Origin of the sequence: Rhodobacter capsulatus (assembly GCF_005144475.1) — a bacterium.
GTDB lineage: Bacteria > Pseudomonadota > Alphaproteobacteria > Rhodobacterales > Rhodobacteraceae > Rhodobacter > Rhodobacter capsulatus_C.
The window spans coordinates 1-112654 of record NZ_SWJZ01000017.1; the positions used below are offsets into that span (position 1 = coordinate 1).

At 66.7% G+C, this 112654-nt stretch carries 101 protein-coding genes; 26 read left to right on the forward strand and 75 right to left on the reverse strand.

What is annotated here, in order from left to right; translation table 11 throughout:
- Positions 1 to 28: 28 nt before the first annotated feature.
- The 5 genes from lpdA to FBT96_RS05640 form a co-directional block, all read right to left on the reverse strand.
- Positions 29 to 1423, reverse strand: a complete 1395-nt coding sequence (gene lpdA / locus FBT96_RS05620; protein WP_136905352.1) for a dihydrolipoyl dehydrogenase — start codon at positions 1421 to 1423, stop codon at positions 29 to 31.
- A gap of 120 nt (positions 1424 to 1543) precedes the next feature.
- A complete protein-coding gene (locus FBT96_RS05625) occupies positions 1544 to 2107 on the reverse strand; it encodes a DUF924 family protein (protein WP_136905353.1) in 564 nt (187 codons plus the stop codon).
- Between the two features lie 136 nt (positions 2108 to 2243).
- Positions 2244 to 3494: an MFS transporter gene (locus FBT96_RS05630; protein ID WP_136905354.1), complete on the reverse strand. Its 1251-nt coding sequence runs from the start codon at positions 3492 to 3494 to the stop codon at positions 2244 to 2246.
- 24 nt (positions 3495 to 3518) lie between these two features.
- A complete protein-coding gene (queA, locus tag FBT96_RS05635) occupies positions 3519 to 4571 on the reverse strand; it encodes a tRNA preQ1(34) S-adenosylmethionine ribosyltransferase-isomerase QueA (RefSeq protein ID WP_136905355.1) in 1053 nt (350 codons plus the stop codon).
- Positions 4568 to 7897, reverse strand: a complete 3330-nt coding sequence (locus FBT96_RS05640) for an AsmA-like C-terminal region-containing protein (RefSeq protein WP_136905356.1) — start codon at positions 7895 to 7897, stop codon at positions 4568 to 4570. The genes queA and FBT96_RS05640 overlap by 4 nt, the downstream gene beginning before the upstream one ends.
- Positions 7898 to 7997: 100 nt before the next feature.
- On the opposite strand from FBT96_RS05640, the gene FBT96_RS05645 reads away from it, so the two are divergent.
- From FBT96_RS05645 to FBT96_RS05655, 3 genes are all read left to right on the forward strand, one after another.
- The gene (locus tag FBT96_RS05645; RefSeq protein ID WP_136905357.1) at positions 7998 to 8474 is read left to right on the forward strand and encodes a peroxiredoxin; all 477 of its coding nucleotides are present in this window, start codon (positions 7998 to 8000) and stop codon (positions 8472 to 8474) included.
- 215 nt (positions 8475 to 8689) lie between these two features.
- Positions 8690 to 10000: a M23 family metallopeptidase gene (locus FBT96_RS05650; RefSeq protein ID WP_136905358.1), complete on the forward strand. Its 1311-nt coding sequence runs from the start codon at positions 8690 to 8692 to the stop codon at positions 9998 to 10000.
- Positions 9990 to 10496: a bactofilin family protein gene (locus tag FBT96_RS05655; RefSeq protein ID WP_136905359.1), complete on the forward strand. Its 507-nt coding sequence runs from the start codon at positions 9990 to 9992 to the stop codon at positions 10494 to 10496. Before FBT96_RS05650 ends, FBT96_RS05655 begins: the two co-directional genes overlap by 11 nt.
- A gap of 256 nt (positions 10497 to 10752) precedes the next feature.
- On the opposite strand, the gene FBT96_RS05660 is transcribed toward FBT96_RS05655, so the two are convergent.
- The 5 genes from FBT96_RS05660 to FBT96_RS05680 all read right to left on the reverse strand — a co-directional run bounded on the left by FBT96_RS05660 (position 10753) and on the right by FBT96_RS05680 (position 17007).
- The gene (locus FBT96_RS05660) at positions 10753 to 11307 is read right to left on the reverse strand and encodes an AAA family ATPase (RefSeq protein WP_136905360.1); all 555 of its coding nucleotides are present in this window, start codon (positions 11305 to 11307) and stop codon (positions 10753 to 10755) included.
- A 4-nt stretch (positions 11308 to 11311) separates the two neighbouring features.
- Entirely contained in the window at positions 11312 to 12439 is a 1128-nt protein-coding gene (gene prfB / locus FBT96_RS05665) for a peptide chain release factor 2 (RefSeq protein WP_136905361.1), read from the reverse strand.
- A 90-nt stretch (positions 12440 to 12529) separates the two neighbouring features.
- Positions 12530 to 14173, reverse strand: a complete 1644-nt coding sequence (locus FBT96_RS05670; RefSeq protein WP_136905362.1) for a long-chain fatty acid--CoA ligase — start codon at positions 14171 to 14173, stop codon at positions 12530 to 12532.
- 432 nt (positions 14174 to 14605) lie between these two features.
- Complete coding sequence (locus FBT96_RS05675) at positions 14606 to 16432, reverse strand: TRAP transporter large permease (protein ID WP_136905442.1); 1827 nt, start codon at positions 16430 to 16432, stop codon at positions 14606 to 14608.
- 2 nt (positions 16433 to 16434) lie between these two features.
- Positions 16435 to 17007: a TRAP transporter small permease subunit gene (locus FBT96_RS05680; protein WP_136905363.1), complete on the reverse strand. Its 573-nt coding sequence runs from the start codon at positions 17005 to 17007 to the stop codon at positions 16435 to 16437.
- A 610-nt stretch (positions 17008 to 17617) separates the two neighbouring features.
- Between FBT96_RS05680 and FBT96_RS05685 the strand changes: the two genes are divergently transcribed.
- Together FBT96_RS05685 and ilvN are read left to right on the forward strand one after the other, a co-directional pair.
- Positions 17618 to 19363 (forward strand): acetolactate synthase 3 large subunit, encoded by a 1746-nt coding sequence (locus FBT96_RS05685; protein WP_136905364.1) that lies wholly within the window; start codon positions 17618 to 17620, stop codon positions 19361 to 19363.
- A 75-nt stretch (positions 19364 to 19438) separates the two neighbouring features.
- Entirely contained in the window at positions 19439 to 19999 is a 561-nt protein-coding gene (gene ilvN, locus FBT96_RS05690; protein ID WP_013067266.1) for an acetolactate synthase small subunit, read from the forward strand.
- Positions 20000 to 20044: 45 nt separating this feature from the next.
- Here the strand turns inward: ilvN and FBT96_RS05695 are convergent, their stop codons facing one another.
- The 31 genes from FBT96_RS05695 to FBT96_RS05845 all read right to left on the reverse strand — a co-directional run bounded on the left by FBT96_RS05695 (position 20045) and on the right by FBT96_RS05845 (position 50559).
- A complete protein-coding gene (locus FBT96_RS05695; protein WP_136905365.1) occupies positions 20045 to 21331 on the reverse strand; it encodes a DUF3422 family protein in 1287 nt (428 codons plus the stop codon).
- Between the two features lie 196 nt (positions 21332 to 21527).
- Positions 21528 to 23153, reverse strand: coding sequence for a ribonuclease J (locus tag FBT96_RS05700; protein WP_169583249.1), 1626 nt, complete (start codon positions 23151 to 23153; stop codon positions 21528 to 21530).
- Positions 23154 to 23200: 47 nt separating this feature from the next.
- On the reverse strand, positions 23201 to 23977 hold the full coding sequence (locus FBT96_RS05705; RefSeq protein ID WP_136905367.1) for a type III pantothenate kinase: 777 nt from the start codon (positions 23975 to 23977) through the stop codon (positions 23201 to 23203).
- A gap of 8 nt (positions 23978 to 23985) precedes the next feature.
- The gene (locus tag FBT96_RS05710) at positions 23986 to 24714 is read right to left on the reverse strand and encodes a biotin--[acetyl-CoA-carboxylase] ligase (protein ID WP_136905368.1); all 729 of its coding nucleotides are present in this window, start codon (positions 24712 to 24714) and stop codon (positions 23986 to 23988) included.
- A 31-nt stretch (positions 24715 to 24745) separates the two neighbouring features.
- Positions 24746 to 26182: an NADH-quinone oxidoreductase subunit NuoN gene (gene nuoN, locus FBT96_RS05715; RefSeq protein WP_136905369.1), complete on the reverse strand. Its 1437-nt coding sequence runs from the start codon at positions 26180 to 26182 to the stop codon at positions 24746 to 24748.
- Between the two features lie 12 nt (positions 26183 to 26194).
- Positions 26195 to 27733: an NADH-quinone oxidoreductase subunit M gene (locus FBT96_RS05720; RefSeq protein ID WP_136905370.1), complete on the reverse strand. Its 1539-nt coding sequence runs from the start codon at positions 27731 to 27733 to the stop codon at positions 26195 to 26197.
- Positions 27733 to 29886 (reverse strand): NADH-quinone oxidoreductase subunit L, encoded by a 2154-nt coding sequence (gene nuoL, locus FBT96_RS05725; protein WP_136905371.1) that lies wholly within the window; start codon positions 29884 to 29886, stop codon positions 27733 to 27735. The genes FBT96_RS05720 and nuoL overlap by 1 nt, the downstream gene beginning before the upstream one ends.
- 4 nt (positions 29887 to 29890) lie before the next feature.
- Entirely contained in the window at positions 29891 to 30199 is a 309-nt protein-coding gene (nuoK, locus tag FBT96_RS05730; RefSeq protein WP_136905372.1) for an NADH-quinone oxidoreductase subunit NuoK, read from the reverse strand.
- A gap of 43 nt (positions 30200 to 30242) precedes the next feature.
- Complete coding sequence (locus tag FBT96_RS05735) at positions 30243 to 30851, reverse strand: NADH-quinone oxidoreductase subunit J (protein WP_136905373.1); 609 nt, start codon at positions 30849 to 30851, stop codon at positions 30243 to 30245.
- Positions 30848 to 31258, reverse strand: a complete 411-nt coding sequence (locus FBT96_RS05740; RefSeq protein WP_055208802.1) for a carboxymuconolactone decarboxylase family protein — start codon at positions 31256 to 31258, stop codon at positions 30848 to 30850. Before FBT96_RS05740 ends, FBT96_RS05735 begins: the two co-directional genes overlap by 4 nt.
- Positions 31255 to 31746, reverse strand: coding sequence for an NADH-quinone oxidoreductase subunit NuoI (nuoI, locus tag FBT96_RS05745; protein ID WP_023916454.1), 492 nt, complete (start codon positions 31744 to 31746; stop codon positions 31255 to 31257). The genes FBT96_RS05740 and nuoI overlap by 4 nt, the downstream gene beginning before the upstream one ends.
- The gene (locus FBT96_RS05750; protein WP_136905374.1) at positions 31746 to 32033 is read right to left on the reverse strand and encodes a hypothetical protein; all 288 of its coding nucleotides are present in this window, start codon (positions 32031 to 32033) and stop codon (positions 31746 to 31748) included. The genes nuoI and FBT96_RS05750 overlap by 1 nt, the downstream gene beginning before the upstream one ends.
- Positions 32030 to 33067, reverse strand: a complete 1038-nt coding sequence (gene nuoH, locus FBT96_RS05755; RefSeq protein WP_136905375.1) for an NADH-quinone oxidoreductase subunit NuoH — start codon at positions 33065 to 33067, stop codon at positions 32030 to 32032. Before nuoH ends, FBT96_RS05750 begins: the two co-directional genes overlap by 4 nt.
- Positions 33068 to 33100: 33 nt before the next feature.
- Positions 33101 to 33508 (reverse strand): hypothetical protein, encoded by a 408-nt coding sequence (locus FBT96_RS05760; protein ID WP_074554002.1) that lies wholly within the window; start codon positions 33506 to 33508, stop codon positions 33101 to 33103.
- A gap of 4 nt (positions 33509 to 33512) precedes the next feature.
- Positions 33513 to 35510, reverse strand: a complete 1998-nt coding sequence (gene nuoG / locus FBT96_RS05765) for an NADH-quinone oxidoreductase subunit NuoG (protein WP_136905376.1) — start codon at positions 35508 to 35510, stop codon at positions 33513 to 33515.
- A 64-nt stretch (positions 35511 to 35574) separates the two neighbouring features.
- On the reverse strand, positions 35575 to 36405 hold the full coding sequence (locus FBT96_RS05770; protein WP_136905377.1) for a class I SAM-dependent methyltransferase: 831 nt from the start codon (positions 36403 to 36405) through the stop codon (positions 35575 to 35577).
- A complete protein-coding gene (locus tag FBT96_RS05775; RefSeq protein ID WP_136905378.1) occupies positions 36402 to 36686 on the reverse strand; it encodes a hypothetical protein in 285 nt (94 codons plus the stop codon). The genes FBT96_RS05770 and FBT96_RS05775 overlap by 4 nt, the downstream gene beginning before the upstream one ends.
- Entirely contained in the window at positions 36686 to 37162 is a 477-nt protein-coding gene (locus FBT96_RS05780) for a hypothetical protein (protein WP_136905379.1), read from the reverse strand. Before FBT96_RS05780 ends, FBT96_RS05775 begins: the two co-directional genes overlap by 1 nt.
- Before the next feature lie 6 nt (positions 37163 to 37168).
- On the reverse strand, positions 37169 to 38464 hold the full coding sequence (nuoF, locus tag FBT96_RS05785; RefSeq protein ID WP_136905380.1) for an NADH-quinone oxidoreductase subunit NuoF: 1296 nt from the start codon (positions 38462 to 38464) through the stop codon (positions 37169 to 37171).
- 195 nt (positions 38465 to 38659) lie between these two features.
- Positions 38660 to 39112, reverse strand: coding sequence for a hypothetical protein (locus tag FBT96_RS05790; RefSeq protein WP_136905381.1), 453 nt, complete (start codon positions 39110 to 39112; stop codon positions 38660 to 38662).
- A gap of 99 nt (positions 39113 to 39211) precedes the next feature.
- Positions 39212 to 40381: an NADH-quinone oxidoreductase subunit E gene (locus FBT96_RS05795; protein ID WP_136905382.1), complete on the reverse strand. Its 1170-nt coding sequence runs from the start codon at positions 40379 to 40381 to the stop codon at positions 39212 to 39214.
- A complete protein-coding gene (locus FBT96_RS05800) occupies positions 40381 to 41622 on the reverse strand; it encodes an NADH-quinone oxidoreductase subunit D (protein WP_136905383.1) in 1242 nt (413 codons plus the stop codon). The genes FBT96_RS05795 and FBT96_RS05800 overlap by 1 nt, the downstream gene beginning before the upstream one ends.
- A 45-nt stretch (positions 41623 to 41667) precedes the next feature.
- Entirely contained in the window at positions 41668 to 42267 is a 600-nt protein-coding gene (locus tag FBT96_RS05805) for an NADH-quinone oxidoreductase subunit C (protein ID WP_136905384.1), read from the reverse strand.
- 11 nt (positions 42268 to 42278) lie between these two features.
- Positions 42279 to 42812 carry a NuoB/complex I 20 kDa subunit family protein gene (locus FBT96_RS05810; RefSeq protein ID WP_110803837.1) on the reverse strand — a complete coding sequence of 178 codons (534 nt, stop codon included), beginning with the start codon at positions 42810 to 42812 and terminating at the stop codon, positions 42279 to 42281.
- Positions 42803 to 43159 carry an NADH-quinone oxidoreductase subunit A gene (locus FBT96_RS05815; protein ID WP_136905443.1) on the reverse strand — a complete coding sequence of 119 codons (357 nt, stop codon included), beginning with the start codon at positions 43157 to 43159 and terminating at the stop codon, positions 42803 to 42805. Before FBT96_RS05815 ends, FBT96_RS05810 begins: the two co-directional genes overlap by 10 nt.
- Before the next feature lie 287 nt (positions 43160 to 43446).
- A complete protein-coding gene (locus FBT96_RS05820; RefSeq protein WP_136905385.1) occupies positions 43447 to 44232 on the reverse strand; it encodes a crotonase/enoyl-CoA hydratase family protein in 786 nt (261 codons plus the stop codon).
- Positions 44225 to 45088, reverse strand: a complete 864-nt coding sequence (locus FBT96_RS05825; protein ID WP_136905386.1) for a hydroxymethylglutaryl-CoA lyase — start codon at positions 45086 to 45088, stop codon at positions 44225 to 44227. Before FBT96_RS05825 ends, FBT96_RS05820 begins: the two co-directional genes overlap by 8 nt.
- A complete protein-coding gene (locus tag FBT96_RS05830) occupies positions 45081 to 45728 on the reverse strand; it encodes a glutathione S-transferase family protein (protein WP_136905387.1) in 648 nt (215 codons plus the stop codon). The genes FBT96_RS05825 and FBT96_RS05830 overlap by 8 nt, the downstream gene beginning before the upstream one ends.
- A complete protein-coding gene (locus FBT96_RS05835) occupies positions 45725 to 47647 on the reverse strand; it encodes an ATP-binding protein (protein ID WP_136905388.1) in 1923 nt (640 codons plus the stop codon). Before FBT96_RS05835 ends, FBT96_RS05830 begins: the two co-directional genes overlap by 4 nt.
- Positions 47648 to 47797: 150 nt before the next feature.
- Positions 47798 to 49402 carry a carboxyl transferase domain-containing protein gene (locus tag FBT96_RS05840; protein ID WP_136905389.1) on the reverse strand — a complete coding sequence of 535 codons (1605 nt, stop codon included), beginning with the start codon at positions 49400 to 49402 and terminating at the stop codon, positions 47798 to 47800.
- Positions 49399 to 50559 carry an acyl-CoA dehydrogenase family protein gene (locus FBT96_RS05845; RefSeq protein WP_136905390.1) on the reverse strand — a complete coding sequence of 387 codons (1161 nt, stop codon included), beginning with the start codon at positions 50557 to 50559 and terminating at the stop codon, positions 49399 to 49401. Before FBT96_RS05845 ends, FBT96_RS05840 begins: the two co-directional genes overlap by 4 nt.
- Before the next feature lie 211 nt (positions 50560 to 50770).
- On the opposite strand from FBT96_RS05845, the gene FBT96_RS05850 reads away from it, so the two are divergent.
- The gene (locus tag FBT96_RS05850) at positions 50771 to 51019 is read left to right on the forward strand and encodes a hypothetical protein (protein WP_136905391.1); all 249 of its coding nucleotides are present in this window, start codon (positions 50771 to 50773) and stop codon (positions 51017 to 51019) included.
- A 121-nt stretch (positions 51020 to 51140) separates the two neighbouring features.
- On the opposite strand, the gene FBT96_RS05855 is transcribed toward FBT96_RS05850, so the two are convergent.
- A complete protein-coding gene (locus tag FBT96_RS05855) occupies positions 51141 to 51761 on the reverse strand; it encodes a response regulator transcription factor (protein WP_136905392.1) in 621 nt (206 codons plus the stop codon).
- 242 nt (positions 51762 to 52003) lie between these two features.
- Here FBT96_RS05855 and FBT96_RS05860 point away from each other — a divergent pair, with 242 nt between their 5' ends.
- The 3 genes from FBT96_RS05860 (at position 52004) to FBT96_RS05870 (ending at position 56134) form a co-directional block, all read left to right on the forward strand.
- On the forward strand, positions 52004 to 52570 hold the full coding sequence (locus FBT96_RS05860; protein ID WP_136905393.1) for an oxidoreductase: 567 nt from the start codon (positions 52004 to 52006) through the stop codon (positions 52568 to 52570).
- 33 nt (positions 52571 to 52603) lie between these two features.
- The gene (locus FBT96_RS05865; protein ID WP_136905394.1) at positions 52604 to 55270 is read left to right on the forward strand and encodes a hybrid sensor histidine kinase/response regulator; all 2667 of its coding nucleotides are present in this window, start codon (positions 52604 to 52606) and stop codon (positions 55268 to 55270) included.
- Positions 55271 to 55384: 114 nt separating this feature from the next.
- Positions 55385 to 56134: a hypothetical protein gene (locus FBT96_RS05870; RefSeq protein ID WP_136905395.1), complete on the forward strand. Its 750-nt coding sequence runs from the start codon at positions 55385 to 55387 to the stop codon at positions 56132 to 56134.
- Here the strand turns inward: FBT96_RS05870 and FBT96_RS05875 are convergent.
- From FBT96_RS05875 to FBT96_RS05885, 3 genes are read right to left on the reverse strand one after another with little or no spacing between them, the layout of a single operon-like run.
- A complete protein-coding gene (locus tag FBT96_RS05875) occupies positions 56125 to 57321 on the reverse strand; it encodes a DegT/DnrJ/EryC1/StrS family aminotransferase (protein WP_136905396.1) in 1197 nt (398 codons plus the stop codon). The genes FBT96_RS05870 and FBT96_RS05875 overlap by 10 nt on opposite strands.
- A complete protein-coding gene (locus FBT96_RS05880; RefSeq protein WP_136905397.1) occupies positions 57318 to 58529 on the reverse strand; it encodes an MFS transporter in 1212 nt (403 codons plus the stop codon). The genes FBT96_RS05875 and FBT96_RS05880 overlap by 4 nt, the downstream gene beginning before the upstream one ends.
- A complete protein-coding gene (locus tag FBT96_RS05885) occupies positions 58522 to 59196 on the reverse strand; it encodes an HAD-IA family hydrolase (protein ID WP_136905398.1) in 675 nt (224 codons plus the stop codon). The genes FBT96_RS05880 and FBT96_RS05885 overlap by 8 nt, the downstream gene beginning before the upstream one ends.
- 114 nt (positions 59197 to 59310) lie before the next feature.
- Here FBT96_RS05885 and glmU point away from each other — a divergent pair, with 114 nt between their 5' ends.
- From glmU to FBT96_RS05900, 3 genes are read left to right on the forward strand one after another with little or no spacing between them, the layout of a single operon-like run.
- Entirely contained in the window at positions 59311 to 60657 is a 1347-nt protein-coding gene (glmU, locus tag FBT96_RS05890) for a bifunctional UDP-N-acetylglucosamine diphosphorylase/glucosamine-1-phosphate N-acetyltransferase GlmU (protein ID WP_136905399.1), read from the forward strand.
- The gene (glmS, locus tag FBT96_RS05895) at positions 60658 to 62472 is read left to right on the forward strand and encodes a glutamine--fructose-6-phosphate transaminase (isomerizing) (RefSeq protein ID WP_136905400.1); all 1815 of its coding nucleotides are present in this window, start codon (positions 60658 to 60660) and stop codon (positions 62470 to 62472) included.
- Positions 62469 to 63308 (forward strand): DNA alkylation repair protein, encoded by an 840-nt coding sequence (locus tag FBT96_RS05900; RefSeq protein WP_136905401.1) that lies wholly within the window; start codon positions 62469 to 62471, stop codon positions 63306 to 63308. The genes glmS and FBT96_RS05900 overlap by 4 nt, the downstream gene beginning before the upstream one ends.
- A gap of 42 nt (positions 63309 to 63350) precedes the next feature.
- On the opposite strand, the gene FBT96_RS05905 is transcribed toward FBT96_RS05900, so the two are convergent.
- Both FBT96_RS05905 and FBT96_RS05910 read right to left on the reverse strand, forming a co-directional pair.
- Complete coding sequence (locus tag FBT96_RS05905) at positions 63351 to 64118, reverse strand: gamma-glutamyl-gamma-aminobutyrate hydrolase family protein (protein ID WP_136905402.1); 768 nt, start codon at positions 64116 to 64118, stop codon at positions 63351 to 63353.
- A 94-nt stretch (positions 64119 to 64212) separates the two neighbouring features.
- Entirely contained in the window at positions 64213 to 64641 is a 429-nt protein-coding gene (locus FBT96_RS05910; protein WP_136905403.1) for a SufE family protein, read from the reverse strand.
- Positions 64642 to 64798: 157 nt separating this feature from the next.
- Between FBT96_RS05910 and FBT96_RS05915 the strand changes: the two genes are divergently transcribed.
- Positions 64799 to 65293 carry a hypothetical protein gene (locus FBT96_RS05915; protein ID WP_136905404.1) on the forward strand — a complete coding sequence of 165 codons (495 nt, stop codon included), beginning with the start codon at positions 64799 to 64801 and terminating at the stop codon, positions 65291 to 65293.
- 92 nt (positions 65294 to 65385) lie between these two features.
- Here the strand turns inward: FBT96_RS05915 and FBT96_RS05920 are convergent, their stop codons facing one another.
- Complete coding sequence (locus FBT96_RS05920; RefSeq protein WP_136905405.1) at positions 65386 to 67266, reverse strand: elongation factor G; 1881 nt, start codon at positions 67264 to 67266, stop codon at positions 65386 to 65388.
- 140 nt (positions 67267 to 67406) lie between these two features.
- Here FBT96_RS05920 and metZ point away from each other — a divergent pair, with 140 nt between their 5' ends.
- The 3 genes from metZ to FBT96_RS05935 all read left to right on the forward strand — a co-directional run bounded on the left by metZ (position 67407) and on the right by FBT96_RS05935 (position 72438).
- A complete protein-coding gene (metZ, locus tag FBT96_RS05925; RefSeq protein ID WP_136905406.1) occupies positions 67407 to 68606 on the forward strand; it encodes an O-succinylhomoserine sulfhydrylase in 1200 nt (399 codons plus the stop codon).
- A gap of 208 nt (positions 68607 to 68814) precedes the next feature.
- Positions 68815 to 69921, forward strand: coding sequence for a GTP cyclohydrolase FolE2 (gene folE2, locus FBT96_RS05930; RefSeq protein ID WP_136905407.1), 1107 nt, complete (start codon positions 68815 to 68817; stop codon positions 69919 to 69921).
- Positions 69922 to 70086: 165 nt separating this feature from the next.
- Entirely contained in the window at positions 70087 to 72438 is a 2352-nt protein-coding gene (locus FBT96_RS05935) for an ATP-dependent helicase (RefSeq protein WP_136905408.1), read from the forward strand.
- A gap of 239 nt (positions 72439 to 72677) precedes the next feature.
- Here FBT96_RS05935 and rnd read toward each other — a convergent pair whose 3' ends face one another.
- The 17 genes from rnd to FBT96_RS06020 form a co-directional block, all read right to left on the reverse strand.
- The gene (gene rnd / locus FBT96_RS05940) at positions 72678 to 73832 is read right to left on the reverse strand and encodes a ribonuclease D (RefSeq protein WP_136905409.1); all 1155 of its coding nucleotides are present in this window, start codon (positions 73830 to 73832) and stop codon (positions 72678 to 72680) included.
- A 358-nt stretch (positions 73833 to 74190) separates the two neighbouring features.
- Positions 74191 to 74781: a phosphoribosylglycinamide formyltransferase gene (gene purN, locus FBT96_RS05945; protein WP_136905410.1), complete on the reverse strand. Its 591-nt coding sequence runs from the start codon at positions 74779 to 74781 to the stop codon at positions 74191 to 74193.
- Positions 74778 to 75824: a phosphoribosylformylglycinamidine cyclo-ligase gene (purM, locus tag FBT96_RS05950; RefSeq protein WP_136905411.1), complete on the reverse strand. Its 1047-nt coding sequence runs from the start codon at positions 75822 to 75824 to the stop codon at positions 74778 to 74780. Before purM ends, purN begins: the two co-directional genes overlap by 4 nt.
- A gap of 78 nt (positions 75825 to 75902) precedes the next feature.
- Positions 75903 to 76376, reverse strand: a complete 474-nt coding sequence (locus tag FBT96_RS05955; RefSeq protein ID WP_136905412.1) for a GFA family protein — start codon at positions 76374 to 76376, stop codon at positions 75903 to 75905.
- A 10-nt stretch (positions 76377 to 76386) separates the two neighbouring features.
- Positions 76387 to 76965, reverse strand: coding sequence for a gamma-glutamyl kinase (locus FBT96_RS05960; protein WP_136905413.1), 579 nt, complete (start codon positions 76963 to 76965; stop codon positions 76387 to 76389).
- Positions 76966 to 77037: 72 nt separating this feature from the next.
- Positions 77038 to 78438: a UDP-N-acetylmuramoyl-L-alanine--D-glutamate ligase gene (gene murD / locus FBT96_RS05965; RefSeq protein WP_136905414.1), complete on the reverse strand. Its 1401-nt coding sequence runs from the start codon at positions 78436 to 78438 to the stop codon at positions 77038 to 77040.
- Positions 78439 to 78879: 441 nt separating this feature from the next.
- The gene (locus FBT96_RS05970) at positions 78880 to 79233 is read right to left on the reverse strand and encodes a hypothetical protein (RefSeq protein ID WP_136905415.1); all 354 of its coding nucleotides are present in this window, start codon (positions 79231 to 79233) and stop codon (positions 78880 to 78882) included.
- A gap of 25 nt (positions 79234 to 79258) precedes the next feature.
- A complete protein-coding gene (mraY, locus tag FBT96_RS05975; protein WP_055208889.1) occupies positions 79259 to 80341 on the reverse strand; it encodes a phospho-N-acetylmuramoyl-pentapeptide-transferase in 1083 nt (360 codons plus the stop codon).
- A complete protein-coding gene (locus FBT96_RS05980) occupies positions 80341 to 81792 on the reverse strand; it encodes a UDP-N-acetylmuramoyl-tripeptide--D-alanyl-D-alanine ligase (protein WP_136905416.1) in 1452 nt (483 codons plus the stop codon). The genes mraY and FBT96_RS05980 overlap by 1 nt, the downstream gene beginning before the upstream one ends.
- 1 nt (position 81793) lies before the next feature.
- The gene (locus FBT96_RS05985) at positions 81794 to 83278 is read right to left on the reverse strand and encodes a UDP-N-acetylmuramoyl-L-alanyl-D-glutamate--2,6-diaminopimelate ligase (protein ID WP_136905417.1); all 1485 of its coding nucleotides are present in this window, start codon (positions 83276 to 83278) and stop codon (positions 81794 to 81796) included.
- 115 nt (positions 83279 to 83393) lie between these two features.
- On the reverse strand, positions 83394 to 83825 hold the full coding sequence (locus FBT96_RS05990; protein ID WP_136905444.1) for a PACE efflux transporter: 432 nt from the start codon (positions 83823 to 83825) through the stop codon (positions 83394 to 83396).
- Positions 83826 to 83969: 144 nt separating this feature from the next.
- Positions 83970 to 84794 carry a hypothetical protein gene (locus FBT96_RS05995; RefSeq protein ID WP_136905418.1) on the reverse strand — a complete coding sequence of 275 codons (825 nt, stop codon included), beginning with the start codon at positions 84792 to 84794 and terminating at the stop codon, positions 83970 to 83972.
- 177 nt (positions 84795 to 84971) lie between these two features.
- Entirely contained in the window at positions 84972 to 85529 is a 558-nt protein-coding gene (locus FBT96_RS06000) for a CIA30 family protein (RefSeq protein ID WP_136905419.1), read from the reverse strand.
- Between the two features lie 81 nt (positions 85530 to 85610).
- On the reverse strand, positions 85611 to 86903 hold the full coding sequence (locus FBT96_RS06005) for an NAD(P)/FAD-dependent oxidoreductase (RefSeq protein WP_136905420.1): 1293 nt from the start codon (positions 86901 to 86903) through the stop codon (positions 85611 to 85613).
- 3 nt (positions 86904 to 86906) lie between these two features.
- A complete protein-coding gene (locus FBT96_RS06010; RefSeq protein WP_136905421.1) occupies positions 86907 to 87326 on the reverse strand; it encodes a Rid family hydrolase in 420 nt (139 codons plus the stop codon).
- A 43-nt stretch (positions 87327 to 87369) separates the two neighbouring features.
- On the reverse strand, positions 87370 to 88509 hold the full coding sequence (locus FBT96_RS06015) for a tyramine oxidase subunit B (RefSeq protein ID WP_136905422.1): 1140 nt from the start codon (positions 88507 to 88509) through the stop codon (positions 87370 to 87372).
- A 55-nt stretch (positions 88510 to 88564) separates the two neighbouring features.
- The gene (locus FBT96_RS06020; RefSeq protein WP_136905423.1) at positions 88565 to 89995 is read right to left on the reverse strand and encodes an APC family permease; all 1431 of its coding nucleotides are present in this window, start codon (positions 89993 to 89995) and stop codon (positions 88565 to 88567) included.
- 130 nt (positions 89996 to 90125) lie between these two features.
- Between FBT96_RS06020 and FBT96_RS06025 the strand changes: the two genes are divergently transcribed.
- Both FBT96_RS06025 and aroQ read left to right on the forward strand, forming a co-directional pair.
- Positions 90126 to 91151 carry an AraC family transcriptional regulator gene (locus FBT96_RS06025; protein WP_136905424.1) on the forward strand — a complete coding sequence of 342 codons (1026 nt, stop codon included), beginning with the start codon at positions 90126 to 90128 and terminating at the stop codon, positions 91149 to 91151.
- Between the two features lie 71 nt (positions 91152 to 91222).
- Positions 91223 to 91666 carry a type II 3-dehydroquinate dehydratase gene (aroQ, locus tag FBT96_RS06030; protein ID WP_136905425.1) on the forward strand — a complete coding sequence of 148 codons (444 nt, stop codon included), beginning with the start codon at positions 91223 to 91225 and terminating at the stop codon, positions 91664 to 91666.
- Here aroQ and FBT96_RS06035 read toward each other — a convergent pair.
- From FBT96_RS06035 to FBT96_RS06050, 4 genes are read right to left on the reverse strand one after another with little or no spacing between them, the layout of a single operon-like run.
- A complete protein-coding gene (locus FBT96_RS06035) occupies positions 91663 to 92895 on the reverse strand; it encodes a pyridoxal phosphate-dependent aminotransferase (RefSeq protein ID WP_136905426.1) in 1233 nt (410 codons plus the stop codon). The two genes, aroQ and FBT96_RS06035, sit on opposite strands and share 4 nt — an antisense overlap.
- Before the next feature lie 7 nt (positions 92896 to 92902).
- On the reverse strand, positions 92903 to 94414 hold the full coding sequence (gene amaB / locus FBT96_RS06040; protein ID WP_136905427.1) for an L-piperidine-6-carboxylate dehydrogenase: 1512 nt from the start codon (positions 94412 to 94414) through the stop codon (positions 92903 to 92905).
- 17 nt (positions 94415 to 94431) lie between these two features.
- Positions 94432 to 95868, reverse strand: coding sequence for a hypothetical protein (locus FBT96_RS06045; RefSeq protein ID WP_169583247.1), 1437 nt, complete (start codon positions 95866 to 95868; stop codon positions 94432 to 94434).
- A gap of 3 nt (positions 95869 to 95871) precedes the next feature.
- Entirely contained in the window at positions 95872 to 97155 is a 1284-nt protein-coding gene (locus tag FBT96_RS06050; RefSeq protein ID WP_136905429.1) for an NAD(P)/FAD-dependent oxidoreductase, read from the reverse strand.
- A 178-nt stretch (positions 97156 to 97333) separates the two neighbouring features.
- Between FBT96_RS06050 and FBT96_RS06055 the strand changes: the two genes are divergently transcribed.
- The 5 genes from FBT96_RS06055 to FBT96_RS06075 all read left to right on the forward strand — a co-directional run bounded on the left by FBT96_RS06055 (position 97334) and on the right by FBT96_RS06075 (position 103278).
- Entirely contained in the window at positions 97334 to 98281 is a 948-nt protein-coding gene (locus FBT96_RS06055; RefSeq protein ID WP_136905430.1) for a LysR family transcriptional regulator, read from the forward strand.
- A 32-nt stretch (positions 98282 to 98313) separates the two neighbouring features.
- Positions 98314 to 98697: a hypothetical protein gene (locus FBT96_RS06060; protein WP_136905431.1), complete on the forward strand. Its 384-nt coding sequence runs from the start codon at positions 98314 to 98316 to the stop codon at positions 98695 to 98697.
- Between the two features lie 29 nt (positions 98698 to 98726).
- Positions 98727 to 100145, forward strand: a complete 1419-nt coding sequence (locus FBT96_RS06065) for a PepSY-associated TM helix domain-containing protein (protein ID WP_136905432.1) — start codon at positions 98727 to 98729, stop codon at positions 100143 to 100145.
- Between the two features lie 117 nt (positions 100146 to 100262).
- On the forward strand, positions 100263 to 101909 hold the full coding sequence (locus FBT96_RS06070) for an FMN-binding glutamate synthase family protein (RefSeq protein WP_136905433.1): 1647 nt from the start codon (positions 100263 to 100265) through the stop codon (positions 101907 to 101909).
- Positions 101910 to 102183: 274 nt separating this feature from the next.
- Complete coding sequence (locus tag FBT96_RS06075; protein ID WP_136905434.1) at positions 102184 to 103278, forward strand: polysaccharide pyruvyl transferase family protein; 1095 nt, start codon at positions 102184 to 102186, stop codon at positions 103276 to 103278.
- 167 nt (positions 103279 to 103445) lie between these two features.
- Here the strand turns inward: FBT96_RS06075 and FBT96_RS06080 are convergent, their stop codons facing one another.
- The 6 genes from FBT96_RS06080 to tatA all read right to left on the reverse strand — a co-directional run bounded on the left by FBT96_RS06080 (position 103446) and on the right by tatA (position 110628).
- Positions 103446 to 103691 (reverse strand): hypothetical protein, encoded by a 246-nt coding sequence (locus FBT96_RS06080; protein ID WP_013067188.1) that lies wholly within the window; start codon positions 103689 to 103691, stop codon positions 103446 to 103448.
- Positions 103692 to 103765: 74 nt separating this feature from the next.
- Positions 103766 to 107476, reverse strand: coding sequence for a vitamin B12-dependent ribonucleotide reductase (locus FBT96_RS06085; RefSeq protein WP_136905435.1), 3711 nt, complete (start codon positions 107474 to 107476; stop codon positions 103766 to 103768).
- Between the two features lie 775 nt (positions 107477 to 108251).
- On the reverse strand, positions 108252 to 109091 hold the full coding sequence (locus FBT96_RS06090) for an ATP-binding protein (protein ID WP_136905436.1): 840 nt from the start codon (positions 109089 to 109091) through the stop codon (positions 108252 to 108254).
- The gene (gene tatC, locus FBT96_RS06095; protein ID WP_136905437.1) at positions 109088 to 109933 is read right to left on the reverse strand and encodes a twin-arginine translocase subunit TatC; all 846 of its coding nucleotides are present in this window, start codon (positions 109931 to 109933) and stop codon (positions 109088 to 109090) included. The genes FBT96_RS06090 and tatC overlap by 4 nt, the downstream gene beginning before the upstream one ends.
- Positions 109930 to 110397 carry a Sec-independent protein translocase protein TatB gene (gene tatB / locus FBT96_RS06100; RefSeq protein WP_023922212.1) on the reverse strand — a complete coding sequence of 156 codons (468 nt, stop codon included), beginning with the start codon at positions 110395 to 110397 and terminating at the stop codon, positions 109930 to 109932. Before tatB ends, tatC begins: the two co-directional genes overlap by 4 nt.
- 24 nt (positions 110398 to 110421) lie before the next feature.
- Positions 110422 to 110628 (reverse strand): twin-arginine translocase TatA/TatE family subunit, encoded by a 207-nt coding sequence (tatA, locus tag FBT96_RS06105; RefSeq protein ID WP_136905438.1) that lies wholly within the window; start codon positions 110626 to 110628, stop codon positions 110422 to 110424.
- A 179-nt stretch (positions 110629 to 110807) separates the two neighbouring features.
- Here tatA and FBT96_RS06110 point away from each other — a divergent pair, with 179 nt between their 5' ends.
- From FBT96_RS06110 to FBT96_RS06120, 3 genes are read left to right on the forward strand one after another with little or no spacing between them, the layout of a single operon-like run.
- Positions 110808 to 111167 (forward strand): helix-turn-helix transcriptional regulator, encoded by a 360-nt coding sequence (locus tag FBT96_RS06110; RefSeq protein ID WP_136905439.1) that lies wholly within the window; start codon positions 110808 to 110810, stop codon positions 111165 to 111167.
- Positions 111168 to 111226: 59 nt separating this feature from the next.
- Complete coding sequence (locus tag FBT96_RS06115; RefSeq protein ID WP_136905440.1) at positions 111227 to 111874, forward strand: MarC family protein; 648 nt, start codon at positions 111227 to 111229, stop codon at positions 111872 to 111874.
- Positions 111875 to 111929: 55 nt separating this feature from the next.
- Positions 111930 to 112505 (forward strand): retropepsin-like aspartic protease family protein, encoded by a 576-nt coding sequence (locus FBT96_RS06120; RefSeq protein ID WP_136905441.1) that lies wholly within the window; start codon positions 111930 to 111932, stop codon positions 112503 to 112505.
- Positions 112506 to 112654 lie beyond the last annotated feature (149 nt).

Sequence of the window (112654 nt, forward strand, 5' to 3'; positions counted from 1 at the left end):
GTGCGGGGGGCAGAGCCCCCCGCCGCCATCACATGTGCAAAGCGCGCCCATAGGCGTCGAGCACGGATTCATGCATCATCTCGCTCAGCGTCGGATGCGGGAAGACGGTGTGCATCAGGTCTTCCTCGGTGGTTTCCAGCGTGCGGCCGATCACATAGCCCTGGATCATCTCGGTCACCTCGGCGCCGACCATATGCGCGCCCAAAAGCTCGCCGGTCTTGGCGTCGAAGACGGTCTTCACCATGCCCTCGGGCTCGCCAAGCGCAATCGCCTTGCCGTTGCCGATGAAGGGGAAGCGGCCGACCTTGACCGTGTAGCCCGCGGCTTTCGCCTTTTCCTCGGTCAGCCCGACCGAGGCGACCTGCGGCGTGCAATAGGTGCAGCCGGCGATGGTGCCCGGCTTGATCGGATGGGCGTGCTTGCCCGCGATCAGCTCGGCCACCATCACGCCCTCGTGGCTCGCCTTGTGCGCCAGCCACGGCGCCCCGGCGATGTCGCCGATGGCGTAAAGCCCCGGCACGCCGGTGCGGCAGAACTCATCCACCACCACATGCGTCCGGTCGATCTTCACGCCCAAAGCTTCCAGCCCCAGCCCCTCCACATTGCCGACGATCCCCACCGCCGAAATCACCGTGTCGAAGTCCGCGGTGGTGGTGCCCTTGGCGTCCTGCAGATGCGCCACGACCTTGCCCGGGCTGCGGTCAAGCTGCGTCACCGTCGTCTTTTCCAGGATCTTCATCCCCTGCTTGACGAATTGCTTCTTCGCAAAGGCCGAGATCTCGGCGTCTTCGACGGGCAGCACCCGGTCCATCACCTCGACCACCGTCGTCTCGGCGCCCAAGGTGTTGAAGAAGGACGCAAATTCGATCCCGATCGCGCCCGAGCCGATGACCAGAAGCTTCTTCGGCATCCGTTTCGGCACCAGCGCATGCTTGTAGGTCCAGACCAGATCGCCATCGGCCTCGAGCCCCGGCAGGGTCCGCGCCCGTGCGCCGGTGGCCAGAACGATCGCCTTTCCGCTGATCTCCTCGACGCCCGCGCCGGTTTTCACCGCCACCACACCCGGGCGCGGCAGGCTCGCCTCGCCCATCAGCACGGTGACCTTGTTCTTCTTCAAAAGATGCCCGATGCCGCCCGACAGCTGTTTCGCCACCGCGCGGCTTCGCGCCACCACCGCGTCGAGATCATAGCCCAGCCCCTCGGCCTTCAGACCGAATTCCTTGGCGCGGTGCAGCAGGTGAAACACCTCGGCCGAGCGCAAAAGCGCTTTCGTCGGAATGCAGCCCCAGTTCAGACAGATGCCGCCCAGATGCTCGCGTTCGACCACGGCCACCGACAGCCCCAGCTGCGCGCCGCGGATCGCCGCGACATAGCCCCCCGGTCCCGCACCGATCACGATCATGTCGAAGCTCTTGGCGGCCATCCGTCCCTCCATCTCAAGATGGTTTGGCATTAAACTATTTTTGCGCCCGCTTCAAGAAGCCGCACCCCGAAATGGAAAACGCGCCCCGAAAAGGGCGCGTTCCGGGATCTGTCGGCACGATCAGCGGGCGACGTGGGCCAGCATGCGTTCATAGCCGCCCTGCCACAGGAAGACCGCCTCCTCGTCCGAGGAATAGCGGCCAACAAGTTCGTTGCGCCACGGGAAGCGGCCGAACCGCGCGATCACCGCGCGATGGGCTTTCGCATGCAGCAGATGTTCGTCCGGCATCCGTTCCGCCGCCAGACGCACGCCGCGTTCCTGATCGGCAAGGCTTTCGGAATGCATGAACGGCACGTAAAAGAACTGCCGCAGCGGATCGACGATTTCCAGATCGAAGCCGCGCTCGATCGCGGCATCGGCGACCTTGCGGGCCTGGGCATCGGTGGCAAAGGCCAGTTTCTCGCCGCGGAACATGTTGCGCGGCATCTGATCGAAAAGAATGCACAGCGCCAGCGCGCCCACGGCCGATTGCGCCCAGTCGTCACAGGTGCCCGCGCGGGCGCGGTCCCACAGCCCCTGATAGCGGGCGCGGATCTCCGCATCGAGCTCGGGCGTTGCATTGTACCAGCGATCCGGACCGACCTCGTCGTGCCAGAAAGCGATCACTTCGGTGATCTCGTCCATGTGTCCCCCTTGGGTTAGGAGCAGCCCTGTTAGCGTGCCAACTGGCGCGCAAATTGCAAGCGCTACCCGCCCCGGCCCGGGATTGGTCCACAACTCTGCCCCATTTTGCCCAAAGGACAGGCCCCTTGCCCAAGCTTCAGGCAGATCGCGAAGCCTTGCCCGCCTCGCCCGAGTCGAGCACGGCCTCGACCGCCAGCGCCGTCGCCGAGGGCGAGACGACGGCGAAAGAGGCGGGGAAAGCCCCTGCCCGTCCGGGTGCGCGCAGGATGCGCCAGCCCGCATAAAGCGCGATCAGGGTCATCAAGATCGCGACATAAAGAAAGAAGCCCGCCGAGCCCGTGCGCTCCATCAGCCAGCCGGTGACCGGCGGGCCGGTGATCGCGCCGACGCCGTTGACGAACAACAGCCCGCCCGAGGCCCCGGCCATGTCGGTCGTGTCGAGATAGTCGTTCGTATAGGCGATGAGCAGGCCATAAAGCGGGTTCGCCACGCCACCGATCACCGCGCCAAGCCCGACCAGCGTCCAGAAGCCGGGCGCGAGCAGCGCCGCCGCGAACATCGCGCCCGCGCCGATCACCGCGACCTGCAAGATCAGCTTGCGCCGATCCATCCGGTCCGAGATCCAGCCGATCGGATATTGCGCCACCAGCCCGCCAAGATAAATCGCCCCGACGAAGATCGAGATCTGCCGCACCGAAAGCCCGGCCTGCGTGCCCCAGACCGAGACCATCCCGAAGAGCGCCGAAAACACCCCGCCCATCAGGAACATGGCGACGACGCCGAGCGGCGAGACGGCGAAGAGCTTGCGGAAATCCAGCCGCCGCACCTCGGCGAATTCGGGGGCGGGGGCGACCGACAGCAGGATCGGCGTGAAGGCCAGCGACACCAGAACCGAGGGGATGACGAAAAGCAGATAGCCCCCCGGATCGCCGACGTTCATCAGCGCCTGCCCCGAGATGATGCCGATCATCTGCACGATCATGTAGGCCGAGAGCGCCTGCCCGCGCATCCGGTTGCCGACCGAGGCATTCAGCCAGCTTTCCGCGGTGATATAGACGCCCGAAAAGGAAAAGCCGATCACCACCCGCATCGCCGACCAGGCGATCCAGTCGGGCACGGCGGGATAAAGGATCAGCACCGCGGAAATCATCGAGCCGAGCGCCGCGAAGACCCGGACATGGCCCACCCGCGCGATCATCTGCGGAGTGAAATGCGAGCCCAGCAGAAAGCCGCCGAAATAGGCCGACATCACCACCGACATCTTGTAGGTGCCGATGCCCTCCAAGGCGCCGCGGATGCCCAGCAACGTGCCCTGCATGCCGTTGCCGACCATGAGCAGCATCACGCCCAGAAGCAAAGGCCAGGTGGTGCGCAGGACGGACAGCATCGCAATACTCGCAGTTGGGGATCTTCACCCGGGTAGCAGAAGCGAGGCGTCACCATAAGAGAAGAAGCGATAATTCTTCGTGAGCGCGTGATCGTAGATCGCCCGGATCCGGTCCTGCCCCATCAAGGCCGAGACCAGCATCAGCAGCGTCGATTTCGGCAGGTGGAAATTCGTCATCAGCGCGTCGGCGATGCGGAAACGGTAGCCCGGATAGATGAAGATGTCGGTGGTGGCCGCAAAGGGCGCGATCACCCCCGGCCCGGTGGCGGCAGATTCGATCAGCCGCAGCGCCGTCGTGCCGACCGGGATCACCCGCCCGCCCGCGGCTTTCGTCGCGTTGATCTCGGCGGCGGCCTGCGGCGTCACCTCGCCCCATTCGGCATGCATCCTGTGCGTCGTCACATCCTCGACCTTGACGGGCAGGAAGGTTCCGGCGCCGACATGCAGCGTGACCTCGGTGAAGAGAACGCCCTTTTCGCGCAGCTTTTCAAGCAGGTCCGGGGTGAAATGCAGGCTGGCCGTGGGCGCCGCGACCGCCCCCGGCTTTTGCGCGAAGACGGTCTGGTAATCGGTCTTGTCCTGTTCGTCGGGCGCGCGCAGCGCCGCGATATAGGGCGGCAGCGGCATTGCCCCGGCGCTCGCCAAAGCCGCGTCGAAATCCGGGCCGGTCAGGTTGAAGCGCAGCCGCAGCTGCGCCTCGGCGATCGCCTCGACGCGGGCGGAAAGCGCGTCGGAAAAGACGATCTCCTCGCCCTCCTTCAGCTTGCGCAGGGGTTTCGCCAAGGCCATCCAGTCGCCGCCGGGCGCGGGCTCCAAAAGCGTCACCTCGACCCGGGCCACCACCTCGCCTTGCGCGCTTTGGCGGGCGCGCGTGCCCGAGAGCCGCGCCGGAATGACCTTGGTCGTGTTCAGCACCAGCCGGTCGCCCGGGCCCAGCAGATCGGGCAGATCGGCCACGGTCAGATCGCGGATCGTGTCGGGCGTGGCCACCAGCAGCTTCGCCGCCGTGCGCGGGCGGGCGGGCCGGGTGGCGATCAGCCCCTCGGGCAACTCGAAGTCGAAATCGGAAAGGTTCATTCTGTGACCAGTTTCGGCGGCGCGCGGCGGAAGATCTCGCGGAACATGCCGGGGGTGAAGATGGAAAGCGGGTTGATGGTGATGCGCGGCGCATCCGAGGTGCCGCGCATCCGGTAGTTGAACCCGAACAGCCCCTCGCCCTTGCGCGCAAAGATCTGCCCGATCGCATTGACCAGATAGAACGGCGTCACCACGCCCTGCATGTCGATGGCCTTGGTGTCGGGGTAGTAGTTGCCCGACATCGTCACCCCCATCGAGGCGCCGACCGCCTGCCCCGAGGTGACGGAAACCCCCTGCGGCGACAGATGGAACCGCCCGGCGACATCGGTGAACAGGAGCCCGTCGCCATTGAGCTGCTCGAGCAGCCCGATCACCGAAGCGGCCGACAGCATCGAGGCCAGCACCGGCGCATCCTTCACCCGCAGGTTCGAAATCGCCAGCCGCCCGTCATAGCTTTTCGTCTCGACCGGCATCAGCGTCAGATCGAGCGTGCCGCCGCGGGCCTTGGAAAACACCCCCGCCGCCGCCAGCGCCGCGCCCGCATCGGGCCCGGTGATCCGCACCGCCGCGCGCCCGTTTTGCGCGGGCAGGACCGCGCCCGTCACCTCGGGGCCGCCATTGATCTTGCCACGGAAATCGCCCGAAAAGCCGCCCCGCGTGGTGAACTGCCCGGACATCGGCGCCAGCGCGATCCCGCCCGAGACGATCAGCCGGTCCAACCGCGCGTCGATCCGGTTGCCGCCGCCCGTGGCCGCCCCGCCACTGCCCGCCCCGCCGCTGCCCGCCCCTGACGCGCCGCCAAACCGCGCCGTGCGCAGGTCAAGCCGACCGGAATGCACCACCACATCGGGCACCCGCCCCCTGCCGCGGCCCACAAGATCGACGGCGCCGTCAAACCAGCTGCCGATCGCCAGCCGCTTGAAGATCGCCTTTTCGAACCCCTTGTCCGAAAGCTGCAACCGCCCCTCGGCGTTCAGCCCCGGGGCGCTTGCCTTCAGGCTGTCGACGGTGGCCACCGGCCCCAGATGGCCCGCCAGCTCGATCCGGCCCGCGGCCGCCGCGCCCTTCGACCAGCCCAGCTCGGGCACCGACAGCACCAGCCCCTTGAGGTCGGAGGCGAAGCGATAGGCGGGCGGCTGCCCCTTGTGCAGATCGATCACCAGAGAGCCCCAGCCCTCGCCCCGCACGGCCCCTTTCGGCAGGGCGATCTTCAGATGGTCCAGCCCCGCCGGCGTCACCTCGACAAAGCCATCGACGCGCGAGATGCCGCGCGCCTCCGGCCCGAAGCGCTGCGCCCAGCGGCCCTGAAACGGCACGATGTCGAACAGCCCCGCCCCCGAAATCACCATGCCCGCCCGGTCGGCGGTCAGCGTCAGCCGCGGCGCGGTGATGCGGTGTCCGGGCACGATCTTGTCCGAGACGACATCGGTCAGCCGCGCCGCCACTTCGAAATCGACATCCTCGGTCAGGATGCGCTTCTTCATCTGAAAGCGCAGCCGGGTCCGCGCCTCGGCCCAGCCGGTCGCAATGTCGGTGCCCTGCCCGGCCTTCGACATGAAGTGGAAGGGGTCTTCGTCGAGCAGCGCCAGCGCTGCCGGGATCGGCGCGCGGGTGACCAGCTTCACCTCGGCGCGGGCGGGTTTTTCGCGGATGTCGGGCACGGTCATCACCGAATCCGCCACCTCGATCTGCCCGCCCGAGGGCGCCTGAAGCGTGCCCTCCTCGACCATCAGCGTGTGCTTGTTCTCGGTGATGCCGGCAAAGCCGCGCCCCTCGCGCACGGGGGGCAGCGTGCGCAGCACCTTGACCTCGGCGCCGCGGAATTCATAGCCCAGCTCCAGCCGCGGCGGCGTCGCAGGAACGATCCGCAAGGCCGTGCGAACATTGCGCAATTCGCCCGTGGCCACGTTCTCGGCCAGCCATTCGCGGGTCGGCGGCACCAGCGCCTTCGGCCAAAGCGCCAGAAGATCGGCGCTGGAAATCGACCCCACCGCCGCATCCAGCGCCACCCGCCAGCCCGCCGGACCGGCCGAAACCTGCCCCGACGCGGAAATCCGCCGCTTGCCCTCGACCAGCTGCAGCTGCCCCAGATCGACGCGGAACGGATCCAGCCGCAGCCGCAGATCCAGCCCGCCTTGCGAAAACCGCGCCGGTTTTTCGAACAGCCCCTCGGGGTCCGAGGCGATGTCCGAAAGCTGCACCTGCGCCAGGGCCTCGCGCGGCAGGCCCTTTTCGAAATCGCGCAGCCGCACCTGTCCGGTGGCCGCCAGCCGCAGCGCGCGGCTTTGCAGATCCAGCCGGGTGATCTCGACCTCGCCGCTGTGCGGCCGATAGGCCAGCTTCAGATCGGCGGCGTCAAAGGCGACGGGCTTCACCGCCTCGGAGGGGCGCAGCGCCCCCGGCCCGATATGCAGGCTGGCATCCAGACGCCGCAGCGCCCCCGCCTCGGTGATGCCCGAGCGCAGCGTGCCCGAAATCGGCGCGTCCAGCGTGCGCAACACCGCCAGCGCGGGCGATTGCACCGCCAGATCGGCGGCGGGCATGCCGGTGACGGCGGCGCCGAATTCGGCCGCCGGGCTGCGTTTCGAGGTCGAGGCGGTCAGCGCCACCTGCGCGGGCAGCGCGTCCTGCTGGCCGACGTCGAAGCCCAGCGTCAGCGCGATCGCCTCGGCGTTCTGGCTCAGGCGGAACCGGCCCTCGGAAACGTCCCAGATCCGCTCCAGCCGTTCATCGACGATGCGGATATGCAGATCCTCGGCCGACACCTCGGTCACGCCGCGCAGGGCGGGCGTGGCGAACAGCGCCTCGACACTGTCGCTCACCTTCAGCGGATCGGTCAGATCGAGCTTGATCGCCCCCGCCCCGGCATCGCCCAGATCCAGATCGATCCGCCCGTCGGCGGCCCGGTAAAGCGCCACCGAGGCGCCGCCGATCTGCAGCCTTTGCGGCAAGAGCCGCCCCTGCAGCAGCGCCTCGGGGCGCAGCCGGGTCCGCACCTCGGGGAAGACCGCCAGCGGCAGGCCCGACGGCTGCGCGATCTGCACCATCGCCAGCCGCACCTCGGGGGCGAAGCCCTCCTCGATCACCAGCGCGGCCGAGCCCAGATGCACCCGCATCCGCCCGGCCAGCGCCGCATTCGCCCGCGCCTCGATCCGGTTCAGCAGCGCCTGCGGCACCGGCACCGGCAGATGCGTCAGCGCCAGCCCCGCCACCCCCAGCGTCAGGGAGCACACCGCCAGCCCGAGGATCAGCCAGATCCCCAGCCTGCGGCGCGTCCGCTCCGCCTGCCGCTTGCGCGGTTCCTGGTTTTCCCCCGGCTCGGTCATCCTGCCCTTGCTCTGCCTCGGCCCTGCCCCGCGTCCGGCCCTTTGACCGCGCGAGTTTCTGCCCTACTTCTAATGTCGCATCCGACAAGGAGGAACGCAAATGATCGCTATCGGCGAAAAGGCGCCCGATTTCACCCTGCCCGTCACCCGTGCGGGCGCCGAACCGGAGGAGCTGACCCTCTCCGCCCTCGCCCCGCGCAAGGTGGTGCTTTATTTCTACCCCAAGGACGACACCCCCGGCTGCACCACCGAGGCGCTGGATTTCACCCGGCTCGGCGCCGATTTCGATGCCGCGGGGGCGATTGTCCTCGGCATTTCCAAGGACAGCGCCGCATCGCATGCGAAATTCTGCGCCAAACATGCGCTGGGCGTCGCGCTGGTTTCGGACAGCGCGGGCACGGTCTGCGACGCCTATGGCACCTGGGTCGAGAAGAACATGTATGGCCGCACCTCGATGGGGATCCAGCGCGCCACCTTCCTGATCGACGCGACGGGCACGGTGGCGCAGGTCTGGCCCAAGGTCTCGGTCAAGGGCCATGCCGAGGCGGTTCTGGCCGCGGTGCAGGCGCTCGGCTGACCTGCCGCAACTGACCCGCCGAACTGACCCGCCGAACCGACCCAATGGGCGAGTTTCGGCAGATTTTCGCCCAAAACCGCCCCCCGGCGCCGGGCCATGGCCCGCCGGGGGGGAAAGCGGTTGCGCCGCGGGCAGGACGCTTGCTAAGTCCGGCATGGACCCGGCCCCCCCGGGGCGTAAAGACCGGGCCCTGCCCGCAAGACAGGAAAACCGCTTTGCCCAGACGGATACTCGACCGCACCAATGCGGTGCTCGACCGATGGCTGCCGGAACAACGGCTGTTCCTGAAATCCGAAGACGCCACCCGGTTCGTGCGGATGCGCCCGCTGACCCAGGCGATGACGCTGGTGGCGGTCTCGGTGCTGTTCCTGTGGTCGGTCATCGCCACCTCGCTTCTGTTCATCGACCAGATTTCCTCGGGCGGCGCGCGCGAGCAATCGGCGATCGCGCGGGCGCAGTTCGAGGCGCGTCTCGACAGTCTCTCGCAGGAACGCGATGCCCGCGCCGCCGAGGCGCTTGCGGCGCAAAAACGCTTTCAGCTGGCGCTGGATCAGGTGTCGCGGATGCAGTCGCAGCTGCTTTTGTCCGAGGAACGCCGCCGCGAGCTGGAAACCGGGATCAACGTGATTCAGGCGACGCTGAAGCGCACGATGACCGAACGCGACAGCGCGCGGGCGGAGCTGGACAAGAGCCGCGGCAGCGGCTCGGCGGCGGCGCTGCGCCAGCGCGTCGGCGAGATGGACGGCACCGTCGATCTGCTCGCCTCGGCGCTGGATCAGACAGCGCATCAACGCGACCGCGCCGCGCGCGAGGCCGAAAATGCCCGTGCCGAGGCCGATCAGGCGCTGCAGGAACGCCGCCTGATCGAGGAACGCAACGCCGAGATCTTCGACACGCTGGAAGGCGCGGTGACGATCTCGATGGAGCCGCTGGACCGGATGTTCCGCAAGTCGGGCATGGACCCCGACGCGATCCTGCGCGAGATCCGGCGCGGCTATTCCGGCACCGGCGGGCCGCTTCTGTCGGCGGCGATCTCGACCAAGGGGATCGTCGACGACAGCGCCGATCTTGGCCGCGCCAAGGGGATCCTGAAACAGCTCGACGAGATGAACATGTATCGCATCGCCGTCGATCAGCTGCCCTTCGCGATCCCGATCAAGGGCGGCTACCGCTTCACCTCGCCCTTCGGCTGGCGCTGGGGGCGGCTGCATGCGGGCATCGACCTTGCCGGGCCGGTGGGGATGGATGTGCATGCCCCCGCCGATGGCGTCGTGACCGATGCGGGCTGGGAAAACGGCTATGGCCAGGTGATCAAGCTGCGGCACAAATTCGGCGTCTCGACGGTCTATGGCCATCTGTCCAAAATCCGCGTGAAGGTCGGGCAAAAGGTGTCGCGCGGGGAGATAATTGGTGATACAGGCAATACCGGACGGTCCACGGGACCGCATCTGCACTATGAAATCCGGGTCGGTGGCGCCCCCATCAACCCGATGACCTTCATCAAGGCGGCTCAGGATGTTTTCTAAAAGCAAGATCCACGAACCCGGCCCGAAAACGGCCTCCGAACCCGAGAAGAAACCCGAGACGAGCGCGGTGCCGCCGCGGTCCCTGGGCGAATTCGTCCCCGCCACGACGCGGCCCAAGGCGGCGGCTTCGGTGCTGTCGGCGGATCTGACGGTGACGGGCAACATCAAGACCACGGGCGACGTTCAGGTCGAAGGGATCGTCGAGGGCGACATCCGCGCGCATCTGCTGACGGTGGGCGAAAGCGCCACGATCAAGGGCGAGATCGTCGCCGATGATGTCGTCGTGCATGGCCGCGTCGTCGGCCGCGTGCGCGGGCTGAAGGTGCGCCTGACCTCGACCGCGCGGGTCGAAGGCGACATCATCCACAAGACGATCGCGATTGAATCGGGCGCGCATTTCGAGGGCTCGGTGCAGCGGCAAGACGATCCGCTGCAGGGCGCGAATGCACCGAAGCTGATGGCGCCGACGCCGGAAACGCCGCATACCGGCAAGTAAGCGGACGGACAGGATGCGACGGGGCGGCTTTCGGGCCGCCCTTTTGCTTTGGCGTTTGGGGGGACCGGGCAAGGCCGGGGCTCCGCCCGCAGGGCTGCCACGGGCAGCCCGTTCGACGGGAAAGCCTTCCACTGGAAGGCTTTTCGATCCCGTCTCACCCCGGGATATTTATGCCAAGGTGAAAGGGCATGATCGGGCTTGCCCTGCGGCGGGGATTTTCGATCCCGTCCTCATCCCGGGACATTCAAGGACGCGATCAGAGCGCCTCGAGACGCTCCAGTACCTTGCCCAGCAAATCCGCCAGCGGCATCGAGCCGGAAAGCTCCAGCACCGGCTCGGGGCGGCCCGAGAGCCAGTTGCGGTGCCGCGTCAGCGAGCGGCCCGAGAAATACGGATCGTCATAGCTGGCCGCCCATTTCAGGAATTGCGCATGGGCATGGTCCATGTCGCCGCCCGGCCGGATGCGGTCGCCGAATTTCTCGCTCTCGCGGCGGCGGATGCGCGCCAGACGCACCGGGGTCGGCGCAGTCAGAAAGACGATCAGCCCGGCCCCGGCAATCGCCGTGTCGCCCCAGCCGTCGCAAGAGCCCGCCAACACCCAGCCGCCCTCACGCCCCTGCCCCAGCTGCGCCGCCGAGATCAGCGCCAGCCGCTCGGCCACCGGGCGTTTTTGCGTGAAGGGCTGCGCCGTCGGCGCCCAGTAGAAATCGTCGGTGTCCAGAAAGGGCAGCGCCAGTTCGGCCGCCAGGGCGCGGCCAAGGGTAGAGGTGCCAGACCCGGCGGCGCCGGTGATATAGACCCGCGCCGCCACCGGCTCAATCGTCCGAATTCGCGTCGGCGCGCGACTTGCCCGCCACATCCATCGCCAGCGTCGCCGCCATGAAGGCATCCAGATCGCCGTCAAGCACCCCCTGCGTGTCCGAGGTTTCATGCCCGGTGCGCAGATCCTTGACCATCTGGTAGGGCTGCAGCACGTAGGAGCGGATCTGGTTGCCCCAGCCCGCCTCGCCCTTGGCCTCGTGCTGGGCGTTGATCGCGGCGTTGCGCTTGTCGAGTTCGAGCTGGTAAAGCCGCGCCCGCAGCGCGTTCATCGCGGCTTCGCGGTTCTGGTGCTGCGATTTCATCGAGCTGGTCACCACGATATTCGTCGGCAAGTGGGTGATCCGCACCGCCGAGTCGGTGGTGTTGACGTGCTGCCCGCCCGCGCCCGAGGAGCGATAGGTGTCGATGCGGATATCACTGGCCGGAATGTCGATCTCGATATTGTCGTCCACGACCGGATAGACCCAGACCGAGCTGAACGAGGTATGCCGCCGCGCCGCAGAGTCATAGGGCGAGATCCGCACCAGCCGGTGCACGCCCGATTCCGACTTCAGCCAGCCATAGGCGTTCTGCCCGGAAATCTTGTAGGCGACCGAGCGGATCCCTGCCTCGTCGCCCGCGGTTTCCGATTGCAGCTCGACCGTGTAGCCCTTTTTCTCGGCCCAGCGGGTATACATCCGCGCCAGCATCGAGGCCCAGTCGCAGCTTTCCGTGCCCCCCGCCCCGGCGTTGATCTCAAGGAAAGTGTCGTTGCCGTCGGCCTCGCCATCCAGAAGCGCTTCCAGCTCCTTCGCCGCGGCGAGTTCCTTCAGCGCGCGCAGGGATTTTTCCGCCTCTTCGACGATTTCCGGGTCTTCCTCCATCTCGCCGAGTTCGATCAGCTCGATGTTGTCGGTCAGATCGCGGTCGATGCGACGATAGGTTTCCAGCTTGTCCATCAGCATCTGCCGCTCGCGCATCAGCTTTTGCGCGCGGGCCGGATCGGACCACAGATCGCCATGCTCGATCATGGCGTTGAATTCTTCCAGCCGGTGCGGCGCGGTCTCAAGGTCCATGCGCTGCGCAAGCAGCTTGAGCGTCTTGCGGACGGCTTCCACGATGTTGAGCATTTCGGCGCGCATGGCACTGTCCTTTCGCGGGGTTGGCCGGGTCATACAATCCCCGCGCGTCCCGGGCAAGGGGGGCGGGTGCGCAGACCCGCCCGCCCGCGCTCAGGCCGGTTCGGCTTCCGCCAGCTCGGGCATCAGCACCTCGCCGTAAAGCTCGCGCAGCCGCGCCTTGACCACCTTGCCGGTGGCGCCCAGGGGCAGGTTGTCGATGAACAGCACCCGGTCCGGGATCTGCCAGTTCGGCACCTTGCCCTTGTAGCAGGCCAGGATCTCCTCCTCCGTCACCTCCATGCGCAGATGGCGCTGCACGATCACCACCGGGCGTTCGTCCCATTTCGGATGCCGCGCGGCGATGGCGGCGGCATTGGCCACCGCGGGATGGGCAATCGCGATGTTTTCCAGCTCGACCGTGGAAATCCATTCGCCGCCCGACTTGATGATGTCCTTGGACCGATCCCGGATCACCATGTAGCCATCCGGGTCGATCGTGGCGATATCGCCGGTGTCGAACCAGCCGTCAAAGGTCAGCGCCGAGCGGTCCTTGTTGTAATAGGTATCGACGATCCAGTGGCCGCGGATCTGCAACTCGCCCTGCGTCACCCCGTCATGCGGCAGCACATGGCCCGCGCTGTCCACCAGCCGCAGCTGCACGCCATAGGGCGGGCGCCCCTGCGACAGACGGCGCTCGGCCTGGTCCTCGGGCGGCAGGGCGAGGTGTTTTTGCAACAGCTGGTTCACCGTGCCCAAGGGGCTCGTTTCCGTCATCCCCCACAGATGCACCAGATCAACGCCGTACCGGTCGCGGAATTCCGCGATCATCGAGGGCGGCAGCGCAGTGCCCCCCACCATCGCGCGTTTCAGGCAGGACACATCCGCCCCGGTGGCTTCAAGCCCCTGCAGCAAGCCCAGCCAGACCGTCGGCACGCCAAGCGCAAGGCTCACCCGCTCGGCCGCGATCAGCCGCGCCAGGCTTTCGCCGTCAAGCTTCGGGCCGGGCAGCACCAGCTTCGCCCCCACCGCCGCGGCGATATAGGGCACGCCCCAGGCGTTGACATGGAACATCGGTACCGCGGGCATCACCGTGTCGCGCGCCGACAGCGCCAGCCCGTCGGGCGAATTGCCCGCCAGCGTGTGCAGAAGCGTCGAGCGATGGGTGTAAAGCACGCCCTTCGGATGCCCCGTCGTCCCCGAAGTGTAGCACAGCGACGAGGGCTCGGTTTCCGCGATCTGCGGCCATTGGAAGGCGGTATCGCCCTGCGCGATCAGCTCGTCGTAAAACAGCATGCCATCGAGCTGCGCGGCCAGCGCCTCGTCGCGCGCGCCCATCATCACCACCATCTTCACGGTGGGCATCTGCCCGATCAGCCCGGCGATGGTCGGCACGAAACCGCGGTCGATGAACAGCACCCGGTCGCGGGCGTCGTTGACGATATAGACCAGCTGCTCGGCCGCAAGGCGCGGGTTCAGCGTGTGGCAGACCATGCCGCCGCCCGAGACGCCGAAATAGATCTCCAGATGGCGGCGCGTGTTCCAGGCGATGGTGCCGCAGCGGTCGCCCGGCATGACGCCATGCATCTCCAGCGCCGAGGCCAGACGCCGGGCATTGCCGATCACCGCGCCCCAGCTGGTGTGGGTCACCTCGCCCGTGGTCTCGACCGAGACCACCTCGGTCGCGGTGTGAAACCGCTCGACATGATCGGCCAGCGAGCCGATCACCAGCGGCAGGTGCATCATCGAATTCTGCATCGGTTCCTCCCTCGATACGGACCCTGCGGCGGTCTCCCTCCGGGCTGCGCGCGGGTCTTTCACTCCTCGCGTGCATTCCGACGGCGGAAGACGGTCGTGTCAAGCGGTCGCACGGGCGAAAGGCCGCAGCGCAGAATTGACGTTACGGCATTTGCTGCAATGCGGCAGGTTCGGGCGGAAAAGGAAACGCATCGCGTTTCCCTGCCCGCAAGTGCACAGGGTCTGGCCCGGACCGTTTCCCCAAGCGTAACAGAGGCCAGCGCCCGTCCCGGCGGGCGAGAAGCGCCCGCCGAGGGCGAGGCGGGCGCTGGCCGAGGGCCTTTGGGCCCCCGGCCGTCACGGGGCCGATGTCGCACAGGGCCTCGGCGATGGCCTCGGCCAAATGAAAACGGCGGCCCCGGGGGACCGCCGTGTTTTTTCTTTCCAACCGGCTCAGTTGCCGGTGATCGGCGCCCCGCCCAGACCCAGCGGCGCCGGGATGCCAAGGCTTGCGCCCCCGGCAGGCGGCGTGACCGGCTGACCCGCGGGCGCGCCAAGACCCGGCGGCAGACCGCCCAGACCGCTCGGCGCGGGAACCGCCCCCGGCTGCGCCCCGATCGGCGGCAGGCCCAGACCACCGCCCAAGCCACCGCCCAGACCGCCACCGATGCCGCCCGGCACGGTGACCGTCACATGCGAGACATCGACCGGCTTGCCCTTGTAGTGCATCACCAGCTGCGGGAAGGCGATCACCACCCCGATCATCACGATCTGGATGCAGACAAACGGCACCGCCCCCCAATAGATCTGCGAGGTCTTCACCGGCTCGGTCAGCTTGCCCGTCACCTTGTCGAGGAACGGCACCTTCGGCGCCACCGAGCGCAGGAAGAACAGCGCAAAGCCGAAGGGCGGGTGCATGAACGAGGTCTGCATGTTCACCCCCAGGATCACCCCGAACCAGATCAGATCGATGCCAAGCGCCTCGGCGGGCGCCACCAGAAGCGGCACGATGATGAAGGCCAGCTCGAAGAAATCGAGGAAGAAGGCGAGGAAGAACACCAGCATCGAGACGAAGATCAGGAACCCGGTCTCGCCGCCCGGCAACGACACCAGAAGATGCTCGACCCAGATATGCCCGTTCACGCCGTAGAAGGTGAGCGAGAACACCCGCGCGCCCAAAAGGATGAACATCACGAAGGCCGAAAGCCGCGTCGTGGCGGCCAGCGCCTCGCGCACGACCTCCAGCGAAAGCCGCTTCTTCACCGCCGAGAGGATCAGCGCGCCGACCGCGCCCATCGCGCCGCCCTCGGTGGGCGTGGCGATGCCAAGGAAGATCGTGCCCAGCACCAGGAAGATCAGCGCCAAGGGCGGGATCAGCACGATGATCACCTGTTGCGTCAGGTGGCTCATCCGGTTCAGCCCGGTGGCCTTGTCGATCAGCGCCATCAGATAGACGAAGATCACCGCGATCGAGGCCGCAAGGATCCCCGCATTCTTCGCCGCGCCCGTGCCCGCCAGCCAGTGCTGCGCCGCCACGAAAACGGCGATGCCAAGGCCCATGGCGACAAAGAACGACATCACGCCAGAGCCCAGCGTGCGCGCCTCTTTCGGCAGCGCGGGCATGGAATTCGGCCGCAGGATCGACATCACCAGCACATAGACCATGTAAAGCCCGGTCAGCACCAGACCCGGGATCATCGCGCCCTTGTACATGTCGCCCACCGACCGGCCGAGCTGGTCGGCCAGAACGATCAGCACGAGGGACGGCGGAATGATCTGCGCCAAGGTGCCCGAAGCCGCGATGACGCCCGAGGCGATGCGCCGGTCATAGCCGTAGCGCAGCATGATCGGCAGCGAGATCAGCCCCATCGCGATCACCGAGGCCGCGACGACGCCGGTCGTCGCCGCCAAAAGCGCGCCGACCAGGATCACCGCATAGGCCAGCCCGCCGCGGATCGGCCCGAAGAGCTGGCCGATCGTGTCGAGCAGATCCTCGGCCATGCCGGATTTTTCCAGCAAGATCCCCATGAAGGTGAAGAAGGGAATGGCGAGCAATGTCTCGTTCGACAAGACCCCCCAGAACCTTTCGGGCATCGCATTCAGCAGCGGCCAGTCCAGGTTGATCGAGCCGCCCGAAAGCGGCGCCAGCTCGACCCCGATGATGAAGAAGACAAGCCCGTTCGCCGCCAGCGAAAACGCCACCGGATAGCCCAGCAGCAGAAAGACGATCAGCGAAACGAACATGATCGGCGCCATGTTCTGCGCGATGAGTTCCATCAGCATCAGATGCCGTCCTCTTCAACAAAGGCCTCGGCCGCGCCATGGTGGCCGGTGAAGGTATGCGGATCCGGGATCAGCCCCATCATCACGCCGATCTTCTTGATGATCTCGGACAAGCCCTGCGCGAAGAGCAGCGCAAAGCCGATCATCAAAAGCGATTTCGCCGGCCAGATGATCAGCCCGCCCGAGTTCGTCGACACCTCGCCCGAGCGGATCGACATCGACAGCCAAGGGAACATCAGCCAGATCATCAGCACGATGAAGGGCATCAGGAAGAAGACATGGCCGAACAGGTCGATCCAGTGCTGCACCCGGCGCGAGAAGGCGCCATAGACGATGTCGATGCGGATATGTTCGTTCTGTTTCAGCGTATAAGCCGCGGCCAGCAGGAAGGCGGCGCCGAACAGATACCATTGCGCTTCCAGCCAGGCGTTCGACGAGATGTCGAAGATCTTGCGGATGGCCGCATTGGTGGCCGAGACCAGCACCGCCACCAGAATGAGCCAGGACACCGATTTGCCGATGAATTCGTTGATACGGTCTATGACCCGTGCGAGGGCAAGCAAAGCGCCCATCGTCTCCTCCCCTTCCCTTATTTCCCTTGGCCCCCGAAGGGGCTGCGGCCTTCCTTGCCGGGTTGCGGGGCGAAAATCAAGAAAAACGGCCCCTTCCGGTCCGATTATCTTACCAATCCCGCGGAAGTTCGGCGAGGCGACGGTCCGAATGGGCGCAAGGATAGAGATTTGACCAAATGAAGAAAAGCGAAAAGGCGCCGCCCGCGGCCTTTGCAACCGGCACGTGAAACCGCGCCGGAACCGACTCGGCACGGGGTTTCTTCTTGGTCCAAATACGCCCTTGCGCCGCCCGAACCGGGCCCGAACCGCAGGCAATTTTCCGGAAATGTCGCCCGACTTGCCGGTTTGCGCAACTTTCGGAACGCTTTTTGGCCAGACCGCGACATTATATTCACGGATTTGCCGTTGACGCTGTTCCGATCGCCCCCTAATGTCCGCCCCGAGTATTGGGAAAGGATCAGCGATGCTCTCGCTTCTTGTCGTAGGGAAGGATGGACGCATGGGCCGGTGACGGTCGACCATGATGGTTCCCATGCGCCCTCGCCAGACCAGCGGGGGCTTTTTGTTGAGAAACGGGCGGGGTGGGATGCCCCCGGAAAGGACGGAAAAGATGTCGCGGCAGATGACCGGCGCGGAGATGGTGGTGCAGGCGCTGAAGGATCAGGGGGTCGATACGATCTTCGGATACCCGGGCGGCGCCGTCCTTCCGATCTATGACGCGATCTTTCAGCAAAACGACATCCGCCACATCCTGGTGCGGCATGAACAGGCCGCGGTGCACATGGCCGAGGGCTATGCCCGCTCGACCGGCAAGCCGGGCGTGGTGCTGGTGACCTCGGGCCCGGGCGCGACGAATGCGGTGACCGGGCTGACCGACGCGCTGATGGACAGCATTCCGCTTGTCGTCTTCTCGGGTCAGGTGCCCACCTTCATGATCGGCACCGACGGCTTTCAGGAGGCCGACACGATCGGCATCACCCGCCCCTGCACCAAGCACAACTGGCTGGTGAAGGACCCCGCGAAGCTGAGCGAAACCATCCATCAGGCCTTCCATGTCGCCACCTCGGGGCGGCCCGGCCCGGTCCTGATCGACCTGCCGAAAGACGTGCAATTCGCCACCGGCCAGTATACCGGACCGAAGCTCGCCCGCGTCGATCACTATCAGCCCAAGGTGAAGGGCGACATCGAGGCGATCACCAGGCTGGTCGAGCTGATCGAAAAGGCGGAACGGCCGATCTTTTACACCGGCGGCGGGGTGATCAACTCGGGCCCCGGGGCGTCGCAGCTCTTGCGCGAGCTGGTCGATGCGACGGGCTTTCCGATCACCTCGACGCTGATGGGGCTGGGCGCCTATCCGGCCTCGGGCAAGGGCTGGCTCGGCATGCTCGGCATGCACGGGCTTTACGAGGCCAATCTGGCGATGCACGGCTGCGATCTGATGATCAACCTCGGGGCTCGGTTCGATGACCGCATCACCGGGCGCGTCGCCGATTTCTCGCCGCATTCGACCAAGGCGCATGTCGATATCGACGCGTCGTCGATCAACAAGATCGTCAGCGTCGATCTGCCGATCGTCGGCGATATCGGCCATGTGCTCGAAGACCTGCTCAAGGTCTGGAAGGCGCGCGGGCGCAAGGTCAACAAGGAAGGCCTGGCGAAATGGTGGGGCAAGATCGACGACTGGAAGAAGGTGCGCTGCCTGAACTACACCAATTCCGACGCGATCATCAAACCGCAGCATGCGCTGGAGCGGCTGGAAGCCCTGACCAGGGGGCGCAACCGCTACATCACCACGGAAGTCGGCCAGCATCAGATGTGGGCGGCGCAATATCTGGGCTTCGAGGCGCCGAACCGCTGGATGACCTCGGGCGGTTTGGGGACGATGGGCTATGGTTTCCCGGCCTCGATCGGGGTGCAGATCGCGCATCCGGATGCGCTTGTCATCAACATCGCCGGTGAGGCCAGTTGGTTGATGAACATGCAGGAAATGGGCACGGCGACGCAGTTCCGCACGCCGGTCAAGCAGTTCATCCTGAACAACGAGCGACTGGGGATGGTGCGGCAATGGCAGGATCTGCTGCATGGCGGGCGCTATTCGCAAAGCTGGTCGGAAAGCCTGCCCGATTTCGTGAAACTGGCCGAGAGCTTCGGCTGGAAGGGCATCCTGTGCCGCGATCCGAAGGAGCTGGACGATGCGATCATGGAAATGATCGAGCATGACGGCCCGGTGCTGTTCGATTGCCTGGTCGAGAAGCACGAGAACTGCTTCCCGATGATCCCCTCGGGCAAGCCGCACAACGAGATGTTGCTGTCGGCCGATGCCGAGGCCTTCCGCGGCGGCGCCGCGCTGGTGTGAGAGCACCGGGGGCTCTGCCCCCGGACCCCCGGGATATTTCCGGCAAGATGAAAGATATTCGGAAGGGAGAGGGCAATGGCCGCTCTGAACATCAAGAAAGGCTCGTCGAGCCACTCCGCCTATGACCTGCGCGACTTTCATTCGGATGTCGAACGCAGCCACACCTTGGCCGTCATCGTCGAGAACGAACCGGGGGTTCTAGCCCGCGTGATCGGGCTGTTTTCCGGGCGCGGCTACAACATCGACAGCCTCACCGTGGCGGAAATCGACCACAAGGGGCACCGGAGCCGCATCACCATCGTCACCCGCGGCACCGAAGCGGTGATCGAGCAGATCCGCGCCCAGCTGGGCCGGATCGTGCCGGTGCACGAGGTTCACGACCTGACCACCGAGGCAAAGGCGGTGGAGCGGGAACTGGCGCTGTTCAAGGTCACGGCGACCGGCGAAAAGCGGGTGGAATCTTTGCGTCTGGCCGATATCTTCCGCGCCTCGGTGGTCGATAGCACGCTCGAAAGCTTCATCTTCGAGATCACCGGCACCTCGGAAAAGATCGACGCCTTTGCCGAGCTGATGCGGCCGCTCGGTCTGGTCGATGTGGCGCGCACGGGCGTCGCCGCGTTGGCGCGGGGCGTCTGAACAAGCGATCCGGAACAGGATCAGGGGGCCTTGCGGGCCCCCTTTTCAATGCCCGACGCCGTTCCTGATCCGGCGCAGCGCCAGCCAGACCACCGCGACGACCAGGGGCGTCAGCCCGGCCACCGCCATTTCCTTGCTGATGCCGATTTCCTTGGCGATCGGATAGACCGCATAGGCCGCCAGGCTGACGGCATAATAGCTGATCGCCACCACCGAGAGCCCCTCGACCGTGCGTTGCAGCCGCAGCTGCAGATCCGAGCGCCGGTCCATGCTTTCCAGAAGCTTCTGGTTCTGCGCCTGCCGCGCCACATCGACCCGGGTGCGCAACAGCTCGCCCGCCCGCGCCGCACGTTCGACCATCGCATTCAGCCGCACCTCGGCCGATTTCACCGTCCGCATCGCCGGATCATAGCGGCGGTTCATGAATTCCGAAAACTTCTGCCGCCCGTGAAACCGGCTTTCGCGCAGCACCTCGACCCGCTCGTTCACGATCGCCTCGTAAGCCGCGGTGGCCGAAAACCGGAACGTGTTCGTCACCGCCAGGCTTTCCAGCTCGGTCGAGACCTCGAGCAGACGGTGCAGCGTGTCCTCGGCCGGATGGGCGTCGTCGTTCATCAGCGCGACCAGATTGGTCAGCTCGGGATCCAGCGCGTTCAGCGTCTGCGTCAGCGCCCGCGCCCGGCCAAGGCCCAGCATCGACATCGCGCGATAAGTCTCCATCTCGCAGATCCGCTGCACGATCCGGCCCACGCGCCCCTGCCCCGTGCCGGGCTTGGCAAAAACCGCAAAGCGCATCTGCCCGGCCGAGTCGATGCGGAAATCGGTGGCGATCACCGCGGTTTCCTCCAGCACCCAGGTGCAGACAAGGCTTTCGGGCACGAACCAGCTGTCGATCAGCGGCAGGATCGCTTCGGTATCCTCGGGCAGATCCTCGATCCGGATCGACACCGCCGCCAGCCGCCGCCCCGGCGCCGACTGTATCCAGTCGGAGGGAAAGACTTCGGCCTCGGCCGGATCGAAGGGCCGCGTCGAAACCCCGGGCGCATAGGCCAGAAAGGTGGTGAATTCGGTGTGGCTGTCCCATTTCAGCGTGTGCCGGCCGATCTCGCCCGAATAATGCGTGACATCCTCGGGCGGGATCGCGGCGCCGTAGCGGGTCAGAAGATCGCACAGATGCGTGTGATCCTTGGCGCGATCACGGTTGGCGGCGTCGAAGGGTTCCTTGATCGCAAGATAGACGACATGGGCTGGCGCGCAGACCGAGGGAAAGGGACGGGCGTGCAGCTCGTTCACCAGCGCATAGCGCAGCGGATGGTCGTCGATGGGCGTCATGGCAAAGCCTTTGGCTGATGTCTTGTTCTTTGGCGTCGAGATAAGTCTGCACGGGGACGGCGCAAGAACGGAAGAGGCGGAATTCACGAAGCTTTGCGGCATACCGGCGCATACGGGCATTGCTGCAACAGCGAAGGCGACAGATGCAAAGGCCCCGGCAAAGCCGAGGCCCGCGTGCATCCGAGGCAGGAAAGCCTCAGTCGGCCATCAACCGCGAGACGACGACCGTCACCTCGGGCTTCTTGCCGATCTCTTCCATGGCGACCTGCCGGGCGATCCGGCGCAGCGCCTCGTCCAGCTTGTCATCATCGCGCACGACCTTGTCCGGGGCGGATTCAAGGAAGGCCGACAGCTCGTCCTCGATGATCTTCATCATGTCGCCGCCCGACTTGCCGCGCTCGGGCAGGCCCATCAGTTCGACCCAGGCATCACCCAGCGGCACGTCGTCCTCGTCGATGATCACGGTGATCAGCACATGGCCGTTCAGCGCCATGCGGATGCGTTCGCGCACCACCCCGTCAAGCGCCCCGATCAGCACCGTGCCATCCAGATAAAGCCGCCCGGTCTCGATATATTCGACGACTTTCGGCGCCGGGCCGGTCAGATCCAGCATCGTGCCGTTCGTCGCGACCTCGGTGGCGATGCCCTTCGACTGCGCGATCTTCGCATGTTCGCGCAGGTGGCGGTGCTCGCCATGCATCGGAATGAGGATCTGCGGCCGCAAAAGGTCATGCACCGCATCCAGATCGGGGCGGTTGGCATGCCCCGAGACGTGGTAAAGCCCGCCCCGGTCATCGACCACATCGACGCCCATTTCGGAAAAGGCGTTGATGATCTTGAACACGCCGCGTTCATTGCCCGGGATGATCTTCGAGGAAAACAGGAACGTATCCCCCTCTTTCATCGAGAGGCCCAGATATTTGCCGCGGCTCAGCTGCGCCGTCGCCGCGCGGCGTTCGCCTTGCGAGCCGGTGACGATCAGCATCAGGTTCTGGCGCGGCACATCGACCGCTTCCTCGGGCTGGATCGTGCCGGGGAAACCCTTGAGAACATTCGCATCTTCGGCAACCTGCACCATCTTGCGCATGGCCCGGCCCAGAAGACAGACAGACCGCCCCGCGGCCCGACCGGCTTCGGCCAGCGTCTTCAGCCGCGCCACGTTCGAGGCGAAGGTGGTCGTGACCACCATCCCCTTTTGCGCCGCGATGAAGTCGCGCAGCGGCGCCACCAGCGTCGATTCCGAGCGCCCCGGATTATGCGTGAAGACGTTCGTCGAATCGCAGCACAGAACCTTGATGCCCGCGCCCTCGTTGGCGATCTCGTGCCATTCGAGCGGGTCGAAGGGCTCGCCCACCACCGGATTGCCGTCGAGCTTGAAATCGCCCGTATGCACGACGCGGCCCGCGGGCGTGTCGATGATGAGCGCCGAGCTTTCCGGGATCGAATGGCTCACGGGGACGAATTGCACCCGGAACGGGCCGATATCGACCGCCTTCGGGCGCGGCTCGACGACGCGGATCATGTCCGAGGCGAGGCCCGCCTCCTCCATCTTCATCGCGACCAGCGCGGCGGTGAAGCGGCGGGCAAAGACCGGCGCGCGCAGCTTCGGCCACAGATGCGGCATGGCGCCGATGTGATCTTCATGGCCGTGGGTCAGGAAGATCGCGTCGATGCGGTTGACGTTGGCCTCGAGCCAGGCCGTGTCGGCCATGATCAGATCGACCCCGGGCGAGCCGTCCATGTCGGGAAAGGTCACGCCCAGATCGACGACGATCAGCCGCTCCTTGCCCTCGGGTCCGTAGCCATAGACATAGGCATTCATCCCGACTTCGCCGGCACCGCCCAAAGGAAGGTAGATCAGTCGCTCGCTCACGCCCCAAGTCCCTTGTTGTAATCGAAGATCAGACGCAGACCATGCATGGTCAGGTCATCCTCGACCTTGTCGAACAGATCGAAGCCCAGATCGAAGAGCGAGGCAAGACCCCCGGTGGCAATCACCTTCATCGGACGGTCGCGTTCCATCCGGATCTGCCGCACGATGCCTTCGACAAGGCCGATATAGCCCCAATACACCCCGGATTGGATGCAGGCCACCGTATTCGTGCCGATCACGCCTTGCGGTTTCGTGACATCGACATGCGGCAGGGCCGCTGCCGCCATATGCAGCGCCTCGAGGCTGAGGTTCACCCCGGGCGCGATCACCCCGCCGATATAGGCGCCATCGGGGGCCACGACGTCAAAGGTGGTGGCGGTGCCGAAATCGACGACGATCAGATCGCCGCCATGGCGGTCATAGCCCGCCACCGTGTTCACCAGCCGGTCCGGCCCGACCGTGGTGCCCAGATCGACCCGCGGCGCGACCGGCAGCTCGCAGCCCGGCTTGCCGACGACCAGCGGGCGGCAGTCGAAATAGCGGTTGCACAGAACGCGCAGGTTGAACACCACCCGCGGCGCGGTCGAGGAGATGATCGCCGCGGAAATCCTGCCCTGCAGGCCCTTGAGCTGCATCAGCGTGTTCAGCCAGACGAAATATTCGTCGGCGGTGCGGCGGTGGTCGGTGGCGATGCGCCAGGTGGCGGCGAAATCCGCCCCGTCCCAGACCGAAAACACGGTGTTGGTGTTACCGCAGTCGATGCACAAAAGCATGGGCGCCCCTAAAAGAAGATATCCGCCGCCGAGATCGCCCGCCGTTCCGGGCCGGTCACAAGGATCAGCGCGCCGGTGTCGTCGATCGTCTCGAAGGTGCCCGTCAAGGTTTCCGTGCCGGTGCGGGCGGTGATCCTTTGCCCGATCCTGGCGGCGCGGGCAAGCCATGCCGCGCGAATGGGGGCGAAACCGTAGCGCTCGAAGGTTGCGGCATAATGCGCGAAGCCGCGCGCCAGCGGCGGCAGGAAGTCGAGCGGGTCGATTTTCAGCCCGGTCTCTCCCACCAGCGACACCGGGGCGACAGCGCCCGGTTCCAGCGCCGCGGCGGGCGGGGCGGCGGCCAGATTGACGCCGATGCCCACCGCAAGATGGCTGATCTGCCCGCCGGTGCCGACGCTTTCCAGCAAGATCCCGGCGATCTTGCCGCCGTTCAGCAGCACGTCATTGGGCCATTTGATCGCGGTGACGGGTCCGGGGCCCATGACCTCGGTCAGCGCGGCCTCGAGCGCGAGCGCCGCGACAAAGGAATAAAGCGCCGCGGTGGCGGGGGTGACGGCGGGGCGAAAGACCAGCGTGGCGGCGAAATTGCCCGAGGGCATCAGCCAGTCGCGGCCGCGCCTGCCCCGGCCCGCGGTTTGCCGATGCGCGAAAACCCAAGCAGGCCCCGCAAGATGCGGGGCCAGCCGGGCCGCTTCGGCCATCGTCGTGTCGGTCTGCGCAAGGACGTGGCGGGCCACGCCCTCCGGCCAGTCTCCCGGCCAGTCGGGATCAGTTGACAAGGGAGGCTGCCGCGGCCTGCGCCGCGCCCTCGACGCCCGCCATGTTGATCGCACCGCCCAGCATCGCCCCCGCCGCCAGCACCAGGAAGGCGAATTGCAAGACCGGCATCCGGCCATCCAACGGCGCGGATTTTTCGCCGAAATACATGAAATAGACGATGCGTAGGTAGTAGAAGGCGCCGATCACCGAGGCCACGACCGCCGCCACCGGCACCCAGACGAACCCCGCCCCGATCGCCGCCTTGATCACCGCGAATTTGGCGAAGAAGCCCAGCATCGGCGGCACGCCCGCCAGCGAGAAGAGCAGCACCAAGAGCGCGAAGGCCTTCACCGGATCGGTTTTCGACAGCATGTTCAGCGCGGCGATTTCGGTGACGGGTTTGCCGTCACGCTCCATCGACAGGATGAAGGCGAAGGTGCCGACGTTCATCACGGTGTAGATCGTCATGTAGATCAGCATCGATTCCACGCCCGCCGCGGTGCCCGCCGCCAGCCCCAGCAGGCCAAAGCCCATGTGCGAGATCGAGGAATAGGCCATCAGCCGCTTGATGTCGCGCTGCCCGATCCCGGCGATGGCGCCCAGATACATCGAGGCCAGCGCCAGCGCGGCCAGGATCTGCCCCCATTCGCCCGGCACCTGCCCGAAGGCGTCATGCACGACCCGCGCGATCAGCGCCATCGCGGCCAGTTTCGGCGCAGTGGCAAAGAAGGCGGTGACCGGCGTCGGCGAGCCTTGATAGACGTCGGGCGTCCACATGTGGAAGGGCACGGCCGAGACCTTGAAGGCAAGGCCCGCGAGCAGGAACACCAGACCGAACAGCAGACCGATCGGCAGGTGGCCTTGCTCGACCACGGTGATGATGCCCGAGAACGTGGTGGTGCCCGCGAAGCCGTACACCAGCGAGGCGCCGTAGAGCAGCAGACCGGACGACAGCGACCCCAGCACGAAGTATTTCAGACCGGCTTCCGACGACACCGCCGAGTCCCGGCGCAGCGCCGCGACGACGTAAAGCGCCAGCGACTGCAGTTCGAGCCCGATGTAAAGCGACATCAGATCGCCCGCCGAAACCATCATCATCATGCCGACGACGGCGAGCACGATCAGGATCGGATATTCGAACCGCAGCAATCCGCGACGGCCCATGTAATCCGCACTCATCGCCAGCACGGCCGCGGCCGAGACCAGGATCACCACTTTCGCGAAGCGCGCGAAATCATCGGCGATGAAGAGCCCGCCAAAGGCCGTTTGCGTGCCCGAGCCCATCCCGATGATCAGAGCCAGCGCCAGCATGGTGACGGCCGAGGCCCAGAGGATGGGTTTCGCCACCCTGTCCTTGCCGGTCCAGACGCCGAAGAGCAGCACCCCCATCGCATAAAGGGCCAGCAACACCTCGGGCAGGACGAGAGAGAATTCCGCTTTTGTCATGGGTCTTTCTCCTCAGTTGCCCGCGGTCGCATGCGCGACGGTGCCGAGGTCGGCGTGGTAATTCTGGACAAGATGGGCCACCGAAGGCCCGATCAGATCGGTCACAAGGCTGGGGTAGACGCCCAGGATCAGCGTCATCGCGACAAGCGGCGCGAAGATCGCCTTTTCGCGGGTCGTCATGTCGGAAATCGTCTTCAGGCTTTCCTTGACCAGCTCGCCAAAGACCACGCGGCGGTAAAGCCACAGCGCATAGGCCGCCGACAGGATCACCCCCGAGGTCGCAAAGAGCGCCACCCAGGTGTTGACCTGGAAGATGCCGAGCAGCGTCAGGAATTCGCCGACGAATCCGCTGGTGCCCGGCAGCCCGACGTTCGCCATGGTGAAGAACATGAAGATCAGCGCGTAAGCGGGCATCCGGTTCACCAGACCGCCATAGGCGGCGATTTCCCTTGTGTGCATGCGGTCATAGATCACGCCGACGCACAGGAACAAGGCCCCCGAGATGAAGCCGTGGCTGAGCATCTGGAAGATCGCGCCATCGACGCCCTGCTGGTTCGCCGCGAAAATCCCCATCGTCACATAGCCCATGTGGGCGACCGACGAATAGGCGATCAGCTTCTTCATGTCTTCCTGGGCCAGCGCCACCAGCGAGGTGTAGACGATGGCCACGGCCGAGAGGATGAAGACGAAGGTGGTCATCGTCTCTGCCCCCACCGGGAACATCGGCAGCGAGAAGCGCAGGAAGCCGTAGCCGCCCATCTTCAGCAGAACCGCGGCCAGCACGACCGAGCCCGCAGTGGGCGCCTGCACGTGGGCATCGGGCAACCAGGTGTGCACCGGCCACATCGGCATCTTCACCGCAAACGAGGCGAAGAACGCCAGGAAGAGCAGCGTCTGCACCCCGCCCGTCAGGCTCCACCACCCCAGGAACGGCAGATCCGCATGCGGGAAGTCGAAGGTCATCAGCGTCACGATGTCGGTGGTGCCCGCCATCATATACATCGCCACCATCGCGACCAGCATCAGCACCGAGCCGAGGAAGGTATACAGGAAGAACTTGAAGGCCGCGTAGATGCGCTCCTTGCCGCCCCAGATCCCGATGATCAGGAACATCGGAATGAGCCCCGCCTCGAAGAAGAGGTAGAACAGCACCAGATCCAGCGCCACGAAGACGCCGATCATCAGCGCTTCCAGGACGAGGAAGGCGATCATGTATTCCTTGACGCGCGTTTCCACATGCCAGGCGCTGGCGATGGTGAGCGGCATCAGGAAGGTGGTCAGCATCACGAACAGGATCGAGATGCCGTCCACGCCCAGCTTGTAATGCAGGCCCATGATCCAGGCCCGGTCCTCGACGAACTGCATGCCCGGGTTTTGCGGATCGAAGCCCGCCAGCAGCAAAAGCGAGACAAGGAAGGTCACCACGGTCGCGCTCAGCGCCACCCATTTCGCATTGCGGTCGGCCGCCGGACCTGAGCCGCGGCTGACCACGGCAAGCACCGCCGCCGCGGCCAGCGGCAGGAAGGTGATGATGGAGAGGAGGTTTTGCATCAGTTCATTCCCCCGGTCCGCACGACCCAGAACATCAGTGCAACGATGCCCAGCACCATCGCAAACGCATAGTGGAAGAGATAACCCGACTGGATCCGCCCCGCGACGCGGGTGAAGAACGGGATCCAGCCAAGCGCGAGCCCGTTGATCGCCCCGTCGATGACGGCGCCATCGCCGCCCTTCCACAGTTTGCGACCAAGCGATTTGGCCGGGTTCACGAAGAGCAGATCGAACAGCTCGTCGAAATACCACTTGTTGAGCAGGAAGCGGTAAAGCCCCGGCAGCGCCCGTGCCGTCCGGCCCGGCAGCGGCTTGTCGCCGATGTAGTAGAGCCAGGCGAAGAAGAAGCCGGTGACCATCGCGCCGAAGGGCGAAAGCTTCACCCAGTCGGGCACGGCATGGGCATCGTGGATCACATGGTTCGTCTCGGCCATGAAGATCGCGCCCTGCGGGGCTTTCGCCACCGCATGCTCCGCCGCGGGTTCCGCCATCGCCATCGTGCCCGCCATCGCGGCTTCATGCGCCGCCTCGGCCGTCATCGCGGCTTCGGAGCCATGGCCCTCGGTCGCGTGCCCTTCGGTCGCGTGTTCGGTGCCATGTTCCGCCCCGTGCGCCGCGGCAGGCAGGTTGAAGAAGCTGGCCACCTTGTCGCCGAAGAAGCTGTGATACCAGACCATCCCGGCCAGCACCGAGCCCACCGCCAGCACCGCCAGCGGCGCCAGCATCACCGTCGGGCTTTCATGGGCATGGTCATGCTTGTGATGATCGCCCCGCGCCTCGCCGTAGAAGGTGAGGAAGATCAGCCGCCAGGAATAGAACGAGGTCATCCCCGCCGCCGCGACCAGCACGTAGAAGGCGAAACCGTTGCCCGAGGCAAAGGCGCTTTCGATGATCGCGTCTTTCGACAGATAGCCCGCAAAGCCCACCGGCACGCCGCCGATCGAGAGGAACGGGATGCCGACGCCGGTGATGGCGAGGGTGCCGATCATCATGATCGCGAAGGTGAAGGGGATCTTTTTGCGCAGGCCGCCGTAATTGCGCATGTCCTGTTCGTGGTGCATCGCATGGATGACAGACCCGGCGCCCAGGAACAGCATCGCCTTGAAGAAGGCATGCGTCAGCAGGTGGAACATCGCGACCGAATAGACGCCCGAGCCGGCAGCCACGAACATGTAGCCCAGCTGCGAACAGGTCGAATAGGCGATCACGCGCTTGATGTCGTTTTGCACAAGGCCGACGGTCGCGGCAAAGAACGCGGTGACGGCGCCGACATAGACGACCATCATCTTGGCTTCCGGCGCATATTCAAAGAGCGGCGACATCCGGCACACCAGGAACACCCCGGCGGTCACCATCGTCGCGGCGTGGATCAGCGCCGACACCGGGGTCGGGCCTTCCATCGCATCCGGAAGCCAGGTGTGCAGGAACAGCTGCGCCGATTTCCCCATCGCGCCGATGAACAGAAGCACGGCGATCAGGTTGGCGGCGTTGAACTCCCACGACAGGAAGTGCAGTTGCGTCTTGGCCAGCTCGGGGGCCGAAGCAAAGATCACGTCCATGTCGATGCTGTCGGTCAGGAAAAACAGCCCCATGATCCCCAGCGCAAAGCCGAAATCGCCGACGCGGTTGACGACAAAGGCCTTGATCGCCGCGGCATTGGCCGAGGGTTTCTTGTAGTAAAAACCGATCAGCAGATAGGAGGCGACCCCCACCCCTTCCCAGCCGAAGAACATCTGCACCAGGTTGTCGGAGGTCACCAGCATCAGCATGGCGAAGGTGAAGAACGACAGATAGGCGAAGAACCGCGCCTTGTAGCTCTCGTGATGGGTCCAGTTCTCGTCATGGGCCATGTAGCCCCAGGAATAGAGGTGCACGAGCGCCGAGACCGTGGTGACGACGATCAGCATGATCGCGGTCAGCCGGTCGAGCCGGATCCCCCAGGCGGTATCGAGCGTGCCCGAGCGGATCCAGTCGAGCAGATGCACATGCTGCGTCTCGGCCGGAAGCGTCAGAAAGACGTACCAGCTCAGCGCGCAGGACAGGAACAAAAGGCCGGTGGTGACGACAAGCGCCCCCTTTTCCGTGATCAGCCGCCAGCCGAAGCCGCCGATCAGGGCGCCAAGGAGTGGCGCAAGCAGGATGATCGTGGCCATGGCCTTACCCCTTCATCACGTTGACGTCTTCGACGGCGATGGTGCCGCGGTTGCGGAAGAAGACCACCAGGATCGCCAGACCGATCGCGGCCTCGGCGGCGGCGACGGTCAGCACGAACATGGTGAAGACCTGTCCGACAAGGTCGCCAAGATGCGTCGAGAAGGCGACGAAGTTGATATTCACGGCCAGAAGCATCAGTTCGATCGACATCAGAATGACGATGACGTTCTTGCGGTTGACGAAGATGCCGAAAATGCCGGTGACGAACAGGATCGCCGCCACTGCAAGATAATGTTCCAATCCGATCGTCATCGCTTCCCCTCCGGGCCCGACCCCGTTGTCTTGTTCTTTCTCATCACAGCCCCTGCCCCGGTTTCACGTCGACCATCTCCAGCGCCTTGGCCGGGTCGCGGTGCATCTGCGCGATCACGTTTTGCCGCTTGATGTCGGTGCGGTGGCGCAGCGTCAGCAGGATCGCCCCGATCATCGCGACCAGCAGCACCAGACCCGCGCCCTGGAAGAGGTAGAGGTATTTGTCATAAAGGATCATGCCGAGGGCGGCGGTGTTTTCGACCCCCTCGGGCGCGGGCGCGGCGCGCAGGCCATTGGCCGCATCCGCCGTGTTCCAGACCATCAGCCCGGTCGCCAGCTGCGCCAGCATGACCAGCGCGATCAGCCCGCCCACCGGCGCATAGCGCACCAGCTGCCCGCGCAGCGCCGCAAAGTCGATGTCAAGCATCATCACGACAAACAGGAACAGCACCGCCACCGCGCCGACATAGACGATGATCAGCAGCATGGCGACGAATTCCGCCCCCATCAGCACGAAAAGCCCCGCCGCCGACAGGAAGGTCAGGATCAGCCACAAAACCGCATGCACCGGGTTCTTGGAAAGCACCACCATGAGGCCCGCAACCACCGCCACGACGGCGAAAAGGTAAAAGGCGAATACGAACACCGTCATGTGTTTTCCCCCGATTTCTCGTCGAAGACCTCGCGCGCCAGTTCCAGCGCCTTGGTCATGGCGGGCACGCCGCCGAACATGCTCATCTGAAAGATCACCTCGGCGATCTCCCGCTCGGTTGCCCCCGCCTCAAGCGCATGGCGGATGGTCAGCCGGACCGGCGCCTCGGCCTGCGCGCCCAGCGTCACCTGCCCCGCCAGCGTCACTAGAAGCCGGGTGCGCGCATCCAGCCCGTCGCGGTTGAAGGTCTTGCCGAACCACATTTCCAGCATGTCGGCCGGCATGGTCGGAAACATCTTCTCGAAGGCCTTGGGGTTGAAGCTCTCCAGAGCCGGGTTGAACATCCGGGCCATTTCCGTGCCCTGCTCCATCATCGCCATGAAAAGCTTCTGAAAATCCGCGTTCATCTGTAGGGTGCATCCATCTCGATGTTGCGGGCGATTTCGGCCTCCCAACGAGCGCCGTTCTCCAGCAGTTTTTCCTTGGTGTAGAACAGTTCCTCGCGCGTCTCGGTGGCGTATTCGAAATTCGGCCCCTCGACGATGGCATCGACCGGGCAGGCCTCCTGGCAATAGCCGCAGTAGATGCACTTGGTCATGTCGATGTCGTAACGCGTGGTCCGGCGCGAGCCGTCCTCGCGCGGTTCGGCGTCGATGGTGATCGCCTGCGCCGGGCAGATCGCCTCGCACAGCTTGCAGGCGATGCAGCGTTCCTCGCCCGAGGGATAGCGGCGCAGCGCATGTTCGCCGCGGAAGCGCGGCGACAGCGGCCCCTTTTCATGCGGGTAGTTCAGCGTCGGCTTCGGCGCGACGAAGTATTTCATCCCCAGCGCGAAGCCTTTGATGAAGTCCCACAGGACGAAGTATTTCGCTGCGCGAACATAATCGAAAGCCATCAGTCGTTCTCCGCCGGATCGGTCTTGCCAGTGCCTTGCTTGGCCGGGCCGGAAACGGTCCATTTCCGGCTGTCGGAGGCGACCTCGAGGTCGCCCACGCCAAAATCTCCGCGCCCTTCCAGCGCCCCCACCGCCCGCATGATCGGCGGCGTCTTCGACAGGAACGAGGTCACGTTCCTGCCATCCACTTCCAGCCGGTAGCCCTCGACGATGACCGGCACCAGCTTCACCACGCGCCCGTCAAGGGTCAGGGTCAGCGTCTCGCGGTTCGGATCCTTCACGTTCATGCTCCCATGCTCCAACGGGCCCAGAAGCCGCCCAGAACTTCGAATTTCGCCAGGAAAGCCACGACCACGACCCAGGCCAGCGACAGCGGCAGGAAGACTTTCCAGCCGATCCGCATCAGCTGGTCGTAGCGGTAGCGCGGCACGATGGCCTTCACCATGGCGAAGACGAAGAACACCGCCGCCATCTTCGCCACCATCCAGAGCACGCCATCGGGCACGCCGGGAATGGGCGAGAGCCAGCCGCCGAAGAACAGGACCGAGGTCAGCGCGCACATCAGCCAGACGGCGATATATTCGCCCGCCATGAACAGCAGATAGGGCGTCGAGGAATATTCGACCATGAAGCCCGCGACGAGTTCGGATTCCGCTTCCGGCAGGTCGAAGGGCGGGCGGTTGGTTTCGGCGAGCGCCGAGATGAAGAACAGCGCCACCATCGGCAGATGCGGCAGCCAGTACCAGTTCAGCAGGCCGAAATCCCCGCGCTGCGCCTCGACGATCGCCGAGAGGTTCATCGAGCCGGTCGAGATGATCACGCCGACGATGATCAGACCCATCGACACTTCATAGGAAATCATCTGCGCCGCCGAGCGCAGCGAGCCGAGGAAGGGATATTTCGAGTTCGAGGCCCAGCCGCCCATGATCACGCCGTAAACCTCCAGCGAGGAGGCCGCGAAGACGAAGAGGACGGCGACGTTGATGTCGGCCATCACCCAGCCTTCGTTGAACGGCACGACGACCCAGGCCAGAAGCGCCAGAACAAGGCTGAGCATCGGCGCAAGGAAATAGACCGGCTTGTCGACGCCCGCGGGCACGACGATTTCCTTGAAGACATATTTCGCCGCATCCGCCACCGATTGCAAAAGGCCGAAGGCGCCCACCACGTTCGGACCCCGGCGCATCTGCACCGCCGCCCAGATCTTGCGGTCGCCCCAGACCAGCAGCAAAAGGCCGATCATCACGAAAGCGATGATGCCCAGACCCTGCGCAAGCAGGATGAGGGTCTGTCCAAGTGATGTTGCCCAGAAGTCAGCCATGTTGTCCCTCGGATCCGTCCTGCATCATTCGTTTCAAACCGTCGGAATGCCGCGCTCGTGGCAATCGGCGACGGTCACTTCCGCATCGATCGTGCGCAAGCCCCGCGGCAGCGCCGGCGAGATGAGGTAAACCGCATCCGCCTGCAGGCTGCCGCCCGAGCGTGTCACGTTGGTACGCACATGCCGGGCAAAGCCGAAGCCGCGGATCTGCGCATATTGTGCCGCGGCGCAGGCGGCATAAGCCGTCACCGCCGCCTTGCTGGTGGTGCCCGACAGCGCCACCTGAAATCCCACCAGATCGTCATCGAGCAGATGCGTCTCGACCCCCTCATAGGTGATCGTCGCGCCCGAGACCGCCCCGCCCCCGGCTTCGGCGCAGCCGCTCAGCCCGGCCGCAAGGCCGGTCAGAAGCGCCACGGGAAGGATCGGCGACAGGGTCATGGGGTCACTCCGCCGCCACGGCCGGGGATTTGCGCCCCTTGGCCTGCGCCGAACACTCCGCCATCACCACCGAAGCCCGGGCGATCGGGTTGGTGAAGTAATAATCGGCAAGCGCCAGCCGGAAGCTCGCCTTGCCCATGTCGCGCCGCTCGGGCACGGTCCAGCCGTTGTCGGCCAGATCGTCGATGTCGCCCAGATGCGGGTGTTTCGCCAGCATCGACTGGCGCAGCCCGCCAAGGCTGTCCCAGGGCAGCGTGGCCCCCAGTTCCGCCGACAGCGCGCGCAGGATCGCCCAGTTTTCCTTGGCTTCGCCCGGCGCGAAGGTGGCGCGGAAAGCCAGCTGCGGACGCCCCTCGGTGTTGACGAACAGCCCGTGTTCTTCGGTATAGGCCGCGCCCGGCAGGATGATGTCGGCGCGCGAAGCCCCGCGATCGCCGTGCGAGCCCTGATAGATGACAAACGGCCCGCCTTCGGAGGCCGGGGTGATTTCCACCTCGTCGGCGCCCATGTTGTAGATCACCTGCACGCCCTCGAGCGCGACGAGCAGACCGCCATTGGTGACCGCCCCCACATCCATCGCACCGACGCGGGCGGCCGCGGTGTGCAGCATCAGCATCCGCCCCGACAGCGCCATCGCATTCGCGATCACCGCATCGCCATCGGCCTCGGAAATCGCGCCCTGCCCCAGGATCACGATGGCCTCTTTCGACGCTTTCAACCCGGCCAAGGCCGCGCGGTCGGTGCCGACATGGTCATAATCATAGGTCAGATCGACCGCCGGGCCGATCAGCTTGACCACCGCGCCCCTGGCCCAGGCCTTGCGGATACGGGCGTTCAGCACCGGCGCCTCGGTCCGCGGATCGGTGCCGATCAGGATGATTTCCTTGGCCTGGTCAATGTCCGCAATCGCGACATTGCCGACATAGGCAGACCGGTTGCCGATCGGCAGACGCGCGCCATCGGTGCGGCATTCGACCGAGCCTCCCTGCGCTTCGATCAGGTGCTTCAGGCTGTAGGCGGCCTCGGTCGAGCAAAGATCGCCGACCAGACCCAGAACCTTCTTGCCCGTCATCGCCGCGGCGGCGGCAGAGAGCGCCTCGGGCCAGCTGGCCTTGCGCAGCTTGCCGTTTTCGCGAATGTAAGGCGTATCAAGGCGTTGGCGGCGCAGCCCGTCCCAGATGAAACGGCCCTTGTCGCTCAGCCATTCCTCGTTCACGCCGTCATGGTTGCGCGGCACGATGCGTTTGACCTCGCGGCCCTTGGCGTCGATGCGGATGTTCGAGCCAAGCGCGTCCATCACGTCGATGCTTTCGGTCTTCACCAGTTCCCACGGACGCGCAGTGAAGGCATAGGGCTTGGAGGTCAGCGCGCCGACCGGGCACAGGTCGATGATGTTGCCCTGCAGGTTGCTGTCGAGCGTCATGTCCAGATAGCTGGTGATCTCGCTGTCGCAGCCGCGCCCGGTCTGGCCCATCTGGGTGATGCCCGCAACCTCGGTGGTGAAGCGCACGCAGCGGGTGCAGGAAATGCAGCGCGTCATCTCGGTCTTGACCAGCGGGCCAAGGTTGAGGTTGTCCGAGGTGCGCTTGACCTCGCGGAAGCGCGAGACCGAGCCGCCATAGGCCATCGCCTGATCCTGCAGATCGCATTCGCCGCCCTGATCGCAGATCGGGCAATCCAGCGGGTGGTTGATCAGCAGGAATTCCATCACGCCTTCGCGCGCCTTCCGCACCATCGGCGAATTCGTCCTGATCACCGAGGGCTCGCCATTCGGGCCGGGGCGCAAGTCCTTGATCTGCATGGCACAGCTGGCGGTGGGCTTGGGCGGACCGCCGACCACTTCGACCAGACACATCCGGCAGTTGCCCGCGATCGACAGCCGTTCATGATAGCAGAACCGCGGCACTTCGATGCCCGCCTGTTCGCAGGCCTGGATCAGGGTCAGGCTGGGATCGACCTCGACCTCGATGCCGTCGATGATGATCTTGCGCAGGGTGCTCACGCTTCTTCTCCACTTGCAGTCGGTGGCGGGGCAGATGCCCCCGGTCGTTGGTAGGTTCGGACGCTCAGCTTTCGGCGTCGTCCGTCTTGGCGGGGGTCTCGGCGGCACGTCCGCCTCGGATCGAATTGACCGGCGGATGCACCGGGTCTTTCTCCAGCACGATGATCGCGTCATGCACATGGATGCCCGAGACCAGATGCCCGAACGGCCCGACCTTCTGCTTGCCGCCATGATACCAGCGGTGCATGTCGTCGGTCAGTTTGCGCAGGAAATTGAAGATGTTGTCGGGCGTATCAAGACCGCCGCCAAAGTTCTTCCAATAGGCGCATTGCATGTCTTCGATCATGTAGAGGCCGCCCTCGGACAGAAGCGGGAAGAGCGTGCGCAGGCTGGCGCGGACGTGTTTCATCATATGGCTGCCGTCATCCAGAATGATGTCGACACCGCCCATTTCCGCGATGACCTCGGCCAGAAACTTCGGGTCGGCCTGCGAGCCGATCCGCACCTGCCCCGCCTCGCCGTTGTATTGGGCGCAGTCGGGGTTGATGTCGATGCCGAAGATCACCGCTTCGGGGCCGAAATAGCGCCGCCAGAGCCCGAGCGAGCCGCCGCGCCAAGTGCCGATTTCCAGCATCCGCACCGGCTTGCCGCGGAACTTCTCGAAATAGCGCTCATAGATCGGCAGATAATGGTGCCACTTGTGCACCTCCCGCCCCTCGGTCGTGGCGTAAAGATCGACCAGATCGCCGCCCGTCTTGTATTTCTCGCGAATGTCCGCAGCGACATCGGTGCCCTGAAACCGGAAATTCGGCTTGGCCTTTTTCGCCGGGGTCGCGCCCGCGTCGGAGGCCGCCGTCGCCTCGACCGCCGTCGTGCCGTTGTCGGTCTTGCTCATGCACAGCCCCCCGGAAAGATCCACGCGCCTTCGCTGAAATTGTCCCTGTCGCCCGAGGCGACCTTGCCACCGCAGAGCGCATTGGCGGCGCGTTTCGCCTCGGCGCCCTCGTCATAGCCGAAGCGGGCGGCCTTGCGCGTCACCGCCAGTTCGCCCGAGGACAGGAAGGCCCCCTGATAGCCCGCAACCTCGGCCAGGCGCGGCGCATGGGCGCCGCCATCGGGCATCGGCGCCGCGGCGGCGCAGCCCGCGATCGCAAGGGGAAGCAGCAGCGCCCGCATCAGTAGCCCTTCCTCTCGTTGACCCGCGGACAGGCCAGATCCAGCCGATAGACGCCCGCCGCCAGCCGCCGCACCTCGGCGGGATCGCGCGAGATCGCCCGCGACGAGGGGCAGACGATATCGACCACCAGCAGCACGCCCTTTTTCAGCGCGCGCTCGTCGGTTTCCGTGACGCCCTCGTATTCGACCTCGAAGGCCGAGGCGAAGCCGTCCCAGGAAAGGCACTCCTCCAGCCCCTGCGCGTTTCTTTCGCACTGCTGGCCGCCGGTCATCACCTGACCGTAATAGTCCACCTGCGCGCCGCGCACGCCCTCGGACAGGCGCAGATGCCGCGACAGATCGGGGATGTAGCCCGAAGCGCGCAGGCTGTACGCCGGGGGCTCGGCCAGCGCAGGCAGACAGGCGCAGGCCAGCACCGCAACCGTCGCCGTTCCCCCCGTCGTGATCCTGTGAAAGCTGCCCGACCCGGTGGCCATCTCAGATCACTCCGCCGCCATCGCGCCCATGCGGCCGGTCTTGCGCGCCTTGATCCGGTCCTCGATCTCCTCGCGGTAATGCCGGATCAGCCCCTGGATCGGCCAGGCGGCGGCATCGCCAAGGGCGCAGATCGTGTGGCCCTCGACCTGTTTCGTCACCGAAAACAGCATGTCGATTTCTTCGATCTCGGCCTCGCCCGTCACCAGACGGTCCATCACCCGCCACATCCACGAGGTCCCCTCGCGGCAGGGGGTGCACTGGCCGCAGCTCTCGTGCTTGAAGAATTTCGACAGCCGGGCGATCGCCTTGATGATGTCGGTCTGCTGATCCATCACGATCAGGCAGGCGGTGCCGAAGGACGACTGCTTTTCGCGCATGCCGTCGTAATCCATGATCGCGTCTTCGCACAGATGCGCCGGAATGACCGGGCACGAAGCCCCGCCCGGGATCACCGCTTTCAGGTTTTTCCAGCCGCCGCGCACGCCGCCGCCGTGTTTCTCGATCAGCTCCTTCATGCTGATCGACATCGATTCCTCGACGACGCAGGGGGTGTTCACATGGCCCGACATCGCGAACAGCTTGACGCCGGTGTTGTTCGGCCGCCCGATGCCCGCGAACCAGGCGCCACCGCGGCGCAGGATCGTCGGCACGACGGCGATGGATTCGACGTTGTTCACCGTGGTCGGGCAGCCATACAGCCCCGAGCCCGCCGGGAACGGCGGTTTCATCCGCGGCATCCCCTTCTTGCCCTCAAGGCTTTCCAGAAGCGCGGTTTCCTCGCCGCAGATATAGGCGCCCGCGCCGTGGTGCAGATAGACGTCGAAGTCGTAGTCCGAGCGGCAGGCGTTCTTGCCGATCAGCCCGGCTTCGTAGCATTCGTCGATGGCGGCCTGCAGGGCCTCCTTTTCGCGGACATATTCGCCGCGGATGTAGATATAGGCCGCCCGCGCGCCCATGGCGAAACCGGCGATCAGCGCGCCTTCGATCAGCGTATGCGGATCGTGGCGCATGATTTCGCGGTCCTTGCAGGTCCCGGGCTCGGATTCATCGGCGTTGATCACCAGAAACGAGGGCCGCCCGTCGGATTGCTTCGGCATGAACGACCATTTGAGCCCGGTCGGAAAGCCCGCGCCGCCGCGTCCGCGCAGCCCCGAGGTCTTGACCTGCTCGATGATCCAGTCCCGGCCGTTGCCCAGGATCGCCGCCGTGCCATCCCAGTGACCACGCGCCATCGCGCCCTTCAGCGAGCGGTCGTGCATCCCGTAGATGTTGGTGAAGATGCGATCGTGATCGTTGAGCATGTCCATTCCCTCGGTTTCGGCGGGGGCCGGTCCCCGGCCCGCGCGGCATCGGCCTGCGATGCACACGGTCTCCCTCGTCCGGGCCGCAACCCGGCGCTTCCGGACCTCGGTCCGGGAAATCCCGAGCCCCGCAGGGCTCGGGATCGTGTCTTGCCGCGCCAGCGCCTCTCCCCAGGCGCCGGGCGGGGTCTTTCCTCAGCCCCGACGGGGCTTTTGCTTGCCTTTCTGCGCGGGCGCCGGTTTGGCAGCCGGTTTCGGCGCCGCAGCAGTCGGTGCGACGACCGGCGCGGGCGCCGGTTCGGCGGCCTTGACCGGAGCCACAGCGGGCGCGGCGACCGGCGCGGCTTTCACCGGTTCGGGCGCTTTCGGCACTTCGGCGGTCTTCACCGCCGCCGCAGGCGCCGCGGCCGGAACCGCCCGGCGCAGCGCGGCGCCCTCTTCGGCCGTCATCGGCGCTTTCGGTTCAGGCAGACCGCAGGTCGCCCAGCAGATCAGCCGCGCAAGGATCAGCGCAGAGATCACCCCGGCGATCGCCGCCATCCAGATCCCCACCGAACCCAGAAGCCAAAGTGCAAAGAAAATCGCGGCACCGAGCCAACCACCCAGCTTGCGGGCTTTCGTCTGGCAGTCTGTGTCGTTCGTCGACATTTTGCCTTTCCTTTCCCTCTTTCCGTGCCGGGTGGCGGACGTCACGCCGTCCCGGCCTCTGTAGGTTGTCGTTCAAGTCTTCAGATCAGTCGTCCGTCTTCAGTAACTGTTTGTCTTCGCCCGTTCGAGGAAACGGTCAAGCCCTTCCTCGACGATGATCTGCGCCTGAACCACCCAGCGGTCGCCACTGGCGCGCCCCGGAAAGCCCTTCAGATTGCCGTCCATCCAGGCAATTTCGGCCACGCCCCAAGCGGCGATCTGGTCGAAATGGAAGATGCCCAGATCGTGCAGAAGCGCCTCGATCGCCGGTCCGATGCTCTCGATCTTCTGCAGGTCGTCCGCCTTGCCGTCGCGTGCCGCGGCCAACGCAAGCGGTTTCTGCGCAGCGGTTTCAGCCGTTTGTGCGGCTTTCGCCGCCGCCCCGGCCGCCGGTGCCACCGGGGTTGACGTCCCCCCGGCCAGATCCGCCGTCGCCGCCGCTTTCGCCGCCTCGGCCGCCGCCTGCTGCTGCACCGCCGAGCGCGGCCGCGCGCTCATCAGACCGATCGCGCCCATCTGCCCCGAGACCTGCCATGGGGCGGAAAGCCGCACCTCGGTCCCGTCGATCCGGCGGGTGCCATCGCCCACCGCCACCGCCCGCGCGACCGAGCCGTTCTGCGCCTCGCGCCCCCCCGGGGTCGCCGTGCAGCTGGTCAGGCCGGTCGCGGGTTCCGCCCCGAACCGCCCGATCTGAGAGCCCGGCACCAGCGTCTTGCCCGCGGCCAGATCGTCGATCAGCCGCTCCAGCCCCGCCTCGGTCAGGTCCTCGTAGTAATCCTTGCCGATCTGCGCCATCGGCGCATTCGCGCAGGCGCCCAGACATTCGACCTCTTCCCAGCTGAACTTGCCATCGGCCGACAGCGCATGCGGCTGCGCCGAGATCTTGCGCTTGCAGACCGACATCAGGTTTTCCGAGCCCATGATCATGCAGCTTGTGGTGCCGCAGACCTGGATATGCGCGACCGAACCCGTCGGCTGCAGCTGGAACATGAAGTAGAAGGACGCCACTTCGAGCACGCGGATATAGGGCATGTCGAGCAGGTCGGCGACATGTTCGATCGCGGGCTTCGAGAGCCAGCCTTCCTGTTCCTGCGCGCGGAAAAGCAGCGGGATCACCGCCGAGGCCTGACGGCCCGCGGGGTATTTGGTGATCTGCGCTTCCGCCCAGGCGCGGTTCGCGGGCGTGAAGGCGAAGCTGTCGGGTTGGGTGGCGTGCAAACGGCGCAGCATCAGCGGTCAATCTCCCCGAACACGACATCCATCGTGCCGATGATGGCCGACACATCGGCCAGTTGGTGTCCCTTGGCGACGGCATCGATCGATTGCAGATGCGCGTAGCCCGGCGCGCGGATCTTGGCGCGATAGGGTTTGTTGGTGCCATCGGCGACCAGATAGACGCCGAATTCGCCCTTCGGCGCCTCGACCGCGGCATAGACCTCGCCCGCGGGAACCTTGAAGCCCTCGGTGTAAAGCTTGAAATGGTGGATGAGCGCCTCCATCGAGGTCTTCATCTCGGCCCGTTTCGGCGGCGTCAGCTTGCCGCGCGAAAGGATGTCGCCCTGCCCGTCCGGCGCGCGCAGTTTCGCGCAGGCCTGCAGGATGATGCTGGTCGACTCGCGCATCTCGGCCATGCGGACCAGGTAGCGGTCATAGCAGTCGCCATTCTTGCCGATGGCCACTTTGAAGTCGAATTCGTCATAGCATTCATAGGGTTGCGCGCGGCGCAAATCCCAGGCGAAGCCGGAACCGCGGACCATCACGCCGGAATAGCCCCAGCGGGAAATCTCTTCCTCGGTGATGATGCAGATATCGGCGTTGCGCTGCTTGAAGATCCGGTTTTCGGTCAGCAGCCCCTCGATGTCATCAAGCACCTGCGGGAAAGCCTTGGCCCAGATCTCGATATCGTCGATCAGATCGGGCGGCAGATCCTGATGCACCCCGCCCGGGCGGAAGTAGTTCGCGTGCAGACGCGCGCCACAGGCCCGTTCGTAGAAGATCATGAGCTTTTCGCGTTCCTCGAAGCCCCAGAGCGGCGGCGTCAGCGCGCCGACGTCCATCGCCTGCGTGGTGACGTTCAGAAGATGGTTCAGGATCCGGCCGATTTCCGAAAACAGCACCCGGATCAGCGAGGCGCGGCGCGGCACGGCAGTCCCGGTCAGCTTCTCGATCGCCAGGCACCAGGCATGTTCCTGGTTCATCGGCGCCACATAGTCGAGCCGGTCGAAATAGGGCGTGTTCTGCAGATAGGTCCGGCTTTCCATCAGCTTTTCGGTGCCGCGGTGCAAAAGCCCGATATGCGGGTCGGCACGTTCGACGATTTCCCCGTCGAGTTCCAGCACCATCCGCAAAACCCCGTGCGCCGCAGGGTGTTGCGGGCCGAAGTTGATGTTGAAGTTGCGGATGCTCTGCTCGCCGGTCAGCACGTCTTCCGAGCCGTCGTCGTAGCTGTTGTGCCGGATGTCGCCGTCCATGCCTCTTCCCCTTGTGCTGCTTGCCTCAGCCGTTCCGTTGCCGGATCAGCTGCGCTTCTCGTCGCCCGGAAGCACGCTCTGCGCGCCTTCCCACGGGCTGAGGAAATCGAATTGCCGGTATTCCTGCGCCAGCTTCACCGGTTCGTAGACGACGCGCTTTTGCACCTCGTCGTAACGCAGCTCGATGTAGCCGGTGGTCGGGAAATCCTTGCGCAGCGGGTGGCCGCGGAAGCCGTAATCGGTCAGCAGCCGGCGCAGGTCCGGATGGCCCGAGAACAGGATGCCGAACATGTCGAAGACTTCGCGCTCGTACCAGTTCGCCGCCGGATAGACGTCGGTGATCGAGGGGCACATCACGTCTTCGGTCAGGGCCGCCTTGACGCGGATGCGCTGGTTCTTCCACATCGACAGGAAATGCCAGACCATCTCGAACCGCGCCGGGCGTTCGGGCCAGTCGACGGCGGTCAGATCGACCAGCGTGGTGAAGCGGCAGTCCACGTCATCGCGCAGGAACTGCACGAAGCCGACAATGCCCTCGGGCCTGACGGTCACCGTCAGCTCGCCGCCGATCACCTCGGCCGAGATCACCTCCCCGGCACGTTTCCGCGCGACATGCGCCGCGAGGTCTTGCAGCTTTTCGCTCATGCTCATCCTCCTCAGCGCACCAGCGTGCCGGTGCGGCGGATCTTGCGCTGCAGCTGCAAGATACCATACATCAGCGCCTCTGCCGAGGGCGGACAGCCGGGCACATAGATATCGACCGGCACGATGCGGTCGCAGCCGCGCACGACGGAATAGCTGTAGTGATAATAACCGCCGCCATTGGCGCAGCTGCCCATCGAGATCACATAGCGCGGCTCGGGCATCTGGTCGTAGACCTTGCGCAGCGCAGGCGCCATCTTGTTGGTCAGCGTGCCCGCGACGATCATCACGTCGGATTGCCGCGGCGAGGCGCGCGGCGCGAAGCCGTAGCGTTCGACGTCATAGCGCGGCATCGCGGTGTGCATCATCTCGACCGCGCAGCAGGCCAGACCGAAGGTCATCCAGTGCAGCGAGCCGTTGCGCGCCCAGTTGATGATGTCCTCGGCGGTGGTGAGCAGGAAGCCCTTGTCCTGCAGGTCGCGGTTGAGCGCGGCCGCGGCAACGTCCATGTCGACGGCGGCGGTGTTGGCCCCGGTCATCACGCCCATTCCAGCGCCCCCTTCTTCCATTCATAGGCAAAGCCCACGGTCAGCACGGACAGGAACACCATCATCGACCAGAAGGCGGTCATCGACATGTCGCCAAAGGCCACCGCCCAGGGGAACAGGAACGCCACTTCAAGATCGAAGATGATGAACAGGATCGACACCAGATAGAAGCGCACGTCGAACTTCATCCGCGCGTCGTCAAAGGCGTTGAAGCCGCATTCGTAGGCCGAGACTTTTTCCGGGTCGGGATTGCGATGGGCGATGATCGCGGCCGCGGCAATCAGGATCAGTCCAAGCCCGATCGCCATGGCCAGAAGGACGAGTATGGGAAGATATTCCCGCAACATTCCATGCGTGAGCGCGTCTTGCATCTTTTGACCCCTTTTGCCCCCGGTTGCACCTTCCCGTGCGCGGGGGCGGCAAGGGGAGGAATAGCCCTCTCCCCCCCTCCGGTCAACATCGCGAGGCCCGGATTCTGGGTTTGAGACGCATTTTGTATACCGATGCACACCGGATTTGAGACGTTTCGCCGCTGCGACAAGGAGTTGCCGCAATGCGGCAACATGTCTCGCCCCAGGACCGGGGCAAGAACCGGGCCGAATCGGCCAATGCGCGAAATAATATTGCGAATCTGTCAGTTCACAAGCCAGTGAGGCGCCCGCCGGTCAAAGAAAGCCGCCAGACCCTCCTGCGCTTCGGCGCTTTCCCAACGCGCCACCAAAGCGGCAATCGTGCGCTCCTGCGCCTCCGAGTCGAGCCCCGGCGTCAAGGCGCGCACCAGCGCCTTCGCCTCGGCCACGGCGCCGGGCGCGCAGGCGAGATAGGGGGTGACTTCGGCCTCGATCGCGGCGTCCAGATCGGCGGCCGGAACGGTGCGCGCGAGCAGGTTCAGCCCCACCGCCTCGGCGGCCGAAAACAGCCGCGAGGACATGAAGACCGCCCGCGCCTTCGCCGGGCTCATCCGGGCGATGACATAGGGCGAAATCGTCGCCGGGGTCAGGCCAAGTTTCGTTTCGGTCAGGCCGAACCGCGCGCCCTCGGCGGCGATGGCGACATCGCAGACCGAGATCATGCCGATGCCGCCGCCAAAGGCATTGCCCTGCACCCGGCCGATGACCGGCTTCGGGCAGTCGTTCAGCGCCGCCAGCATCGCGGCCAGGCTGCGGGCACTGGCCGCGCGCGCCGCGGGCGTGGCGGTGATATTGGCCTGCATCCAGCGCAGATCCCCCCCGGCGCAGAAACTCGCCCCCTCGGCCGCCAGAACGACAACCCGCACCGCGGGATCGGCGCCCAGCTGCCCGATGGCGCGGGTCAGCTCCCCGATCATCTGCGCGTCGAGCGCATTGTGCTTGGCCGCACGCGACAGCCAAAGCCACGCCACGCCGCGGGCATCGGTCTCGATCCGGATCGTCTCAAACATCCTGTCCCCCCTTCAGCTTGCGCGCGAGCGCCGCCGCCCGCGCCAGCGCCACCGGGTCAAGCCCGGTGTCATAGCCCAGCGCCCAAAGCCGCGCCGCCACCTTTTCCGTCGCCACATTGCCGGCCGCGCCCGGCGCATAGGGACAGCCGCCCAGCCCCCCCGCCGCGGCGTCAAAGACCCGCAGACCCAGCGCCAGGCTCGCCTCGATGTTTTCCAGCGCCCGCCCCGCGGTGTCGTGGAAATGCCCGGCCAGCCGCGCGGGCGGCATCTCGTTCAAGACCGCGCGCAACATCGCCGTGACGGTCTCGGGCCGCCCCTGCCCGATCGTGTCGCCCAAACTGACCTCGTAACAGCCCAGATCGCGCAGCGCGGCCACCACCTGCGCCACCTTTTCGGGCGCGATCGCGCCCTCGAACGGGCAGTCGGTGACCATCGAGACATAGCCCCGCACCGGCAAAAGCGCCGCCTGCGCCGCCTGCAGCACCGGCGCGAAGCGGGCCAGGCTTTCGGCGATGGTGCAATTCAGATTGGCGCGCGAAAACCCCTCGGAGGCCGAGGCGAAGATCGCCACCTCGTCGACCCCGGCCGCGAAGGCCGCCTGAAAGCCCTGCAGATTGGGCGTCAGCGCCGCATAGCGCGTGCCCGGACGCCGTGCGATCCCCGCCAGCACCGCGCCGCCATCGGCCATCTGCGGCACCCATTTCGGGCTGACAAAGGACGCCACCTCGATCCGGCTGAAGCCCGCGTCCGAGAGCGCATCGACCAGCGCGATCTTGTCGGCGGTGGCGATGAAGCGGGCCTCGTTCTGCAACCCGTCGCGGGGCGCCATTTCGACGATGTCGACGCGCTCAGCCATCGGGCAGCTCGTAGAAGTCGCGGGCATAGATCGTCGCCCCGCCGCGCTCGACGGCGCGCAGATGCGCGGGCCGCGCCTGCGCCCGGGCGATCCAGCCGGCGATGGCGGGGAATTTTTCGCGCGGAACGAAGCGGAACATCGCATCCATGTTGAAGCCGAACATGCAATCCGCGGCCGAGAACTGCCCCAAGATCCAGTCCCGCCCGCTCAGCCGCGCCTCGAGCGCATGCAGGGTGATTTCGAGCCGCTTCGTGTCGAGCCGCATCAAAGGCACCGACCGGGCGCTCTCGGGGCGCAGGAAGATGTGATGAATGTTGAGCGCTTGCAGGATGTTGCCCTGGGTTTCGGCGAAATGCATCCATTCAAGGAAGGCGCCGCGGTCGGGGTCGCCAAGGCGCGGCGCCAGGCGCCCGCGGGTCTCGGTCAGATATTGCGTGATGGCGCCGGATTCGAAGATCACCCGGCCGTCGATCTCCAGCGCCGGGATGCGCCCGGCCGGGGACAGCGCGCGGAATTCGGGGCTGCGCAGGCTGCCATCGGTCAGCGACCAGACCCGGATATCGGCCTCTTCGCCCAGCTCCTCCAGAAGCCACAGCACCCGATGCGAGCGCGAGCCCGGGATGTGATGCAGGATCGTCATGCCACCTCCTCCTCGGCCAGACGGATCAGCGCCGCCCCGGCCTCCACCTGATCGCCCGCGCCCGCCAGAACCTCGGCCACAAGGCCCGCCCGCGCGGCGCACAGCGTATGTTCCATTTTCATCGCTTCCAGAACGGCCAGCCGGTCGCCCGCCGCCACCTGCGCACCGGGCGCGACGAAGACAGCTTTCACCAGACCGGGCATCGGCGCAAGCGTGAGGCCGGAGGCAACGGCGCCACTTTCGCGGGCCAGCGGATCGGGGCGGGCGAAGCGATGCGCGCCCTGCAGGAAGACGGTGATCTCGTCTTCCGCGACATGGATCTGCGCCCCGGTCTTGGCGCCATCGACCCACCAGCCATCGGGGTGCAGGGTGCAGTCATGCCCCTGCCCGCCGATCTCGACGCGGATCCGGTTCGGGCCGGTGACCTGCAGATGCGCGGGCTCCTCGAAGGGCACCGGGCGGCGCAGCGGCGCCCAAAGGGCGAAGCCGGTGCCGGGGGCCTGATGCAGCCCCGCCGCGGCGATCACGGCCAGCGCCCGGGCGGCGGGCGGGGTGGTTGGCGGGGTGGTGAGCGCCTGCAGATCGCGGGCGATCAGCCCGGTGTCGACATCGCCCGCGCCAAAGCCCGGATGCCGGGCAAGCCGGGCGAGGAAGCCGAGGTTCGTCACCGTGCCCGCGACCTGCGTCGCCTCCAGCGCCCGCGCCAGCGCATTCAGGGCGGCGGCACGGGTCGGGCCGTGGGTGATCACCTTGGCGATCATCGGATCATACCAGGGGCTGATCGTATCGCCCGGCCGGACCCCGGTTTCCACCCGCACGCCGGGGGGGAAGTGCAGGTGTTTCAAGGTGCCGGTCGCGGGCAGGAAGCCTGCGGGCACATCCTCGGCGTAAAGGCGGGCCTCAAACGCATGGCCCCGGAGGATCAGGTCTTCCTGCCGCGCGGGCAAGGCCTCTCCGGCGGCGACGCGCAGCTGCCATTCGACCAGATCGACGCCGGTGATGGCTTCGGTGACCGGATGTTCGACCTGCAGCCGGGTGTTCATCTCCATGAACCAGAACCGGTCGGGGCGCAGCCCGTCCGAGGCATCGGTGATGAATTCGACCGTGCCCGCGCCCGCGTAGCCGATCGCCTCGGCGGCGCGGACGGCGGCCTGGCCCATCGCGGCGCGCATCTCGGCGGTCATGCCCGGCGCCGGGGCTTCCTCGATCACCTTCTGATGGCGGCGTTGCAGCGAGCAATCGCGTTCATAAAGATGCACGGCGCGGCGGCCGTCGCCAAAGACCTGCACCTCGATATGGCGGGGCTTTTCGACATATTTCTCGATCAGCACGGCGGAGTTGCCAAAGGCCGTCTGCGCCTCGCCCTGCGCCGAGGCCAGGGCTGCGGCGAAATCCGCGGCGCGGTCCACCCGGCGCATGCCCTTGCCGCCGCCGCCCGCCACCGCCTTGATCAGCACCGGAAAGCCCAAGGCCTCGGCCGCGCCCGCCAGATGCTCGGGGTCCTGATTGTCGCCGTGATAGCCCGGCACGACGGGCACGCCCGCCTCGGCCATCAGCGCCTTGGCCGCATCCTTGAGCCCCATCGCCCGGATCGCCGCGCCCGAGGGACCGATGAAGGTCAGCCCCGCCGCGGCGACCGCATCGACGAAATCGGGGTTTTCCGAGAGGAACCCGTAGCCCGGATGGATCGCCTCCGCCCCGGTTTGCAGCGCGGCTTCGATGATCGCATCGCCGCGCAGATAGCTGTCGGCCGGGCGCGGCCCGCCGATAGGAACGGCCTCGTCGGCCATCGCGACATGGCGCGCGCCCGCATCGGCGTCGGAATAGACCGCGACCGTGGCGACGCCCAGACGACGGGCGGTGTCGATCACCCGACAGGCGATCTCGGCCCTATTGGCGATCAGGATCTTGGCGAACATGGCGGTCTCCTTGGTCTGCGGCGGGGGGCGCTGCCCCGCATCTTGCGTGGTTGGGGGGCGCTGCCCCCCGGGCCCCCCGGGATATTTGTGGCAAGATGAAAGGAATGGGTTTCATCTTGCTGCAAATATCCCCGCCGGAGGCATCGAAAGTCACATGCGGAAGATCCCGAAGCGGGTGGGCTCGATCGGCGCGCAAAGGCTGGCGGAGAGCGACAGCGCCAGCACCTCGCGGGTCTTGCGCGGATCGACGATGCCGTCATCCCAAAGCCGCGCCGAGGCATAAAGCGGTTGGCTCTGGCGCTCGAACATCTCGAGGGTCGGGCGTTTGAACTCGGCCTCTTCCTCGGCCGACCAATGCCCGCCCTTGCGCTCGATCCCTTCGCGCTTGACCGTGGCCAGAACGCCCGCCGCCTGTTCGCCGCCCATCACCGAGATGCGCGCATTCGGCCAGCTCCAGAGGAACCGCGGCGAATAGGCCCGGCCCGCCATGCCGTAATTGCCCGCGCCAAAGGAGCCGCCCACCAGCAGCGTGATCTTTGGCACGTTCGTCGTGGCGACGGCGGTGACCATCTTGGCGCCGTGCCGGGCGATGCCCTCGTTTTCATATTTGCGCCCGACCATGAAGCCTGTCACATTTTGCAGGAAAACCAAGGGGATGTTGCGCATCGAGCAGAGCTCGACGAAATGCGCGGCCTTTTGCGCGGCTTCCGAGAAGATCACCCCGTTGTTGGCGATGATCCCCACCGGGCAGCCTTTCACATGGGCGAAGCCGGTGACGATCGTCTCGCCGAAGCGCGGCTTGAATTCGTCAAAGCGCGAGCCGTCGACCACCCGGGCGATCACCTCGCGGATGTCATAGGGCGTGCGCAGATCCGCGGGCACGACGCCCAGGATCTCCTCGGGGTCATAGGCCGGGTCTTCGGGGGCCTGCCATTGCACGCTGGCCGGTTTGGCGCGGTTGAGGTGGCTCACGGCACGGCGGGCGAGCGCCAGCGCATGGGCGTCATCCTCGGCCAGATAATCGGCCACGCCCGACAGCCGCGTGTGCACGTCGCCGCCGCCAAGGTCTTCGGCGCTGACGACTTCGCCCGTGGCGGCCTTCACCAGCGGCGGACCGGCCAGAAAGATCGTGCCCTGATCCTTCACGATGATCGTCACATCCGACATCGCGGGCACATAGGCGCCCCCCGCGGTGCAGGAGCCCATGACGACGGCGATCTGGGCAATGCCCTTGGCCGACATCCGCGCCTGATTGTAGAAGATGCGGCCGAAATGGTCGCGGTCGGGGAAGACCTCGTCCTGATTGGGCAGGTTGGCGCCGCCCGAGTCCACAAGATAGACGCAGGGCAGCGCGCAATCTTCCGCAATCTCCTGCGCGCGCAGGTGTTTCTTCACCGTCATCGGGTAATAGGTGCCGCCCTTCACGGTGGCGTCGTTCGCCACCACCATGACCTCCTGGCCGCTCACCCGGCCGATGCCCGCGATCACCCCGGCGCAGGGCGCGGCACCGTGATACATCCCATGCGCGGCAGTGGCGCCGATCTCGAGGAAGGGCGAGCCGGGGTCGAGCAGCGCCGCCACCCGTTCCCGTGGCGCCATCTTGCCGCGGGCGACATGGCGTTTCGTCGCCTCAAGCCCGCCCCCGGCGGCGGCATGGGCGGCGGCCTCGCGCACCGTTTCCAGCAGCGCCAGATGCGCGGCCCGATTGGCGCGAAAGGTTTCGGAGCTGGGCAGGACGGCGGAAGAGAGCTTCATTTCGCCCCCAGCAATTCGCGGCCGATCAGCATGCGGCGGATTTCCGAGGTGCCCGCGCCGATCTCCATCAGCTTCGCATCGCGGAACAGGCGGCTCACGACCGAGTCATTCAGGAACCCCGCGCCCCCCAGCGCCTGAACCGCCTGATGCGCCTGCACCATCGCCTGCTCGGAGGCATAAAGCACCGTCGCGGCGGCATCCTGGCGCGTGACCTCGCCGCGGTCGCAGGCTTTCGCCACCTCGTAGGTATAGGCGCGCGCGGTGTTCGCAGCGACATACATGTCGGCAATCTTCGCCTGCATCAGCTGGAAATTCCCGATCGGCTGGCCGAACTGCTCGCGCGTTTGCGCATAGGGCACGACCTCGTCCAGACAGGCCATCAGGATCCCCGTGCCGATGCCAGAAAGCACCACGCGTTCGTAATCGAGCCCCGACATCAGCACCCGCACGCCTTTCCCCTCGGCGCCCAGCACGTTTTCCGCGGGCACCTCGCAATCGTCAAAGAACAGCTGCGCCGTGTTCGAGCCGCGCATGCCGAGCTTGTCGAAATGCGCCGAGGTCGAGAACCCCTTCATCCCCTTTTCGATGAGGAAGGCGGTGATCCCCTTCGAGCCCGCCGCCGGATCGGTTTTCGCATAGACCACCAGCGTATCGGCATCGCAGCCATTGGTGATCCAGTATTTGTGGCCGTTCAGCACATAGACGTCGCCGCGCTTTTCCGCCCGCAGCTTCATGCCCACCACATCCGAGCCCGCGCCCGCTTCACTCATCGCCAGGGCGCCGATCTTCGCCCCCGAAACCAGATCGGGCAGGTATTTGCGTTTCTGCTCGGGCGAGCCGTTCAGCTTCAGCTGGTTGACGCAAAGGTTCGAATGCGCCCCGTAGGAGAGCGCGATCGAGGCCGAAACCCGGGCGATCTCCTCGGTCGCGACGACATGGGCCAGATATCCCATGCCGGACCCGCCGAACTCCTCGGGCACGGTGATGCCCAGAAGACCCAGCGCCCCCATCTCTGCCCAAAGCTCGTTCGGGAACAGGTTGTCGCGATCGACAGCCGCCGCCATCGGCGCCAGCCGGTCGCGCGCCCAGGCCTGCACCATGTCGCGCAGCGCACCGATGTCTTCCCCCAGATCGAACCGCATCGAGCCTGCGAACATCTTCCCCTCCCCGGTTATTGAACGCTTGTTCATTTATTTCCGGACGGGATGATTCCGTCAAGCCGACGTGCCGCAACGTCACTTCGGCGGGGCTCTCTCCGAAAGGATAGGTCGCACGCTTTCGCGCGCCGCCGCTGGCCTTCCGCGCAGGCGCCAAGGGCGGCGGGCGTTGGTAAATATCTTGTCAAGGATAACGACAGAGAGCCGCGCCATGAGCCCGATCGCCACTGCCAGTCAGCACGCCTGGATCTATGCCGTGCTGATCGAGATGAACGCTTATTGCCGCAACGAGGGGCTGTCGGAGGTGTCCGCCGCCCTTGCCCGGGCGATCGAGCGGATGGAGCCGGTGGTGTTTCCGCAGGCCGCCGCGCCGCAACGGCCGCGCCGGGTCTCGCCCTTTTCTTCGCGCGACGAGCGCGTGCAACCGGCGCAGGTGCTGCCCTTCCCCGGCCGCCGTTGACAGGACAAGCCGGTCCGCGCCTGACCCATCGGCGGACCGGCGCGCCGCCGACCCACTCGATCCGGCGGCGAAAGGCGGTGCTTCGGCACCGCCTTTGCATTTGAAAGCAGGGGCTTGCCCCTTAGAACCAGCCGTTTTCGCGCGCGATCATCGCCGCATGGGTGCGGTTGCGCGCGCCGATCTTGCGCGTCAGCGTCCGCACATGCAGCTTCACCGTGACCTCCTGCAGGTCCATCTCGCGGGCGATTTCCTTGTTCGTGCGCCCGGCGCAGAGGCCGCGCAACACCTCGGTTTCGCGCGCCGTCAGCCCGCCCTGCACCGGCGGCTCCTCCTGCTTGAGAAAGTCGAAGGGCGCAAAGACCGAGCCCGAGGCCATCAGGGTCACCGCCCCGATGATCGAGCGCGCGGGCATCGCCTTCGGCACGAAGCCGATCGCCCCGGCCTCCAGCGCCTCGCGCGCGGCGGCGGGACGGGCGACGCCCGAGATGATCGCCACCGCCTGCGCCGGAAAGGCCCGCTTCATCTGCGCAAGGCCCTCGAGCCCGTCCATGCCCGGCATGTCGTAATCGAGCAGCACCAGATCGTAGCCGCCCCCCGACTGCACCGCGGCCCGCAGCGCCGCCAGCGCCGCGGGCAGGGTTCCGGCCACGGCAACCTCGTCGCAGCCACCCGCGCGCAACAGCGCCGCAATAGCATCGCGCACGAGATCATGGTCGTCGGCAATCAGCAATCTCACCTTCACCTCCGAAAATCTCGGCCCGAGCCTCTCCCGCAGGGGTTGCGGAAAGGTAATCTTAAAGAAAGCGGGCTATTTCAAGACCGCGACGGGAAGTTTCTGACGTGCTCGCCCTAAGCGTTGCAGAAGTCCCCTATCGAAGGGTAATCCTATCCTTTCGGATAGGGAAACATACTAAATTCCGCATGGCTTGACCGGAGGGCTATGCGACAATCCCGCGATCGTGCAGGATCCAACGGGGGAAAGACATGCCTATCTTCACCAAGACGGCCAAGGCCGTGCTGATCCTGAGCCGCTTCCTGCTTGTCGCCGCGGGGCTTGCCCTTCCGGCGCAGGCCGCGCTGGCCGAGTCGGCGGCCCCGGCCGCCGCAGTCGCGCTGCCCGCACCCACAGGGCCCGTGATGCTGACCGTCACCGGCCGGATCGCGGGAACCGACGGCAGCGGGATGGCCAGATTCGACGCGGCGATGCTGGCCGCGCTGCCGCGGCGGGAGTTCGCCACCTCGACGATCTGGACCGAGGGCGTGCAACGCTTTTCCGGGGTCGATCTGCGCAGCCTGATCGATCATCTGGGGGTCACGGGCGGCACGCTGAAGATCACCGCGGTCAACGATTATTCGGTGCAGATCCCGGTCTCGGAGGTGGTCGCGGGCGGCGCCCTGCTGGCCGACCTGCGCGACGGCAAGCCGATGAAAGTGCGCGACAAGGGCCCGCTCTGGCTTGTGTATCCCTATGACTCTGCGCCAGAATTCAGAAACGAAGTCGTCTATTCCCGGTCCGTCTGGCAGGTCGACCGGATCGAGGTTCTGCCCTAACCCGGGGTGCCTGCCCCCTTTCGCATCGGTTTCATGTCGGACAGTTTCCCCTCGTTTCTCGACTCGCGGCGACGCCTGCGCCCGTTCCTGTTCGCAGGGCTCGTCGTGGTGTTCCTTGGCGCGGTGGGGGCGCTTTACCGCTACGGCGTGATGGTGCAGTCGGAAATCGACAACCTCGCCATCGCCAATTCCGACAGCCTGCAATGGACGCTGGCGCAGCTTGAGGTGGAATATTTCCACATGGACGGGGCGCTGCTGCGCGCCCGCCCCGACGCGCCCGAGACGATGGCGGAATTCGGCCGCAGCTTCGATGTCTTCTACAGCCGCGTGCACACGATCCTGGAGGGGCGCGGCTTTGCGGCGATCGTCACCCCCGAGGTCGCCGGGCCCGAGATCGGCCGCATCGACGCCTTCCTGCACGAGACCGCAGAGCTGGTCGATGCCGGCCCCGAAACGTTGGCCCCCGCCCTGCCCGCGCTGCGCGAGCGCGCCGGGGCGCTTGAAAGCGATGTCCGCACGATCTCGCTCGAAGGCGTGCGCGAATTCGCCAGCCGGGCGATGGCGCAGCGCGAACGGGTGTTTTCCTCGCTGATGCTGCTCGCCTCGCTGACCACGGCGCTTTTGGCGGCGATCACCGCGGGGCTGGTGATCACCTGGTCGCTCTGGCGTTTCGGGATGCGGCAGACCGGCTCGCTCTCGGCGGCGAAGGCCCGGCTCGAAGCGGTGATCGGCACCTCCTTCGACGCGGTGATCGTCGTCGATCACGAGGGCAAGGTCCTGGAATTCAACGGCGCCGCCGAACGGGTCTTCGGCTACAGCCGCGCCGAGGCGCTGGGGCGGCATCTCAACGACCTGATCGTGCCCGAGGCGATGAAATCGGCGAAAGTGGCGGGGTTCAAGCGCTACCGCACCGGCGGCGTGCCGCGGATCGCGGGGCATGGGCTGATCGGCCTGCAGGCGCAGCGCAAGGACGGCTCGGTCTTCCCGGCCGAAATTTCGGTGACCGCCACCCGGATCGGCCGCAAGGAAATCTTCGTCGGCTACATGCGCGACATCACCGACCGCGTCGCCGCCGAAAAGGAACTGATCGACGCGCGCGATGCGGCGATGGCGGGCGAACAGGCGCAGGCCGAATTCGTCGCGGTGATGAGCCACGAGATGCGAACCCCGCTGAACGGGCTGCTCGGCACGCTTGAACTCTTGCGCGAAACCCCGCTCGATGCCAGCCAGACCGCGCTGCTCGCCTCGATGCAGAAGGCGGGCGAAATCCTTTTGGCGCATGTGAATGACACGCTGGATGTCGAACGGCTCGATGCGGGCAAGCTGTCGCTGACGCGCGAGCCCTTTGCGCCGATGTCGGTGCTCGACGAGATCGTGCAGATGCAGGCGGGGGCGGCGGCGGCGCGCGGCAACCGGCTGTCGACGCGCACCGCGGGACGCCTGCCCGAGGCGGTCGAGGGCGATGCGATGCGGATCCGGCAGGTGCTGCTCAACCTCGTCGGCAATGCGATCAAGTTCACCCGTGACGGCACGATCACCCTTGAAGCGGACTATCACCGCGATCAGGGGCTGCTGGAATACCGGGTCATTGACACCGGCATCGGCATTCCCGCGGCCGAGACCGAGCGGATCTTCGACGATTTCGTCACCCTCGACCCCGAACTGTCGCGCGAGGCGACGGGATCGGGGCTGGGCCTGTCGATCGCGCGGCGGCTGATGCGGGCGATGCGCGGCCAGATCGGGGTGGAAAGCGAGCTCGGACAGGGGTCGGCCTTCTGGATCAGCCTGCCCGCGCCGGTGGTGCTGAGCCTGCCCGCCGCGACGCCGCCGATGCCGGTCGTGAAGGCGCCCGCGCGCCCCGCCCCCGGTGCGGCCCCCTGTGCCGCCGACGGCAGCCCCGCGCCGCGTCTGTCGACGTCGATCGAGGTGCTGGTGGTCGAGGACAATGACATCAACCGCGTCGTGCTGTGCGAGATGTTGCGCCGGGCCGGACACAGCATCGCGGAGGCTCGCGACGGCGTCGAGGCGGTCGAAAAGGCGGCGGAGCGCCGCTATGACGTGATCCTGATCGATCTGAACATGCCGCGGATGAACGGCGTCGATGCGACCGAGGCGATCCGGGCCGGGACCGGGCCGAACCACGAGACGCCGATCATCGCGGTCACGGCGAATGTCCTGCCCGAGGCGCGCAACCGGCTGGAGGCGGCGGGGGTGTGCCGGGTGATCTCGAAGCCGATCACCCGCAAGATGCTGGATCAGGTGCTGGCCGAGGAGCTGTGCCCGCGGTTGCGTCAGCGCCCGCTGTCGACCCCGCCCGAGCCCGCCGCGGAGGCCGGGCTGGCGCTGGTTCAGGCCGAGACTCTGGACGAGCTGGCGCAGTCGCTGGGCCCCGAGATGATGGCGCAGACGCTGCGGCGCTTCCTGACCGAGGGCACGGAGATGATCGCCGCGCTGACGCGGGCGGCGGCGCAGGATCGCCCCGCCGAAACCGCGGCGCTGGCGCATAAATTCGCCGGTTCGGCGGCGCTTCTGGGGGCGGAACGGCTGCATCATCGGCTCAAGGCGATCGAGGTGGCGCTGCGGATCGCCGCGCCGGGAACCGCCCCCGATGCGGCGACGCTGGCCGCCCTTGACGCGCTTGGCGCGCTTTGGACCGAGACCCGGACCCGGCTTGAAACGGCCGCCGCGTCCCAGGGCTGAGCGCATGGCGCCACGGACCTATCCTTTCGCGTGCGCTGTCATCCCTCCGACACATTGCCCGGATTCCCTAACGGCAATTAACCTTGCACGCAGGTTAAGCACTGGGAGGGCCGCATGGTCTGGACGCATTCATCCGCGCAACCCGTCGCGACGGCGGCGGTTATCGGGCCCTGGCTCGGCCGGATCCTGATCCGGCTGCGCGCCGCGTTCAGCCCGGCACCGACCGCTTCGGGCTGGCCCGCCGTGGTGATCGCCGCCGCCGATCAGCCGCACGGGAGCGGCGGCGCGACGCCCGGCATCCGCCTTCAGCGTATCGGTCGCAGCGCCGCGCCGGCGCATGAGCTTGCCCCGCCCCGGCCCGAGTCGCCTTCGGCCCTCTCCCCGGGCGCCGCCCCGACGGGGTCCGCCACCGCGCCGGTCGCGGGCGCCGCCCGCTTTTACGGCCTCGACGCGGATTCGATCTCGGTCGTCTATGTCCTGTCGCATCGCGGCGGCGCGGGGCTGACCTGCCTCGACTGGCTGGCCGATCACGGCCTGCCGTTCCGCCGCATCGGCGCGCTGCACCCGACCGCGCCGGTCTGGTCGGCACCGCAGGGCGCGTTGCTGCTCGTCGATCTCGACACGCTGGGCGGGATGTCGGAAATGGCCGAGCCGCTGATGCGGCTGCGGCTGGGCCGCCCCGACATCGCGGTGGTGCTGCTGAGCGAAGAGGTCGAGACGCATGATTTCGGCACCGAGCGGCTGGTGCTGGCCGATATCACGCTGCGCCTGCCCTGCGCTTTCGCCAGTTTCGAATTCGCGCTGGCCGAGGCGCCGATCAACAATGCCGCCTGGCAGGAGCGGCTTCTGGGTGATCAGCGCTGAAGACGGCGGACTTCGTCATCGACAATACGGGCAATCAGCGCCGCATCGGCCTCGCAGAAGGTCAGCGGCAGCCGCAGATCGAGCAGACCGGCCAGCACCGCATCGGTGCGCGGCAGCGCCTGCGCGGGGGCAAAGCGCCAGCTTTGATGGCGCGAGGTGAAGGCGACGGGCTCCTCGGCCCCGAACCATTTCAGCTCCACCCCCCGCGCAGCGCAAGCCTTCACGAGGGACAGGATGCGATCACCGGCCCAGCCGGGCAGAAGGAACTGGAAGGACGAGCCGACAAAGGCTTCGGCCTGGGGCCGGGCGATCAGCCGCAGCCCCGGCGTCGAGACAAGCCCCGCCTCCAGCGCCCGGTAAAGCGCGTTCCAGCGCCCGATGCGGTCGGGCAGCGTCGGGATCTGCGGGCGCAAGATCGCGGCGCGCAGGTTGTCCATCCGCCCCGAGACATTGGGCGTGTCGTATTTCAGCCCTTCGAAGACCTCGGGCGGGGGGGCTGCGGCATGCCGGGGATAAAGCATGTAAGACCCTGACAAAAGGATCATTTTCGCCATCAGCACGGGATCATCAGAGACGATCAGACCGCCCTCGCCCGAATTCATGTGCTTGTAGGTCTGCGTCGAATAGCAGCCCACCGCCCCATGCCGCCCCGAGGCCACGCCGCGCCAGCTGGCCCCCATCGTATGGGCGCAATCCTCGATCACCAGCAGCCCGGCGGCCGTCGCAATCGCCATCAGCCGGTCCATGTCGCAGATATGGCCGCGCATATGCGACAGCAGCAACACCCGCGCGCCCGCGGTTTTGGCTTTCAGATCAAGGTCTTCAAGATCGATCACCAGATCTTCGGTGACCTCGACGAAGACCGGCTCGGCCCCCAGCGCGGCAATCGCCCCGGGCACCGGCGCCAGCGTGAAGGCATTCGTCAGCACCCGGTCCCCCGGCCCGACACCCGCGGCGCGCAAAGCGCAGCCCATCGCATAGCCGCCCGAGGCGACGGCGAGGCAATATTTCGCCCCGGTGAAGGCGGCGAATTCGACCTCGAGCGCCGCCGCCGCGCCGATCTCGCCCGGCGCGACATTGTAGCGATGCAGCCGCCCCGAGCGCAGCACGGCGACGGCGGCGGCGATGGCCGCCTCGTCGATCGGTTCCTGTTGGGTGAAATTGCCGGTGAAGACCGTGTCCGTCATGTCTCTTTCCTGCGCAGCAGCAGCACGAAGGGCACCGCAAGCAGCGCCGCCGCGGCGAAATAGGCGGCATCGGGGCTTCGCACCGGCGCCGCATCCGAAAGGAAATAGCCGAAGACCTGGGCGAAGAACAGCGTTCCGGCCAGCATCATCAGGTTGGTGACGGCGCCCAGCCCGCCCTGCAGCGCGCCCTGTTCGCTTTCGGGCACCCGCGCCGACATCATCGCCGTCAGCGCCGGTTGCGCGAAGCCCTCGGGGCCGTGGAAGATCAACAGCACGACGACGCCGACGATCCCGGGCACAAGGCCATAGCCCGCCGCAGCCAGACCGGCGATGGCCAGACCCACAAGCGCCGCCCGCCGCTCGCCGATGCGCGCAACCACGGGGCCGGTGAAGAGCCCCTGAAACAGCGCCCAGACGATGCCGAAAGCGGCAAGCGAGACGCCGATCGTGACCTCGGACCAGCCGAATTTCGCGATCCCCCAATAGGACCAGACCGCCGGATAGACCGCCGAGGCGAAGAAATAGAGCGCATAGATCGCCACGAGCGGCAGCACCCCCTTGTGACGGCGAAAGACGGTCAGGATGCCGAACGGGTTCGCCTCGCGCCAGACCACGGCGCGGCGATTTTCGGGCGCAAGCGTTTCCGGCAAGGCCCTGAGCCCCCACAGCAAATTGAGCGCCGCCAGCGCGGCGGCGGCCCAGAACGGCACCCGCGGCCCAAAGGCGCCCAGAAGCCCGCCAAGCGCCGGGCCGAGCACGAAACCAAGCCCCAAAGCCGCGCCAAGCCAGCCAAAGGCCCGGGCGCGGTCTTCGGGCGCGGTGAAATCGGCGACATAGGCATTGGCGATGCCCTGCGTCGCGCCGCAGATCCCCGCCACGATCCGCGCGAGGAAAAGCCACAACAGCGAGGGCGCCAGCGCGCAAAGCACATAATCGATGCACAGCCCGGCCAGCGACACCAGCAGCAGCGGCCGCCGTCCGAAACGATCGGAGAGCGCCCCCAGAAGCGGCGCCGTCAGAAACAGCGCCAGCGAATAGACCGCATAAAGCCAGCCCCCCACCTGCGCCGCATCCTGCAGCTGCAGCCCGCCCACCTCCTCGATCAGATGCGGCAGGACCGGCAGGATCAGCCCGAGCCCGGCCATGTCGAAGAAGACGACGATCAGGATAAAGATCGTCGCGCGGCGGGGGTTTGGCACGTCAGCCATGACGCGGAAGGAATTGCGCCACGCGCAAGGCCAGATCGGCGAAACTGTCCAGCATCGCCTCGGGGGCAAGGCGTTCGATCGCCCGGCCCTCGGGACCGAAAGCCACAAGCAGACAGGGCACGCCCGCGGCGCGGGCGGTCTCGCGATCGGTCACGGTGTCGCCCACGAGCAAGGATCGCGCGACCGTGCCCCCCGCCCGCGTCACCGCGGCGTGATAGGGCGCGGGGTCGGGCTTGCGGGTGGGCAGCGTGTCGGCGCCGACCAGCGCATCGAAAAGCGACGCGACCCCCAAGGCATCCAGCAGCTGCACCGCCAGCGCCTCGGGCTTGTTGGTGCAGATCGCGGTGCGGTAACCGGCCGCCCTGAGCGTCGCCACCGCCCCGGCAGCCCCCGGATAAAGCCTTGAATGCACGCAGATATTCTCGCCGTAATGCAGAAGCAGGCGGAAGTAATCCTCGTTCACCAGCAGCGCGGGATCGGGGGTGCCGAGCCGCGCATACCCCAGCGCCAGCATCGCCCGCCCGCCCTGAAAGGCGGTCAGCGCATCCGCCACCGGGTCAAGCACCGCCTCGAGGCCGCGGGCGACAAAACAGGCATTCGCCGCCGCGATCAGATCGGCCGAGGTATCGGCCAGCGTGCCGTCCAGATCGAAAACCACCGTTGCCACTGTTGCGCCCCCGAAAGATACTGTTACGCCCGCGAAAGATTGCGTGATCCTCGCCCTCTTGCAGCGAGATATGGTATCGGTAAAACAGGCGAGAGCAGAAGAAAAGGCGTTCCCATGGCCATTGCCCTGATTGTCCTTGCCGCCGGGCAAGGAACCCGGATGAATTCCGACTTGCCGAAGGTGCTGCACCGTCTGGGCAGCGCGCCGCTTCTGGCGCATGCGCTGGCGGCCGGGCGCAGGCTTGATCCCGAGCGGGTGGTGGTCGTGGTCGGTCACGGCGCCGATCTGGTCGAAAAGGCCGTGCGCAAGATCGAACCCGAGGCCGAGATCGCGCTGCAGGCCGAGCAGCTGGGCACCGGCCATGCGGTGGCGCAGGCGCTGGCGCAGATCCCCACCTTCGAGGGCAAGGTGGTCGTGCTTTACGGCGACACCCCCTTCATCGCGGCGGAAACGCTGGAACGGCTGGTCGAAAGCCCCGCCGATGTCGTCGTTCTGGGGTTCGAGGCCGCCGATCCGGGCCGCTACGGGCGGCTGATCGCAACGGGCGACCGGCTGGAACGGATCGTCGAATACAAGGATGCAAGCGCGGAAGAACGCGCGATAACCCTTTGCAATTCCGGGGTGATCTGCTGCGACGCGACGCTTTTGGCGGCCCTTGTGCGCGAGCTTTCCAATGACAATGCGGCGGGGGAATATTACCTGACCGACATCGTGGCCAATGCCCGCGCCAAGGGCCATATGGCCGAGGTCGTGCGCTGCGACGAGGCCGAGACGCTGGGCATCAACACCCGCGCCGAACTGGCCGCGGCCGAGGCTGCCTTTCAGGCCCGCGCCCGCGCCGAGGCGCTGGAAACCGGCGTGACGATGGTCGATCCCTCCACGGTCTATTTCGCGCTGAACACCTGCATCGGCCGCGATGTGGTGCTGGGCCCGAATGTGGTTTTCGGCCCCGATGTGACGATCGAAAGCGGCGCCACGATCGAGGCCTTCTGCCATCTGGAAGATTGCCACATCTCGCGCGGGGCGACGGTCGGGCCGTTTGCGCGGCTGCGCGGCGGGGCGGAACTGGCCGAAGACGTGCATATCGGCAATTTCGTCGAGGTGAAGAATTCGATCCTCGGCGAGGGCGTCAAGGCCGGGCATCTGAGCTATCTGGGCGATGCCGATGTGGGCGAGTTCACCAATATCGGCGCGGGCACGGTGACCTGCAATTATGACGGCGTGTTCAAGCACCGCACGACGATTGGCGCGCATGTCTTCATCGGCTCGGATACGATGCTGGTGGCGCCGGTGACGGTGGGCGATGGCGCGCTGACGGGCTCGGGCTCGACGATCACCGAGGATGTTCCGCCGGGCGCCGTCGCGCTGGGACGGGCGAAGCAGGTGACGAAACCGGGGCTGGCGGTGAAACTGTTCGAGCGGCTGCGCGCGCAGAAGGCAGCGCAGAAGAAAGGCGCGTAAATGTGTGGGATCATTGGTGTTCTTGGCTTTCACGAAGTGGCGCCGCTGCTTGTGGAAAGCCTCAAGCGGCTGGAATACCGGGGCTATGACTCGGCGGGCATCGCGACGGTGAACGAAGGCCGGCTGGATCGGCGGCGCGCGGTCGGCAAGCTGGTCAACCTCTCCGATCTTCTGGTGCACGAGCCGCTCGCGGGCAAGGCGGGCATCGGGCACACCCGCTGGGCGACGCATGGGGCGGCGACCACGGTGAACGCGCATCCGCATCGTTCGGGGCCGGTGGCGGTGGTGCATAACGGCATCATCGAGAATTTCCGCGAGCTGCGCGCCGAACTGGCCAAGGCCGGGATCGCGCCCGAAACGCAGACCGACACCGAGACCGTGGCGCTGCTGACGCGGCTCTTCATCGACCGCGGCCTGACGCCGCGCGCGGCGGCGGTGGCGACGCTGCAAAAGCTGGAAGGCGCCTTTGCGCTCTTGTGGCTGTTCGAGGGCGAGAACGATCTGATGATCGCCGCCCGCAAGGGCTCGCCCTTGGCCATCGGCCATGGCGAGGGCGAGATGTTCGTCGGTTCCGACGCCATCGCGCTGTCGCCGATGACCGACCGCATCACCTATCTGGCCGAGGGCGATTACGCCTTCGTCACCCGCGCGGGGGCCGAGATCTTCGACGCCGAGGGGCGGCGGGCGAACCGCGAGGAGACCCGGATCGACCTGTCCTCGACCCGCGTCGAAAAGGCGGGCTACAAGCATTTCATGGCCAAGGAAATCGCCGAACAGCCGGTGGTTCTGGGCGATGCGCTTCGCCATTACCTCCGGCCCGAGGGGGTCAACCTGCCTGCGGAGCTGGATTTTTCCAGCCTTGACCGGCTGACGCTGGTGGCCTGCGGCACGGCGTTCTACGCCTGTTCGGTGGCGAAATACTGGTTTGAACAGCTGGCCGGTCTGCCCTGCGAAATCGACGTCGCCTCCGAGTTCCGCTACCGCGAGCCGCCGATGCCCGCCAACAGCTATGCGATCTTCGTCAGCCAATCGGGCGAGACCGCCGACACCCTCGCCGCCTTGCGCTACTGCGCGGCAAAGGTTGCGAAAACCATCGCCGTGGTGAACGTGCCCACCTCCTCGATCGCGCGCGAGGCCGATCTGGCGCTGCCGATCCTTGCGGGGGTCGAAGTCGGCGTCGCCTCGACCAAGGCCTTCACCTGTCAGCTTCTGGCGCTCGCCGTGATGGCGCTGAAGGCGGGGATCGACCGTGGCCATCTGAGCCCCGATCAGCTGCAGGGCCATCTCGATACGCTGCGCGCGCTGCCGGGGCTGATGAATGCGGCGCTCTCCACCTCGGAGGAGATCGCGAAACTGGCAGGCCAGCTCGCCGAGGCGCAGGACATCTTGTTCCTCGGGCGCGGCCCGATGTATCCGCTGGCGCTGGAAGGCGCGCTGAAACTCAAGGAAATCAGCTACATCCACGCCGAGGGCTATGCGAGCGGAGAACTCAAGCACGGGCCGATCGCGCTGATCGACCGCACCGTTCCGGTGATCGTTCTGGCGCCGCATGACCGGCTGTTCGACAAGACCGTGTCGAACATGCAGGAGGTGATGGCGCGGCATGGCAAGGTGCTTTTGATCACCGACGGCAAGGGGATCGCGACCGCGGCCGAGGGCACCTGGGCCAGCCTGCGCCTGCCCGAAGTGGCCGAGCCCTTCGCGCCGATCCTTTACGCGCTGCCCGCGCAGCTGCTCGCCTATCACACCGCCATCGCCAAGGGGACCGACGTCGATCAGCCGCGCAACCTTGCGAAATCCGTGACGGTGGAGTGATGGCCAGAAAACGCGGACCCCGGGTCATCGTCGCCGAAGACCGCCCCCTGACCGAGGCAGAGGCGGCCCTGGCCGCCGAAGCCGCGGCCTATGCCGCCTCGGATGCCGATTACACGCAATACGAGGAAGCGGCGGCGGCAGACGACCTTGGCCCGCCCCCCAGTCTGGCCGAGGCGATCGCCGCGCTCGACTCCTGTGGCGATGCGGAAAGGGCTGCGGGCGCCGCGGCGTATCACAAGGTGGCGCGGCGGTATCTGGGCGTGTCGGTGCCGCTGATCGAGGATATGACGCGGCTCTGGCGGGCCCAGGCGACGCTTGACGAACGCATCGCCTTGGCCGACGGGCTCTGGCACAGCGACATCCACGAGGCGAAGATCGCGGCGGCGAAACTGCTGACACAGGCGCGCATCCGCCCCGATGACGCGGTCTGGCGCACCATCGTTTCCTGGGTGCCCGGCTTCGACGCCTGGGCCGCGGCCGATCACGCCTGCAATGCGGGCGGGCGGCGGCTCGTCGGCGCCCCCGAACGGCTCGACGAGATCGAGACCTGGCTGGACGCCGAAAACATGTGGACCCGCCGCGCCGCGCTGGTGATCACCCTGCCCTTCACGAAATCGAACCACCCCGACGCCGCCGAACAGGCCGCCCGCGCCCGCGTGCTGGGCTGGTGCGTCCGCCTCGCCCCGGACCGCGACTGGTTCATTCAAAAGGCGATCGGCTGGTGGTTGCGCGAGCTGTCGAAACACGACGCCGAAGCCGTGCGCCAATGGCTTGCCGACCACGGCGCCACGCTCAAGCCCTTTGCCCGCAAGGAAGCCTCGAAATACCTGAAATGACGGGTGTTTCTTCTTGGCCCAAATACGCCCTTTCGCCACCCGTCACCGGCGCGCGGCGGCAAAGTCCCGCACCGCATCGCCAAAAGCCTCGAACAACGGCCGCGACACCGGATCGTTCTGCGCATTCCATTCCGGGTGCCATTGCACTGCCAGGGTAAAGCCCGGCGCGCCATCCACGAAAATCGCCTCGGGGGTGCCATCCTCGGCCCGCCCCTCGATCACGATGCGCGGCCCGGGTTCGAAAATTCCCTGCCCGTGCAGGGTGTTGGTCTCCACCTCCTCGGCGCCGAAAAGGCTGGCAAAGCGCCCGCCCGGGGTCAGCGCGACGCGGTGGCGCAGGGCGAAAAGCTCCTCCAACGTGCCCTCGGGCGGCATGCGGTGGTTCATCCGGCCCGGCAATTCGCGGATTTCGGGGTGCAACGTGCCGCCCATCGCCACGTTCACCTCCTGAAAGCCGCGGCAGATGCCGAAGAACGGCTGCCCAGCCGCCACGCAGGCCCGCACGAGCGGCAGCGTGATCGCATCGCGGGCGCGGTCGAAGGCCCCATGTTTCTCGGTTTCCTCGTGACCATATTCCGAAGGATGGATGTTCGGCCGCCCGCCGGTCAGCAAAAAGCCGTCGCAGACCCGCATCAGCTCCTCGACCGAGACCATCGTCGGATCGGCGGGGATCAGCAGCGGCAGACAGCCCGCGACACTGGCCACGGCGCAGGAATTCATCTGCCCGCCCTCGTGGATCGGATAGCGGTCGTTGATCAGCCCGCGGTTGCCGATGATCCCCACGACCGGGCGATGTCCGCTCTTGTCCATGTCATGCTCCTTTCGCGAAAACGTAGCAAAGCCACGTCCTTGCGCAAAGGGGGAAGGCCCGCGCAGGATCTGTGCGGATCTGCAGGGTCAGGGCTCAGGCGGCGGCGGCCTCGGCGGCCAGCTTGCGGATGCGCTCGACCATCGCCGCCAGACCGTTCGAGCGCTGGCTGGACAGATGCTCGTTCAGACCCAGCCGCCCCATCTCGGCTTTCGCATCGACGGCCCCCACCTCGGCCACGGTCAGACCGGCGTAAAGCGCATGCAGAAGCGCGATCAGCCCCTGCACGATCATCGCATCGGACGCGCCCTCGAAATCGAAGACCGCCCCCGGCCCGGTGCCCGAAATCCGCGGCATCAGCCAGACCTGGCTTGCGCAGCCCTCGACCTTGGTCGCGGGCACTTTCAGCGCGTCATCAAGCGCGGGCAGCGCCTTGCCCAGTTCGATCACATGGCGGTAGCGATCCTCCCAGTCGTCAAGGAAATCGAAGGTTTCGGCGATCTCTTCAAAGGCGGGGCTGGCCATGGGAAACTCCTGCGTTTTCCCCTGCGTAGCCTTCATGCGGCGGCGCGGCAAGAGGTGCGCGGCGGCGCGCGCAAGCGCCGGGCCAAACGCCGCTTTTCAAACCGGGCCGGATCGGCTACCCAAGGCAAAGATCGCCCCAGCCCCGTCGAGGTGCCCCATGTTCCTGCGTGCCCGCCCTGCCCCCGTTGCCCTGTCGCTTGCGCTGGCGCTGGCGCTTTCGGGCTGCGGCATCGGCAAGTCGAAGCTGAACCCGTGGAACTGGTTCCAGCATGAAGAGGTGATGACGCTCGCGCCGAAGGACGGCTACCCGGACGTCAAGAAAGACCCGCGCGAACTGATCGCCCAGGTCACCGCGCTCGAGGTGAAACAGACCCAGGGCGGCGCGATCGTCGCCGCCACCGGCCTGACGCCGACCCAGGGCTGGTGGGGGGCGAAGCTTCTGGCGGAAAACGACGGCAAGCCGGTCGAGGGCGTGATGACCTATCGCTTCGTCGTCGCCTGGCCCGATCCGGGCAGCCCGGCGGCGACCCGCGTCAGCACCCCGCAATCGCGCGAGGTGACGGCGGCGGCCTTCATCAACAACGTCGTGCTGGCCGAGGTGACGAAGGTCGTGGTGATCGGCGCCGACACCCAGCGCTCGATCAGCCGCTGACCGCGGCGGTCAATCGCGATCAGCCGCTGACCGCGGCGGGCCATCGCAAGGGGCGGTCCCGGGGGACCGCCCTTTTCGGTCGGATCAGGCGCTCAATACTGCTCTTCGTAGTGATCGAGCGTGGCGGTGAAGCTGGCCGTGCCGCGGGTGGCACCGCCGAGCGACTGGAACAGCTCGGGCAGCGACGACGCGGGCATCAGCGCCTCGAACAGATCCCAGCCCTTGGCGGCCGGATCGGCCACGAAGCCCAGAACCTGCCCCTTGAGCCCCGACACCAGCGGCGAAAGCCCGCCCGCATAGGTCGAGGGCACCGAGATCACCACCTTGCTGACCGGCTGCAGAACGGCGGTGCCGATCTCGGCCAGCGCCTCGCGCAGCGCCATCTTGCCCGCGGTGCGGAAGGCATGGTCGGAACTGTCGACCGCATGATGCTTGCCGTCCGACAGGTTCACCGCCAGATCAACCACCGGATGCCCCTTCGGACCCGCCGCCAAGGCCTCGCGCGCGCCCGCCTCGACCGAGGGGATGTAGTTGCGCGGCACGGCCCCGCCCTTGACGGTTTCGGTGAAGCGGAAGCCCTCGCCGCGGGCGAGCGGGCTGACCTCGATCACCACATCGGCGAATTGCCCGGCGCCGCCCGATTGCTTGCGGTGGCGATATTGTTTCTGCGCCGTGCCGGTGATGGTTTCGCAAAGCGCCGCGACCAGCGGTGCCGTGGCCAGTTTCAGCCCGAAATCGGCCTCGAGCTTTTCCAGCACCCGGCGCAGATGCAGCGGGCCCTGCGTGCCCAGCACGGTCTTGCCGGTCGCGGGATCGGTGCCAAGGCTCAGCCCGGGGTCGATTTCCAGCAGCTTCGGCAAGGCGGCGGCCAGCCGGGTCTCGTCGCGCTCGTTTTCGGGTTCCAGAATCAGCCGGTGGTTCGCCGCATGCGGCGCCATCCAGTCGGGATTGGGCAGGATGCCTTCGCCGGTGTAAAGCGGGCCGGTCAGGCTCAGGTGATCGGTCTTCACCGTCAGCCCGATATCCCCCGGCTTCAGCGCCCCAAGCGGGGTCTTGCCATCGACATCGACGATCGAGCCCACGGCCGCGCCGCACAGCTTCGCCCCGGGCGCCACACCCTCGGACAGCGCGCGGATCAGCACCGTCTTGCCCAGATGCTTGACGGTATCGGCCAAGGCGCCCACCGCCAGCGCGCCGATGCGTTCCTTCGTCTCGGCCACACCCGGCACTTCGTGGCGCAGGCTCTTCATCAGCCGCATAATGCCGTTGCCATGCCCGGCCGAACCCAGCAGCGCGGGCAGAAGATCGTGATGTTGCAAGACCTTGGTCGAGACCTCATAGACCTCGTCGGTCATCGGGGCCTGATCCTCGATCAGCTCGGTCAAAAGCGCCTCGTCGAAATCGGCCAGATGTTCGAGCAGTTCCGCCCGGGCCTCGGCCTCGCGGTCGCGGATTTCGGCGGGCAGTTCCATCAGCGAGGAGCGCGCATGATCGTGATATTCCCAGGCGCGTTCGGAAATCAGATCGACCGCGCCGATCACCTGGCCGTCCTTGCGGATCGGGATCTGCCGCAGCACGATTCCATGCGGGCAAAAGGCCTGCAACGCCGCCACGATTTCACTGGTGCGATCCTGCGCGATGTCGATCTTGTTGATGAAGATGAAGGTCGGCAGGGCCGCGGCCTCGACCAGCCGCAGATAGGGCGCGCAGAGCACCGCGGCCTCGGTCTCGGCGGGAATGCACAAAACGACGGCATCCGAGGCTGCAAGCATCGGGCCAAGCTGCGGCAGATGGTCGGCCCCCCCGGGCGCGTCCAGAAGCGCCCAGTCTTCCCCCATGAAAGCGAAGCGCGTCACGGCGGTCTCGCCGAAAAGCACATGTTTGCGCGGTTTGGCCCCTTCGAGCGTGGCCAACGCCTCGGCAAGCGTGGTCTTGCCGGCCTGCGATGGGCCTACGATGGATACGACTTTCATTGGGCACCTCCTCGGGTCTGTTGCGCCCGTCATTTTGGGGCGCATGTGATTCTCTTAAAGGTTTGAACCGACCCCGGCCTTGACCCATGCCAAACAGCGGCTTATCCGAAGAAATTCCGCAAGATCCCGGGGAGACGACGATGAGCGAGTGGCGCACACGCACGAAACTGGTCCACGAGGGGATCCGGCGCAGCCAGTTCGGCGAGATGGCCGAGGCGCTGTTTCTGACACAGGGGTTCATCTACCCCTCGGCCGGGGCCGCCGAGGCGCGGTTCATCGAGGCCGGCGAGGATGAATTCATCTATGCCCGCTACGGCAACCCGACGACGCGGATGTTCGAAGACCGGATGGCCGCGATCGAGGGCACCGAGGATGCCTTTGCCTGCGCCTCGGGCATGGCGGCGATCAACGGCGCGCTGAGCTGCTGCCTCAAGGCGGGCGATCATGTCGTCGCGGCGCGGCAGATGTTCGGGTCCTGCCTGCATGTGCTGAAGGTGCTGGCCGGGTTCGGCGTCGAGGTGACGCTGATCGACGGCGCCGATCTTGAAAACTGGCGCGCGGCGGTCAAGGCCACGACAAAGATCTGCTTCTTCGAAAGCGTGTCCAATCCGGGGCTTGAGGTGATCGACATCGCGGGCGTCTCTGAGATCGCCCATGCGGTCGGTGCGATCGTGGTGGTCGACAACGCCTTCGCCTCGCCGATCTTTTCGCGCGCCGTGGACCTTGGCGCCGATGTCATCGTCTATTCGGCAACGAAACACATCGACGGCGGCGGGCGGGTGCTGGGCGGCGTCGTCTGCGGCACGCGCGACTTCATCCGGGGCCCGCTGGAAACTTACGTCAAGCACACCGGCGGCGCGATGAGCCCGTTTCATGCCTGGCTTTTGCTCAATGGCCTGCAGACGCTGGATCTGCGGGTGCGCGCGCAGGCGGCTTCGGCCAAGGCGGTCGCCGAGGCGATCGACGGCCATCCGCATGTGAACCGGGTGATCTATCCGGGGTTGGCCAGCCACCCGCAACATGCGCTGGCGATGGCGCAGATGGGCGCGGGCGGCACGATGCTGGGGATCGATTTCGAGGGTGGCAAGGACGTCGCCTTCCGCTTCCTTGACGCGCTCGATGTGGTGTCGATCTCGAACAACCTGGGCGATGCGAAATCGATCGCGACGCATCCGGCGACGACGACGCACAAGAACCTGACCGATGAGGACCGGGCCCTGATCGGCATCACCCCCGGTCTGGTGCGGATTTCCTTCGGCATCGAGGATACGGCCGATCTGGTCGAGGACATCCGCTCGGCGCTGGAAGTCGCTTTGGGCGAATGCGGCGAGGCGGGCTGAACGCGGATCAGGCGCAAGGCCTTGAAATAGCTATGGTCTTGAAAGCGGGGGGACGCGATGCGCCCCTCCGCTTTCAACCCTGACGCGAATTGCATTGCAGTTTAGAAGATTTTCCCGGCGCTTTCGTCGTTTCTTGTGCAACTTCGGTTGGACTTTCCGCGTCTCACTCCCATATCGAATTTTGCGCGACAGGCGAAAGGGAGACGCCATGAATATCCACGGACGCATCGACACGCCCGACACGGCAGAAGCCAAGGCCGCGCTTGAGCTGCTGCGGGCCTTTGTGGCACAGGCGCATCCCGCCGAGGTGGCGGCGCTTGACCCGGCGATTGCCCGTCTTTTCAACCCGGTGCCCGGCCCCTATCCGGAGCTGGCCCGCAGCTATGACGCCGAGTTCCGCCCCGATGACGCCTACAAGGCTGCGATGCCCGATCTGCAGAACGGGCCGTCCTCGCTGATCCGCGGCGCGAAGACCCGGATCGAACATGTGGGGATCTCGAACTTCCGCCTGCCGATCCGCTACAAGCTGCGCCCCGAAAACGGCAAGGACGGTGGCGATGTGATGCTGGAAACCTCGGTCACCGGCACGGTCAGCCTTGAAGCCGAAAAGAAGGGCATCAACATGTCGCGCATCCTGCGCAGCTTCTATGCCCATTCGGAAAGCGAATTTTCCTTCGAGGTGATGGCGGCGGCGCTGGATGACTACATCGACCATCTGGAAAGCTTCGACGCGCGGCTGATGATGCGGTTTTCGCTGCCGCTGCAGGTGGACAGCCTGCGGTCCGGTCTGCGCGGCTGGCAATATTACGACATCGCGCTGGAGCTGGTCGAACAGGCGGGGGTGCGGACCAAGATCGTGCATCTCGACTACGTCTATTCCTCGACCTGCCCCTGCTCGCTGGAGCTGTCGGAAGATGCCCGGATCCGCCGCGGTCGGCTGGCGACGCCGCATTCGCAACGCTCGGTGGCGCGGATTTCGGTGGTGATCGAGCCGGGCAAGACGCTGTGGTTCGAAGACCTGATCGAGATCGCCCGGGCGAATGTGCCGACGGAAACCCAGGTGATGGTGAAGCGCGAGGACGAACAGGCCTTTGCCGAACTGAACGCCGCCAATCCGATCTTTGTCGAAGATGCGGTGCGCTCTTTCGCGGCGGGCCTGATGGCCGAACCGCGGGTGGGCGATTTCCGCGTCATCGCCAGCCATCAGGAAAGCCTGCACAGCCACGATGCGGTGGCCGTGCTGACGGAAGGCCCCACTTTCGCCAGCGCGAGCCTTGATCCGAAATTGTTCGCATCGCTTGTGCATGCCGGGTAACGCGGTGCGGAAGGCGCCCCTTCCGCCCGTGTGACCCGCGCCCCCCGGGATATTCCGCATCGGCATCGGGTTTGCCGCGCGGGATCGCCCGGGGGGTTCGTATTTGCGGGAACAAAAACCGAACAGGCCTTGGCTTTGCCGGTACGCAAGCTATAGTGGCGCCCCATGAGCAGTATCCTTGATGATGACGATTTCGGCGGGCTGAGCCTGTCGCAACGCGCCATGATGGCGGCGCGGGGGCCTGTCGGCACGCCCTGGCTGGATGGCTTGAACGACGCGCAGCGGCGGGCGGTCGAGGCGCTTGATGGCCCCGTTCTGATGCTTGCGGGCGCGGGCACCGGCAAGACCAAGGCGCTGACCTCGCGCATCGCGCATCTGATCCATTCCGGCCGCGCCCGGCCGAACGAGGTTCTGGCCGTCACCTTCACCAACAAGGCGGCGCGGGAAATGAAAGACCGCATCGGCCGTCTGATGGGCCAGACGCTGGAAGGGATGCCGTGGCTGGGCACCTTCCACTCGGTCTGCGTCAAGCAGCTGCGCCGTCACGCGGAACTTGTCGGGCTGCGCTCGAACTTCACGATTCTGGATACCGACGACCAGATCCGGCTGCTGAAACAGCTGATCATCGCCGCGAACATGGACGAAAAGCGCTGGCCCGCGCGGCAGTTGGCCGGGTTGATCGACAGCTGGAAGAACCGCGCCTGGACGCCCGACCATGTTCGCGGCGAGGAGACGGCGCATTTCAACAACCGCGGTTCCGAGCTTTACGCCGCCTATCAGGACCGGTTGCGCACGCTGAACGCCGTCGATTTCGGCGATCTGCTGCTGCACATGGTGACGATCTTTCAGCGTCACCCCGACGTGCTGCAGCAGTATCAGCGCTGGTTCAAATATATCCTTGTCGACGAATATCAGGACACCAACACGGCACAATATCTGTGGCTGCGGCTCTTGGCTCAGGCGCATCGCAACATCTGCTGCGTCGGTGATGACGACCAGTCGATCTACGGCTGGCGCGGCGCCGAGGTGGGCAATATCCTGCGGTTCGAAAAGGATTTTCCCGGCGCCGTGGTGGTGCGTCTGGAACAGAATTACCGCTCGACCGAACATATTCTGGCGGCGGCCTCCGGCCTGATCGCCGCCAACCGCGACCGGCTGGGAAAAGAGCTGTGGACCGCCGAAGCGGGCGGCGAAAAGGTCCGGCTGATCGGCCATTGGGACGGTGACGAAGAGGCACGCTGGATCGGCGAAGAGGTCGAGAGCCTGTCGCGCGGCACCCGTGGCCTTGATCCCATCCCGTTGAACGGACAGGCGATTCTGGTCCGCGCCAGCCATCAGATGCGCGCCTTCGAGGACCGGTTCCTGACCATCGGCCTGCCCTATCGCGTCATCGGCGGGCCGCGGTTCTATGAACGGCAGGAAATCCGCGATGCGATGGCCTATTTCCGGCTCGCCGTGTCGCCCGACGACGATCTGGCGTTCGAGCGGGTGGTGAACCTGCCCAAGCGGGGCTTGGGCGACAAGGCGCAGGCGGTGATCCAGACCAGCGCGCGCGCGGCCGAGGCGGGTCTGGTGATGGGCGCGAAAGCCGCGCTGCAGCAGGGCGCGATCAGCGGCAAGGCGGCGGGGGCCTTGCGCGCGTTCCTGGACGGCATCGGGCGCTGGCATGCGGCGGTGTTGGAGAATGCCGATCATGTGCGGCTGGCCGAAACCATTCTGGAGGACAGCGGCTATACCGACATGTGGCTGGCCGACAAGACGCCCGAGGCGCCGGGGCGGCTGGAGAACCTGAAGGAACTCGTCAAGGCACTGGAGGGGTTCGAGAACCTGCAGGGGTTCCTTGAACACGTCGCGCTGATCATGGACAACGACAAGGACCAGTCCGAGGACAAGGTCTCGATCATGACGCTGCATGCGGCGAAGGGGCTGGAATTTCCCGCCGTCTTCCTGCCCGGCTGGGAAGATGGGCTGTTCCCGAGCCAGCGCGCGCTGGACGAGGGCGGGCTGCGCGCGCTCGAGGAAGAGCGGCGGCTGGCTTACGTGGGCATCACCCGGGCCGAGGCCTTGTGCACGATTTCCTTTGCGGGCAACCGCCGCGTCTACGGGCAATGGCAGTCGCAACTGCCCTCGCGCTTCATCGACGAATTGCCCGCCGCGCGGGTCGAGGTGCTGACCCCGCCCGGGCTTTACGGCGGCGGTTTCGGGGCGGCGACGCAGACCGGCTTTGGCAGTCTTGAGAGCCGCGCGACCAAGGCCGATGTCTACAATTCCCCGGGCTGGAAGCGGATGGAAACCCGCGCGACGGAACCGCCGCGGCCAAAGGCGCGCACGGTGACGACGGTGGACAGCGTCGCCTTTGGCGTGGGCGACCGGGTGTTCCATGTCAAGTTCGGCTATGGCGAGGTGATCGATCTGGAAGGCGATACCGCCTTGATCGAATTCGAGAAAGCCGGATCGAAACACGTCAAGGCCGGGTTCCTGAAACCCGCTGTCGGGCTTGACGACGTGCCGTTCTGAGCCCCCTGCCTGATCTGGCCGAGGCCATCGCCGAGGTCACGCGACACATCAGCCCCGTATCCGGCCGCGGCCCAAAGGCCGTCGGCCAGCGCCCGCCCCGCCCTCGGCGGGCGCTTCTCGCCCGCCGGGTCAGGCGCCGGCCTCTGTCGTGCTTGGGGAAACGGTCGTGATGCAGCCGTTATGAAACGGGCGGGGAAAGGCGATGCCTTTCCTTCTCCGCCCGAAAAACCGTGGCAGTTTCAGACCTGCACCACCCGCACCGCCCCGCCCGAGGCGGTCAGCGCGATCTCGCCCTTGGCCAGCCGCAGCGCGTCATTGCCGAAGACATCGAGCCGCCAGCCGTTCAGCGCCGCCACGTCGCGTTTGCCCGCGGCGATCCGGTCCAGATCCGAGGCGGTGGCGATCAGCTTCGCCGCCACCCCGGCCTCCTCGGATTTCGCCTTCAAAAGCACCCGCAGCAGATCGGCCAAGGCCGTGTTCACCTGCAGCTGCGCATCTTCATCCGGCACACGCGGGAAATCCTCGGGCTTGGTGTCAAGCCCGGCCTTCACCGCCGCGATGATCCCATCGGCAATGTCGCCCCGCCGCGCCTCGCGCAAAAGCAGCCGCGACTTGCCCAGCTCATCCAGCGACACCGGCTTCGTCGAGGCCAGTTCCAGCAGCGCATCATCCTTGAACACGCGCGAGCGCGGGATGTTCTTGCCCTGCGCATAGATCTCGCGGAAGCGAGCCAATTCGCGCACGACGGCCATGAACCGCCCCGAATTCGTCCGCGTCTTCACCCGTTCCCAGGCATCCTCGGGGCGGGTGATATAGGTTTCGGGGTTCAGAAGGATCGCCTCTTCCTCCTCGACCCATTGCTCGCGGCCCGATTTGCGCAGCTCTTTCGAGAGGAATTCGTAGATCACCCGCAGATGCGTGACATCGGCCAGCGCATAGGCCTTTTGCGCATCGGTCAGCGGACGGCGCGACCAGTCGGTGAAACGCGAGGTCTTGTCGAGCGACTGCTTGGCGATCTTTTTCACCAGCGTTTCATAGCCGACCTGCTCGCCAAAGCCGCAGACCATCGCCGCGACCTGCGTGTCAAAGAGCGGCAGCGGGAAGACCCCGGCTTCGGTGAAGAAAATCTCCAGATCCTGCCGGGCGGCGTGAAACACTTTGACCGTCGCCTGATGCCGGAAGAGGTCGTAAAGCGGTTCCAGCGACAGGCCTTCGACCAGCGGATCAAGCAGAACCGCCTCGCCGTCCTTGCCGGGAAGCGCCATCTGCACAAGACAGAGCTTCGACCAATAGGTGCGTTCGCGCAGGAACTCGGTATCGACCGTCACATAGGGGGCAGCCTTGGCGCGGGTGCAGAACTGCTCCAGTGCGTCGGTGGTGGTAATCGTCTGCATCGTGCCTTTCCCGGGGATCGCGGGGTCATCCCGCCCATATCTTCGGTTTAGGCATTTGTCCGCACAAAGGAAAGCGTGTCGTTGCAGGAATGCACAAAAGGTTGTGAGCCGGACCGCGGGCGACAGGTCTGATCGGGCGGATCAGGAAAGGCGCCGCCTTTCCCCGCCCGTCGCGGCCAAGCCGGTGACAAGACCGCATCCCCACGCGGAACAGAGGCCTGCGCCTGCCCCGGCGGCGCGAATGCGCCCGCCATGGGCGGGGCGGGCGCAGGCCGAGGGCCTTTGGGCCCCCGGCGGTCAGGGGGCCACTGTCGCGCGTGACCTCGGCGATGGCCTCGGTCAGATCAGGCGGTTGCGATCACAGATCCAGACGGCTGCGGTTGCCGGTCACGAAGCGACGCAGCACGGCGGGGTAAAGCTTGTGTTCCTGCACCAGAACCCGGGCGGCCAGCGTTTCGGCGGTGTCCCCCGCCACGACCGGCACCCGCGCCTGACCGAGGATCGGACCATCGTCCAGAACCGGCGTCACCTCATGCACGCTGCAGCCCGCCTCGGCATCGCCCGCCTCCAGCGCGCGCTGATGCGTGTGCAGGCCCGGATATTTCGGCAAAAGCGAGGGATGGATGTTCAGCATCCGCCCGGCAAAGCGCATCACGAAATCGGGCGTCAGCACGCGCATGAAGCCCGCAAGGCACAGAACATCGGGCTCGGCCGCCAGGATCGGCTTCAAAAGCTCCGCCTCAAACGCCGCGCGATCCTTGCCGAAGGGGCGGTGATCGATCACCGCCGTCGCCACGCCCAGACGCGCGGCGCGGTCGATCCCCGCCGCCGTCGGGTCGTTCGAGGCGACCAGAACCGGCGTCGCATAGCCAAGGCCCTGCATGTCCTCGACCAGACGGATCATGTTCGACCCGCTGCCGGAAATCAGGATCGCGACGCGGGTGGTCACAGGAGCTTGCCCGTATAGGCGACGCCCTGCCCCTCGGTCACGGCGCCGATCACGGTGACGGTTTCGCCCGCGGCTTCCAGAAGCGCTTTCAACGCCGGGGCCTGCGCCGCATCGACGACGCAGATCATGCCGATGCCGCAGTTGAAGGTCTTGAGCAGCTCCGGCTCTGCCATGTTCGCGGTCTCGGCCAGCCAGCGGAAGACCGGCGGCAGCGGCCAGGAGGACAGATCGATCGTCGCGCCCAGGCCTTCCGGCAACACGCGCGGCAGGTTTTCCGTCAGCCCGCCGCCGGTGATATGGGCCAGCGCATGCACGCCCCCCGCGCGGATCGCCGAAAGCGCCTGTTTCACGTAAAGCCGGGTCGGTGCCAGCAGCGCTTCACCCAAAGTGCCGTCCGAGAACGGCGAAGCGGCGTCCCAGCCAAGGCCCGAGAGTTCCACCACCTTGCGCACGAAGCTGTAGCCGTTCGAATGCACGCCGTTCGAGCCAAGGCCCAACAGCACATCGCCCGCCACGACCCCCGCGGGCAGATCCGAGCCGCGCTCCATCGCGCCGACGGCAAAGCCTGCCAGATCGAAATCTTCCTTCGCATACATGCCCGGCATCTCGGCGGTTTCGCCGCCAATCAGCGCGCAGCCCGATTGCGCGCAGCCCTCGGCGATGCCCTCGATGATCGTCGCGGCCTGCGCGACCTCAAGCTTGCCCGTCGCGAAATAATCGAGGAAGAACAAGGGCTCGGCGCCTTGACACACCAGATCGTTCACGCACATCGCCACAAGGTCGATGCCGATCGTGCCCACCACGCCGGTGTCGATGGCGATGCGCAGCTTCGTGCCGACGCCATCGGTCGCGGCCACAAGGATCGGGTCGTTGTAACCCGCGGCTTTCAGATCAAAAAGCGCGCCGAAGCCGCCCAGCCCGGACACGGTGCCGGGGCGGTTGGTGCGTTTCGCCGCCGGTTTGATCCGTTCGACGAGCGCATTGCCCGCGTCGATATCCACGCCTGCATCGGCATAGGTCAGGCCAGTCTTGCGCTCGGTCATCGCTGTCTCCGTCGGATTCGTCGTGCGAAGCCCTAGCGCAAAGGGGGCCGGTTGAAAAGCACCGCGTGGCGGGCGGGCTCACCCCACCCGCGAGAGCGCCGCGCGGCGCCGCTCCAACGCCGCGGGCGACCAGACCTCGGCGCTTTTGTAATATTCGGCAAAGACCTTTGCCCCTTCGGGAAAAACCACCCAGGGCTGTTTCGTCGCGGTGAAGATATGCACATCGGGCGGACAGGCGGCGGGGCTGTCCAGCGTGCCGACCCGGACAAAGGCCAGCGCCCGCCCTGCCCCGGCATAATGGCTGAAAACCGCGACGCGGCAGGCGGGACAGCGCGCGATCTCCTGCCCCTTGCCCGAGGCCGAGGGGGTCATCACGTAATCGACCGCGCCCGTCACCTGCAGCCGGTCGGTCTCGATCAGCGTATTGAGCGCAAAGGCGGTGCCGGTCTCGCGCTGGCACCAGCTGCAATGGCAGGCATGGGTGATCATCGGCGCCGCGGTCATCCGGTAGCTCACCTGCCCGCAGGTGCAACGGCCCGTCCATTCGGTCATGCGCTCCTCCTCAATGCTGCGCCGCCTCCCACATCTCGTAGCAGCGCGCGAACCGGGTTTCATGCGCCACCCGCAGCGCCTCGGGCAGATCGAGCGCGCGGCGGGGCGAGACATTGACGACGGGCAGCTCGACAGGCCCGCCGAAGCGCTCGGCCAGAAAGGCCAGGATGCGGTCCTGCGCCTCGTAGCGAAACAGATGCCGCACCGGGCAGCGGCCGTCCTTCAGACAAAGAAAGCGCGACTGCGCGCCCTCGGCCTCGGGGGTGCCGGGGCTCAGCATGCGCTCGATGAACTGGGCGAAAGTCAGATCCGCGGTCGAACGCGCGCTGCCCCTCAGCGCCGGGCGGCTGCGGTAGCGGTAATGCGAGCCGTGCCAGTCCAGCGGATGGCGGATCACCGCCATCATCTCGTAATCGGCCTTCAAGAGCGGCTGCAGCACCCGGGCATAGCTGGCCACGGTCAGGTGCTTCATCTGCGGCGGATCGCGCAGCACGATGGCGGCGCGGGCGTCAAGCGCCGCCTCGATCGCGGTGGTGCCGGTTTTCGGAACCGCGAAGAACACGAGGTTCTCGCGGGGGAACACCATCATGTCTGCTCTCTCGGCCTTCGTTGCGGATGGGGCGAGTATGGCCGCCCACGCGCCCCACCGCAAGCGCCGCTCTCAGTCGGGCAGCGCCTGCGCCAGCGCGGTGAAATGCTCGCCGCGCTTTTCGAAGTTCGGATACTGGTCAAAGCTCGCCGCCGCGGGGGCCAGCAACACGGTATCGCCCGGCTCGGCCTCGGCGGCGGCGCGGGCGACGGCGCGCTCCATCGTCTCGCAGATCTCATGGTCAAGCGGCGCCAGCTCCAGCGCGAAATCGCGGCCCGAATGGCCGATGAAATAGGTCTTCTTCACCGTGCCCAGAAGCGGTTTGAGCGATGCGACACCGCCCTCCTTGCCCATGCCGCCGACGATCCAGCGGATGTTGCGGAAAGCTTCAAGCGCCTTCGCCGCGCTGTCGACATTGGTGGCCTTGCTGTCGTTGACGTAACGCACGCCGCGCTTTTCCGCGATGGTCTGGCTGCGATGCGGCAGACCGCCGAAACTGTGAAAGGCCTCCTCGATCAGCTTCGGCGCAAGGCCGAGCGACCGGCAGGCGGCATAGGCGGCGCAGGCGTTCTGGTGGTTATGCGCCCCGGGCAGCGCCTTGACGCCGCGCAGGTCGATCGAGGCCACCTGCCGCCCCTTGCGCCATTCCGCCAGAAACCCCTTGCGCGCAAAGACCGACCAGCCGAAATCGCCCAGCTTTTTCGCGGCGGAAACCCGGATCACCCGGTCATCTTCCCGCCCCATCGCCATCTGATTGGCCAGATAGACCCCCTCGGGCTCGTCGATGCCGATCACCGCGCGGTCGGGCGCGCCTTCGGCAAACAGCCGACGCTTGGCGGCAAAGTAACCGCCCATGCCGGAATGGCGGTCCATGTGATCGGGGGAAAGATTGGTGAAAACGGCGATGTCGGGGGTCAGTGCGCGGGCCAGATCGGTCTGGTAGCTCGACAGTTCCAGCACCACCACCTCGCCATCGACGGGCGGATCAAGGTCAAGGACGCCGCGGCCGATGTTGCCCGCCATCTGGGTGGGCCGTCCCGCGTGCTGCAAGATGTGGTGGATCAGCGCCGTGGTGGTCGATTTGCCATTCGAGCCGGTGATGCAGACGCTGCGCGGGGTGACGTCGAACTCGTCCCAGCCCGCCGTCGCCCAGGAGCGGAAGAACAGCCCGATGTCATTGTCGACCGGCACCCCCGCCGCCATCGCCGCGGCGATGACCGGATTGGGGCGCGGGTAAAGATGCGCAATCCCGGGCGAGGTGATCAGGCCCGCGATACCGTCAAAGGCACCTTGCCGGGTCAGATCGGTGCAGGAATAGCCCGCGGCTTCGGCCTTGGCCCGGGCCTCGGGGCTGTCGTCCCAAAGCACGGGTTCGGCGCCCCCTGCCTTCAGCGCCGCCGCCGTGGCCAGACCCGAGCGCCCGAGCCCCAGCACCGCGACGCGCGCGCCCTCATATCCCTGAACCGGTATCATCCGCGACCTCCGTAAGCCGCGGGGGTTTCACACCCCCGCACCCCCGTGGGATATTTGAGCCAAGGTGAAAGGAAAAGCCCTTCTTCCCGTTTCACCTTGGCCGAAATATCCCGCGGGGGTGAATTGGGCCGCGCCAGCGGACCAAGAGGGGGGCGCGCAGCCCCCCTTTCGGGCGACGCCACAGGCGGCGCAACCCGCTTTGTCAAAAGCGGGACCTGACGGACGGCGTGTGAGGAAAGGCGGCGGTCGGCCCGGTCTACCCGCATTCCCGGGCCGCCGCACATCCATGAGAGGGCCGGGCGCGCGTTCTGGGGCGCGACGGCGAAAGGGCGGGCACGGCGGCAAAGGATCCGATCCGGCGCCCGCAGGGCAGGATCGGTTGCACGGGCAGGGCCCGGCGGCCGCATCGGGGGCGCTTGCGCCCCCGCCGATGTCAGGGGCTCAGCGCTTCTTCAGCGCATAGCCCGCGATCGAGACGAAGCACAGCACCACGGCGCCCGCGAAGGCCACCGGCGCAAGGCCCGGCTGGGTCATCGCGAAGATCAGCGCCATGATGTTGAGCAGCGCCAGGAACACCCAGACCGAGGTGCGGGCGCGTTCGGCGGTCATCGGGCGCGTGTCGGCGCCGACGATCACGTCGAGGAACTTGCACAGCGCCAGGGTGCCGACGGTCAGCGCAAAGACCGGGCCCCAGCCCAGCGTCAGGTTGCTCATGCCGGTCAGGTCGGCAAAGAACACGGCAAACGGCAGCAGCAGCGCCGTGACTTTCAGCGGGTCCGTGAAGTTCTTGATCATGCGGGTCTTCCTTCCTTTTCAAGGGTCAGCGGATCTTCAGCGTGGCAAGGCCTATCAGCGCAAGGATCAGCGAAACGATCCAGAAGCGGATCACGATCTGCGGTTCGGCCCAGCCCTTCTTCTCGAAGTGGTGGTGGATGGGTGCCATCAGGAACACCCGTTTGCCGGTGGCCTTGAAGTAAGCCACCTGAATGATGACCGAGAGCGCCTCGACGACGAAAAGCCCGCCGACGACGCCGAGGACAAGCTCGTGCTTGGTGCACACGGCAATCGCGCCCAGCGCACCGCCAAGGGCAAGACTGCCGGTGTCGCCCATGAACACCGCCGCGGGCGGCGCGTTGTACCACAGGAAGCCCAGCCCCCCGCCGATCAGCGCGGCGGTGAAGACGAACAGCTCCCCGGTGCCGGGCACGAAATTGACGCCCAGATATTGCGTGAAGTCGGCGCGCCCCACCACATAGGCGATGCCGCCCAGCGTTCCGGCCGCGATCATCACCGGCATGATCGCCAGACCATCCAGCCCGTCGGTCAGGTTCACCGCATTGGCGGCGCCGACGATCACGAACATCGCGAAGGGCACGAAGAAGATGCCAAGGTTGATCAGCACGTCCTTGAAGACCGGCAGCGCCAGCATGTTCGTCAGTTCCGGCGGATGCATCAGCGCGGCAAAGACCGCCGCCAGCGCGGCCAGCGCCAGGCCCAGCGCCATGCGGGTGCGCCCCGAGACGCCCTTGACGTTCTGCTTCGTCACCTTGGCGTAATCATCGGCAAAGCCGATCGCGGCATAGCCATAGGTGACGCCGAGCACGATCCAGACATAGCCATTGTCGAGCCGCGCCCAAAGCAGCGTCGCGAACAGCAGCGCCGAGAGGATCAGCAAGCCCCCCATCGTCGGCGTGCCCGCCTTGGCGAAATGGGTGGCGGGGCCGTCGTTGCGGATCGGCTGGCCCTTGCCCTGCTTGCGGCGCAGCATGTCGATCAGGGGCCGCCCGAACAGGAAGCCGAAGATCAGCGCGGTGAAGAAGGCCCCCCCGGCGCGGAAGGTGATGTAGCGGAAGAGGTTGAAGAAATCGCCCCCGTCCGAAAGGTTCGCAAGCCAGTAAAGCATTACTCTTTTCCCTTGAAGGCCTCTGCCGCACCGGGCTGACCGAGTTTTCTGAGCGCGTCAACCACGAGCGAAACCTTCGAGCCTTTCGATCCTTTTACCAGCACCACATCGCCTGCATCGACCAGATGCGGCGCGCGGGCGGCCAGATCCCTGGCGGTCTCGACCCATTCGCCCCGCTTCTCCCGCGGCAGCGCTTCGTGAAGCGCCCGCATCCGCGGTCCGGCCAGATGCACGATGTCTATCGATACCATTGCGGGCAAATCGGCAATCGCGGCATGAAGCCGCGCCTCCCCCGCGCCCAGCTCCAGCATGTCGCCCAGAATGGCGACGCGCCGCCCGCGTTTGACCCGCCCCACCCCGTCGCGCGGAACCTGTCCGGCGAGCACCTCGAGACCCGCTTCCATCGAGGCGGGATTGGCGTTGAAGGCATCGTCGAAAAGGTCGAAGCTTTGCGCTTCGTCAATCAGATCAAGCCAGATCCGCTCGCGCGTGCCGCGCCCGGCGGGGGGCGCCCAAAGCGCGATGTCGAGCGCCGCCACGGCCGGATCGGCGCCCACCGCGCGCGCCAGGGCCAGAACCCCCAAGGCGTTGTTCGCAAAGTGTTTTCCTGGCGTCATCACCTTGAAAAGCATCGGCCTTCCGGCGTGATCGGCCTGCACGATCGTGGCATCCCCCGCGATCTTCGCCGCGGTCAGATGGTAGTCCGATCCGGGCGCCGGACCAAAGGTCACCACCTGCCCGGCGCGCGCCTTTGCCGCAGCCAGAAGGATCGGCGTCGAGGCAAGCCCGGTGGGCACGACGGCGGTGCCGCCGGGCTCCAGCCCGTCGAAGATCGCGGCCTTCTCATGGGCGATGTCGTCGAGGGTTTCGAAGGCCTCCAGATGCGCCGCGGCGACCGTGGTGATCATCGCGGCATGGGGTCGCGCCATCTTGACCAGCGGCGAAATCTCCCCCGGGTGGTTCATGCCGATCTCGATCACCGCGAAATCGGCCTCGGCGGGCATCCGCGCCAGCGTGATCGGCACGCCCCAGTGGTTGTTGAAGCTGGCCTCGGCGGCATGCACGCGGCCCTGCGCGGACAGCACCGCGCGCAGCATCTCCTTGGTCGAGGTCTTGCCGACCGAGCCCGTCACCGCGATCACCTGCGCGCGGGTGCGCGCCCGCCCGGCGCGGCCCAGATCTTCCAGCGCCCTCAGCACATCGGGCACGAGCAGCAGCGGGTCTTCCTCGGAGCAGCCCTCGGGGATACGGCTGACCAGCGCGCAGGCGGCGCCCTTCTTCAGCGCGTCCGCCACGAAATCATGGCCGTCGCGCGCGTCTTTCAGCGCCACGAACATTTCGCCCGGGCGAATCGAGCGGGTGTCGATCGACAGCCCCGTCGCCATGAACGACCGCGTCGCACGGCCCCCGGTGGCGACGGCCGCGTCGATCGAGGTCCACAAAACAGCCATGTCAGATCTTCCCATCCAAGGCGGCAACGGCGATCGAAGCCTGTTCGGCATCATCGAAGGGGAAGACATCGGTGCCGATGACCTGCCCGCGTTCATGCCCCTTGCCCATGATCAAGAGCGCATCGCCCGGGCCCAGCGCATCGACGCCGCGCAAGATCGCCTCGGCGCGGTCGCCGACTTCGGTGGCCTCGGGGCCCGCCCCCGCCATGACGGCGGCGCGGATCGAGGCCGGGTCCTCGGTGCGGGGGTTGTCGTCGGTGACGATGACCTGATCGGCATGGGCCGCGGCGGCCGCCCCCATCAGGGGCCGTTTGGTGCGGTCCCGGTCGCCCCCCGCGCCGACGATGGCGACGATGCGGCCCAGCACATGCGGGCGCAGCGCCTTGAGCGCGGTTTCGACCGCATCGGGCGTATGGGCGAAATCGACGAAGACGGTGGCGCCATTCGTGCGCGTCGCGGCGAGCTGCATCCGGCCGCGCACGGCCTTCAGCTGCCCCAGCGCGTCAAAGACCGCTTTCGGCTCGGCGCCGCAGGCGATCACCAGCCCCGCCGCGGTCAGCACGTTCATCGCCTGAAAGCCGCCAATGAGCGGCAGGCGCACCATCTGCGGCCCGCCCTGCCAGAGAAACCGCACATCCTGCCCGCCCGCGTCGAAGCGCTGCCCCTGCAGCTGGATCTCGCAGCCGTCGTCCTGCCCGACCCGGATCAGCTTTTGCCCGCGCGCCTGCGCCAGCGCCGCGAGCCCCGGCCCTTTCGGATCGTCGGTGTTGATCACCGCGGTCGCCTCCTCGGGCAGGACGCGGGTGAACAGACCGGCCTTGGCGTCGAAATACTCGTCAAAGCTGGCGTGGTAATCGAGGTGATCCTGGGTGAAATTGGTGAAGGCGGCGGCTTTCAGCATCACGCCATCCAGACGCCGCTGCGCCAGCCCGTGCGAGCTTGCCTCCATCGCCGCATGGGTGACGCCCGCCGCCGCCATCTCGGCCAGAAGCCGGTGCAGGGTGATCGGCTCGGGCGTGGTGTGGCTTGAGGGCGCGGCAAAGGCGCCCTCGACCCCGGTGGTGCCGATGTTCGCGGCCTCAAGGCCAAGCGCCTGCCAGATCATCCGGGTGAAGGTGGCGACCGAGGTCTTGCCGTTCGTGCCGGTCACCGCGACCATCGTCGCGGGCTGCGCGCCAAAGAACAGCGCCGCGGCACAGGCGAGCGCCAGCCGCGCATCCTCGACGACAAGCAGCGCGACGGCGCTGCCCGCCAGCGCCTGCCGGGCGGTGTCTTCGCCCGCGCGGTCGGTCAGCACCGCCGCCGCGCCGCGCTCCAGCGCCGCCGTCACGAAGGTTGCCCCATGCAGCTTGGTGCCGGGCAGCGCCGCGAACAGATGACCGGGTTTGACGAGGCGGCTGTCCACCGAAAGACCCGTCACCGCGACGTCGCTTCCCGGGCGGGCCGTCAGCCCCAATGCACTCAAAGGCTTCGCCGTGAGGGCCATATCTTGTGTCCTTGTTCAGTTCCTGCGCCATTTAGAGGCGAAGGCAGGCAGGCGTCAACGCAAGCCTTGAAAACAAGGGCCGGGCAGCCCATCGGGGCAGTTCGGGCGGGTCAGGTCAGGTCCGGGCTGGCAGCGACGGGCGGGGGAAGATCCGGTCGAAGCCCCAGGTAAAGAAAAAGGTATAGATCAGGAAGCAGACAAGCAGCGCCGCCTCCATCGCCACGGCCTCGGCGAAGCCGACGCCGTAAAAGCCCATGTAAAGCGGCACGGTGAACAGAAACAGCCCGCCCTCGAAGCCCAGCGCATGCAGCGCGCGCAGCCAAAGGGTGCGGCGCAGCCGGAAGCGGTGTTCGGCCGCCTCGAAGCCGGTGTTGAAGACGAGGTTCCACAGCAGCGCGATCAGGGTGACCAGCACCGAGACAAGAAGCGAATCCGCAGCCGGACCGGCGCTGAGCCGGGTCAGCAGCAGCGTCGAGAGCGCGATGGCCCCCGCTTCGAACGCAAGAACATAAATCACGCGCCGCAGCGGCGGGGACAAGGTGACCATGGCAGGTTGACGCAAGTTGCGCCCCGATCTTGGATCGGACCGTCCCGACAGTTGCACAGACCCTTTGGCGCCACGGTTTCCGCGCCCGGCCCGCCCAGTATCGCCCCGCGGGCAGAAGGGTCAAGCGCAAAGCGCGGTTGCGGCTCAGCGGGCGAAGCGGCAGATCAGCCGGCCCGGCTCGCCCGGGGCCAGATCGGGGCCGCCGGGCGCGGGTTTCGGCGGCTGTTCGGCCAGATCGCGGGCCGCGCCAAGCCTTGCGCGGGGGACGGCAAAGACCAGCTCCTGCATCCGCAGCGCGCCATCGGGCCCGAAGCTGGTGCGCAGCCGGGCCAGCGGCAGGCCAAGATAGCTGCCGTCCAGCTGCAGCTCGATCTGCAGCTCGGCGCCGCGCTTTTGGGCGCTGAGCTGTTCGGGGGCCAGCCAGCCGCCCGGCGGCCAGGGCAGCGGCAGGCCGTCAGAGGCCAGCGGCCCCTCGGGCGCGGAGGCGGCCTGCGGGAACCGCGCGCGCAGGCTTTCGGTGAAGGCGCGGGCCTGCGGCGCGGGGGCGCAGCGGTCGATGCCCGCCAGAACCGCGTCGAGCACGGGCAAGGCCGGATCCGGCCCCGGATCGAAGCGGAAGATCTTGCCCGCCTCGGTGGTGACGACAAGCCAGCCCTGCACATCTTCGGCGATGAAGGTGACGGGGCTGCCAAGGAAATCGGAGGCGCAGCCGGGCCCGGTGCCGCGCAGCAGATCGGCACCGCCCCGGCCCGGGATCTGCAGCGAGATCAGCTCGCCGGTGCAGGCGGGGTCGGCCGGGATCGGGGCGCGGCGGATGGCGCAGGTGCCGCGATAATAGACGCCGCCGTCGCGCGTCAGCTCGCACCCGCCCGCATAGGGCAGATCCGAGGCGATCCCCGGCGCCGCCGCGGCCCAAAGCAGGCCCAGCGCGCAGCCGAGGGCGACAAGGAGGCGGGGCAGAGCTGTCATCCGGATGCCTTTGCGAAAGCCGCGGTCTGCGCGCACCATGCGGCCAAGCGCTGAAGGAAAGGCTAATTCTCCCCGGCGCGGGTGATTTTGCCGCGCCGTTTCAGGGGGTGTTTCAGGGCGCGATCCGGGGGGCGAGGCCGCGGTCGCGGAACGCTTCGGGCCGCGCCGCCGGGCCGGTCAGTAAAAGCCGACCTCGCGGACCTCGATCTCGGCCTCATGCGCGCGCCCATAGGCGACGACCGCGACCGAGCGCAGGCTTTTCACCGAAGGCATGCCGGGCATCAGCCGCCCCGAGGCGTGAAAGGCGGTGAAGGGCAGCCGCACCTCGGCCCAGTCGGGGGTGACGTCGAAGGGCGCCTGATAATATTGCCAGGGCATCAGCGTCGCGCCCGTGCGCAGATGCGCGAAATAGCGCTGGCCGTTGCCGCGCACGATCAGCCGCAGCCCGGTCGTGCCCGCGGGCGGCGGCGCGGCCAGATCCAGCCGCATCTGGATGAAGCCGCCATTGTTTGCGGTGCTGACATGGCCGGTCATCCGCGCATGCGGCGCCCCCTCGCCCGCGACCATCTCCAGCCGCCCGGTCGAGACGCCGCCCATCACGCCATCGGTGAAGAAACGCCAGCGGGTTTCGGGCTGCATGGTGAAATCCTCGATCACGGTGTCGGCGGCCAGCGCGGGCGGCACCGCCCCCAGCCCGAGCAGCAGCGTCAGGACAAGGAACAGTTGGGCGCGCATCGACCCCTCCCAAGGTTTCCGATACATGCAGGGGACCATGAAATCCGGCGTTTGGCCAGCGGTTTTCACGGCCCCCCGGGGTCAGAACCGCGCCAGCCGATAGGGCGCGGGATCGACGATCGGCGCGTGATCCGTGGCCAGATCGGCCGCCAGTTGCCCCGCCGCCGGGCCGGTACCGAAGCCATGGCCGGAAAAGCCGGTGGCCAGGATCAGCCCGGGCCGCGCGGCGACCGTGTCGATCACCGGATCGCTGTCGGGGGTGACGTCGATCATCCCCGCCCAGCTCGCGGCGATGCGGGCCTGATCGAAGACGGGCCAGGCCCTGCGCAGCGCCGCCATCGCCTCGGCATTCAGGCCGGGATTGACGTCGGGATCCATGATCCGGCAGCGCTCGAACGGCGTGATTTCATCGTCTTTCCAGCGCCTTGCAGACAGAAGTTCATGCAGGAAAGGGCGACCCAATCCCACCTGCGTCGCGCCTTTCTGCGCCCGCAGGACCGGCAGGTAGCGCAGCCCCAGCCGCAGATGGTCGGGCGTCAGGGGCGCATCGAGCCGCCCGCGCTGGGTGATGGTGAAGCCGCCATCCTGACGCTTGCGGAAGGAAAAATCCGGCCCGCCGACGGCGGTCTCGCACGGCCCCTGCATCGGCGCTGTGCGCAGGACCGAGCAGATCAGCGGCAGTGTCGGCAGGAAAATCCCGAGGTTGCCCAGAAACCGCCGCGACCAGAGACCCGCCGCCAGGATCACCTTTTCGCACGCAATCTCGCCGCGTTCGGTAACGACGCCCGAAACCTGCCCGCCCCTGGTCGCAAGGCTGCGCACGGCGCAATTCTCGACGATCTGGCCGCCCTTGGCCAGCACCGCCCGGGCCAGCGCGGCACAGGCGAGCGAAGGCTCCGCCCGCCCGTCCGAAGGCGTGTGCACGCCGCCGAGCCAATCGCCCTGCCCTCCCGGCACCAGCCGGTCTATGTCCTTGGGCGCAAGCAGGCTGGCGCCAAGGTCGAGGGGGGCGACGGCCTTCAGCCAATCCTCGTAAATCCCCATCTGCTTTTCGGACCGGGTGACGAAGAGGATCCCCGCCGCGCGATAGCCGCAATCGGCGCCGATCCGCGCGGGCATCTCGGCCCAAAGCCGGTCGGCGGCCTGCGCCAGCGGCACATCGGCGGGCGCGCGCGAGGTCTTGCGCACCCAGCCCAGATTGCGGCCCGACTGTTCGGCGCCGATGCGGCCTTTTTCCAGCACCGTCACCGGGATGCCGCGCTCGATCAGCGTCAGCGCGGCCGAAAGGCCCACGATGCCCGCGCCGATCACGACCACGGTGGTTTGCGCCGGGATGTCGGCGGTGGAGGGCGGCAGAATGGCAAGCGGTTCCATCCCTTACGCCCCCAGCCGGATCACTTCGGCGCCCTGCGCGGCGCCGCGAAAGGCGGTCACTTCGATCTCGACCTTGTAGACATTCGAGCCCAAGGGCGGGCAGGTGACGGTCAGTGCCGGATCGACGCCGCGGAAGATCTCGGCGAAGATCTCCATCACCGCGGGCGTGTCGGCGGGGTCCTGAATGAAGACGCGGGCCGAGATCACGTCGCCCAGCCCCGAGCCGACCGCGGCAAGCGCGCGGGCGATATTGGCGAAGACCTGATGGGTCTGCGCGGCGACATCCTCGGGGATCAGCTTCGTGTCGGGGTTGCGCCCGGCGGTGTTCGAGACGAAAATCCACTCGCCCACGGCGACAAGGCGGGAATAGCTGCTTTTGTCCTCCAGCACCGCGCCGGATTTCAGTTTCACGATCTTTGTCATTGGTTTTCCTGAAGGTTTGGGGGGGCCTTGCCCCCCCGAAAGGTCAGCGCAGGACGGGTTCATCCCAGAGGTTCAGCTTGACGCCGATGCCGCGGTCCAGCGCGTTGCGGTAAAGCACCGTGCCCCAGGCGACGTCCTCGACCGGCATGCCGCCCACCGACATGATGATGATTTCCTGATCATTCTTGCGCCCCGGCGCGTCGCCCGCGACGATGGCGCCAAGGTCTTCCAGATCGTCATGGGTCAGCTTGCCCTCGGCCAGCATGTCCATGAACTTGACGCCGATGACGGGGATGGTGTTGTGCGCGGGCTTCGGCACCTCTTCATACCAGGCCTCGTAAAGCCCCGTGTTATCAAGCACCTTGCGCACGTCGGGGGCCTGCATCCCCTCGTCGATGTTGCACACGGCGGGCATCGCCAAGAAGGCGCCGGGCTTCACCCAGTCGCGCTTCACCATCGGATAGGTCGCAGGGTCACCCGTCTCGCCCGAGTTGCAATAGCTGACCAGATCCGAGCCGCGCACGACCTCTTCGATGCTGTCGACCACCGTGACCGAGGTGATCTGCGGATAGGTCTCGGCCACCCAGGCAAGGAAGGTCTGCAGGCTTTTTTCACCGCGGCCTTTCACCTTCAGCGTGTCGATGCCCGGGCAGGCGACCATGAAGGCGGCCAAAGTCGTCTTTGCCATCACGCCGGGCCCCAGGATGCCGACGATCTTCGCATCCGGCCGGGCAAGATGGCGCGCGCCCACGCCCGGCACCGCGCCGGTGCGATAGGCCGAAAGCAGGTTCGCCGACATATGCGCCAAGGGCGCCCCGGTCTCGGTGTCGTTCAGCGTGAACATCAGGATGGAGCGCGGCAGGCCCTTTTGCCGGTTCGCGATGTTCGAGCCATACCATTTGACGCCGGTGGTGCAGAAGCGCCCCCCCAGATAGGCGGGCATCGCCATGAAACGGCGGTCCGCGGTGGGTTTCGGCATCGTCGGGAACGGGCTTTCGGGCGGGAACATCACCATCGCGCCGTGGCTGTCGTTGTTCGCCCCGGCCATGCGGTAATCGCCCGAATGCAGCAGGCCGAACATCTCCTCCATGCAGTCGACGCAAGCGGCCATGTCGGTGACGCCCGCCCTGATCATGTCGGGTTCGGACAGGTAGATGAAATCGATACGCGTTTCGGCGTTCATGGGTTTTCTCACTTTTGGGAAGGTTGGCCCTGCCCGAAGACAGGGCAGGAAAGGCTCAGTCGAAGGCGCGGCCAAGGCGGGCGTAAAGCTCGGGCTGGCTGCGCTTGATCCGCAGCGCGAGAGCCGAGCCCGAAGCCGCGACGCAGACCACGATCACCGGGAAGGCCTGCACGATCGGGCTTTCGGACCCGGTCAGCATCGAGAGGTTCGACCAGACAAGGCCGAAGGCGGTCATCAAGCCCAGCGTCGCCAGCACCGGCGCGACAAGGGTGACAAGGGGCGAACGGCCGAAGCTGTCGCGGCGGAAGAAGGCGATGACGGCGACTGAGACCATGATCTGCACCGCGACGATCGACAGCACCGCGAGCGCCGACATCCAGGAGAAGACGACGCCGTAAGGGTCGGCGCCGATCAGCGCGAAAAGGCCAAGGATCGTCGCCACCAGCGCCGCCTGCACCAGCCCCGCCACATGCGGCGAGCCGTGATCGTCATGCACTTTCGTCACATGCGACGAGAGCAGCCCCTCATGCCCCAGCGCGTAGAAATAGCGGTTGAGCGTGTTGTGGAAGGACAGAAGGCAGGCAAACAGGCTGGTGATGAGGAGGATATTGGCCAGTTTCACCACCCAGCCGCCCAAAAGCGCCTGCATCGGGGCGAAATAGAACCCTTCGAGCGAGGCGGCGGCCGCGGCCTGCGCCTTGTCGGGGCCGTAATATTGCACGATGGCCCAGGTGGAAAAGGCATAGAAGGCGGTGATCAGAATGACCGCGATATAGGTCGCCCGCGGGATGGTGCGGTCGGGGTTCGAGGCTTCCTCGCCGAAGATCGCGGTGGCCTCGAAGCCGACGTAAGAGCCCAGAACGAAGACCATGGTGACGCCAAGCCCGGGGCCGAAGACCTCGGAGAGCCGGAAGCCCGAGACCGAGATGCCGGTCTCGCCGCCGCCATGGGCGAGGATCGCGATATCAAGGACAAGAAGGATCACCAACTCCGCGATCATGCACAGGCCAAGGATCACCCCCGAGACCGCGATGTGACGCCGCCCGAGAGCCACGACGATGACCAGCCCCGCAAAGGCCCAGACCCACCAGGGCAGATCGAGGCCGAGCGAGGCGGCAAAGCCCGAGACGAAGACGGCAAACAGCGCAAAGACCGAGATCTGGATGGCGAAATAAGCCAGAAGCGCCGTCAGCGCGCCGCCGATGCCCGCGGGGCTGCCCAGACCGCGGGTGATATAGGCGTAAAACGCCCCGGCGCCGCTGATGTGCCGGGTCATCGCGGTGAAGCCGACGGAAAACAGCAGGTAAAGGATCCCCGCCAGGATGAAGGCGCCCGGCACCCCCGCGCCATTGCCGAAGGCGAAGGCGGGCGGCGTCGCGCCCACGACCGCAGTCATCGGCGCGGCGGCCGCGACGACAAAGAAGATGATATGCGCAAGCCCGATCGAATTGGCCTGCAGGCGGTTCGCGCCCGGTTGGTTTTCCATTTTACCGATCCCTGTTTCGGTTTCTTTGAATCCGGTCTGCAGGCGGCAGGACAAGAGCGGCCATTGCAAAACGCGCCAAAAATCCGATAGTTTGCGCCAATGCGCCCCCAAGGGGGGAAAATGAGGAAAAATGTCCACGATCAGCACCCCGCTGCCCGGAATGCTGTCTGTCAGGGCCCTGATTTTTGGGCCAATTCTGGAATACTTTGCCGATGATCCGGGCAAGTTGAAAACTCTGCTTGCCCGCGAACAACTCTCGCCCGAGGTGCTGGCCGACCCTTACGAAGCGATTCCCTTGCAAAGTTATCTCTCGATTTTCGAGGCTGCGGCGGAATTGGCGGGGGATCCGCTCTTTGGCGCACGCTTGGGCTTTGGCATGCGGCCGGGCAATCTGGCACCGATCGGGCTGCGCGCGGTGCAGGCGGGCACGATCCGCGGCGCGCTGACCGCCTTTGCGCGCTGGTCGGGCGCGCTGCAAAGCGCCACGCAATCCAGCCTGACCACCGAGGACGACCAGCTTGTCTTCACCTACCGGCTGACGGCGCCGGTGCTGATCGCCTCGCGCCAGGATACGGAATTCAGTCTGGCGGCGGTCTGTCGGCTGATCCGCGGCGCCTTTGATCCGCGCTGGCGGCCGCTGGAAATCCGCTTCACCCATCCGCCGATCGCCGAGAAACCGCGGCTAGAGGCGCTGTTCCGCGCCCCGGTGCGGCATTCGCAGCCCGTCAATGCCATCGTCCTTTCCGCCGCCGGGGCCGACCGGGTGCACCGCGCCGAAGACCCCGACATGATCGCGCTGATCGAGCGGCATCTGCAGGATCTGACCGCCGATGCGGGCCGCGCCGAAAGCCTTGTCACCCAGGTCGAGGCGCTGATCGACCTTTATCTCGGCGTGCGGCCGATCGATCTGCCGGGGATCGCGGCGGCGCTGCGGATGGCACCGCGCAGCCTGCAGCGGCGGCTGGCCGCCGAGGGGCAGAGCCTGAGCGGGCTTCTGCGCCAGCAGCGGCAACGCCGGGCCGAGGTGCTCTTGCGCGAACGCGGTCTTGGCGTCGAGGCGGTGGCCCAGGCGCTTGGCTACGCCGATGGCACGGTGTTCTGGCGGGCCTGGCGCAGCTGGACCGGCGAGGCCCCAAGCCGCCCCGCCCCGAAATGACGCCGGGCCGGTTTTCGGTGGCCCTTGCCCCCGCCGCGGGCTAGTTTGGCGCAAATCGCAGGAGACCGCCCGTGTCGCACACCATCTTCATCCTGAACGGCCCGAACCTGAACCTTCTGGGCAAGCGCCAGCCGGAAATCTACGGCGCCGAGACGCTGGCCGATGTCGAGGCCCGCTGCCGGGCGTTGGCCGAAAGCCTTGGTGTCACGGTGGAGTTCTTCCAGTCGAACCATGAGGGCGTGATCATCGACACGATCCACCGCGCCCGCGACGAGGCCGCCGCCATCGTGATCAACCCGGGCGCCTTCACCCATACCTCGGTCGCGATCCTCGATGCGCTGAACGCCTATGACGGGCTGGTGTTCGAATGCCACATCTCGAACGTGCACAAGCGCGAGCCCTTTCGCCATCACAGCTACGTCTCGGGCCGCGCCGATGGCGTGATGGCGGGCTTCGGCACCGAGGGTTATGAGCTGTGCCTGCGCCGGGCCTGTTCGCTGCTCTCAAAGGCTTAGGCGGGGCGCAGCCGGGCGCAGGCGGCAGTGATCCGGCCCAAAGCCGCGCGCAGCTCGGCCTCCGAGGTCGCGTAGGAGATGCGGAAATAGGGCGAGAGGCCAAAGGCCGCGCCGGGCACCATCGCCACCTCGGCGGTTTCCAGCAACCAGGCGCAGAAATCGCGGTCGGTGCTGATCGTGCCGCCCTCGGGCGTGGTCGCGCCAATGAGGCCCGCGCAATCGGCAAAGGTGTAGAACGCCCCGTCCGGCACGCGGCAGGTGATCCCCGGGATCGCGTTCAGCCCCGCCACCACCAGATCGCGGCGGCGCTGGAAATCGGCGGCGCGGCTGGCCAGCAGATCCTGCGGCCCGCTCAGCGCGGCCAGCGCTGCGGCCTGCGAAATCGAGGAAGGACAAGAGGTTGACTGGCTCTGCACCACCGCCATCGCCTTGATCAGCGGTTCCGGCCCGCCCGCATAGCCGATCCGCCAGCCGGTCATCGCATAGGCTTTCGACACACCGTTCACCGTCAGGATGCGCCCCTTCAGCCGCGGCTCCAGCGCGGCGGGGGTGGTGAAACGAAAGCCCTCGTAACAGATGTGCTCATACATGTCGTCGACCAGCAGCCAGACCTGCGGATGGGCCAAAAGCACGTCCAGCAGCGGGCGGTAATCCGCCTCCGCATAGGCCGCCCCGGTCGGGTTCGAGGGCGAATTGAGCATGACCCAGCGCGTCTTCGGCGTGATCGCGGCGGCCAGCGCCTGCGGCTGCAGCCGGAACCCCTGCGCGCCATCGCAGGGCACGGCGACCGGCACGCCGCCCGCGATGCGGACGATGTCGAAGTAAGACGTCCAGCACGGCGTCGGGATGATCACCTCGTCGCCCGGATCGAGCGTCGCCATCATCGCATTGTAAAGCACCTGCTTGGCCCCGGTGGCCACGGTGATTTCCGCAACTTTGTAGTCCAAGCCATTCTCGCGCCTGAACTTTTCCACGATCGCCGCCTTCAGCGCCGGGGTGCCGTCCAGCGCGGTGTATTTCGTCTCGCCCCGCGCCATCGCGGCGGTGGCGGCATCCTTGACATGCCCGGGCGTGTCGAAATCGGGCTCGCCCGCGCCGAGGATGATCACCGGCCGCCCGGCTCGCTGCATCGCCGCGGCCCTGGCGCCGATCTGCAGGATTTCGGACACGCCCAGGGCGGCGATGCGTTCGGCGGGGCGGAAGGCGGCGGTCTGGTCTTGCAAGGTCATCCGATCCTCATGCGATGTCGAAAACCACGCCCTGCGCCAGGGGCAGCTCGCGGGAATAGTTGATGGTGTTGGTGGCGCGGCGCATGTAGCCCTTCCAGGCGTCCGAGCCGCTTTCGCGCCCGCCGCCGGTTTCCTTTTCACCGCCGAAGGCGCCGCCGATCTCGGCGCCCGAGGTGCCGATGTTGACGTTCGCAATGCCGCAATCCGACCCCGCAGCCGAAAGGAACAGCTCCATTTCGCGCAGATCAAGGGTGAAGATCGACGACGACAGCCCCGCCGCCACCGCATTATGGTCCTCGATCACCGCCTCGAGGCTGGAAAACCGCATCACATAAAGGATCGGCGCGAAGGTTTCCTCCAGCACCGGGCCGATCTGCGCCTGCATCTCGACCAAAGCCGGACGGACGTAATAGGCCGTGTCAGGGCCGCAAGCGACGCGGGTGCCGCCATGCACGATGCCCCCCGCGGCGCGGGCGGCATCCAGCGCCGCCTGCATCGCGTCAAAGCTGGCGCGGTCGATCAGCGGGCCGACAAGCGCCTGCGTTTCCAACGGGTTGCCGACCGAAACCGAGGCATAGGCGCGCATCAGCCGGGGCATCAGCGCGTCATGGATGCTGTCATGCACGAACAATCGGCGCAGCGTCGTGCAGCGCTGCCCCGCCGTGCCCATGGCGCCAAAGGCCACGGCGCGCAGGGTCATGTCCAGATCGGCCGAGGCGCAGACGATGCCCGCATTGTTGCCGCCCAGTTCCAGGATCGAGCGGCCGAACCGCGCCGCCACTTTCGGGCCGACGATCCGCCCCATCCGGGTCGAGCCGGTGGCGGAAATCAGCGCCACGTTCGGGCTTTCGACAAGGGCGTCGCCGACCTCCGGCCCGCCGATCAAGAGCTGCGCCAGACCCTCGGGCGCGGCGCCGAAGCGGGTGATCGCATGGGTCAGCACCGCCTGCGCCGCAAGCGCGGTCAGCGGCGTCTTTTCGGACGGCTTCCAAAGCACCGGATTGCCGCAGACCAGCGCCAGGGCGGTGTTCCAGGCCCAGACCGCGACGGGAAAGTTGAAGGCCGAAATCACGCCGACGACGCCCAGCGGGTGCCAGCTTTCCATCATCCGATGCCCCGGCCGCTCGGTCGCGATGGTCAGCCCGTAAAGCTGGCGCGAAAGACCGACGGCGAAGTCGCAGATGTCGATCATCTCCTGCACCTCGCCCAGCCCCTCGGACAGGGTCTTGCCCGCCTCGATCGCGACGAGACGGCCCAGATCGGCCTTGGCGGCGCGCAATTCCTCGGCCCAGAGCCGGACGAGTTCACCGCGTTTCGGCGCGGGCACCAGCCGCCAGCTGCGAAAGGCGGTGGCGGCGCGGCCGATCGCGGCGGCGGTGGTCTTGGGCGTCTCGGGCGTCAGCGCACCGATCTGCGCGCCGGTCAGCGGCGAGAAACTGGCCATCGGCCCGCCCAGATGGGCAGAGGCGGGAACGCCAAGGCGGGAAAGCAGGGTCCGGGTCTCGTCGCGCAGCGTCATCGGGCGTCCTTTTCGGGTCAGTCGAAGCTGTAAACAAGGCCGACGACCAGCGCCGCGGCGGCCATCAGTCCAAGGGTGAAGCGCAGGTTCAGCGCAAATGTGACGCGCTGCGGCGTGACGCCGAGTTCGCGCCCGGTGATGATCGACATCGCCGAGATGGGCGAGGCGGCGATGGCCAGCGCCCAGGCGAAAAGCAGGGCAAGACCAAGCGCATAGGGGTGATCGGCGCCAACCGGCCCGGCGCCGAAAAGGCTGGCCGCCATGATCATCACGATGGTGTGCGGGATCATCACCGCGCCGACGGCCGGGATGACGACAAGGCAGGCCAGGATCACCGCAAGCGCGGGCAGCCGACCGCCCGCGATCAGCGCGTCGATCCCCGCCGCCTGTGCCGCCGCCGCGACGGCCGCGCCGATCACCGCCGCGGCCAGAAAGATCGTGCTTTCGGTCGCCATCCCCTCGGAGGCGGCGGAAAGCCGGGTCAGGGCGCCGTCCGGGCCCGCCCCGCGCAGCCCCGGCTCCAGCCGCGGCCAGAGCGCGGCGAGAAGCGGCAGCACCAGACAGGCGGCAATCAGGAAACTGACATCAAGCAGCCGATGCGCCGCGAGGGTCAGCGCGATCAGCCCGGCGATGGCGGCCAGCACCAGCGCCAGCGCCCGGCCGGCGCCTGCGGGGGCGGGGTCGTGCGGGCGCGGACCTTGCGGAACGGCGGTGGCGGCGGCGTCCAGCAGCGCGGCGGCCAGCGACAGGACGGCGACAATGCCAAAGGCGAGGCCGAAGAAGCGCACCGGATCGAGCGTCGGGATGGCACTTGTGACGATGGCAAAGCCAAGCCCGATCGGGGACCAGACCGTCATCAGCAGCGTGCCGCGCAGCGCCGCAAGCGTCATCGCGCCCGTGTCGATGCCGCGCTTGCCCGCCGCCTTGCGCGCCGCATCATGGTTGCGCGCGATGTCGGACATCATCCCGATGGTGCCGATGTTGAACAGCACCGAAATCCCCTGCGCGCCAAGCGACACGGCAAAGACCCGGGCGCGGGCGGAATGGGCGAAAAGCCCCTCGGCCGCGCGGGCGATCAGCTGCGAGCGCCGCACCGGGGCGCGGATCAGCCCGAGCGCGGTCAGAAAGGCGGAAAAGGCGGTGCCCTGCATCAGCGCCGCCTGCATCGCGGGCAGGGCCTTGGGCAGAAAGACCGCAACGGTCAGCGTGGCCAGAAAGGCGCCCGCCAGAAACACCTGCGCGATGCGCGAGACGCGGGGCAGGCGCACCAGCGCCAGAACGATGGCGGTGATCGCCGAAAGCGCCAGGAGCCCCCCTGCCCCCGGCAGCCAGGCCCCGCCGATCCGGCCCGCGACAAGGCTGAAAAGCAGCACAAGCGCCAGCACGCCTGCGGCGGCCATCGTGGTTTGCGCGCCGAAGGGCAGGCGAAAACGGGGGGGGATGGGCATCGTCATTCCTCAGATCCGGTCGGCCAGCAGATGCGCCGCCGCCGCGCCGATGCTGTATCCGGCCTCGTGAGCCAGGCGCAACGGCGCCGGGGTCACGGGGCGGACGGGCAAGGGCATCGCCTCGATCGCCCGCGCGCCCAGCACATGTTCGGCCAAAGCCTTGCCGAAGACAGTGCCGGGGGCGATGCCGCGGCCGTTGTACCCCGCGATCGCCAAAGCGTTTTTCCCCAGCAGATGCAGGCGCGGCAGGGCGTCGGCGGTCATCCCGATACGGCCGAACCAGTCGCTTTCAAAGCCGATGCCGCTCAGCTGCGGAAAGATCCGGTGCAGCGCCCGCAAGGCCCAGGCGCGGTGGATGGCCCGATCCGCCGCCCCCAGCCGCCCGACCGAGCCGAAGACCAGCCGCCCCGCCGCATCCATGCGAAAGGACGACAGCACCGCGCGGGTGTCCCAGCAGCCCTCGCCCCCGGGCAAGATCCCGGCACGGATCGCTTCGGGCAAGGGCGGCGTCGCCATGTTGAAATAGGGCAGCGCCACCTGTTCGCGGCGCAGCCCGGCAAACAGCGCGCCGGTATAGGCGTCGGTGGCGACGATCAGCGCCGCCGCCTGCACCCGGCCCTCGGGCGTGGTGACGCACCAGCCCGCGCCCTGCGGCCTGGCGCTTGCCGCCGGGCTTTCGGTGCAGATCCGCGCTCCCGCCGCCAGCGCCGCCCGCGCCAGCCCGCGCACATAGGCCAGCGGCTGGATCGTGCCCGCGCGCCGGTCCAGCAGCGCCCCCGCATAGCGCCCGCCGCCCAGCCGCCGCGCCGTTTCGACCGCGTCCAGCACCTCGACCGGGGCGCCCCGCGCCGCCCATTGCCGGGCGCGTTCGGTGATCTCGGCCAGCCCTGCGGCGCCGACGGCGCAATGCAGCGTGCCATGCGCGACCGCCTCGCAATCGATCGCGTGACGGCGCACCAGCGCGAAAACCTCGGCCGGGGCCGCGCCCAGAAACTCCAGCAGCCGCGGCCCCCAGACCGGACCCAGCGCCTGCGGCATCGCCTCGGGCATCACCCACATGCCCGCATTGACCAGCCCGACATTGCGCCCCGAGGCGCCAAAGCCGATCTGCGCGGCCTCCAGCACCAGAACGGACTTGCCCGCCTCGGCCAGATGCAGCGCGGCGGAAAGCCCGGTGAAGCCCGCGCCGATCACCACCACATCGGCCTCGGCCGCGCCAGACAGCGGCGCGGTCTCCGGCGCTTGCGGCGCCGAGACTTCCCAAAGACCATGCGAGCGGGGATCGTTGCGCATCAAACCTTCCTGCGGGGGCCGTCCCCGCCCCTTCCTGCCCGGTTTTGCGCGCCAAGGCCAATTCGCGATGCGTCTCAGGTCATTCCGTTTCGGAATGACCCGGAGGGACGGGCAGACGCGAAAAAGGCTTGTCGCACCGGGCGGAACGCGCAAGGAAGGGGCGACACCGGAGGGAAAGATGAAGACCCCGCGCCGTTTCCTGCCCTCGATCTCGCTGTTGCAGGCCTTCGAGACCGCCGCGCGCACGCAAAGCATCACCGCGGCGGCGGCAGAGCTGTCGCTGACGCAAAGCGCGGTGTCGCGGCAGATCCGGGCGCTGGAGACGCAGCTGGGCACCGAGCTGTTCCACCGCGAACGCCAGACGATCCGGCTGACGCAGGGCGGCGAAGCCTATGCGCGCGAGATCCGGGCGGCGCTGCAGAAGATCTCCACCGCCTCGCTGACGCTGCGCGCCAATCCGGGCGGCGGCACGCTGACGCTGGCGATCCTGCCCACCTTCGGCACGCGCTGGCTGGCGCCGCGGCTGCCCGATTTCCTTGCCGCCCATCCGGGGATCACGCTGAACCTTGTGACCCGGCTGACGCAGTTCGATTTCGCCGCCGAGGCCGTCGATGCCGCGATCCATTTCGGCGCGCCGGACTGGCCGGGGGCAGAATGCACCTGGCTGCGCGGCGAACATGTGGTGCCCGCCTGCGCCCCCGATCTGGCGGCGCGGCTGAAGTTCGCGACGCTTGAAGACCTGCGCGCGGCGCCGCTGCTGCATCTGACCTCGCGCCCGGATGCCTGGGAAAAGTTCTTCGATCGCGCGGGGATGGCGCCGCAGCGGCTGCACGGGATGCTGTTTGACCAGTTCGCCACCGTGGCGCAGGCGGCGATGGTGGGGCTGGGCGTCGCGCTTTTGCCCGAGTTCCTGATCGAGGACGAGATCGCCTCGGGGCGGCTTCTGGTGCCGCTGCAGGCGCGGATGCGCTCGGACGAGGCCTATTATCTGTGCGCCCCGCGCGGGCGGGGGCCGCATCGGCCGCTGCAGGCGTTCCGCGACTGGCTGTGCCGCGTGGCGGCGGCGGCAGAGGCGGCGGAAGCGGCCCGGCGGCAAGCCCGTCCCGCCCGCCCCGCGCCAGATTGACGCAGCGGCGCGGCAGGGTTAAGGCTGCGCGCATGACGCCGTTTGTCTCGGGATCCTTGCGCGCGGCCGCCCTTTGGATGGCGGCTTTCGGGCTGTTTTGCGCGACGCTTCTGCCCGCCTCGGTGATGCCGCTGCGCGCGGCCGATGCGGCGATGCGGCTGGTGCTGTGCACCGGGAACGGCCCCGTCGTCCTGATGACCGCGGACAAGCCCCTCGCCCCCGGCGCGGGCGAAGGCCGCTGCAAATGGGCCTGCTGTCACGCGCTTGCCACCGGCTGCGACCGCGCCGCGGCGGCGCCGCGCCCGATCCCCGCGGGACGGCTGTCCCGCCTTGCCCCGCCGCCGCAGATCCTGCGCACGGCCCGCGTCACCGGCCTGCCCCCGGCGACCGGACCGCCTTCGACCAGGCTGAGCTGATCAACCTCACCTCGCTCGAAGGACATGTCATGAGCAAACTTTCCCCGGGGGCGCAGGCCTCCGAGACGCCGTCGCGCGTCAACGGCCCCTATTTCACCGCATGGCGCTGGCATTTCTACGCCGGTCTCTATGTCATCCCGTTCCTGATGATGCTCGCGATCAGCGGCGCGCTGATGGTCTGGTTCACCGCCATCGCGCCCGAATATGGCGAGCGCCTCGCCGTCACGCCCGCGGCCACGGCACAATCCGTCAGCGCGCAGGTGGCGGCGGCCGAGGCCGCCCATCCGGGCAGCCATGCCGACAAATACATCGCCCCGCATGACGCCAGGACCCCGGCCATCGTCCGGGTGCAGGATGCGGGCACGGCGCGGATGCTGGCGGTGGACCCCTACAGCGGCGCGGTGCTGGCCGACCGGACCGAGGCGGGCACCTGGAACGACTGGCTGACGCACCTGCATGGCGAGCTCCTCTGGGGCGACAACGGCGGGCCGGGCGATGCGCTGATCGAGATCGCGGCAAGCCTTGGCATGGTGATGCTGGTGAGCGGGCTTTATCTGTCGTGGCCGCGCAACGGCACGCCCTGGCGGGCGGTGTTCCTGCCCGATCTGCGGGCGCGCGGCCGCAAGTTCTGGAAATCGCTGCATCTGACGACCGGGGTCTGGGTCTCGCTGCTGCTGGTCTTCTTCCTGCTGACGGGGCTTTCCTGGGCCGGGATCTGGGGCGGCAAGCTGGTGCAGCCCTGGTCCAGCTTTCCCGCCGCGAAATGGGAGGCGGTGCCGCTGTCGGACGAGACCCATGCCGCGATGAACCACACCGCGCGCGAGGAAGTGCCCTGGACGCTTGAACTGACGCCGATGCCGCGTTCGGGCTCGCAGGCGGGGGCGCAGCTTTTGCCGCATGGCACGCCCGTCACCTTCGAGACGGTGATGGCGGGGGCACGCGCGCTTGGCTTTGCGGCCCGGGTGCAGGTCAGCGCGCCCGCCGATGGCACCGGCGTCTGGACGCTCTCGCGCGATTCCATGAGCTATGACAGCCCGGACCCGACCGCCGACCGCACCGTGCATGTCGACCAGTATACCGGCAAGATCCTCGCCGATGTGCGCTTTGCCGATTACCCGTTGATGGGCAAGGCGATGGCGGTGGGCATCGCGCTGCACGAAGGCCAGATGGGGCTTTGGAACATCGTCCTGAACCTCGCCGTCTGCGGCGCCTTCGTGCTGAGCTGCGTCGCGGGCACGGTGTTGTGGTGGAAGCGCCGCCCGGTCGCGGCGGGCCGTCTGGCCGCCCCGCCCCGCGCCCCGGAGGGGCCGCTGTGGAAAGGCGGGCTGATCGTCGCCGCGATCGTCGCCCTGGCCTTCCCGCTGGCGGGGGCGGCGATCCTCGCGGTCTTGCTGCTCGATGCGCTGGTGCTGCGCCACCTGCCCGGCCTGAAACGCGTCCTGTCCTGACAGGATCTGCCGCCCCGGAGCCTTCCGGGGCGGCAGGATCGCAGCGCGTGCTTGTCATGTGCCCGGCGCCGTGCTTTCAAATTGGCAACGCCCCTCACGCCAGCGAAAGCCCGACCCATGCCCCCCTTGCGCCTCAACATCCGTTACCTCCCCTTCGCGGCGGCGCTGCTCTTGACGCTGATCTTCGGGATCGTGCTGCTGATCGTGCCGCAGCTTTGGGTGCTGGCCGTCTTCGTGATCCTGGCGGGGCTGAGCCTGCTTGGGCTTTACGACCTGCGCCAGCGCCGCCACGCGATCTTGCGCAACTATCCGGTGATCGGCCATCTGCGCTACATGATCGAAAGCGTCGGCCCCGAGTTCCGGCAGTATTTCTTTGAATCCGACCGGGACGAGGTGCCCTTCAGCCGGCAGACCCGCGTTCTTGTCTATCAGCGCGCCAAGGGGGTCGAGGACAAGCGCCCCTTCGGCACGGTCGAATCCGTCTATGCCTCGGGCTTCAACTGGCTGACGCATTCGATCGTGCCGAAAACCATCAAGGACACCGATTTCCGCGTCCGCATCGGCGGGCCGGACTGCGCCCAGCCCTATGACGCCTCGGTCTACAACATCTCGGCGATGAGCTTCGGCGCGCTCTCGGCCAATGCGATCTCGGCGCTGAACCGGGGCGCGAAACTGGGCGGCTTTGCCCATGACACCGGCGAGGGCGGGATCAGCCGCTACCACCGCGAGGGCGGCGGCGATCTGGTCTATCAGGTGGCGTCGGGCTATTTCGGCTGCCGCAACGACGACGGCAGCTTCTCGCCCGGGAAATTCGCCGCCCAGGCCCGCGATCCGCAGATCAAGATGATCGAGATCAAGCTGAGCCAGGGCGCCAAGCCCGGCCATGGCGGCATGCTGCCCGCGTCCAAGATCTCGCCCGAGATCGCCGAGGCGCGGGGGATCCCGATGGGGCGCGATTGCGTGTCGCCCGCGGCGCATTCGGCGTTTTCGACGCCCCTGGAATTCATGGCCTTCATCCGGCAGCTGCGCGAGTTGTCGGGGGGCAAGCCGGTGGGGTTCAAGCTCTGCATCGGGCATCGGCGCGAATTCATGTGTCTGGTCAAGGCGATGCTGGAAACCGGCACGACGCCCGATTTCATCGTCGTCGATGGCAAGGAGGGCGGCACCGGGGCGGCGCCCCTGGAATTCGTCAACCGCGTCGGCATGCCGATGCTCGAGGGGCTGCATTTCGTGCACAACCTGCTGCGCGGCGCCGGGCTGCGGGACCGCATCCGCATCGGCGCGGCGGGCAAGATCGTCTCGGCCTATGACATCGCGCGGGCGATGGCGCTGGGCGCGGACTGGTGCAATTCGGCGCGCGGCTACATGTTCGCGATCGGCTGCATTCAGGCGCAATCCTGCCATACGAACCGCTGCCCCGCGGGCATCGCGACGCAGGATCCGCGGCGGATGCGGGCGCTAGATGTCACCGACAAGACCCAGCGCGTCGCGCGGTTTCACCGCAACACGCTGAAGGCGCTGGGCGAGCTGGTGGGGGCGGCCGGGCTCTCGCATCCCTCCGAATTCCTGCCCTATCACTTCATGTTCCGCGAAAAGGACAATGCGTTTCAGGATGGCAACGAAGTCTTCGAGGATCTGCCCGAGGGCTTCTTGCTGACCGGCTCGACCCACCCCGATCTGCAGGCCTGGCTGGACCGCTGGAACCGCGCCTCGGCCGAGACGTTCGAGCCGCTCAGGATGCCGAAAAGCCGCTTCGCCTCGTGAGACGCCGGGACGGCGCGGGCCGGTCGGGGGGCGGTCAAGAATTTTGTCGACAGCGCGCGCGGGGATGGGGTAGTCAGCTCTGACACAGAGAGATTGGACCGTGGCAGGCCCCCGCATGCGATGGTCAGCCTCAGGGCATGGACCGGGGCCGATCCTGTGATTGTGCTTGGTGCAAGGCCCTCAGATCGAGCTGAAGGCAATCCGGGAATGCCGTGGCCCTTTGCCGGGTTTCAGATGGCGCCTCTGTGAATGAATGGGAAACAGGGACTGAACTATGAAAATTGCTGCAATCACCATTCGGCGAAAGCCTGTTCCCGGCTCTCCGATCCGGACCAATACCGGAAATTACATGTTCACCGAGGCGACCTATCGCAATATCGCCGGGGACATCTCCTGGATCGGTTTCAATTTCGATCCGGACAAGATCAACGCGGAATACGATCATGTCGTCATGCCCGCGGCAAACTGGATCGACCGCGGCGAGACCCTTGGCAGCCTTGTCAATCTGCTGAAAAGGATCGAGATTCCGATCACCTGCATCGGGCTTGGCGCGCAGGCCGCCTCGGCGGGGGCGGATCCGTCCAGCCTCAAGCTGTCGCAAGGCGCCATCGATCTGACGAAAATCCTGACGGAGCGCTGCAAGCATATTTCGGTGCGCGGCGAATTCACCCGCAAGGTGCTGGCGCATCTGGGCTGCCACAATACCGTGGTGACGGGCTGCCCCTCGCTTTACATGGACCTGCCGAAAGACGTCGATACCCCCCCGAGCGAGGATCTGATCCTGCAGGGCACGCGGTATGTCATGTCGCCGCATTATCTGCGGACGCGGTCTTTGGACCGGAAGATATTCTCGATCGCCGGCCGGGCGGAAATGGACATGATCTATCAGTCCGAACGGCTGGAAATCAGCCTTTTCGACGGCGCCATGGGCGAGGGCTGGGCCAGCGCCGTGGAGGAGGCCGGGTTGCACAAGCTTTACGGCAAAGCCACCGTGACGGAGCTGCAGGATTATCTGCGCGCCCATGGCAAGGTCTTCACCTCGATCGACGACTGGTCCGGGTTCCTGAAGTCGCGCGCCGGGGTGATCGGCACGCGGCTGCACGGCGCGATCCTCGCGCTCAATTCCGGGGTGCGGGCGACCTTGCTGCCGCATGACTCGCGCACCCACGAGCTGATCGACTTCGCGAAGATCCCGACCGGCAATCCGGATCTCCTGCTGAACGAGGATCAGGCCACGGTCCGATTGCCGGACGATATCGACGCGCAGGTCGGCGCCTTTGTCGAGCGGCGCGAGCAGAACCGGGTCGTCTATGCGCAGCTGCTGGAAGCCAATGGCCTGACCTACCGGCGCAGCCTGCCGGATCGCTGATCCGGCAAAGGCGCCGCCTTTCGCGGCACGCCCCGCCACGGAAAAGGCCCCCGTCCTTGCGGACAGGGGCCAGGTTCGTCGATCAGGCTCTTGATTTATGCCCGAGGTTTAGGTTTCGCCTGGGCCTTCTCGACGTCTGGGGCAAGCGCACCTGCCCCCGATCTCGGTCAGTGGATCGCCTTCGCACCCGCCGCCATCAGCGTGACGGTGGTGGTGGCGCCGGCCATGCGGATGTCGGTCACGTCAAGCCCATGCGCGCTCAGATCGCCGCCCCAGACTTCGATCGAGGCGCCCTCGAAGGTGGCGTCGATCAGGCGCTTGAGCGCCTTGCCCGCCAGCACGGCCTCGTAACCGCCGGGGATGCGGCGCAGGGGCACGTCGGCGAAGCTTTCGGTGGCGATGATCAGATGCATGTCGGTCCGGTCGTTCTGAAGGAAGAGTTTCGGTCGGTCTGCGCCCCTTGCGGGGCGCAGTTCGGATCCCGGGATCAGCTGCAGCCGCTCGTTGCGCCGCAGGTGTTGCACTTCATGCAGGTGCCGTTGCGCACCAGCGTGTAGTTGCCGCATTCGCCGCAGGCCTCGCCCTCGTAGCCCTGCATCTTCGCCTTGGCGCGGGCGTCCAGCGCCACCACCCCCGACGAAAGCGCGGTCGAGACCCCCGCCCCCACCGCCAGCGCGGTTTCGGGCACCAGCGTGTTCAGCGCCGCCATCGGATCAAGCTGCGTCCCCGCACCGCCGCGCAGCACCACCAGCTCCTGCGGCAGACGCTTGCGCAGATAGCCGGTCGAGGAAATCTGCCGCAGCACTTCAAGCGATTTCGACGCCGCCGACTCGCTCACCGGCTCGACATTGCGCTTGCCCTCGTTCTGCCCGCCGCCGAGATCGTCGAACATCGTGCCCTGCGGCTTGATATGCGCCAGATCGGTGCGGTCGAGATAGCTCACCGCCAGTTCGCGGAAGACGTAATCGAGGATCGAAGTGGCGTTCTTGATGCTGTCATTGCCCTGCACCATGCCCGCGGGCTCGAATTTGGTGAAGGTGAAGGCATCGACGAATTCCTCCAGCGGCACGCCGTATTGCAGACCGACCGAGACCGCGATGGCGAAATTGTTCATCATCGCGCGGAAGCCCGCGCCTTCCTTGTGCATGTCGATGAAGATCTCGCCCAAGCTGCCATCGGCATATTCGCCGGTGCGCAGATAGACCTTGTGGCCACCGACGACGGCCTTTTGCGTGTAGCCCTTGCGGCGATCGGGCAGCTTCTCGCGGTGCGAGCGCACGATCTCCTTGACCACGATCTTCTCGACGATCTTCTCGGCCAGCACGGCGGCCTTTTCCTGTTGGCTGCCAGTGGCCAGGATTTCCTCGGCGTCCTCGTCATCCTCGACCAGGGCAGAAGCCAGCGGCTGGCTCAGTTTCGAGCCGTCGCGGTAGAGCGCATTCGCCTTGATGCCCAGCGACCAGGACAGTTCGTAAGCCGCCTTCACATCCTCGATCGTGGCGGTGTTCGCCATGTTGATCGTCTTCGAGATCGCGCCCGAGATGAAGGATTGCGCCGCCGCCATCATGCGGATGTGGCTGTCGACCGACAGATAGCGCTTGCCGCGCTTGCCGCAGGTGTTGGCGCAGTCGAAGACGACGTAATGCTCGGGGCGCAGGAAGGGGGCGCCCTCAAGCGTCATCGTGCCGCAAACATGGTCGTTCGCCGCGTCGATCTGCGCCTTGCTGAAGCCAAGGTGGCGCAACAGGTCAAAGGTCGGATCGGCCAGTTTCTCGGCCGGGATGCCCAGCGTTTTCGTGCAGAAATCCTCGCCCAGCGTCCATTGGTTGAAGACGAAACGGATGTCGAAGGCCGAGGGCAGCGCGGATTCGATCTTTTCGATCTCGCGCGGGCCGAAGCCATGGCCGATCAGCGCGGCGGGATTGATGCCGGGGCAATTGCCAAGGCTGCCATGCCCCACCGCATAGGCGATGATTTCCGCGATCTGCGCCGAGCCGTAGCCCAGCGTTTCCAAAGCCGCGGGCACCGAGCGGTTGATGATCTTGAAATAGCCGCCGCCCGCCAGTTTCTTGAACTTCACCAGCGCGAAATCGGGCTCGATCCCGGTGGTGTCGCAATCCATCACCAGACCGATGGTGCCCGTCGGCGCGATCACCGAAACCTGCGCGTTGCGGAAGCCGTGTTCCTCGCCCAGACGCAGCGCCTCGTCCCAGGCCATGCGGGCCAGACGCAGCAGCCGGTCATCGGGGCAATTGGCCAGATCGAGCGGCACCGGCGGCACCTCCAGCCCCTCGTAGCCCTTCGACTTGCCATGCGCCGCGGTGCGGTGGTTGCGGATCACCCGCAGCATGTGCGCGCGGTTCTTCGCATAGCCCGGGAAGGCGCCCAGCTCCGCCGCCATCTCGGCCGAGGTCGCATAGCTGATCCCGGTCATGATCGCGGTCAGCGCGCCGCAAAGTGCGCGGCCCTCGTCGCTGTCATAGCCCAGGCCCATGGTCATCAGAAGGCCGCCGATATTGGCATAGCCCAGCCCCAGCGTGCGGAAATCATAGCTGCGCTGCGCGATTTCCTTCGACGGGAATTGCGCCATCAAGACCGAGATTTCCAGCGTCATCGTCCAGAGCCGGGTGGCATGGACATAGGCCTCGGCGTCGAATTCGCCGCCCGTGTAAAAGGTCAGCAGGTTGAGCGACGCAAGGTTGCAGGCGGTATCATCCAGGAACATGTATTCCGAGCACGGGTTCGAGCCCCGGATCGGCCCGTCCTCGGGGCAGGTGTGCCAGGCGTTCACCGTGTCATGGAACTGGATGCCCGGATCGGCACAGGCCCAGGCGGCATGGCCGACCTGATCCCACAGCTCGCGCGCCTTCACGGTTTTCGCCACCGAGCCATCGGTGCGGCGCAAAAGTTCCCAATTGGCGTCGTCCTTCACCGCCTTCAGGAAGGCATCGGTGACGCGCACCGAATTGTTCGAATTCTGCCCCGAGACCGAGATATAGGCATCCGAATCCCAATCGGTGTCATAGGTCGGGAATTCGATGCTGGAAAACCCCTGCCGCGCATATTGCAGCACGCGGTTGATGTAGGTTTCCGGGATCATCGCCTTCTTGGCCGAGCGGATCGCGGCCTTCAGCGCGGGGTTCACGGCCGGATCGGTGCGGCCTTCGTCGTTCGCGGGCGCACTCGAACCGGTGGCGTTCGCCCGCTCACCGTCAAAAGCGCGGATCGCCTCGAAGATCTTGTTCAGCTCGCGCTCGTGCATTTTCGAACCGGCCACCAGCGAGGCGACTTTCTGTTCTTCGATGACCTTCCAGTTGATGAATTCCTCGATATCGGGGTGATCCATGTCGCAGATCACCATCTTCGCGGCGCGGCGCGTCGTGCCGCCCGATTTGATCGCCCCCGCGGCGCGGTCGCCGATCTTCAGGAACCCCATCAGGCCCGAGGACTTGCCGCCGCCCGACAGCCGCTCGCCCTCGGCGCGCAGGCTGGAAAAGTTGGTGCCGGTGCCCGAGCCGTATTTGAACAGGCGCGCTTCGCGGACCCAGAGGTCCATGATGCCGCCCTCGCCCACCAGATCGTCGCGGACGGACTGGATGAAACAGGCATGCGGCTGCGGATGTTCATAGGCCGAGGCCGATTTCGTCAGCTGGCCAGTGGTGAAATCGACGTAGTAATGCCCCTGCGACGGGCCGTCGATGCCATAGGCCCAGTGCAGGCCGGTGTTGAACCATTGCGGCGAATTCGGCGCGGCCATCTGCGCGGCCAGCATGTGGCGCAGCTCGTCGTAATAGGCGCGGGCGTCGTCTTCGGTGGTGAAATAGCCACCCTTCCAGCCCCAATAGGTCCAGGCGCCCGCCATCCGGTCGAACACCTGCTTGGCCGAGGTCTCGCCGACAAAGCGCTGATCTTCGGGCAGAGTTTCCAGCGCGGCAGTGTCGGGCACGGAGCGCCACAGGAATTCGGGCACGCCCTTTTCCTTGACGCGCTTGAGCGCGGCCGGAACGCCCGCCTTGCGGAAGTATTTTTGCGCGATCACGTCCGAGGCCACCTGGCTGAAGCCCTCGGGGACTTCGACGGCCTCGTTGCGGAACACCACCTTGCCATCGGGATTGCGGATTTCCGAGGTGGTGGTGGTGAAGGTCATCGCCCCGTAGGCGCCGCCCTCGACCGTGGTGAACTTGCGCTCGATCTTCATCTGCCGGTCCTGCCCTTCCCGTTTCTTGCGTCGACACGACAAGCGGAAGCAAAAACGGCCAACCCGGTGCCCAAGGCCCGAGGCTGGGTCGAACCCTGACGGGTGGACCATTCTGGTTGGCTGCCTTGCCGCCACGGAACACTATATCTGGTAGCGCCGCCGCCGACAGCCCACAACCTGCCGCGTCCCCTCGGCATCGTCAACGTAATTTTCATGAATTATCGGCGAGAATCCCGCTTGACGGCGGGGCAGAAAAGCCGCGCGCAGATTCTTCCACATTGCCCCGGTTTCGGCCGCCTCCGCCGTGAGGGCCGAATTTCCGTTGCATTGGGCCGAATTACCCGGCGCAGCTGCGGCGGCAGAGCGACTTCTCCACAGCCCCCCATATCTTGTGGAGAACTTCGGCCAAAAACCGCCCGCCGCGCCGGCTTTGGGCCGGTTGGGAACAAAACCGGGCCCGGAGGGGCAAACGGACGGAATTTGTTAAGGATTTCTTAAGGAATCTTAATGGGGGGATTCGCTACGGATAGTATCCGCAAGCTGCGCGGCCCGGCGCTTTCGGGGCGCTTGCGCCTACCAGATCTGGGGGGAAAATCGGCACCGGACGCAATCGGGACCGGTCCCGGCGGCTGTGCGACAGAAGCGGGGGGCCCGGGATCGGGCGCCGGACGGGGCCGGAAACTCTGTCTGCGCACTGCCCCATCGGGGCGCAAAGGGTGGCTAGTTTCCTTCCACCCGGAGGGCGCAGCTTTCCAGCCCCGCCGCCTGCCCGGGGTCAAAGCGCCAGCCCGTGCCGCCCGGCCAGATCGGTGAAAAACTGCCACGCCACTCGCCCCGAGCGCGAGCCCCGCGTGCGATACCACTCCACCGCCTCGGCGCGCAAGATTTCGGGATCGATCCGCAGCCCATGCGCCGCCACATAGCCCTCGATCATCGCGAAATAGGCGTCCTGATCGCAGGGATGGAACCCCAGCCAGAGCCCGAACCGATCCGAGAGCGAGACCTTTTCCTCGACCGCCTCCGACGGATTGATCGCGGTCGAGCGTTCGTTCTCGATCATGTCGCGCGGCATCAGATGGCGCCGGTTCGAAGTCGCGTAAAAGATCACATTCGCGGGCCGCCCCGCGATGCCGCCATCCAGCACCGCTTTCAGCGATTTGTAATGCTGATCGTCATGGCTGAAGCTCAGATCGTCGCAAAAGAGCACGAAGCGCTGCCCGGGCGCGGCGCGCAGCAGGCCCAGCAGCCGCCCGACCGAGGGCAGATCCTCGCGCGAGAGTTCCACCAGTTTCAGCGCCAGCCCCTGCCGCAGAACCTCGGCATGCACGGCCTTGACGAGCGAGGATTTCCCCATCCCGCGCGCGCCCCACAACAGCGCATTGTTCGCCGCCGCGCCGCGGGCGAATTGCAGCGTATTGGCCAAAAGCGTGTCCCGCGCCCGGTCGATGTCGCGCAAAAGGCCCAGATCGATGCGCGAAACCTCGGCCACCGGCTCCAGCCGGTCGGGCGCAGAGTGCCACAAAAACGCATCCGCCCCCGAAAACTCGGGGGCAGGCGCGGGCGCGGGGGCGAGGCGTTCCAGCGCCTCGGCAATCCGCGTCAGAGGATCGGTCATTCTGCGTCGTCCTCGTCGTCGATCCAGGTGCCCTCGGCGCGCATCTGCGCCTCGCGCTTCTTCTCCATCCGCCGGACCAGGAAAATCGAGCCCTCGTAAAGCGGATAGATCACCGCGAACATGATCACTTGCGACATCACGTCGGGCGGCGTCACGATCGCGGCCACGGTCAGCATGGCGACGACCGCATATTTGCGCACAGAGGCCAGCGCCTGGGCCGAGACCAGCCCCGCCTTGCCCAGAAGCGTCAGCGCCACCGGCATCTGGAAGCAGATCCCGAAGGCCATGACGAATTTCGTCGTGAGCTTGAGATATTCCTCCATCGAGCCGGTGAAGCCGATCACCGCCATCTGGTTGGCCGGATCGGTCGCATCGGCCCCCGCCACCACATCGCCCATCTGGAAGCCCAGAAAGAAGCTGAAGGCCATCGGCAGGATGACGTAATAGCAAAACGCCGCGCCCAGAAAGAACATCACCGGCGAGGCGATGAGGAACGGCAGGAAGGCCCGCTTTTCATTGCGGTAAAGCCCGGGCGCGACGAAGCGCCAAAGCTGGAAACCGATCATCGGGAAGGCCAGCGCGAAACCGCCCAGCATCGCGATGTTGATCGCGACGAAGAAGCCCTCCTGCAGCTTGATCAGCGACAGCTGACAGGTCTGCCCGCGCGCCGAAAGCGCCTCGCAGATCGGATGCGTCAGGAAGGTGAAGACCGGATGCCAGATGATGTAGCACAGGATCACCGCCACCACATAGGCGGCGAGCGCATAAAGGATGCGCGTGCGCAGTTCCGCCAGATGCTCGATCAGCGGCGCTGCGGTCTCGTCGATATGATCGGCCGTCATGCAGATCCTCCCGGCCCTTCGGCGCGTTTCACCGCGGGTTTCGCCGCGGGGTTGGCCGCCCGCTCCGGGCCCACCTCCGGCTCCGGCGCCAGCTCTGCCGCGTCCAGATCGGCCGCCAGCTCCGGGTCAAGCGTCAGCGCCGCCGCAGCAGCCCCCGCCGCCACCGGCTTGGGCAGTTTCGGGTCCCATTTCTCGAACCGTTCGGTGGCGCGCTCAAGCGCGTCGATGCCCAGACCCTTCTTCGTGGTCATCGATTTCAGGTCGTTCAGACTGTCCGCCGCCTCCTTGACGCCGGTGTCCCGCGCCGCCTCTTCCATCGCGGCGGTGAATTCCCGGCCCAGACGCTTGGCCTTGGCCGTCAGCCGCCCCAGCGCCTGAAACATCCGTGGCAGGTCCTGCGGACCCACCACGATGAGGGCGACGATGCCGATGAGCAGAAGCTCGCTCCAGCCGATGTCGAACATGCGTTATCCGCCTTTGGTCAGGGATCAGACCTTGTCCTTGTCGGGGGTCGTCTCGGTGGTCTTCGGCTCGGCGGCGGCCTCCTCGATTTCCTTGGTGCCTTCGCTCACGCCTTTCTTGAAGGCGGTGATGCCCTTGCCCACTTCGCCCATCAGCGAAGAGACCTTGCCGCGACCGAACAGCACCAGAACGACGACGGCGATCAAGAGCAGCTGCCAGGGACCCATTTGCATGTCATTTCTCCATATCACGGGGTTTGGGCGATCTTTCCCGCAGCCCGCCCGGCTGACAAGGTTCAATCCCGCCGCAGCGCCCGCGGACCCCCGCCATTACTGACAGTTATTTGTCAGTTGAACTGACGGTTATTTGTCAGTTGCCCCCGGATCTGCCAGAAAGGGACAAGGGGGGGCCGATGACACGCAACGAAAGGTTCGAGCAAATCCTGATGCTCTTGCGTGACGGCGAGCTGATCCGCGCGCGCGACGTGGCGGCGCGACTCGGGGTGTCGGAACGCACGATCTGGCGCGACATGGCCAAGCTTGTCGATTACGGCGTGCCGATCGAGGGCGAACGCGGCGTGGGTTACATCCTGCGCCGGCCGGTGGCGCTGCCGCCCCTGGTGCTGACCAGTGACGAAATGGCGGCGTTGCGGCATCTGTTGCGGCTGGCGGGGGCGCATGCCGATACCCGCATCGCGGCGGGGGCGCGCTCGCTGGCGGCGAAGATCCGGGCCGTGATGCCCCCCGACCCCGAGGAAGACGACCCGGTCTGACCCCCTGCCCCTGCCCGGCCCCACTGGCGCGCGCCTGCGCGACCGGCTAGGCTTTGGCCATGAGCACGCCTGAATTCATCACCGCCTTCGCCACCCTGTTCGTCGTCGTCGATCCGATCGGCCTCGTGCCGCTTTTCCTTGCGCTGACGCAGGGGATGAGCGCGCAGATGCGCCGCACCGTGGGCATCCGGGCGCTGGTCATTGCCGCGATCCTGCTGACCGCCTTCGGGCTTTTCGGCGATGCGCTGTTGCGCGGCATCGGCATTTCGATGCCTGCCTTCCGCATCGCGGGCGGGGTGCTTCTGTTCCTCACCGCGCTGGACATGCTGTTCGAGCGCCGCACCCAGCGCCGCGAGGGGCAATCGGCCGAGCCGCATGCCCCCGACCCTTCGGTCTTTCCGCTGGCCACGCCGCTGCTGGCGGGGCCCGGGGCGATGGCGACGATGATCCTTCTGGCGGGATCGGGCACCGAGTCCGACTTCGGGGCTGGGCTGCATCTGGCCGCGGTGATGGCGGTGATGGGGCTGGTGCTCGCCTGCGTCTTCGTGCTGTTTTTGCTCGCCACGCCGCTCGAGCGCGCGCTGGGGCGGACCGGGACGATGGTGGTGACGCGGCTTCTGGGGATGCTGCTCGCGGCGCTGGCGGTGCAGTTCATCCTCGACGGTCTGCGCGGGGCGGGGATCATCGCCCTGCCGCTCGGGGGCTGACGTTCGGGGGATGACAGGACGGCCCGGCGCCCCTACATCGGGGGCAGGAGGCGCCATGGACCCCGAGATTCCGCGTGTGATCTATTATCTTCTGCTGCTTCTGGCGATCGGCGGCTATCTGGTCGCGGCGCTGCGCCGCCGCCCCGGGCAGGCGCTGCAACAGCTGATGATCTGGGCGCTGATCTTTCTCGGCGTCGCCGCCGTGGCGGGGATCTGGCCCGATGTCCGCGCCGCGATCCTGCCCGCCCAGACCGTGACCCAGTCGGGCCGGATCGAGCTGCCGCTGCGGGCGGACGGGCATTATTACTTGCAGGCAAGCGTGAACGGCGCCGCGATCGATTTCGTCATCGACACCGGCGCCTCGCAGGTCGTGCTGAGCCGCGCGGATGCGGAACGGGCGGGCATCGACACCGGCGCGCTGGCCTATATCGGCCGCGCCTTCACCGCGAATGGCGAGGTGGCGACGGCACCGGTGCGGCTTGACAGCCTCAGCGTCGGCCCCTTCACCGACCGCGACGTGGCGGCGGTGGTCAATCGCGGCGCGATGGAGGGCTCGCTTCTGGGCATGAGCTACCTGACCCGTTTCGGCAAGGTGCAGTTCGACGACCGCCGGATGATCCTTGAACGCTAGCCCCGGCCGCGCCGTCGCAAAGGGCGTATTTTGACCAAGAAGAAACGGCAGGGGGTTCTTCTTGGCAAAAATACGCAAGGGGGCGCGGGGGACATCGTCCCCCGGCAGCGGGGGGTGCGGGGGGCGGCCCCCCCCCCCGTGCCGGGGCC

Bases quoted from the DNA above. Each gene is read 5' to 3' on its own strand.
- glmS (WP_136905400.1), top strand. From the start codon at position 60,658: ATGTGTGGGATCATTGGTGTTCTTGGCTTTCACGAAGTGGCGCCGCTG.
- FBT96_RS05800 (WP_136905383.1), bottom strand. From the start codon at position 41,622: ATGGACGGCGACATCCGGCACAACAGCTACGACGACGGCTCGGAAGAC.
- FBT96_RS05845 (WP_136905390.1), bottom strand. From the start codon at position 50,559: ATGTTCGCAGGCTCGATGCGGTTCGATCTGGGGGAAGACATCGGTGCG.
- FBT96_RS05815 (WP_136905443.1), bottom strand. From the start codon at position 43,159: ATGTTGCGGGAATATCTTCCCATACTCGTCCTTCTGGCCATGGCGATC.
- FBT96_RS05775 (WP_136905378.1), bottom strand. From the start codon at position 36,686: ATGCGGGCGCTGCTGCTTCCCCTTGCGATCGCGGGCTGCGCCGCCGCG.
- mraY (WP_055208889.1), bottom strand. From the start codon at position 80,341: ATGCTTTACTGGCTTGCGAACCTTTCGGACGGGGGCGATTTCTTCAAC.
- nuoN (WP_136905369.1), bottom strand. From the start codon at position 26,182: ATGACAAAAGCGGAATTCTCTCTCGTCCTGCCCGAGGTGTTGCTGGCC.
- FBT96_RS06115 (WP_136905440.1), top strand. From the start codon at position 111,227: ATGAGCACGCCTGAATTCATCACCGCCTTCGCCACCCTGTTCGTCGTC.
- FBT96_RS06075 (WP_136905434.1), top strand. From the start codon at position 102,184: ATGAAAATTGCTGCAATCACCATTCGGCGAAAGCCTGTTCCCGGCTCT.
- FBT96_RS06055 (WP_136905430.1), top strand. From the start codon at position 97,334: ATGAAGACCCCGCGCCGTTTCCTGCCCTCGATCTCGCTGTTGCAGGCC.
- FBT96_RS05655 (WP_136905359.1), top strand. From the start codon at position 9,990: ATGTTTTCTAAAAGCAAGATCCACGAACCCGGCCCGAAAACGGCCTCC.
- FBT96_RS06070 (WP_136905433.1), top strand. From the start codon at position 100,263: ATGCCCCCCTTGCGCCTCAACATCCGTTACCTCCCCTTCGCGGCGGCG.
- FBT96_RS05880 (WP_136905397.1), bottom strand. From the start codon at position 58,529: ATGGCTGACGTGCCAAACCCCCGCCGCGCGACGATCTTTATCCTGATC.
- FBT96_RS05625 (WP_136905353.1), bottom strand. From the start codon at position 2,107: ATGGACGAGATCACCGAAGTGATCGCTTTCTGGCACGACGAGGTCGGT.
- FBT96_RS05805 (WP_136905384.1), bottom strand. From the start codon at position 42,267: ATGAGCGAAAAGCTGCAAGACCTCGCGGCGCATGTCGCGCGGAAACGT.
- FBT96_RS05990 (WP_136905444.1), bottom strand. From the start codon at position 83,825: ATGGTCACCTTGTCCCCGCCGCTGCGGCGCGTGATTTATGTTCTTGCG.
- FBT96_RS05630 (WP_136905354.1), bottom strand. From the start codon at position 3,494: ATGCTGTCCGTCCTGCGCACCACCTGGCCTTTGCTTCTGGGCGTGATG.
- ilvN (WP_013067266.1), top strand. From the start codon at position 19,439: ATGGCCGCTCTGAACATCAAGAAAGGCTCGTCGAGCCACTCCGCCTAT.
- FBT96_RS06035 (WP_136905426.1), bottom strand. From the start codon at position 92,895: ATGACCTTGCAAGACCAGACCGCCGCCTTCCGCCCCGCCGAACGCATC.
- FBT96_RS06085 (WP_136905435.1), bottom strand. From the start codon at position 107,476: ATGAAGATCGAGCGCAAGTTCACCACGGTCGAGGGCGGCGCCTACGGG.
- FBT96_RS05770 (WP_136905377.1), bottom strand. From the start codon at position 36,405: ATGAGCAAGACCGACAACGGCACGACGGCGGTCGAGGCGACGGCGGCC.
- FBT96_RS05735 (WP_136905373.1), bottom strand. From the start codon at position 30,851: ATGACGGTGTTCGTATTCGCCTTTTACCTTTTCGCCGTCGTGGCGGTG.
- FBT96_RS05850 (WP_136905391.1), top strand. From the start codon at position 50,771: ATGAGCCCGATCGCCACTGCCAGTCAGCACGCCTGGATCTATGCCGTG.
- FBT96_RS05960 (WP_136905413.1), bottom strand. From the start codon at position 76,965: ATGATGGTGTTCCCCCGCGAGAACCTCGTGTTCTTCGCGGTTCCGAAA.
- tatA (WP_136905438.1), bottom strand. From the start codon at position 110,628: ATGCAAATGGGTCCCTGGCAGCTGCTCTTGATCGCCGTCGTCGTTCTG.
- FBT96_RS05750 (WP_136905374.1), bottom strand. From the start codon at position 32,033: ATGAACGTGAAGGATCCGAACCGCGAGACGCTGACCCTGACCCTTGAC.
- FBT96_RS06110 (WP_136905439.1), top strand. From the start codon at position 110,808: ATGACACGCAACGAAAGGTTCGAGCAAATCCTGATGCTCTTGCGTGAC.
- FBT96_RS05905 (WP_136905402.1), bottom strand. From the start codon at position 64,118: ATGGACAAGAGCGGACATCGCCCGGTCGTGGGGATCATCGGCAACCGC.
- FBT96_RS06020 (WP_136905423.1), bottom strand. From the start codon at position 89,995: ATGGAAAACCAACCGGGCGCGAACCGCCTGCAGGCCAATTCGATCGGG.
- FBT96_RS05875 (WP_136905396.1), bottom strand. From the start codon at position 57,321: ATGACGGACACGGTCTTCACCGGCAATTTCACCCAACAGGAACCGATC.
- murD (WP_136905414.1), bottom strand. From the start codon at position 78,438: ATGATACCGGTTCAGGGATATGAGGGCGCGCGCGTCGCGGTGCTGGGG.
- FBT96_RS06050 (WP_136905429.1), bottom strand. From the start codon at position 97,155: ATGCGCAACGATCCCCGCTCGCATGGTCTTTGGGAAGTCTCGGCGCCG.
- FBT96_RS06015 (WP_136905422.1), bottom strand. From the start codon at position 88,509: ATGAACGCCGAAACGCGTATCGATTTCATCTACCTGTCCGAACCCGAC.
- FBT96_RS05920 (WP_136905405.1), bottom strand. From the start codon at position 67,266: ATGAAAGTCGTATCCATCGTAGGCCCATCGCAGGCCGGCAAGACCACG.
- FBT96_RS06045 (WP_169583247.1), bottom strand. From the start codon at position 95,868: ATGACGATGCCCATCCCCCCCCGTTTTCGCCTGCCCTTCGGCGCGCAA.
- FBT96_RS05840 (WP_136905389.1), bottom strand. From the start codon at position 49,402: ATGAAGCTCTCTTCCGCCGTCCTGCCCAGCTCCGAAACCTTTCGCGCC.
- FBT96_RS06005 (WP_136905420.1), bottom strand. From the start codon at position 86,903: ATGGAACCGCTTGCCATTCTGCCGCCCTCCACCGCCGACATCCCGGCG.
- FBT96_RS06060 (WP_136905431.1), top strand. From the start codon at position 98,314: ATGACGCCGTTTGTCTCGGGATCCTTGCGCGCGGCCGCCCTTTGGATG.
- purM (WP_136905411.1), bottom strand. From the start codon at position 75,824: ATGACCGAGCGCAAGACTGGCCTGACCTATGCCGATGCAGGCGTGGAT.
- tatB (WP_023922212.1), bottom strand. From the start codon at position 110,397: ATGTTCGACATCGGCTGGAGCGAGCTTCTGCTCATCGGCATCGTCGCC.
- FBT96_RS05980 (WP_136905416.1), bottom strand. From the start codon at position 81,792: ATGGCTGTTTTGTGGACCTCGATCGACGCGGCCGTCGCCACCGGGGGC.
- FBT96_RS05970 (WP_136905415.1), bottom strand. From the start codon at position 79,233: ATGATCAAGAACTTCACGGACCCGCTGAAAGTCACGGCGCTGCTGCTG.
- FBT96_RS05835 (WP_136905388.1), bottom strand. From the start codon at position 47,647: ATGTTCGCCAAGATCCTGATCGCCAATAGGGCCGAGATCGCCTGTCGG.
- FBT96_RS06080 (WP_013067188.1), bottom strand. From the start codon at position 103,691: ATGCATCTGATCATCGCCACCGAAAGCTTCGCCGACGTGCCCCTGCGC.
- queA (WP_136905355.1), bottom strand. From the start codon at position 4,571: ATGAACCTTTCCGATTTCGACTTCGAGTTGCCCGAGGGGCTGATCGCC.
- nuoI (WP_023916454.1), bottom strand. From the start codon at position 31,746: ATGGCTTTCGATTATGTTCGCGCAGCGAAATACTTCGTCCTGTGGGAC.
- FBT96_RS05870 (WP_136905395.1), top strand. From the start codon at position 55,385: ATGGTCTGGACGCATTCATCCGCGCAACCCGTCGCGACGGCGGCGGTT.
- FBT96_RS05645 (WP_136905357.1), top strand. From the start codon at position 7,998: ATGATCGCTATCGGCGAAAAGGCGCCCGATTTCACCCTGCCCGTCACC.
- FBT96_RS05780 (WP_136905379.1), bottom strand. From the start codon at position 37,162: ATGGCCACCGGGTCGGGCAGCTTTCACAGGATCACGACGGGGGGAACG.
- FBT96_RS05700 (WP_169583249.1), bottom strand. From the start codon at position 23,153: ATGAATGCCTATGTCTATGGCTACGGACCCGAGGGCAAGGAGCGGCTG.
- glmU (WP_136905399.1), top strand. From the start codon at position 59,311: ATGGCCATTGCCCTGATTGTCCTTGCCGCCGGGCAAGGAACCCGGATG.
- tatC (WP_136905437.1), bottom strand. From the start codon at position 109,933: ATGACGGCCGATCATATCGACGAGACCGCAGCGCCGCTGATCGAGCAT.
- FBT96_RS05685 (WP_136905364.1), top strand. From the start codon at position 17,618: ATGTCGCGGCAGATGACCGGCGCGGAGATGGTGGTGCAGGCGCTGAAG.
- nuoF (WP_136905380.1), bottom strand. From the start codon at position 38,464: ATGCTCAACGATCACGATCGCATCTTCACCAACATCTACGGGATGCAC.
- FBT96_RS05790 (WP_136905381.1), bottom strand. From the start codon at position 39,112: ATGTCGACGAACGACACAGACTGCCAGACGAAAGCCCGCAAGCTGGGT.
- FBT96_RS05910 (WP_136905403.1), bottom strand. From the start codon at position 64,641: ATGGCCAGCCCCGCCTTTGAAGAGATCGCCGAAACCTTCGATTTCCTT.
- FBT96_RS06000 (WP_136905419.1), bottom strand. From the start codon at position 85,529: ATGCGCGCCCAACTGTTCCTTGTCCTGACGCTGCTGCTCGGGCTGGGG.
- FBT96_RS05695 (WP_136905365.1), bottom strand. From the start codon at position 21,331: ATGACGCCCATCGACGACCATCCGCTGCGCTATGCGCTGGTGAACGAG.
- FBT96_RS05640 (WP_136905356.1), bottom strand. From the start codon at position 7,897: ATGACCGAGCCGGGGGAAAACCAGGAACCGCGCAAGCGGCAGGCGGAG.
- FBT96_RS05825 (WP_136905386.1), bottom strand. From the start codon at position 45,088: ATGGCTGAGCGCGTCGACATCGTCGAAATGGCGCCCCGCGACGGGTTG.
- FBT96_RS06065 (WP_136905432.1), top strand. From the start codon at position 98,727: ATGAGCAAACTTTCCCCGGGGGCGCAGGCCTCCGAGACGCCGTCGCGC.
- FBT96_RS05935 (WP_136905408.1), top strand. From the start codon at position 70,087: ATGAGCAGTATCCTTGATGATGACGATTTCGGCGGGCTGAGCCTGTCG.
- FBT96_RS05705 (WP_136905367.1), bottom strand. From the start codon at position 23,977: ATGCTTTTGTGCATCGACTGCGGTAACACCAACACCGTGTTTTCGGTC.
- FBT96_RS05720 (WP_136905370.1), bottom strand. From the start codon at position 27,733: ATGCAAAACCTCCTCTCCATCATCACCTTCCTGCCGCTGGCCGCGGCG.
- FBT96_RS06025 (WP_136905424.1), top strand. From the start codon at position 90,126: ATGTCCACGATCAGCACCCCGCTGCCCGGAATGCTGTCTGTCAGGGCC.
- FBT96_RS05810 (WP_110803837.1), bottom strand. From the start codon at position 42,812: ATGGGCGTGATGACCGGGGCCAACACCGCCGCCGTCGACATGGACGTT.
- lpdA (WP_136905352.1), bottom strand. From the start codon at position 1,423: ATGGCCGCCAAGAGCTTCGACATGATCGTGATCGGTGCGGGACCGGGG.
- FBT96_RS05670 (WP_136905362.1), bottom strand. From the start codon at position 14,173: ATGCAGAATTCGATGATGCACCTGCCGCTGGTGATCGGCTCGCTGGCC.
- FBT96_RS05795 (WP_136905382.1), bottom strand. From the start codon at position 40,381: ATGCTGCGCCGTTTGCACGCCACCCAACCCGACAGCTTCGCCTTCACG.
- nuoL (WP_136905371.1), bottom strand. From the start codon at position 29,886: ATGGCCACGATCATCCTGCTTGCGCCACTCCTTGGCGCCCTGATCGGC.
- FBT96_RS05680 (WP_136905363.1), bottom strand. From the start codon at position 17,007: ATGGGCGCTTTGCTTGCCCTCGCACGGGTCATAGACCGTATCAACGAA.
- nuoH (WP_136905375.1), bottom strand. From the start codon at position 33,067: ATGGCTGACTTCTGGGCAACATCACTTGGACAGACCCTCATCCTGCTT.
- FBT96_RS05995 (WP_136905418.1), bottom strand. From the start codon at position 84,794: ATGACAGCTCTGCCCCGCCTCCTTGTCGCCCTCGGCTGCGCGCTGGGC.
- FBT96_RS05915 (WP_136905404.1), top strand. From the start codon at position 64,799: ATGTTCCTGCGTGCCCGCCCTGCCCCCGTTGCCCTGTCGCTTGCGCTG.
- amaB (WP_136905427.1), bottom strand. From the start codon at position 94,414: ATGACGCTGCGCGACGAGACCCGGACCCTGCTTTCCCGCCTTGGCGTT.
- FBT96_RS05830 (WP_136905387.1), bottom strand. From the start codon at position 45,728: ATGACGATCCTGCATCACATCCCGGGCTCGCGCTCGCATCGGGTGCTG.
- FBT96_RS05820 (WP_136905385.1), bottom strand. From the start codon at position 44,232: ATGTTTGAGACGATCCGGATCGAGACCGATGCCCGCGGCGTGGCGTGG.
- prfB (WP_136905361.1), bottom strand. From the start codon at position 12,439: ATGCGCGCCGAAATGCTCAACATCGTGGAAGCCGTCCGCAAGACGCTC.
- FBT96_RS05760 (WP_074554002.1), bottom strand. From the start codon at position 33,508: ATGACCCTGTCGCCGATCCTTCCCGTGGCGCTTCTGACCGGCCTTGCG.
- folE2 (WP_136905407.1), top strand. From the start codon at position 68,815: ATGAATATCCACGGACGCATCGACACGCCCGACACGGCAGAAGCCAAG.
- FBT96_RS06120 (WP_136905441.1), top strand. From the start codon at position 111,930: ATGGACCCCGAGATTCCGCGTGTGATCTATTATCTTCTGCTGCTTCTG.
- FBT96_RS06010 (WP_136905421.1), bottom strand. From the start codon at position 87,326: ATGACAAAGATCGTGAAACTGAAATCCGGCGCGGTGCTGGAGGACAAA.
- rnd (WP_136905409.1), bottom strand. From the start codon at position 73,832: ATGCAGACGATTACCACCACCGACGCACTGGAGCAGTTCTGCACCCGC.
- FBT96_RS05955 (WP_136905412.1), bottom strand. From the start codon at position 76,376: ATGACCGAATGGACGGGCCGTTGCACCTGCGGGCAGGTGAGCTACCGG.
- metZ (WP_136905406.1), top strand. From the start codon at position 67,407: ATGAGCGAGTGGCGCACACGCACGAAACTGGTCCACGAGGGGATCCGG.
- FBT96_RS06090 (WP_136905436.1), bottom strand. From the start codon at position 109,091: ATGACCGATCCTCTGACGCGGATTGCCGAGGCGCTGGAACGCCTCGCC.
- FBT96_RS05740 (WP_055208802.1), bottom strand. From the start codon at position 31,258: ATGAACGCGGATTTTCAGAAGCTTTTCATGGCGATGATGGAGCAGGGC.
- FBT96_RS05985 (WP_136905417.1), bottom strand. From the start codon at position 83,278: ATGGCCCTCACGGCGAAGCCTTTGAGTGCATTGGGGCTGACGGCCCGC.
- FBT96_RS05865 (WP_136905394.1), top strand. From the start codon at position 52,604: ATGTCGGACAGTTTCCCCTCGTTTCTCGACTCGCGGCGACGCCTGCGC.
- FBT96_RS05860 (WP_136905393.1), top strand. From the start codon at position 52,004: ATGCCTATCTTCACCAAGACGGCCAAGGCCGTGCTGATCCTGAGCCGC.
- nuoK (WP_136905372.1), bottom strand. From the start codon at position 30,199: ATGACGATCGGATTGGAACATTATCTTGCAGTGGCGGCGATCCTGTTC.